This is a genomic window from Microseira sp. BLCC-F43, from assembly GCF_041929235.1.
Classification (GTDB): domain Bacteria; phylum Cyanobacteriota; class Cyanobacteriia; order Cyanobacteriales; family Aerosakkonemataceae; genus Microseira.
Genome location: NZ_JBHFNP010000281.1, coordinates 57672 through 151537, shown reverse-complemented (window position 1 = coordinate 151537; position 93866 = coordinate 57672). Strand labels below are relative to the sequence as shown.

Below are 93866 nucleotides of genomic sequence, written 5' to 3'. Positions count from 1 at the left end.
CCATCTCGTTCATTACTTACTTGAGATGTGACCGGACTCGCTTTGAGCCTTTTACGTGAGGGTAGAGGGTGTGAATGCTATAGGAGAGTCGGCTCTCCGTACTAAACGACCAGTTCAGGTGGCGCTAACCTGTCACGAATGAGGTACAGGAGGAGTGTTACTGTTACTGTTACTGTTACCGTTTACGTGCTTGCTGTGGAAACCATAGGATGTCTAAAATCCGTTAGACGGGTTTTCATGCGGTTCCCAGCCTCAACACAGACTGTCGCTACACTGGCGCGGATTGAGTGCCGCTGACAGGTTTACCAGGGTCGATAGTGGGACGGTTGCTTGCCGCTTCGCCGGTAGCCAGTCCTTCCCTTGTTGCTTCTGGACATCTATATAGGACTGATCAAATGTCACCCACCTTATCTTTCCACTTGTATACTCAGAGGGGTGAACAGCGGTCTTCCTGATGGCTCGATACCCTTTTTCGTGAGTCATCAGAAGAGTTGGAGGCTCACCAGCCAAAAACCAGTAAGGACTACTGTTGGCAGGTATGTAATCGGATGATATTTCGTTAGCGAGTGCAGCGCGAAGTTTTGCCATTTCCTGACCTGTTGGAGGTGATGACAATTCTGACCAGTAGATACATTCAAGGCTTCTTAATGACTTGCTTTGTCGCCTGATCGCCTGAAGGTAATAAGAGTCAAGATAAATGGGATGAAGCTCGTAATTAAGCCATTCAAGGGGATTAACTGCTATCACTTTGTTGATCCGCGCCCATTGATAGCAGTTGTACAAGTCTTTAAAGATGCTCAGGAACTGCTTGGCGCTCTGGCTTTTCAGCAACTCATCAACAATCATTTGTGGCTCGCTGATACTTGCTAGTAGACTTAATTTTTTCTCAATCCTCTTGCATCTTGCGTTGCTGGCTTTAGTGCCATAGTTCCACAGGTAGTAGGCAGAGTATTTTCGCCACAATTCAAGTGCTGAAAACTGATGATTTTGCCTTGTTATCTCCAGGGATGTAAAGTGAATTTAATTAATTTAATTTCCCCCCAAATTAGGGGTAAGTATTTCGTTATTCGCACCAGCGTAATGCTTGTAGATAATCTCAGGTGAATTCCCTACCCACTTAGCAACAGTTGCTGTATCAACCCCTCGCCTCAAACAGTCTGTAATGAATGTATGACGGGTGTTGTATTGACTGCGATCTGAAATCCCTAGCCCCTCTAGGACTGGCTTCCAGGCTCGGCACAGAAAGTTTCTGGCAATAATTTCTTTATCGTTGGGAGAGGTAAAAACAGGTGCGTCTGGGTTAACGTTTTCAGGCTTGATTGACTGCAACAGTCCTACCAAACAAGGGGGACAAGGGAACTTTCGGTATTTACCTGTTTTGGTGTTCTTTATGATACGTTTACTGGTGCTAACAGATTCGCAGAAAGTGATAGCTTCACAATCATTAGAAACCTGTTTCCATTTGAGTGCTATTGCTTCACCAGTCCTGCATCCAGTCCAAAATAATAACTTGACGAAAGGGGTGTAAACAGACGCATATTAGTGTTTATATAAACCGTAAATGATTGCTTCCCTGTCTACTTCACTAAACGGTTGAATGTTTTGGTAATCTGCATCTTTTACCTTGATATCGTTACTGATTCCCTCAAACGGGTTAGCATCCAGCAGCTTTGATTTTTCTGCCCACTTACCCATTGCATTTAGCTGAGTCAAAACATATTTGGCTGTTTGAACACTGTTAGTAGCTAGCAGGTAATCCCTGATTGCAATTGCATTATCAGTCACACCTTTGGGAAGCTTTTTGATGTGATTTGCTACCTGAGCGTATTTAACCCTTATGGTAGTCTCAGCTATTTGACTTTTTTTGAATTGTGTGTATCGTTCCCACAGGTCGGAGAATGATGTTTTGGCTAGGGTAAGTGGAGAAGAAATTATTGCTTTCTGCCTCTGAGGTTTATACTTCTCCAGGGTCGGGTCAAACCTGTCCCATGCCAAATCGGATTCGATTAGTGCTGCCTTGGCTTGTGCGACCTTCCTGTTGGCAGGGGTATCAGCCAGGGAGAGGGATAGGACATGACGTTTACCGGTTGCGGTAAATCGAAGCTGAAGACAACCGTTACACGACCTCAGCGTTACCCGCCCTTTCTGTCGTTTGGTGGTGATTTTAGTGTCTGTCATGGGCTAAACAAGGGATAAATTGCCCTGCTAGCCCACCAAAACCCTACCGTGCCTGGATGTTACGTCACCTTGCCAAGGTGAATGTCGCGCGTTCGAATCGCGTTGCCCGCTTTGAAATATAATAGGCAAAGGTTAAGGCTAAGCAAGCTGACTACCTAAAATAGTCATACAATTTTTTTTAGAGACAAAAGTTTCAGGGCTAAAATAATAAAAATACCATCGTTGCCCGTTGGGGCAAAAGGAAACCCACGTAGCACTAGATGGGGAAAAGGACGGCTATCGGCCTTTTTCGTTCTAGATTAATATAGAATCGGTTTAATATACGACCGCTTGTGTCATCTCCAAAATCTGAAAAAATTGATTTAAATACAGACTACCCCTGTCCCTGCGGACGGAGGGGGCGTTTAGTGCCGATAACGCTGACAGAAGCTTTTGGCTGTAATAAATGTCAGCAGATTTTTGTGGTGGAAGAGAATGGGCAAGTCATCGAGCAACTATCGACCACCTACCCGTACAAGAAAGCTTGGCTGTGGACGGGGAGTCGGTGGCAGCGCGCCCATTCGGGTTTAAAAGAGCACTATTTACCCTTGACGATTGTTATACTCTTAGTGCCGCTAGTGATATGGCTGCCGCTGGCGTGGCGCTCGGCTTCGGGGTCGGCGAATATCGTCCCCTGGGTATTGCTGGCGCTGATCTTAGCAGTATTGCCAGCGCTGATTCTCTGGCTAGCTTATAGGCGTTAGGGTTATGACGGGTGATTCATCGCGTGCTGCACCGGATCTGATCGCGATAGTTCGTCGCGTCTATCAAGCTGCTTTGGAATTGGGAACAACCAGAGGCGCGGATCGCTCCCGTGCGGTGCGATCGCTGGCGCTGGCGCTGAAGCATTCGGCAGATAATATTTTGGAAGCGAACACCCTCGACTTGGAAGCAAGTCGGGAAATGGCAGTACCGGAGTTAATTTTAGACTGGCTGAAGTTGACGCCGGAACGCCTCCAGACGACGATTCAAATGCTGGAGAGGTTATCCGAGTTATCCGATCCGATCCGGAAGGTGATGAATGCGTCGTATCAGCTGGAACACTCGCAAACTTATTGTCAGCTGATGCCATTGGGAACGATCGCGTTAATCTACGAAGCGTTTCCGGAGTTAGGAGCGATCGCGGCGGGGTTATGCATCAAAACCGGGAATAGTTTAATTCTGCGAGGTGGTAGCGAGGCGAGCCATTCTAACGCGGCGATCGCCGAAGCGTTAAAATTAGCCTTGGATGATTGCGGGATGCCCCCAGGATGTCTGGAGTTGCTACCCGCTGAGCAAGGATCTTCCCTACAAGATTTAGTCACCCAAGATCGTTATGTGAATCTGGTGATTCCCTACGGTCGTCCTAGTTTAGTACAGCAAGTCGTGCGCTGTGCAACGACGCCGGTTTTAAGATCGGCAATGGGTAACTGTTACCTATATTGGTCGCCTTCCGGCAGTTTGGAACTCGCTCGCTGGATGATTTTAGACTCGCATCAAAGCGAACCCGATCCGGTGAATGCGATTGAAAAGGTTTTGATCCATAGCAACCAAAAACCCTCGTCGTTAGCGATGCTTTGGAATAATTTAAAGGAAAAAGGCTTTAAAATTCGAGGGGATGCCGAACTGGTGGCTGAGTTCCCGGAATTAACCCTAGTAGATGATAAGGAATGGAGCGAACCTTATTTAACCAAGACGGTGGCGTTTAAGCGAGTCGAGAGTTTGGATGCAGCGATCGCCTGGATTAATCGATACAGCAGCGGTCATGCCGACTGCATTGTCACCGAATCTTACCAAGAAAATCGCCAATTTGCTCTAGGGGTCAATAGCGCTTCGACTTATATTAATGCCAGTCCGCGTTTTTCCCGCAATCCGTCGCGAGGCGACGCCGTTTTTTTAGGCATGTCGAATCAAAAAGGACAGCGGCGCGGGTTTATTAGCTTAGACGCTTTAACCACGCTCAAGCATATCGTGCAGGGAAATGGAAGATTTTAGGTAATGGCTAATGGCTAATGGCTAATGGCTAATCGGGCAATTAAGAGGAAAGACTGAAATCTTCTACCTCTCCCTCTACCAATTAGCAATTAGCCATTAGCAATTAGCCATTACCTATTTTTCCACCAATTTGACTTTTGTTGCCAAACCGAGTGCTTGTAGCAATTGAATCGTCATCCAAGTGATGTCAATTTCCCACCATTGCATCCCGTGACGGGCAGAATATTGGAAGGTGTGGTGATTGTTGTGCCAACCTTCACCATAGGATACTAACGCCACCCACCAGCAATTTGTAGAGCGATCGCCAGATTCGTAAGTACGATAGCCAAACTTATGAGTAGCGCTATTAACGAACCAAGTGCAGTGAAATGTTACCACGAGGCGAACAAAAATGCCCCAAACTACGAAAGACCAACCGCCTAATAAGTAAAGCACAAGTCCAAAGGCGACCTGAATCGGGATAAAGTATTTCTGCAAGAACTGGTAAACTGGGTCATCGGCGATATCTTTGGTGTAGCGGGAAAGATCTAAATCTGCTGGATCGACATAGAACATCCAAACGATATGACTCCACCAAAAACCTTGATTAGAATCGTGCGGATCTAGAGTTTGATCGGAATATTGGTGATGTATGCGGTGCGATCCCACCCAGTTAATTATCCCACCTTCGCAAGAAAGCGTACCGCAGAAGACTAAAAAATACTCTAACCACTTCGGTACTTGAAAGCTGCGGTGGGTAACCAAACGATGCCATCCTAAAGTAATTCCCAATCCACCTGTTACCCAGTGGAAAAAGACAGCGAGGGCGACTGCTGCCCAGCTAAAATTACTCGGTAACAAAGCAAACATAGCACCGATGTGGACGGCTGCTATAAACAAAAGAACACCCCATTTGAAGCGATGGGGCAAACTTTCTAGCGGTTTTTCTTCAGTTGTGGTAGCAACAGTCATGCAATAACCTTAAAATGTTTTTTCCAGTCCCCGCTGCGCGAATTGAAAATCCGCGTACTTTTACTGTCAATGAGGAATTAATGAATAGCTCTCAACAGGTGCAAGCCGCAGAACAGGCACTATCCCCAATTTTTGCCAAAATAGACGCGCAGGTCAAGCAAAATCTCAAACGAGTTTTACAAGCGTTTCGCCGCCATCGGGTGGGGGCGCATCACTTCGCGGGTGTCAGCGGATACGGACACGATGACATGGGACGCGAGGTGCTGGATAAAGTCTTTGCCGATGTGATGGGGGCGGAGGCGGCGGCGGTACGGGTACAATTTGTTTCAGGGACTCATGCGATCGCTTGTGCATTATACGGCGTCCTCCGTCCTGGTGACGAAATGCTATCGGTTGTGGGTTCTCCTTACGATACGTTAGAAGAAGTGATAGGCTTGCGCGGGCAAGGACAAGGTTCTTTAAGCGATTTTGGCATCAAATACCGGGAATTGCCTCTAACTGGGGAAGGAATCGTCGATTGGAATGCTCTTTCTCAAGCGGTAAAAGAGAACACTCGTCTAGTTTTAATTCAGCGTTCTTGCGGTTATTCTTGGCGTCCGAGTTTATCGATTGCGGAAATCGAGAAGATAGTTTATTTGGTCAAACAACAAAATCCCCATACTGTTTGTTTTGTCGATAACTGTTACGGCGAATTCATCGAAACCCAAGAACCCACCCACGTTGGTGCGGATTTAATGGCAGGTTCGTTGATTAAAAATCCCGGCGGGACAATTGTCACAGCAGGTGGCTACGTTGCGGGTAAAGCAGATTTAGTCGAAGCGGCTGCTTGTCGCCTGACTGCACCGGGAATTGGTAGTGCTGGCGGGGCGACATTTGACCAAAATCGATTGCTATTTCAAGGGTTATTCTTAGCACCGCAAATGGTGGGGGAAGCGATGAAAGGCAATCATTTAACTGCCTATGTTTTCGATAAATTGGGATACCCAGTCAATCCATTGCCTTTAGCACCAAGGCGGGATGTAATTCAAGCGATTAAGTTGGGTTCTGCGGCAAAACTTATTGCTTTTTGTAAGACTATTCAACAGCATTCGCCGATTGATTCTTATGTCGAACCGATTCCTTGCGAAATGCCGGGTTATGAAAGTCAGGTGGTGATGGCGGGGGGTACTTTTATTGAAGGGAGTACGTTAGAATTTTCCGCCGATGGGCCATTGCGGGAACCATATATTGCATTTTGTCAAGGGGGGACGCATTGGTCCCATGTGGCGATCGCATTAGAAGCTGCGATTGAAGCGATTGGACCTGCATAGATTTTACAGAAAGAAACGCCAAGATCCCCCAGGCTTTAGCCTGGGGCTACACAAACAAACCCTGGCGTAGCGGGCTGAAATCTTTGTAGGCTGCTCTGGCAGCCAAAGTTTGTATAGCGATACCCTTTAGGGTATCGGCTTTTTGACCTTCGTGCCGCGTGCCGTGGGCATAGATATTGTTAAAGAAACCCGGTTTCTCAATCAGCTGAGAGAGTTATCAAAGGAGAGTCGATATTTATCTGCCAATTTTCATCAACAAATTGCAGATTTTCATTAGAAGTTATGGTCAGTTTGCCAATATTTTGTGTCGCATTAGCGTTAGACAAATTTTCAGAAGCTATTCTGTCAGCTTGGAGAACAAATTTAATTTGAATCCAACGTTTTCTGCCTGTAACACCAATCCCACTGCTGACTAACTCGGCAGACAGAGAACGGGGTAAGGTAATCTCTTGATAAAATTCATCTTGTTCATCCCAGTAACCGCAGACTTTATAATCGCATAATTCCAGATGTTCTGTTACAAGAGAGTTGGCATCTATATTTTCTAATACTTCAGTTAAATCTTGCCAAACTGGGTGATTTTTTAACTCAATTATCGTCATAATTCGTTGACTAATGGCATAATTTTCAGCCATAAAGGTTAGCCATCTCTAAAGATCGATCAATTGCGGTAAGCATGGGGTCTGGAGATAAAGCTTCTACATCCATAAGTTATTTTACTTTCTCAAAAATTAAAACTTATTCTTCTTTTTGATCCGTTAGCTTATCGTAAAAATAAGGATCGGAAAACCTTTTTTGAAATGCTATTTTTAATAATCCATTATTATAAAATTTAAACCTCCAATACTGAGACATTCTGTTATCAATCATCTCAAATAAAGGCGCAGGAGTTTGTATTGGATAATAGGTAGAGTTATCGTCGCAAATATAATACCAAACCGTTCCCTGCCATTGTTTGAGAGCATAAACAGTATATTCTTTGCCAACTGTTAGCGTCAACTCGGTTTCTTTTTTATAACCTCGTGCCGGAGCGATGTAACTTGAGGGAAGAGATTCACCAGTATTAGCAATACAACGAATTCTCATAATTGAGTTACCTCATTGGTTTTTAGGTGCTGTTTTAGGGTACTGTCGTTTGAATTTAAATTCAACATCTTGGAGCGTTGTAATATTGCGGAATCAATGCACTTGTACCGATGCTCCATCAATGACAAAGGCTTGGTCACTTGTCATTTTATACCAATCTTCAGGATTTCCCCCCTAGTTTGCTACCAATATAGGAGCATCTCCGAGTGGATCGTCTATTCCACCCTGAATTGTTCTACCATTGCCAGCTTTAGCGTCTTGCAAGAGGAGTTGCTCTTTTAAGTTTCTGGGAGTCTCATCGGGAATTGCACCTATAGTCACGATGGGTTAATGATAAGGGTTTGGCGATCGCCCATCTCAAAAAATATAGCGATGGTAAGAAAAAGGAAACGTCAACGGCAACTAGAGAATAAGTTGCCGTTTCAGAGACTAGGGAAATTTACCCCAAAATCAACACCTAACACCGCTTCAATCTTCCGCAGTGTTTCTTCTGGGACACTTTCATTCTTCTCTTGCTCGATTCTGTACCAGTTAGCTGTAGACATGCCAACTAAGCCGCAAATTTGGGTGAGCGATCGCTTGTCTGCTTCTCTAGCTTCCTTAATCTTGTTCCCCAGTCCAGGGACTTCCACTGCTTGAACTCTTTCTACTTTCATAATTTTTTGAGTGCATCATAGTTTGGGTATAATATAGCATACAATAGTTGACAAGTGCAAAGCATTCAGTAGATAATCAGTCATAAGAGAGGGGCGATCGCTCCCGCCAAGAAGTGAATCGCCCACTCTCACCCCCATTCTTAAAGGGCTTACCAATTATGACTCAAAAACTCGAAGATAGTTGCACTTCCCATAACGGTAAAATCGAAATCAAGCTAGATTGTCCGTTGACTCAGCCTTGGTTCTTTATCGGAGCGAGGGTGCATGACTAAATAATTAAATCGCCGGACAAACTTTGACAATAGACCATTTCATCTATGTTAAAATTTGGGCATGTATAGGTCAAGTTAGCAAGAGCGAGATGCGATTGGGTTTCAAAACCAAACTGAAAGTAACTGTTGTTCAATCACAATTGTTGGCTCAACATGCTGGTTACAGCCGTTGGGTTTATAACTGGGCAATTGCGACAATTGAAGATTTTTATCAGTCTGGTGTGAAACTAAGCTGCAATGATGCTCGTAAGTTTTATACAAACCACGTTAAGCCAGAATATGCTTGGATGAATCAAATGTCATCTAGGGTTTACGTGTATGCGTTTGATCAGCTAAAAGCAGCATACAAACGTTTTTTTTGATGGGATTGCAGCCCTACCTACTTTCAAAAAGAAAGGTAAGTCAAAAGACTCTTTTACGGTTGATTGGAACGGTAGAGTCAAGCATATTGAAGGCAAAAGTATAAAATTACCAGCACCAATCGGGACTATTTATACTTGGGAAAAATTGCCCTGTGTTGAGAGCAAAAAAGTGACAATCTCCCAGGCGGCAGATGGCTGGTACGTATCTTTTAACTATGAGGTTCCTGACATTTCACCAAGAGAAATAAGTAATAAGAATGATATAGTTGGTGTCGATTTAGGCATCAACAGTTTAGCTTGTGCTGTGACTGCAAACACAGTTGAGACATTCCAAAACCCGAAAAAGTATCGAAAATATCAAAAGCAGTTAGCGAGGTTACAACGACAACTACAAAGAAAAACCTTTGGTAGTAAAAGACAGATTAAGGCTAAAAACAGATTAGCTAGATATCACAAGTATATTGCAGATACTCGGCGCAACACCACTAACTATTTGACTACTTCCCTATGCAAGAACCACGCCGTGGTAGTCATTGAAAATCTTAATCCTAGTGGCATGTTACAAAACCATAAATTGGCTAGTGCCGTGGCAGATTGTGGATTTGGCGAAATTGAACGACAGTTCAAATATAAAGCCCAAAAATTTGCTAGCAGGTTAATACAAGTCGATCGATTTTATCCCTCGTCTCAATTATGTCCTGTCTGTCAGGCTAGGCATAAAATGCCATTGCATGTTCGCACTTATACATGCTCTTGTGGTTATTCTAGAGATAGGGACGAGAATGCTGGGTTTAACTTGTGCTTATATGGTTGGAAGACAATATTCCCTGATGGAATAACCGGAGAGTTACCCGGTTGCGATCGTGGAGGGTTAAAGCTGCCGACAGCACCCGTTGAAACGATAAAAGAGTAAAAGGAAAACCTGGGTTTGTCCAGGTTTGTCCAATGAAATTATAACTGCAAGCGACTTCCGACACCAACTCGTTGCAAGGTCAAATCGTTGGGGTCAAACTCGCGGAACAGGGATGGTCTTACCTGATCCGCTGTCAGTGTTTAGAATGCTGGTGCGCTGAGGAAAATCTCATCCCGGTTGTTGAAGGACAGGGAGGGATCAAATATAAAGACCGATGGTTTATTACGGCTCAATCCTGGGGCGATGCGTTCGTCTACAAGATTTATGACCCCCAAACCGAACTGGAATCTACGGGATTGAGCCTTCATGCTAGTTATGGGGATGCGATCGCTGCGGCGAGGAAGTTCTTAGAGCGAGAGTTTCCCTTTGTTGCTGCATAGCTAGTCTGGAAATAAATTTCAGGCTGAAAGCTAAAATCCCTTAAAATTCAGAGCTTGAACCAGTTTGATCGCCCGCCCGGAAATCAATTTCTGGGTGGGCTAATACCATAGTGGCGATCGCTCAATTATCTGAGATAATTATCAAAGGAGAGTCGATATTTATCTGCCAATTTTCATCAACAAATTGCAGATTTTCATTATAAGTTATGGTCAATTTGCCAAGATTTTGCGTCCCATTACCATTCGACAAATCTTCAGAAGCCATACTGTCAGCTTTGAGAACAAATTTAAGTTGAATCCAACGTTTTCTACCTGTAAGACCAATGGAACTGCTGACTAACTCGGCAGACAGAGAACGGGGTAAGGTAATCTCTTCATAAAATTCATCTTGTTCATCCCAGTAACCGCAGACTTTATAATCGCATAATTCCAGATGTTCTGTCACAAGAGAATTAGCATCTAGATTTGCTAATACTTCAGTTAAATCTTGCCAAACTGGGTGATTTTTTAATTCAAGTCTGGTCATAAATCGTTGAAAATTAATGTTATGTTACAAAACCGGGGAAGTGTAAGATTCCATCTATGATTTTTCCGTGGAAGCGGCGCCTCCTTTTCCTAGCACTTTTGATTTTAGCTCGTAGCCGTCTACTTCAGAAGGAACAAGACCAATGCTACCGCGAGGGGGAACAGTTCCTTTTTCCATCGCTTTTAAATGTTTGTTATTTTGGTCATCTTTGATTCCGAGTTGTATTTGAGTTTGACCAAAAGATACTAGCAGCCCATTAGTTGTTTGATATATGGTATCAGGCTGAATATCTGCCCAGCTATTGGGTAGAGGTTCCATTTACTTCGTTGGCGATCTGAAGATGGGAAGGTAATTCTATTGTAGTGGCGATCGCCATCAATTTTAGGTCAGTATTGGACTGGCGATCGCTCTGGTAAAATGTGCGCGATCGCGGACATTTTTAGCGAGCGCTTAGATTTTACAGAATACCGGTTTCCTAAGAAAAACCTGGATTCTGATCAAAGCTTGCACCAGTCTCATAGCCCGCCCGGAAATCAATTTCAAAGGCTTTTAGCAAAAGTCCATTAAAATAAACTGAAATCCTTGTGTAAAAATGTCTATTCTTCTTTATAGGACTTTAGCTATCAGCCAGGTAATTTATTCCCTGGCTGGCTAATGCCACAGGTGCAAGTTCTCAATTTCAACCGACTAAAACCATTGTTTTATAAAGTTTTCAGTCCTGTTCAGAGGACTTTCGCTATTAGCCAGCGATTTGAATCGCTGGCGGATGAGAAAACTGATGCAATATCTAAGGCGATCGCACTAGATGGGTAAACCTAAAAACTTGGCGATTAGCGGCAATAATTTAGTACAAGCTTCTGCTAAAGTAGCGACACTGGGCAAACTTGCCACTGTCCCTTTCAAAATCTTCATCGCCGTTTTTGCAGATTTTTGCGTTGACGCTTATTGAGGATTTTTACCTGCCTCTGCTAACGCTTTTACTTGCTCTAATGCTTCAGCTTTATCCTCATCAGATAAGTTGGTTTCCGCTTCAATTGCTGCTTGCAACTCTGTTAACAATTCCTTGATTCCAGGTTGGTCAGGTTCGGGAGATTCGGGTAACTGATTGATGGTATTAGTAACAGTGCCACTAATATCCATCTCACCTAAATTAAATGCTTGTCCGCTAGCATTAAAATCTCTGCCCACGCTGCCAATTTCAATTTTACGGCTTTGGTCAGTACTTTCATTCATAGATTTACTCTCCGATGATGCGATAGCTTCATTATTAACATTAATCGGTCTGCTAGCCAGCCAACCAATAATTTCTTTCAGATCTACACTTTTCTCGCGATAAATTTCAATTTCCTTATCTTTGGCTTGCAATTGAGCTTTATATCTTTTTTCTACCGCTTCCAGCGCCAGTTGATAGTTTTGCGTAAATTCACTATGAATCTTTTCCTTATTAGTATCGGGAGGAACGCTGACTCTGACAACAACCACCCCATCGCCTTTGTTTTCAATACTCTGGATAGCAAGTTCAGTGCCTTCATTTTCCACTTGCACTTTTTTGAAGGCGGCGACAAAGGCTTTCCAGTCAATTCCTTTATCAAAAATTAGGTCAACCGTATTTAAAACCTCTTCAAACAGCTTGGTAAATTCTCCGGGTTTAAATTCGCCACTGCTGGGACGGCGTTCGCGGTCATCGGTTCCTGGTTTGGGGTGTTCTAGGAGATAAACAAATCTACAATCAACGTTATCTAATTTGGTGCTATTTTCAATATTCCATGCTTCTACACGAGCGCCTGTCATGCGAGCGTTGGTAAAGTCAGTGCTAATTGCTTGAGTTAGAGTCAGATTTGCCCAGTCTAAATTGGCTCCTTGAAAAGTTGCTTCAGTGATATCGGCTTCTTTGAGATTGGCATTTGTGAGGTCTGCTCCTTTTAGGTTAGCGCCTCTGAGATTTGCGCGAGTGTATGATTTATCTCTGCCATTGCCGCTGATGAGTAAATTGAAAACAGCTTGGTTCGCTAATATCGAATTGCCAACTCTGGCAAGGATAAGTTTTTGTGCCTCATAAAAGCGAGTGCGAGTCAGATTTGCCTTTCTAAAATCTGTGTTTCTTAGTATTGCTTGATTGAAATCGGCATCGGTTAAATCAGCACCGCGAAAATTTGTGCCGCCTGTAGCAGCGAAGGCAACGGCAATTTTGCGAACAAAGGCGTATTTCTCATCTCCAGCTAAGGCACGCCAAGCTATGTAAATACCCAAAACCACCACTGCCGCTGCCACTGGTGTTGCCACTGCCGCTGCCGCTGCCACTACCCCTACCGCTGTCAGTGTAGCTACCGCTATTACTGCTACTACCACTGTCACTGTCACTGCCGCTGTCGCTGCCACTGCTCTTGTCACTGCCGCTGCTGTTGCCACTATCACCGCCACTGCCACTGCCGCTGCCACTATCGCTGCCACTACCACTGGCATTGTCATTGCGATTGTCGCTGTCGTTGACGCTGGCACTATCGTTGCCAATGCTATTCCCACTACCGCTGACCCTGGCACTGTGACAGCCCCTAACACTACCACTGCCGCCAGACCTTTGCGAATAGTGACAATAAAGACAGCTGCAAGCACTATTAATATGACCAAACCAGGAATAATCGTGAATTCTTTCATCACGATAGGAGTGAAGAAAAGTGCTACCAAAAAACCAGCCAAGACTGAAAGTAATCCCGATATTGCCGATAAAAGTAATGAGAAGATTACCAGAAAAATTGCCCAGCGGCGTTGCAGTCCCGCTTTGGCATGGCTCAAGTTTGCAGCTTTTAAGATGGCATTGGTAAAATTTGCACTTCGGATATCTGCGTGGGAGAAATTCGCACCTGTGAGGTTTTGACCTTTGAAGTTACGTCCTCGGAGATTTTGACGGGAGAAGTCTTGGGGCATCGCTGATGGCGGAAGACTCGATTGCATATTTATACAGGCAGACTCAGCGATAATCCGGAATGTTGCAGTGCGCTTGCTGTGGAGTATGCAGCAGGACTTACGCTTGGGCGACCTAGAAACCGGGTTTCTTTGCTTAAGTTCTGTGCAGGTTGGATGCGATCGCCTAAATACAACTACTAGCTAAAACTAGCTTGATATTCACTATGAGAAAAAGTAAGCGATATGCCTCCCAACGCTAGCGCGATCGCACATTCATCGTTCACCCTCCAATGATATTCAGCCTGAAATCTGACGGAGATCGACTGTGGTAATTTCAGTGAATCGTTTGAAACATACCTGTTGATCTTCCCGTTCTCGGTAGATGCTTTCGCGGCTGATTGCTTCATCCGATAATGGCGGCGCTTTTGCAAGAGTTGGACTTCTGCCCAATTGATAGAGGAGCGCTTTCCATTCTGGTTCTGCTTGAGTTGCCAAATGGCTTTCAATTAAGGATTCTAGATAACTCTCGACAGAGACTTTCTGCATTCTGGCTTGGGCAATCAGACGGGCTTCGATTTCTGGTTTGAGGTCAAGTTTAATGCTCATGGCTATCACATTTTGGCTCTTGATTAGTCCTGTGTAGATTGTATGCGATCGCCTAAATACAAGTACTAGCTAAAACTAGCTTGATATTCAGTATGAAACAAAGTAAGCGATATGCCGACCGCACGCTGCGCGTGAAGCGAAGCTATCGCGCCAGCGAATCTCACAAAAATCCGCTGAAGATATCCCAACAAATCTACCGCCGACACCCTCAAGGGTGCGGCTACACAAACTCAGCCCGCCTGCGCGGGCTAAAACTTTTACAGCCTGCCTACGCAGGCTTTGTCTGTCTAGCGACACGCTTTAGCCGACACCCTCAAGGGTGCGGCTAAACAAACTCAGCCCGCCTGCGCGGGCTAAAACTTTTAAAGCCTGGGAAAAGCCTGCGAAGGCAGGCTTTGTTTGTGTAGCGACACGCTTGGTGGGTGTCAGCTACTGGCAGATTCCCACCTCAAGAGAGTCGCGTGCAACGCAATATTATGATTAAAATCGGTGTTTCACACTCACCTGAAAACAGATCCTAGCAATGAGCGAAGTCGCAATTGAAGAAAACCTAAAACAATTTCTGCTAGTGCTGGCAGTTTCCCTAAGTGTAGCCACGCTGCCACAAGTTTTTAGTTGGTTTCGCCGCATTCCCTATACGTTATTACTGGTAATTGTGGGATTGGGACTAGCGTTAGTTGATGTGCGCTTGGTGAATCTCTCACCTGGATTAATTTTATTCATTTTTTTACCGCCGCTGTTGTTTGAATCGGCTTGGAATTTAAAATGGTCGGATGTCAAGCAGGATTTAGTGCCGATTTGCCTTTATGCGGTAATTGGAGTTGTAATTTCAATTGCCGGAGTTGCTTTTGGTTTAAATCAACTGGCTGGTATTTCCCTGACTACTGCTTTGCTGATTGGGGCTAGCCTTTCTGCGACTGACCCGGTTTCGGTGACGGCACTGTTTCGAGAGTTGGGAGTTGGAAAGCGTCTCTTAACCTTAATGGAAGGCGAAAGCCTTTTTAATGATGGGATGGCAGTGGTTGCCTTTAATTTTTTGTTGGCGTTTTCTTTGAAAACAACCGCTCTGAATTGGCAACCGATTCTGGTGGAACTTTTTACTGTTGTGGGGATTGGGATTGGCGTCGGGAGTTTGATTGGTTTTGGGATTTCTTATTTAACCCAACGCTTTGATTTACCTTTAGTAGAACAGTCTTTTACTTTAGTTTCTGCCTATGGGACTTATTTAATTACCGAAAATTTGGGCGGTTCGGGGGTAATTGGCGTTGTGACGACGGGGATGATTTTGGGTAATTTTGGTTCGCGGATTGGGATGAATCCCCGCACTCGAATTATTGTCACCGAGTTTTGGGAATTTATTGCTTTTTTCGTGAATTCGATTGTGTTTTTATTGATTGGGGATCAGATGCACTATCTGGTTTTAGGGGAAAACTTGCCTGCGATCGCTCTCACCGTAGCCGGGATGATTGTAACCCGCGCGATCGCTATTTACCTACTCAGCAGTTTGAGCAATTCCCTAGTCGCTTCGTCCATTCCTCTCCCCGAACAAACCGTGCTTTGGTGGGGGGGATTGCGCGGATCGGTGGCGATCGCTCTAGCATTAAGCGTACCCGCCATTCTACCTGAGCGGGAAAAAATCGTTGCTACTGTATTTGGGGCAGTATTGTTTACCCTGCTAGTGCAAGGATTCACGATCGAACCTTTGTTAAAAAAGCTACAACTATTGGGCGACCAACCATTGCGCCAGCAATATTTAGAAATAACTGCTCGTCAGGCTGCCTTAAATCGGGTGCTGCAATACCTATCTCAAAGAGAAAAGCCGCTTGGAATCGAGCCAGAGTTTTATAACTATCAGGAATCGCTAATAAAAGGAGAACTGGCACGCCTAGAAGCAGAAATTAAACAGTTAGTCCATGAATACCCGAATTTGCGAAATTTTACCGCTGAGCAATTAAAAGGGGAATTGCTAGCAATTGAAGCCGATACTTATGCTGAGTTTCTTCGTACTGGTCGGTTAAATAAAGAACTTGCTCCTTTTTTATCAGAGGATTTGGCAGAGAGCGAGAAATCGAGTTGAAAAATCAGGATTTATAAGATGTCCGTTCAATTGCCGATAATTAAAAAAATTTCACCGCGTCGTTGCGTAGGGACACGGCATCATAGATATCTCCGACACAGATAACGTTAATAATGCCGTGTCCCGGCTGATGATTATGGGTAATCTTAAGGACATGATATTACGCAAGACGATCCGAGAAACCGGGTTTTTTCGCCGGTTTCTAGTTCTAGAGCCACTTTTCTAGAAACCCGGTTTCTTTGGCTAAGTGCTGAAAATACTCCCTTAGTTAGGAGACTTCGCCACAAAAATCCGCGACTCTTACAGCTGATTGCACTCTTTATAAGGTACAGCCTTAAGGCTTTGTTTGTGTAGCGGCAGCATTAATGCTGCCCGCACACCGCAGCGGTGTACCTCATGGGGCTGAAATCTGCTGTAGCGGCTGGAGGATGATATGCGTCAGCTAATTATCGAAGTGCCAAGGGGTTGCGGACAAAGGGTTCTCGACATCGCGAAGTCTCACAATGCGGCTAACGTGGCACAATTTGAGGCAAAAAGTAGTGATGAACTAATCGACTTAACTATCGTCCACGTTTCTAACCGACAGGTCGAGAAGCTGTTGGCAGATTTGCAAGACTTGCCAGAATTACACATCACCTTGCTTCCTACAGGCGTAATCGCATTAAAACCCCCCGCAAACGAAGCACCGCAGCAAGTCACGAATGTTGAAGAACGCAGTCCGATTGAGATTTTTCTGTCTGGGTTGCAAAGTGTTGGTTCTTGGCGCGGGTTTTTGGGGTATGCAGCCGTAGCCGGTTTTGTGGTCTGGATTGGGTTGTATACAAATACAAGCTACCTGCTGGTAGCGGCGATGCTGATTGCGCCTTTTGCAGGCCCAGCGATGAATACAGCCATAGCGACTGCACGAGGCGATCGCATTCTCTTGGGGCGCAGTCTTCTACGTTATTTTGCGGCACTTGCTGTCACAATTACTACTGCATGCTTACTTAGCCTGATACTGCGGCAAGAAATCCCTACCAGCTTGATGCTCGATAGCAGCAAGGTTTCAGCGGTAGCGGTGCTGATACCGTTAACTGCTGGGGCTGCTGGGGCGCTGAATTTGGTACAGTCAGAGCGCAGTAGTCTGGTATCCGGGGCAGCTGCTGGGATGTTAGTTGCGGCTTCTTTGGCTCCTCCGGCGGGAATTGTGGGCATGGGGACTGCGCTTGGCAGGTGGGATTTGGCGATCGATGCGCTGTTTTTGCTGTTGCTGCAATTAGGCGGTATAAATTTATCGGCTGCTTTATTATTCCGAATTTATGGATTATCCACTCAAGGAACTCGCTATCAACGCGGTCAAAAATGGGTGACCCGTTCTGCGCTTGCGATTACGGTAGTAGCGCTAATCGGTCTTTTAACCTGGCAGTTTTCTAATTCTCCTAATCTAGAACGTTCTAGCCGCGCCCAACAAGCTAATGCAGAAGTTCAAAAGGCGGTCGAGCAAGTTGGTTTAGCACAATTAGTTGAGTCGAACGTGCGCTTTACCCGACCTAATATTCCAGGACAAAATACGCTACTTAGCGTCGTTTATGTGCAGCGTAAACCGGGAGTTAAGCAATCGGATGAAGAGATTAGTAACCGCATTAAGAGTGCAGTTCAAAAGCGCTTAAAAGAGCAAGGGTTTAATGTGACGCCGTTGATTGATGTAACTGTGTTGGATCCTGGTAGATGAGATTTGCGATCGCGTAAAATATGACCAACCGAAACCTTGCCGAAAAACAAGCCCTAGAACAAGAGCGCAACGAGATTTTACAACAGCTAGAAGATTGGCTGGAAACTCCGATGCTGGTGCTGGCATTTGTGTGGCTAGCCCTATTTATTATTGAATTAATTTGGGGATTAAACCCCCTACTAGAAGTCGTTAGCACTACGATTTGGATTATCTTTATTGCAGATTTTCTAGTTAAACTCGCCTTGGCTCCCCGCAAAATTTCCTATATCAAAAGCCATTGGATAACGGCTTTTTCTCTGCTATTGCCTGCTTTACGTACTTTTCGGATTGTACGAGTTTTGCGAGCATTCAAAACAGCAAGGGCTGTGCGGAGTTTGCAACTGTTGCGAGTCATGACTGGCACCAATCGAGGAATGCGGGCATTAGCTGCGAGTGTAACCCGTCGCGGATTTGGTTATGTCGTAGCACTAACGATAATTATTACCTTGGTAGGTGCAGCGGGAATGTATGCATTTGAAAAAGATGTCGCCGCTGGTTCCTCCGGGTTAAATAATTACGGCACTGCCTTGTGGTGGACGGCAATGCTGATGATGACAATGGGTTCGGAATATTGGCCCAAAACGCCAGAAGGTCGCATACTTTGCCTTGTTTTGGCACTCTATGCTTTTGCGGTTTTTGGTTATGTTACTGCTACTATTGCCACGTTTTTTATCGGTCGCGATGCGGAGGATGACGAAGCAGAATTGGCAGGAGCAAAATCAATTACAGCACTTCAATCGGAAATTGCTGCGTTGCGGGCTGAGATTCAGCAATTGTTGAACCAGAATTCACAGTCTTAATTCAGCGGTGAAGGTGCCGTACACCGATCGGGAAGCACCCTACATGCTACTTTATAAAGTTGGCGATCGCATAACATATGAGAAAACCAAACAGCGATCGTGTTATAGTTTCTCTACCTTTGTAGACATTTTTCGCTCAGGATGAGGAATTGAGTTATGAATAAGCTAAGAGCTTACACTCTCACAGTGTTACTGGCAACTTTAACATTTCCCCAACAAAGTCGTGCTGCTACCCTAGCTCCACCACCCATACAAACACAGGTTCAGGAGGTAGCGAGGTGGTTTACTGGATTCTTCAATAATGCCGAACAGGTGGAAAGCAACCCTGCTGTGCCATTTATTAGTATGACAAATTGTAATGTGCAACTGGCTGGTGAAACACCAGCTACTGGAGTTGAAAACATTTATTTGGAACAGCAAAGTACTGCTTTTGATCGCCTGCGCTTCTATTCTTTTAGTCCAAATAATTCCACAGTCGAGCTAAGCATTCGTAGTTTCGTCAACAGCAATATTTTACGCGGACTGTGCAATCTTCCACAGCCGCAGCGGGTGATTAACATTAACAACATAGCTACAATTAGCTGTGACATTCAATTAATGTGGGAACCGCTTCGCTACGTAGGAAGTAACGCTCCCAATGGCTGTCCTACTTTTGCTGGTGGTAAGGTAGTTTCTAACGTCAGCATTTTGGAAAACAGCGTTTCCTCATTAGATACTATCTTCAATGCCAGAGGCGATATAGTTGTCAGCACTCCCATCGAATTTCGTCGAATTAGTTCTATCCCCGAACCATCCTCTACTTTAGGATTTCTCGCTCTGGGTATAGGTCTGGCTGGTGTATCATTCTCCAGAAAACTGCAACAGAAATCTACAGCTAAGGAGAAAGTTTTAGGACTTTAGCACAAGTCACGAGTTGCGGCGGTAACTATCCCCCTGGTTCTCGCTTCGGTGAAGATCGCCAAGAACCCTATCTGCGAACAATTTTTTGGTCATTTGGAATTACGGATGTACAGTTTGTCAATGGGAGCAATCTGGTTTTAGGAGACCGAGAGCGCTCTATTTCAACTGCTCAAGCTAATCTTCAAACTCTCGCCACTCAATGGTAGATTGAGTTGATTTGAACGTGCTTTTGAACAAATCTGAGCTTCAGCAATTGTTGAATCAGCGGTGACGGTGCGTTACACTGCGTTAACGCACCCTACTAGCTGTGCCAAATCTCTATGGTGTTTCCCAAGTCCGAGCAAACCCCAGCGATTTTGAGACGTGAGTGGGATGGTTTGACAGTCGAGTATGGTCGGCTTGATGCCGTGGGGGAATTTGATTTTGCCATGCCTAAGCAGATTTTAAGTGTTGCCTTTGCACCCCACGAGCAAGTTACCTGGTCGCTGGATGGTGGTCAGCGCCAAAGTACGAGCTTACCGGCTGGCAGTGTATTTGTATATGGGCAACGAGAGTTTGTTTGGCATCGTCGAGTAAAACCGAGCGAGTATATAAATTTGACACTCGATCCCGCTTTGTTGCAGACTATCGCCACAGAGAACGGGTTATCCTCAACGACCCAAATCGAGCATCGAGTCATCTTTCAAGATCCAACGATTCTGCATGTGGCGCAATTGTTGAAAGCCGAGGTTCTCAATGGAGGGCTGGCTGGTAATCTATATGTGGAATCGTTGCGGAATTTATTAGCGGTTCATTTACTCAGAAACCATACCAAAGTCTTAGTGAAGCCAACAGTTGAAGCGGGTCATCTGGATGGTTTGAAACTCAAACAATTGAAGGATTATATAGAAGAAAATTTGGCAGAAGAGTTATCAATCGGCACCCTAGCCGCCCAAATTCCCATGAGTCAGTTTCACTTCGCTCGCGCCTTCAAAGCTGCAACTGGAGAATCACCCCATCGTTACATCATGCAGCGCCGAATCGAACGGGCAAAGATATTGCTTTCGGTAGCGCGACTGACGGTAGCAGAAGTCGCCTATCAGGTTGGTTTTTCCAATCAAAGCCATTTTACCGCCCAGTTTCGTAAAGCAATTGGGATGACTCCAAAACAGTTCCGAGAGTGTGCATAATTAGCAGTGGTTGAGGTGCCGTACTCTGCTGGCTAACGCACCCTAGCGTAAGTAACCCGGATTTAGTATTACTGGCGATCGAGATTGCCTAATATATTGCGGATTGCTATACTGTAAAGCCATTAGTAAAATTGATAACTGGTAACTGTTGTTGAAGGTAAAAAAAACACATGAAATTTTCTTTTGGAATTGAGCATGAAGTTGCTTTCCTCAACGATATAGGAAAATTTGCTGATTTTTCCTGCACTCAATTTCAAGACTTTGAGCAAATTATCGAAAAATTCCCAATTTATCAAGATGACTACAGTCAATTAAGGAGCAAAGATGCTGGAATTAAAATCAAGAGATGGTAGATCGAAGGTTTGGAAAGATTTGCCGATTCTGACGAAGTGATTGATTGCATCCCGAAAGGAATTGAAATTAGAACTACGATTCATGGAGATATTCAGATCGCGATCGCCGAACTAACAGAGAGTTTTAATCTTCTGCGTCAAATCGCTGCCCAGTTTAATTTTACTCCAGTATTGGTGAGTTTTAATCCTTACCATGCAGTGTTTGAACCGCATCCTCCATTAAACGATTACGAACTTAAAAGAAGACAAATTTACCCGGAAAAACAAACAGCAATTATTCCGATGCTCACCTTGGATCCAGACTTAAATATTTCCATTCCGGGTTGCTCTAGCGAACATTTAATCGCTCTGGGCAAAAAACTAACTTATTACAGTCCTTATATTGTGCCGTTTAGTTTTAGTTCACCCTTCTACAAAGGCGATTTATGGGGAGGTTTATCAATCCGAACATTTGTCAGAACTGGAGCTAGACCTGCGACAATGGTCTTCTTAGAAAAACGGGAAGATTTAATTAAAAGCACGCCTTCTTTGCCGAAAGTCGCTCGAATTCCAGCAGAAAGGGGGAGAATTGAATTTAAAGCCTTTGATAGTTGCGATGATTTTCAGCTTTATGGGGCATTGTTGGCTTTATTAAAAGGCATAATCTTAGACGAATCGCTGCCTGGTAGAATCATGATACCCGACGCAAAAATGCATCAACTATCAGCCAGTAAAGGATTTGATCGCCCAGATATTTTTTCCGAAGCAACCAAGGTTTTACAAGCGGCTGAGGCGGCGTTAAAAGATGATGGTGATGTTGAATTATTAAGCCGGTTAAAAGAGAGTTTATCACAGCGAAAAACTCCAGCAGATCGACTGATTGAGCGGTTTAAAAGTTCTAGAAGTATTGCAGCGGCATTGCAGCAAACTTATATCATGTCCACAGATGCCTAGCCACTGATAGCGATTTCAATTAAATCTTCAATCAACTTCCCCCAGACCATCTTCTAATAAAACTGTCACTTTCCCTTCACCGATACAATTCACGTGCAGTTTGCGGCAGCCCACATCTACCAGTACACCACAGCAGTAGGATGCGTTAGCGCAGCGTAACGCATCGCATCACCTCTAGGAATTGATGCGTTACGGCGATCGCTGTAACGCATCTGACAAAATATACAAAATCATATATTATTTAATTCGCATTCCTCATCAATATTCAGCTTCAAAGCAGTTCCGAGAGTGTGCCTGATAGAACAATATGCCAAAATTTGAAGACCAACTTGACATGGTTTATGCGAGCGATCGCGATTGCTGGCGACGATGGTTAGAGCAAAACCATCAAGACGCGATCGGAGTTTGGTTAGTCTATTACAAAATCAAAAGTGGAAAACCCAGCGTGCAATACAGCGAAGCTGTCCAAGAAGCACTGTGCTTTGGTTGGATTGACAGCAAAGTTCAATCCTTGGATGAAGAGCGTTATCGACAAATCTTCACGCCTCGAAAACCAAAAAGTGTGTGGTCAAAATTAAACAAGCAGTATATCGAAGAATTGATTGCTCAAGGGAAGATGACCGAAGCCGGGTTAGAAAAAATTGCACTGGCAAAACAAGATGGTTCCTGGACGAGTTTAGATGAGATTGAAGCACTCGTCGTTCCAGCAGACTTAAAAAAAGCTTTAGAAACAGATGATGCTGCAAACAGAAACTTTGAAGCATTCAGTAACACAATTAAGAAAAATATCCTCCTTTGGATTCAAAGTGCTAAACGTCCAGAGACCAGGTTGCAAAGAATCGAGAAAACCGTGAGTTCAGCCGCTCAAAACAAAAATCCATTACGGCGCTAAACCTGTATGACTCAATTTAACCTGGACAGCAAAGGCTTAATAGCAGCACTGTGTGCCGCAGCTACGTGGGGTATGGCAGGGATATTTGTCCGGTGGCTTCCAGGGTGGTCCCCTTTTGCAGTTCTGGCAGGTCGCTTTTTAGTTGGCACTGCTGTGATGCTGCCGATACTTTTATTAGCACCAAGTATCCGACATAATCTTACTCTTTCCCTTCGCACTCCACCGATTTGGTGGTTGAGTTTGCCAGCTATTGGGGGTTACGTATTGGGTACGACGGCATTTCAGATGGCACCTGTGGGGGAAGTTACATTGTTATTCACGACTTCACCTTTGTTTATTATTACCTACAAGTACGTCGTAGGCTTACACATTCAACGAAGTGAGAGCTTTGGAATGTTACTAGCTATGGCTGGAGTCAGTTTGATCGCTCTCCCTCAGCTATCTATTGATAAAGCTACCTCTTGGCAAACAATGCTAGGCTATCTTTTGGCATTAGCTGCTGCTGGTTTGGTTGCACTTTACACATTTTGGTTTAATACCCTTGCCAACCAGAACATTGCTCCCAAATCGATAAATATCGTTTTTGTTACCTGTTTGCTTGGAAGCGTTCTATCTCTGTTTTGTGCAATCTTCTTCTCTAAACTATCAATTGGAATCAGAATTGATAGCCAGGTTATCCTCGTATTGTCAGGATTGGGGATCTTATCCACTGCTCTGCCATTTTTATGTTACACAGTGGCGGCTCAGCGTTTACCAGTTGTACTGACAACTGCAATATTGCTGTTAGAGCCAATGTTTGCCGTGTTATTTGCATCTATCGCTTTACAAGAAATTCCGTCGTTTTGGTTTGGTATTGGCAGCATACTGGTTCTCTGGGGATTGCTATCAATTGCCAGACCAGCAGCAGAATAAATCAGGACTAAAGCTGCGTGTCACAATCGGTGGTTGGTGCGTGACGCTACAAGTCTCATTGCTACAGAAAAAATATGCCAGCCCTTGTAAGTCCTATAAATGTCTTTCAAACCTGTAACTATGAATGCAAAAATTGCTCAAGCCATTCTGACTTATTACGATTTACCCAATGCTCAACTGGCATTCTTAGGGCAAAGCCAAAACACTACATTTAGGGTTGAGACACCAACAGGGGATAAGTTTTTGCTGCGCCTCCACGTCGGAATCGAGATTGCTAGCGATGGTGCCGATGATATTTGGAGAAAGCCATCAGTTATTGAGTCCGAGTTATTATGGCTGAATGCGATCGCTAACCAAACTAACTTAACCGTACCCCAACCCGTACAGAATAATTTGGGCCAATGGTTAACCAGCTTTGTTAGCTCAGAATTTGAGTATCCCATATCATGTTCCTTGCTGCGGTGGGTTGAAGGCGAACATCTTAAGGGCGAACCAACAGCACAACAAGTTCGCCAGTTGGGTATGTTAATGGCGCAACTACATCAACATGCAAGCAATTGGTCGTTACCACCAGGTTTTAATCGTCCCTCCCACGACGTGGAACAGCTTAAATCTGCAATATCTCAACTTGGTGTCTTGGTGCAAAACGGTACAATCTCAACAGATGATTATCAAGTATTTCAACAGGCTACCGCGCAAGTGCAAGAATTTATGTCTAGCCTTCAACAAACGCCTGATACTTGGGGCTTAATTCACGCCGATCTGCATCAAGGAAACTACGTTATCTACGACGAAGAAGTCCGCCCTTTTGACTTTTCCCGCTGCGGCTTTGGCTTTTACCTTTATGATATCGGTGAATCGCTTGGAGACATTGACGCATCGCTGCGTTTGCACTTCTTCGAGGGTTACGCGAGCGTTAGGGCATTACCAACAGATTATCAAACAATCGTTGAAGCATTCTTCATCGGAGCAACTGTGGAAAACTTTGCTTTTCTCAGTGCCAACCCGCAAGAACAAGATTGGCTTTCTCGTGCTGTACCTTATGTTGTTAAAAATCACTTGCAATCGTATCTAAACGACGCAACTTTCCTGTTTCAAATCTGAACAACTAATCAACCCCTGCACAACAACCACGCTGCACCTCAAATTCCAAGGCTTCTAGGTTAGATTGATAGACTTGATGGGTTATATCATTTTACCGTCTTGATGCTACAGATTCGATCCCCCCTAACCCCCCTTGCCAAGGGGGGGACTGGAAAAGTTCAAGTCCCCCTTTTTAAGGGGGATTTAGGGGGATCTGTTGCCGATTGAAGGGAAAACTGTATTAGTTACAAACCTGTCTCTTTTGGGAGAAAAAACGATGAAGATTGGCATTATCGGCAGTGGCAATATGGGGCGTTCCCTGGGCATTCTGTGGGCAGAGCAAGGGCATGAGGTATTTTTTGGGGCGCGAACTGCCGAGAAGGGTCAGGCTGTCGCAGAGTTTGCCGGACGAGACACGCAAGGCGGAACGAACGATCAAGCGGCAGCATTTGGGGAGGTGTTGTTGTATTCAGCACGAGGAGTAAATCCGGCAGAGGTGTTAACTTCAATCGATGTTTTGGCGGGGAAGATCGTCATTGACCCCAATAATTCAACCATTCCAGAGGGTTTTGCCTACGAACCGATTGTTAAATCCCTTGCCGAAACTCTAGCCGAGCAAGTCCCCAAAGCGATCGTTGTTAAAGCTTTTAATACGATGGCACAAGAAGTGTTTGAACTTGCACCGGAACCTTTAAAAAAACATCGGGTTTCAGCGTTCGTAGCAAGCGATGATGCAACCGCGCGGCAAACGGTAATGAATTTGGCTGAGGAAATTGGATTTGTACCAATCGATTGTGGAATGCTTCGCAATGCCAGATTGATTGAAGGGTTAGGCGATTTCATTCGGTTTATGATTATCGGGCAGCAGCAAGGCGGCTATGCCACAATTTCAGTGAATGTGTTGCCAGAGTCTGAGTCAGAATCAAAACGACTGGGAGGACGACAACCTTCAGCTTTAAAATAGACTGCGAATAGATCTTCCTGCATTCAGGTAAAACCAATGAAACGCCAACAGATTCTGCTCTCAATTCTGATTGCCAATCTTATTTCAACTGGGTTGCATTATACTGAAAATGCGATTTTTGTTAGTCAATATCCTGGCCCGGATTGGTTTACAACTTCAGGCATATTTGCTACGGTTGCTTTGATGACACCTGTGGGGTTATTGGGCTATTGGCTCTACACTAAAGGTCAGCATTTTTGGTCTGATCTCGTACTCTGTATCTATTCGCTCACCAGTATTTCCAGCCCCGGACATTATCTCTATCCTGGTGCGATGTCGATGTCAGCAAAAATGCACAGTTTAATCTGGTTAGATGCGATCGCAGGCTACAGTTTACTGATATTTGTCTTTTGGTCTGCTGCTATCTGGAAAGAATGGCAACTGAAAGATTCGCAGAATCGCTCAGAATAATCATCCGCGATCGCTAGCAACGTTTCAATAGCCCGGTGGATGTTGGAAATTGCCGATCGCGCCATCAAGTTCTTGTGCGATCGCTAACAATTCCATCTCGCGCCAACGCTTGCCCACAATTTGTAGTCCAATCGGTAACCCATTCTGAGTTTTTCCAATCGGAATTACCACCGCCGGATGACCGCTCAAATTAAACGGCATCGTGTAAGCTCCATTGGCAAGGCCATGTGGATAAGACTTGCCTGCAATATCAATCGCACTCCAAGCTGGACGATGGGTAAACGCAGGTGTTGCCGCTACAGGCATCAGCCAAACATCCCACGGTTCCAATGCTGCGTCAATTTGAGCGGTGAAGCGATCGCGTTCCGTCAGTGTCTCGAAATATCCCCTCAAACTGGGATTGAGCAGTTCGGGTAAAAAGCGGCTGAAATTTCCTATTTCTCGCAGTTTCTTGTCACCTTGAGTTGCCGTGCGAAACAGTAATGTGAGGCTGCGTCGTATGTTGTAGATATCTTTGGGTTGGGTGTAGTTGTTAATATATGCCACCATGCGTCCGTAGAGCGTCCAAACTGTCGATAGATCGAAATCCTTGGGCAGCCAACGTTCGATCTGCATTCCCGTTTGAGAGAGTTTTTGGGCGATCGCACCCATTGCAACTCGAATTTCCGGATCGACAGGCACTTCTTCCCACTCATCAATCCAGGCAATTTTGAGATTCTGCAAAGTCTTACCAGAAGGCGTGTCTAGGGGAATAGGCGGAACATCGGGACGGCGAGGATCGGCACCGGCGATTAAGGAAAAACAAAGGCGAATATCTTCTAGCGATCGCGCAAAACATCCCACCGTCATCATTTGCCGCAGACAGTAAGGCATTCCTGGAGTTTCTGGAATTTGTCCGGCGGTAGAGATGCGGCGATCGGTCGCTTTTAAAGCGTATACTCCACAAAAGTGGGCAGGTTGACGCACCGAACCCCCTAAGTCATTGCCAATATCTAAGGGTGAAAGGAAAGCCGCAACTGCCGCCGCACTTCCCCCAGAACTTCCACCTGCTGTATAGTCCAAATTCCAGGGATTATTAACTCGCGGGAAAATTGAATTTGTACTTTGGTAATCCCCCGCCAATTCCGCCATATTCGTTTTGCCGATAATAACTGCTCCTGCTGCCCGCAGCCTTGCGACAGCCGTAGCATCTTGTTGCGGAATGTAGTCTTTGAGGGGAATGTAACCTGCGGTGGTGCGAAGGAAAGCCGTTTCATAGATGTCTTTAATCGTGATGGGAACTCCATGCAAAGCACCCCAGTTTTCTCCTTTAGCTAAGGCTTCATCCGCTTGTTTAGCTCTCGTGCGAGCGTTATTTTCATCCAAGGTGCAAATGGCATTAAGCTGGGGATTGTGTCGAGCGATTTGAGACAGATACGCATCGAGAACTTCCACCGCAGAAACTTGGCGATCGCGAATCATCTGTGCCAGTTTATGGGTAGGGGTGAAAACTAGATTATTCATAAATTCGTAATGGTAATACGTAAGTCCGACTGATAACCTGCAATACTACCTGAAAAAGAGAGAGGATATGAAAAAAGTAGCAGTATTTGGCAACGCTGGAGGCGGTAAATCAACTTTAAGCAAGAGATTATCAGAGATCGCAGGTTTGCCTCTTTATATCTTAGATAAAATTCAATATTTACCGGGAGGATCTGAGGTTCCACAAGAAGAATATAAGCGCACCCATCAGGAAATTTTAGATACTGACCGATGGATTATTGATGGATTTGGTTGCATGGAAACCCTCTGGCTGCGACTCGAGCGGGCGGACACTTTGGTTTTTGTCGATCTCCCATTATTTGTACATTTCTGGTGGGTGACAAAACGTATGATTGTCGGTCACTTTAAACCGCCAGAAGGTTGGCCTGAAAATAGTCCCATCTGGGAGAGTTCGCTGAGTAGCTACCGCGTGCTTTGGCTATGTTACAAATATTTGACCCCAAGATATCGCGAGTATATCCAGCAGGTTCAAAGTACAAAAAGTGTTTATCACATCAGATCTCCTCAACAGATTTCGCAATTTATTGAATTGATTAAAAACGAGAGCGACACTAAAGATAGTTCACCAAGTTAACAACACAACAGCAGTGTGCGGGCACCCTTAAGGGTGCCGCTACACAAACGGAGCAACGCTTACGCGGCCTATTAACTAATGCAAAATAAAGTTTATTCTACTCACATCTTGCACCATTGTCAACACACCTTGAAACCCTTGTTTCTTGACGAAAAATCTGGCCTTTCAAGTTTAGCTATTTGCAAGAAACTAAGGTGTTAGCCCAGGTGCAAGATCTGAGTTCTATGAATTCGCAAACCACTATAAACGATCGCGCATACCAACCCGATCGAGAAAGTATGGGCGAGCGCTAAACTAATTTGATAAACTTCTAATTAGATACTCATCGAATTAGTTTTATGTCAACTCAAAATCTGCAAACTCTACTGGATTTTTTCAAAGCCTTGAGCAATGAGAGTCGGCTTAAGCTGTTGGGGGTTCTGGCTCAGCGCGAGTGTAGTGTAGAAGAATTGGCGGCATTGCTAGATTTGAAGCCTCCGACAGTTTCCCACCATCTAGCCAAGCTGAAGGCGCTCAATCTAGTTAGCCTGATTCCGCAGGGTAATACGCACCTTTATCGCCTCAACTTAGAGCAACTGCAACACCTCAGCCGAGACTTACTCACCCCAGAGCAGATGCAAACCCTAGCCCAAGATGTGCAGCCAAAGAATTGGGAAACAACGGTGTTGCAGTCCTTTATCGCGGGCGATCGCATTACTAGCATTCCCGTTAGCCGCAAGAAACGGTTTGTGCTGTTGAAATGGCTGGTGGAGAAGTTTGAATGCGATCGCGACTATTCGGAGAAAGAAGTAAATACCATACTGAAGCGACACCATGAAGATTGTGCCACCCTGCGACGGGAATTTATTGGGTATCAGCTGATGAGCCGCGATCGCGATGTTTATCGCCGTTTACCGGAAACGGAATGGTTGAGCGAGGTGGGAAATTTCAATTAAGCTCGCCTATTCTGTCAGCATCTTTTCAATACCTTAACTCTTCGCGATAATGCCTTAAAATGTCCATCGAACGCTTACAGGAACGGCTGGCTGAGGCTGGCGATCGCAAAACCAAAGAATGGTGGGAAGCTTATCTCAAGCATTCCTTACCATTTCGCGGTTTGAAACTGCCCCAAGTGCGAGCGGTTCTTCATGCTTGGATCAAAACTGAGAACTTTATCGATCTACTGTCATCAGAACAACTCGATACCGCGCTAGCTTTAATCCGCGAACCTTGGGGCGAAGATAAATTAGCTGGGATTCTGATAATTCAAGAAGTATTGCTGAAGCACAAATCTATCGATTGGGAATCCGATTTACCAAAATTTGCCGAACTATTTGATGGCGGTTACATCAAAGAATGGAATACTTGCGATTGGTTCTGCGTTAAAGTTTTAAATCCTTTAATTAAACAGCAAGGAAAACCCTGTGCAACGGCAGTAATGGAGTGGTGCAACGCCGATAATTTGTGGCGCAAACGAGCATCTGTGGTTAGTTTTGTCAATCTTGCCAAACAGGGCGATCGCAACTTCCCCGAATTTACTCAAATGTTACTCGATACCTGCGGCATTGTCATTCAATCTTCGGAACGTTTTGCTCAAACGGGAACGGGTTGGGCATTGCGGGAACTCAGTTTAGCCGATCGACAGGCAGTTGTTGAGTTTATCGAAACGCACAGCACTAAGTTTTCCAGCGAGGGATTGCGTTACGCGATGGAAAAATTTCCACCAAACCTGCAAACTCAACTCAAGCAATACCGCCAACAACAACTTAAATCGATTGCTAGCAAGACTAGCGATCGCCTATAGCCACCCTTGTTGAAGAGATCCTGCTCATGAGTGGATGCGATCGCTTTGTGCTTCTGTCGGTGAATCTGTTTAACGATCCCAGCACGAATGCTGAAGTTTATTTTCATCTATAGCGATAGGTGCTAGAAAATATCCTACAAATATTTAAGAATGAAGCAAGTCGAGGGATGGATAATCTGTATACCCTCGTTCGCCACTGCTGTAAAATGTGGCTCGATCGTAGCGATTGAGAGGTGCATTAATTGCAAAGCGTTTCGGTAAGTCTGGATTGGCTAGAAATAGACGACCGTAAGCAATAAAGTCAGCATGATTCTTCTGCAAAACGGCTTCGCCCGTTTCGCAGCTATACCCCCCGGCTGCGATAATTTTACCCTGAAAAAGTTTGCGGAAAAATGTTACACCTAACCCCGATCCATCATTTGTAATTGTTACATTCCCTTGAATGCGCGGCTCAATGACATGGAGATAAGCTAACCCAAACTGGTTTAGCGCATCAGCAACATAGCTAAAAGTCGCGGTTGGATTTGAGTCCTTCATATCATTAAAAGAACTACTGGGTGATAATCGGACACCAACTTTTCCTTGTCCCCAAACTTCGAGCGCGGCTTGCACAACTTCTAGCAGCAGGCGTGCCCGGTTTTGGATAGAACCGCCATATTCATCCAATCGCTGATTAGAGTTATCTTGCAAAAATTGATCGAGCAAATATCCGTTGGCGCTATGAATTTCAACTCCATCAAATCCAGCAGCGATCGCATTTTTTGCACCTTGCCGAAACTGCTCTACAATCCCTGGAATTTCTGCCAATTCTAAAGCTCTGGGCGTAACATGAGGTTGCTGCCCTTCGGCGGTATCTGCCAGACAGTTCGCTGGAATAGCACTGGGCGCAATCGGGATTTCATTGGCTGGCAGGAGTGAGGGATGAGCAACTCGTCCGGCGTGCCAGAGTTGAAGAAAGATGCGTCCACCTCTAGCATGAACGGCATTAGTAACTTGCTTCCAACCCTCTACTTGTTCTGAAGTGTAAATGCCAGGAGTATTGGGGTAGCCAATGCCGTTTCGAGCAACTTGGGTCGCTTCAGCGATAATTAGTCCAGCCGATGCTCTTTGAGCGTAGTAGATCGCATTCATGGGCTGAGGAATGTATCCATCGCCTGCACGGCAGCGGGTTAGCGGTGCCATAATCATGCGATTAGGCAGTTCCAAATCGCCGAGAATGGCTGGAGAAAGTAATTTGAGTTTGGTCATTGATTTTATGCTCATTTCCAAAACTACAAGAGTGGCTGCGATCGCAAACAAACCATCGCTAAATACCTTAAAGTGGCTTAAATCCATCAGCGATGTTTGCTGATATATCAATTCTTAAAATCGGACAGTTCCACAAATCGTGGTTCGGTGCTGTAGCTGAGGGTATTGTGGGTCTGCATAGGTGGCAAAATGAGCCACAGAGGCATTATCGCAAATGATTAAATCTCCTACTTGTAATTTGTGGCGATAGACAAATTCTGGACGATTTAGATGGCGATTCAAATCCCGCATCAACCAGACACTTTCCTTATGGGAAAATCCTATAATGCCCACCGTCAATCCCATGTTGATATAGAGCGCTTTACGTCTTGTGATGGGATGCGATCGCACCAGCGAATGCACCACGCCATTGCGATGAATCGTTTCTAGCGATTCCACTTGTTGCTTGAGTTTTTCTGGTAGCGTTTCGTATGCCAGATACATATTGGCGAATAGAAAATCTCCCCCTTGCAGCGGTGCTTTTAGAAAGTAAAACAATAGGTTGGCCTTTCTAGAAATGAGCCGTCATGATGCCAGTAGTGTCCTACATTTAAATAGCCTTCTCCTTGCCGATTGGATACTGGAAAGATCTCAGGATACTTGTAGTAATTGGGATGAGGACTAAATTGCTCTAATTTGCCGAAGTTGGCACTAAAGGCGATCTGTTGTTCGACAGTTAAAGTTTGATGCCGCAGAACAAGGAGCTGATGCTTTATTAGTGCATCATTCAAGCCGGTCAGAGTATTTGTCGAGAGTGCCTTTGACGCATCAACTCCCTGAATTTCAGCTCCTAAAAAAGAGGTCAGTGGGCGAAGCACGATTTCAGTTTGGGTCGGCATTGATGGATAGTTCCAATTTTTCAATGCTTCCAGTATATTAAGCTATATAGCCAGAATAAATAGATAACAATAGGCAATTAAGTAATAGGGCCTAAAATAAAAAGGTATTTTCCAGCTTTTACCTTATCGAGTTCAGACCTCATGAATTCCCATCCTCACAAACCGATCGATGAAACCAGTTGGCAAATTCTCGCCATTTTGCAAGAGGATGCCCGCATTCCATTTAAAGAATTGGGGCAGCGGGTTGGGCTATCCTCACCAGCGGTAGCAGAACGAGTGCGTCGCTTGGAGGAAGCAGGGATTATTACTCGCTATCGGGCAGAATTAAATCTAGAAAAATTGGGATTAGCGATCGCTGCATTCATTAGCATCAAATCCTTTGGGCATCGATGCGATGAAATTCGCTTGCTGATTCAAGAGTCTCCAGAGGTGGAAGCCTGCTATCGCGTCACAGGCAGCGATCATTATTTAGTGAAGGTCGTTGTTACATCCGTTAATCACTTGGAGCAACTGGTCGATCGTTTTATTCCTTATGCCACAGTGACAACCTCGGTAGTGTTATCTGTTCCAGTGGCTAGACGCACCATCAGCGATGCAATCTTCTCAAAAGTCCCCCAAGCAGATTAGAGCGATCGCACAGTCACCTACTGAGGTTGCACATTGTGGAGCTGCCGATTGAAGTTGCTCCGGCACAATTGCAGATGATGTGGCACGAACGCAAGCTAAGAGATCCTAGTCATGAATGGATGCGATCGCAAATTGCCGAGCGCTGCCATCAACTGTTTTTCGATTAATCTTCCCGCAATCGCGGGAGCCATTGCTCTACCGCCTTTGTCGGAAATCCCAACCTCACGGCTCCTTTCGGAGAATCCGCGACTAGCAAACCTTGTTCGATTAAACGTTTCAGCACCGATCGCAATACGATCGGATGCAATCCGCGAGTCAATTGCCCCGCTTTCGATGTCAGTGAAACTGCTAAGTCTTCTAAATGCCGAGTCCGCTGAGGATGAACGGGTTCGAGCAGACTGGGTTCGTAATGTCGATAGGGAATCGCTGACTCTGCCATTCTATTGCCGATCTGGAAATTGGCTGAAACACTTTAATATTCTAGATTGTGGCTTTTATTAGGGGATCTTTTTGCCGATCTTTTTGCCGATCTTTGATGATGCGGCACGAAAGCAAGCCAAGAGATCGCGCTGATGTGAAATAGAGAGAGAAGGAACGCGATCGCGCCTCCTAAACCTTAACCCTCACAGATCGAGAGGACTGCACACCCCTTTGCCCCCGCGACCCTTGCTTTGGAATATTGCCTCAATTCGCACTGATGGTAAAAGGCTTCTTCATGCAAATCCGTATCATTGACTGGTGGCTCTAGAACCAGAGCAGTTGCTAATTCCGCATTAAATGCGCCTCGCAAAACGCTCACTTGTATCAAAAAATACTGCTGGGCTGGAGCCACCTAAATTATGGCAGCTAGAATATTAGTCAAGGTGTCTTCATAGATTATTTAAAGATTTTCTCCTAACGTCCATTAGCACACTAAATTAATCCTGAACTTGACGCACACACTCAAAATGGAGCCTAGACCATGCAAATCACAATCGATCTCCCCGACGAGCTAATTCAGCACTTCGATCGCGATCTTCTCGCCTGTGAGATCCTAGAAGCTCTGGTGATACAAGCTTACCAAACTGAAAAAATTACTCATGTTGAAGTTGGTCGTATTCTAGGACTACCCTCTCGCTGGGCAGTGGATGTCTTTTTGAAACAGCACAATGCTGACTTGCATTATGATGAGGCTGATTTGGAGCGCGATCGCACAACCCTCCAGCAGCTACGAGCAAAGCCCACCAGTAGTGCTTTATGATCGTCGTTGCCGATGCCTCACCGATCAACTATCTATTGCTCATTAACCAGATCGATCTGCTGCCCCGCCTATTCCGGCAAATCATCATTCCTGACGTGGTTCGGAATGAACTGCTCGATCCAGATGCACCACCCGTTCTTCAACAATGGATTGTTAATCCTCCTTCCTGGCTCACTGTTCAAGCTGTTACCGTAATTGATACAACCCTCAATATCCTCGATCCTGGAGAACAGGCAGCGATTACCCTGGCTCAAACCCTACCAGCGGATCTGCTGATTATTGATGAGCGCATGGGGCGACGGATTGCACAAGAGCGTGGTATTGCCATAATCGGCACCCTTGGAATTTTGGATGATGCCGCAGCCCAAGGTTTGATCAACCTTGCTGAAGCCATCGCACAGTTGCAACAAACGAACTTTCGGATTTCCCGTCGTATCATTCAGGCGCTGCTCAATAAACCAACGAATTAGCAAATAAACTACATTGCTCGAACAATAAGACTTGAAGGTAAACTGGAGCGATCGCACTAAAGCACGCCCGCGATCGCTCTTGCGATCGGATGCAATCCGCGAGTCATATCAAATCCGGTTGCATCGGAATGATTAGCTTTCTTGCTAATTGCAAGCTTGCCCCTGCGCGGAGTAATTCCGATGCAAACGGAAACGATATTATATTGAAATAATCATGAATACAGACACTCAAACTGAGTACGTTGCCGCTTTGACTGATTTACACCGTGGACTTGACCGTAAAGGTCCAGGTGACTCTGACTTCTCGCGCCATATTTTGAGCAATCTTTCTACTTTGCCTCTCAAGCCGCGAATTGCCGATCTAGGATGTGGAAGCGGTGCTAGTGCATTGCTGCTTGCACAACACTACCAAAGCACTGTCATGGCAGTAGATGCCTCGTCGGTTTTTATCGACGAACTCAAAGCTCGCGCAAAACAGCTTGGTCTTGAGCATTTAATCATTCCAATTCATGGTGACATGGCTAAGCTCGATTGGTCAGTGGGTTCGGTTGACCTGCTTTGGTCTGAGGGTGCTGCTTATAATCTTGGGTTTGAGCAGGCGCTTAAAATCTGGCGATCGCTTCTTGCCAACAGCGGCATTGCCGTCATATCGGAGATGAGTTGGTTTACTGATAATGTGCCAGAGCCTGCGATCGCGTATTGGCAAAACGCCTATCCAAGGATGGGTACCGAAGCTGAGAATATCGATCGGGCTAATCGGTCTGGCTTTAGCGTACTTTCTACGCATCGGCTGCCGAGTCAGGCTTGGTGGGTCAATTATTATGAACCGCTCCGCGAGCGGATGCAGCAGATCGAAATCACCCCAATTACTCAATCAGTTATTCGTGAAACTGAAGAAGAGATGAGACTGTTTGAAAAATTCAGCGACTCCTATGGTTATACGTTCTATGTTCTGCAAGCAGCTTAGGAAAAAGCCGTGGTTCCAGATTCCCAATTTGAACATGCACAAATAAACCCCGTGCTTCAACCGTTGCAAGATTTCCAGCCAATGGCAAGCGGACAGTTTGTTCCTGCCAAATTGCACCCAATTGTAGCCCGATGTCATAAGGTAATAGATTGACCGTAGACCCAGTATCTAGCAGTGCATTCCCGGAGACGGAAACACCTGCATGGCTCAGAATGATAGGGATTGTGGGTAATGCTTCATCGTCAGAAAAGGGAAACTCAATTGTACTAGGCATGAGTTGATCCCTGTTGGTCATCCTGAATCATCTGCATCAGAATATTTGCCGCTTCCGTTGCATCGTAGGGCGACCAAACCGGATACTCTGATGCAGAAAAAATGACTTGTAGTTCAGCATCTGGGATTTGCGCGGCTAGAAATTTGAAAAGTGATAGTTTGTCTGACTGGCTCAGATTTTGCACCAAAGGAATTAACTCAGCGAGAGACATGGTTTTAACTCCTAGACATACGAGAATGCATTTATCATAAGCGATCGGTGAGATACGGTTTAACAATCCCGTTGCAGGCCGACCGTACAGGGTATCTTCGTTGAGTTCGGGAGGTTATTAGTGGCGGGTGAACGGGGTCGTTCTTGCTTGGTAATACTGAGAACTGTTTTTCGTCGTTCGTTCTAAAGCAGCCGCTAAAGTTAGGTCGTCACTGAATGAAAAAGACCCCGTAATTTCCATTAATTGGGCATTTCACAATGCACCGAGATTGAAAATATTACCGCCGCTATCTTTCGCTTTGCATTTCCGCAGGAGGATCGCTGATAGCTGAAACTTTTACTCATCTTTAAGTTATTGGATCGCTGACAAGTTACCTGCACATGAAGCGGCGATCGCACTGAATATCGCCTCAAAGTTTAATTTTGCTCGATCGAACTCTGCCACATTCCAATCTGGAACATAGTCTAAATCTAGTTGCGATCGAGCGCAATTCGCCCTAGACGTTTGAGAACGTGCAATACATCATAGAGTTGGTTGTCGCGAGGCAGAAGGGAAAACACATTAGATAGTTCATATTTGGGAAATTCTTGAATTTGCAACTTGACAAAGATAAAATTACCGCCATTTGTCACCATGCCGAAAACTGATTTTTCTGGATTGGGATTTGCTAGCATATAAGCTAATGTCTGCGGCAAAGCAAGTTCTAAAGAAAAGCTAGTTTCTTTGGATTCTACTAGGACAACCCAAAGAGTCTCTTGCAGAACAAGTGCGTCAATGCGTCCTCGATAAATTACATCATTGCTTTCTACATTAATCTGCACGGTCGTTTCTGTTGTAAACCGAAAAGGAGGTGCAAAAAATCCGGCTAAATCGAGAAGCGGAGAGAGAACTATTAATTTAACAGTTTCTTCTCCCAATTGATTATAAGATAGTTGGTAAAAGTATTTTTGGCGAATCGCATCAAGTGTTTGTTGTTCCTGTTCGGTTAATTCTGTATCAGCGTTCAACCATTCTGTAAAAAAATTGTCATCTGTGTTGCGTTGGAGGTTGAATTGAGTTTGCAGTTGGCTGAAAGTTTTGAGGGTGCGCTCGAGCGGGAAAGTTTGAACCATAATAACAGTTGATAGTTGATAGTTGATAGTTGATAGCGACGTAGCGATCGCTCGCAATAAAGTAGGTGTGCAAGTCCTGTTTGTTTATGCTACTGACTTCATCATCATCCAAATCGCCGAACGCCAGCGTTATACTGTTTTCCTGTGAATACGCTACACATATTTTGCCCACCTGCACACCTGCACACCTGCCGATGTGTAGCACGATCGAGGAAAATTGGTATTAGGCCGTCACCTTTGACCGCCCCTTCGAGATTTTGCCAGTGGTAGAAGCAGTATCCCTTGACGTTCTCGCGATCGCGTTCGTAAATTACTCCATCAACATCACTGAAACCATCCGTCATGGTGTAACCAGCGTTGTGCAATACGATATTGTTCATTCTACCTGCACCTATCTGTATAACCTTCGATTATTGTACTGGCAAATTACCCGCACATGAAGCGGCGATCGCGCTGAATATCGCCTCAAAGTTTAATTTTGCGCGATCGAACTCTGCCACATTCCAATCGGGAACAGCATCGCGATCGAGTTGTGTTGGATTTAAGTATGTAGGGTATCGAATTTCTATCTGTAAAGCCTCAACTTGGGGCATCTGTCCGTAATGTCGCGTAATATAACCTCCGTTAAAAACCTTGTTACGAACGACTTGATAACCTTTTGATGCAAAAGCAAATTCAACGGGAGAAATTAAATACTCGGAACAACTTCGCCCGTTGACATTGCCTAAGCAAACATCCTCAACAATTGGCCCCATAAAACTGTGTATATCTAACAAATAAACTCGACCAAATCTGTCAATCGTCTGATTTAGAAGCATTTATAGTTGCTGATGGTAGGGATGATAAAAATTGTTAATTCGCCATTCAATTTGCTCTGGGGATGGAGAGATTTGGTAAAGCGGTGCATCAAACGCAGTTTTCTCAGGAATCGCTGCTCGCCAAAAATTACCAAATAATGGCTCTTGAAGGGGGCGATTGAGGTCTACAACATAACGACTGAATGCAGCCCGTAATATTGCAAGTTACTACTCAGGCAACGATTACTTTGTATCTCAGCTATTCCACCTGAAGTCTATCCTGTTCCTATTCGTCTGGCTTTTTAGAGTTAAGCGATCGCTTCTCTCGTCGGTTGGGTTCCCTTCGCCAGCTCAACTGCTCCTTGGCTATACATTTCTTTATATAATGGCTATAAGTGAGTTCTCAGGAGCCAAGGAAATGACTTGGACATCAAACGAGCAAGCCACAATTGTCCGTACAGAACGTGGACTGACGATCGCAGGAACCCGCATCACTTTGTATGACGTGATGGACTATGTAACAGAGCAGTACCCACCGAAGTTTATCCGTGCCATGCTTAGCCTTACAGATGAACAGGTGAATGCTGCTTTATCCTACATTGATGCCCATCGTGCCGAGGTTGAAGCAGAATACCAAACCGTTCTTAAGGAAGCCGAAGAACTGCGGCAATATTATGAGGAGCAAAATCGCGATCTCCTTGCTCATATTGCTGCAAAACCTCCAAAACCGGGTACGGAAGCGATTCGGGCAAAGCTTCGAGCAGAACGAGCTAAGCTTGAATCACCAGCATGAACATTTTGGTCGATCATAACTTACGCGGGCATTCTGTAGTCCTTGCAGGTAGCCTTGCCGCAAGTGGCTGGATTGACTTAATTTCGATTCGCTTTGTCCTGTTTGAAGAGGTTGGGTTAGAAGTCAATAGCGACGATCGTGTTGTTTGGCGTTGTGCCCAAGCTAACGAGATGATTTTGCTAACCGCTAATCGAAGTATGAAAGGAAAAGACTCTTTGGAACAAGTGATGCGCGAGGAGAATACTGCAACATCGTTGCCTGTCATCACGATAGGAAATATAGATCGGCTACTGGCTGAACCGGAGTATCGAGATCGTTGTGTTAATCGCTTGGTTGATATCATTGTTGACCTTGAAGACTACCGAGGCGCAAGACGGATTTTCATTCCATGATGCAGGCTTAGAGCAACTGATTGCAGTCATATCTGTGGGGCACGACATAACAACCCGGTTGGAGCGGACTTGCAAAGTTGGTCGGATAGCTGAAACTTTTACTCATCTTTAAGTTATTGGCTCGCTGACAAATTACCCGCACATGAAGCTGCGATCGCACTGAATATCGCCTCAAAGTTTAATTTTGCGCGATCGAACTCTGCCACATTCCAATCGGGAACATATTTTTGCTCGAGTTGTGTTGAATTTAAGTATGTAGGGTATCGAATCTCTATCTGTAAAGCCTCAACTTGGGGCATCTGTCCGTAATGTCGCGTAATATAACCTCCGTTGAAAACCTTGTTACGAACGACTTGATAGCCTTTTGATGCAAAAGCAGATTCAACGGTAGAAATCAAAAACTCGGAACAACTTCGCCCGTTGACATTGCCTAAGCAAACATCCTCAACAATTAGTCCCATAAAACTGTGTAGATCTAACAAATAAACTCGACCAAATCTGTCGATCGTCTGATTTAAAAGTATTTCTATTTGTTGGTGGTATGGATGATAAAAATGATTAATTCGCCATTCAATTTGCTCTGGGGATGGAGAGATTTGGTAGAGCGGTGCATCAAACGCAGTTTTCTCAGGAATCGCTGCTCGCCAAAAATTACCAAATAATGGCTCTTGAAGGGGACGATTGAGGTCTACAACATAACGACTGAACGTAGCTTGTAGAACTGTAATTCCTAGATTGGGGAGAAGATCGTACAACTTATCGAGATGCCAATCTTGATTGGGAAGAAAGTTTTTGTAATCTGGGTTGAGGATTTGTGCAACCTCATCTGGTACGGCTAAACCGCTATGAGGGATATTCGCCACAATCGGGCAAAGTTCAGCTTTAGGTAACCAAAGGCGAAAAGGTTCTGTCATAGAATCTAATTAAAAAGGCAGGCGATCGCACCATCAATAACTAAACTAACTTAATTAAACCTCTCCAATAAATCTTGTGGGTTGGGCATTATGCCCGCCTGTGGGGGTTGTTATATCGCACCAAATAAAAGAGGCACAATCTCTTCAGCATATCCTAAATACTCCTCCTTAAAGTCAGGAGTCTTCGGCTCCATTGGCTCTAAGTTGATCGGAATAGTTCTAGATCCAGCATAATCGGCTGAACGGACAAATGAAGATGCTGGCGATACAGTTCCAGAGGTACCTATTGCTATAAAAAGATCGCAATCTCGTAAACTGCGTTTGGCTAACCAAGATTCTTTAACAGGTAGCTGTTCGCCAAACAAAACAATATCTGGACGCAAGGTCGAACCGCACATTTGACAAATAGGCAGTGCATCATCATGAGGTTCGCTGTCTGAGTAAGGCATTAGGCTGCAAGAAAGATTGCTGCATTGAGTCCGATGAGCGTTACCTTGTATCTCAAGAACGTTAGAACTACCCGCACGTTGGTGGAATCTATCAATATTCTGCGTAATCAGCGTGAATTGCTGGTTGGAAGACAATCGCTCTCAATTGAGGCTTCCAATTCATCCACACTGCCTAAATGTTGCTCCTTCAATACTCGCCCTGTTGCCGCTTCGTAAGCTAGAACCTGGATATAATATTATGTATAAATGCTGCAGGAGAAAAACTTTGAGTAAAATTTTGCGATTGACTCAATCTTTTTGCAGAACGATGCACTTGTTTTTCGTAATAGAGAGTGGTGCTGCTTATCGTCTGCTGAGTGACACAGCTAGCGTTAAGTCATAAACCTATGGATGACCTAAACCTCTACCTGCAAACACTGATACAAGAGACTTGCAGCCACCCGCCAGACAGTCCTCAGCGTCGCAAAGCCCTTAACTCATTTCTGCGAGTTCTCCTAAAATCGGGGCGCATTCAGACCACAGGAGATGATGTTTACGAAGAAGCGCTCTACAAAACCATGTTCAATTTAACGAAGACCCTTTGCGACAAATACGATCCGAGTCGAGGTTCGTTCTTGACTTGGTTTAAGACCTGTCTGCGCCATCAGCACATGGACGAGATTCGTGCGGCTCAACGCCATCGCGATCGCCAACAGTCTGTCTGGCAAACCAATGAAGGCGAACTCGATCCTTTAGATCGAGTCGTTGCTCCGATTGATGCTAAGTTGCTGCTTGATACTTGGGAATCATTTGTGCAATGGATCGAAGACGATCCCGACCATCTTCTTAAGGATTGCCATATTGAAAATAATCCAAAAGCGAATTGTCAAACGCTGGCTTACTTGAGACTTGTTGTGGGTAAAGAGTGGCAGGAAATTGCTGCGGAAGTTGGCTCAACTCGCGGTGCAATCTCATCTCATTGGTCAAGAAAGTGTCAACCCTTATTACAAGAGTGGTTAGAGCGAAATCAAAGGCTATTTGGAGAAGAGAATCATGACAGATAAACTAAGCGTTTTGCAGGAACTAGCGATTCCATTTCCAATTCCTGCGTCATTTTGCCGCCAAGCTAGAGCCTATGCCGAGCAGTATTTTGTTCAAGATGTTCGACAGCGGATCTATGACAATACTCTAGCTGTACTCGTTGCCGATGCGTATTTTCGTCTGCTTGGTTTTGAGACTAATCTGACTCAACCCGAAAGATGGAATGCGCCTCGTCGTCTTTGGAGCGAAGCCAACGAGTTAGAATTGCCCGGACTGGGCAATTTGGAATGTCGGAGCATTGCCACTGGACAACAGACTGTAACTTTACCACCAGAAAGTTTGAGCGATCGCATTGGTTATTTGTTTGTCGAGATTGCGAGTTCCGAGAAATTAGCAATGCTGCTGGGTTTTCTGCCTGCTTTTGAGTCCGAACCGCCAGACCTAGAAGTGGCGATCGCGGATTTACAGTCTATGGACGATCTGATCGATTACCTGGCACAACAAGAATCATCTTCAGGGGTCGAAATAGCCGAGACAATTGACCTCACGCGAGAATTTGCCGAAAAACGAATTACCTACTTAAGAAACTGGCTCAATAACATCTATACCGCCGAGTGGGAACCCTCCATGCGCGATTTGCGGACGGCGACCTGTAAGAAAAAGATTCCCTTAGCAGGGCAAGTCTTTGAAATGCAACTTTCTGTTTCCCAGAACCATGATGAATCGATATTAGTTAGAGTAATTGTCCGAGGTGAAAGTGCTTCTCTGCCCAGAGGAATGCAGGTCAGCGTACCCGACGAATCCGACATCTATACTGAAACCGTAAATGAAGCAGCAGATCTGATTTCCATTCCTCTAGAATTATCGCCATGTGAGGAATTATGGGTAGAGTTGCGGTTAGGAGAAAGCTTCTGTCGAGAATATTTTATTGCCTAAAGAGGAGCTGTAATGGCATTTAGAATTTCCTTTAAGATTGGTGGGCGGGTGCAAATTAACCATTCTGAACTTCTACCTGTCACCCTGGCAATCTACGATCGCTCCGAGCAAATGGAAGAACTCGTTTCGTTTCTCTCTCCCCTTCCCAAACCGCTAGAAGATAAGTTCAAACAGTGGCAGTATTATATTGGTCTTCAAGCGAATCGCAAAGTTGCCAAAAATCGCGATCGCTTAATTTCAGGAGTCGTCAATCTCACCGACCTCGCTAATTCCTTAAAAGCCGAATTAAACAAATGGTTGGGTCGGGATGGCTGGATTGATGAAAACGGACAACCCGATCCGCGCGTCGGTCTAGTTTTGGAGAGTTTTAGAGACAGAATTACGAAAAAAGATGAAGTCCAAATTATCGTGCAAACAGAAGACCGACAACTGCGCGGACTTCCTTGGCAAGAGTGGGACACTTTGGCTGGGTACACCACTAGAGGTGTAGAAGTTGCTATTAGCGCCACAAATTTTAAGCGGCTGACTCAGAAGCAAACACCCCAAATTAAAGCAACTGCACGCATCCTTGTGGTTTTTGGCGATGAAAAGCTTGGTTTTGCCGAAGAAGAAGATTTTATCACCAGTCTGAGACAGCATGGTGCAGAACCTCACATCCTCAGACAACCGACGCGCCAAGAGTTAGAAAAAAAGTTAAAAGACACTCAAGGTTGGCACATTTTCTTTTTTGCCGGACATAGCGAAAGCGATCGCGACGGACGGATTGGGCGCATTCAAATTAACCCCACCGATGGCGCGCAGGGAATTGTCGAAATCGCGGAACTGAAAGATTTACTTGCAGGTGCAATTCAGAAGAAGTTGCAACTGGCAATCTTTAATTCTTGTGATGGTTTAGGATTGGCAAACCAGCTAACTGAGCTATCTCTGCCCTACTGCATTGTAATGCGGGAAATGGTTGAGTCATCTGTTGCTAGAGAATTGTTAAGGCATTTTCTGGCAGCTTTTGTTCGCGATCGCTCTTTATTTGCCTCAATGAATGCTGCACGACAGCAATTACAAAATAAATTTGAACCGGGCAAAAGTTGGCTTCCTGTCATCGTTGCTAATCCTCTGGCGAAAGAACTGACTTGGAATCGTTTGTTTTCGGAACGGAGGTTATCTTGGCAGTGGGAGATGGTACTGGGAATTATTGCGATCGCGCTCTTAGTTTGCCTCCCCGTCGGCATCTTCTACGAGTTCCAAGGTTGGGAAACCTTAACGCTTTATGCACAACTCTATCCTCACCTGATTGTCTATCCTTCTTTGGTGCTTTGGATGCCGCTGTTTGCTGCTTACAAAGCACATTGCATGATTCGCGTCAAGACTCGCCCGTTTGTTATTTTGACGCTCGTCACGATTTTTTTCACGTTGGGAGGGCTGTTGTTTGAATTGACTGGCGATCGCATGATGTTGATGGAGTTCAAGTCCAACGCGACGACTACAATTAACGCACAGCAACTCCCGAAACTTTACCAGAAGTGGCAAACTTCTCAGGCGGATATCTCTAGCATTTATGATGAGATTTTTGATGATCGTAAGGCTTTTGATGCTAAAGGGAATTTGACGATCGGCAAATCAGATTTAGAGGCCGTCATCAAACATATTTATACAGGTAATGACATTACCGGATCTCAAGGACTGTTGCGGATTGCGACCGCCTATGACGTTTGGCGAGATCATACGGGAGCTTTTTCCGTCAGTCGGTGGTTTTATGCACTTAATTTTATTGCCATTATTAGTTGTGTCGTTCAGATTCTGGCACTGGTTTCGACGATTTTGCTGACCCCAGATGCCATCTTTCACAAAAGCAGATACTTGACCTATCTTTTTCTATGTGAATTGGGTATTATGTTGTGGATACCTTTCCAGATTTATGGCATCGATCATACCAAAAGTCTGTTATTTTCACCCGAGTTTAAAGGGACTTTAGCCGGACTCAACATTCTGGTTTATGCACACGCTTCTATACTATCTCTGGCAACAATTACCAGCATCCGCAGAAGCGCCAGCCCAAAATATAAACCTATTCTGCTGGGCTTTTTATTAGTGAGTTTAGGTCTGACGATTCTTAGCAGTTGGTTTGGGACTTCTTTCATCGATCGCTTATTTGGAATGAGGAGTATCGATCCGCTTACTCCTTGGTTTGCCAGCAGTCTTTTCTTTGCTTGTTTATTTTTCTTGCTCGTTCGTTTAATCGATCTTCGCGTTGGAGACGAGTGATGATGGGAAATCTGGCTCAAGAACGGCGGAAAGTCCTGCTGATTGTCAGTTTTGGATATATTGTGCCAGTTGTGCCGATTTGTTTGGGGTGGGTTCCTTTCGCTTGGCGATTTTATCTTCTGATTCTGGTGGCGATCGCCATCTTCGCGATCGCGCGACTCTACCGATTTTCTCCCCAAGAACTGGGCTTGACAACACAACAGTTGGGGAATGCACTCAAAGCGATCGCAAGACCCACCCTGGCTTTTGCTTCAGTGATGCTCATTTACTATGCCGTCCAAGGGGCGCGGATTGATAACTCTAGCTATAAATGCGCGTTCTACCTTTTCTTTGCGATCATATCTTCTCCGATCCAAGAGTTTTTGTATCGCGGTTTTTTATTCGGGATTTTTGCGAGGGCGAGGTTAGGGGTTGGATGGCAGATTTTGCTCTCTGCGTCGCTCTACAGTTATATTCACCTCATTTACCAAGATCTACCCACACTGCTGCTGACGTTGGTCATGGGTCTGCTTTGGGGCTGCCACTACGCCAAATATCGCAATTTATATAGCGTTATCCTCAGCCACTCGCTGCTGGGCGCGATCGCGATCTTAGTTGGGCTAGTTTGAGCGCCAGCTAGATTTCACCTGGCTCTTAACCCGTTTTAACGGGTTTTAGCTTTTAGCCTGAGATTTATCTCAAGGCTCTTAAGTAACTCAGTGCGATCGCGATCTTAATTGGGCTAGTTTAAACTGCAAAAAATTTTTCGCTTTTTTGCAGCACGGGATACCTCTAGTTCGTACATAGATTGTCGGGAATGCAAACCCGCAAATTTACCAACTTATTGAGGATACCCAAAAAATTATGACAGTATTTCGCAGCAATGACACCATCATCAAAGGTGCAGGCAACGACACCATCAACCCAGGACTGGGTTTCGACTATGTTCATGGGGGTGATGGCTTTGACCATCTGATCTTGGACTACTCTGTGGGCGATACGGGTACGGGTATGACTTTTAGGGAAAATGGCCAGTCTGGCTTTGCCTCGCGCAGTGCAAACGGGATTAACTTAGATTACATTAATTTTTACAACATCGAGCAGTTTACTGTCACTGGCACGAGCAAAGATGACATCTTCGACCTTTTCACTCCAAACAGTACGATTCGTGCGGGAGCCGGTAATGACCAAGTTACAGTAGGGGGGCCTTATTGGCTGCCTATTGCGGGTAATGTTGGCAAGCTGGATGGCGGTGCTGGCTTCGACTTCCTTAAGCTCAACCTTGCCAATCAAACAGCCAACCTCACCCTCAATCTTCGAGATATCAACATCTCTGGGGTTGTCAGTGCGACCAATTTTGAGCAGTTCGCGCTGAAAACCGGCAGTGGCAACGACACCGTACTCCAAACGGGAATCGTCAATGGCGCTGTCCTGCGGGCCAATGACTCGATCCAAACAAATGCAGGCAACGACACCATTAACGCTGGACTGGGTTTGGACTCTGTTTATGGGGGCGATGGGATTGACCATCTGATCTTGGACTACTCTGTGGGCGATACGGGTACGGGTATGACTTTTGCGGGAGGTAGCCAGTTTGGCTCTGCCGAGCGAAAAGTCAGCAGTACAAACAGCACTCGCTTAGATTCCATTTATTTTGACTACATCGAGCAGTTTACTGTCACCGGCACTAGCAAAGATGACATCCTCGACCTTTACACTCCAAACAGTACGATTCGTGCGGGGGCTGGTAATGACCAAGTTAGAGTAGGGGGGTCTAATTGGCTGCTTATTGCGGGTAATGTTGGCACGCTGGATGGCGGTGCTGGCTTCGACTTCCTTAAGCTCAACCTTGCCAATCAAACGGCCAATCTCACCCTCACCAATCTTCTAGATATCAACATCTCTGGAGTTGTCAGGGCGACCAATTTTGAGCGGTTCGAGCTAACAACCGGCAGTGGTAACGACACTGTACTCCAAACTGGAATCGTCAATGGCGCTGTCCTGCGGGCCAATGACACCATCACTACAGGTGCAGGCAACGACACCATTAACGCTGGACTCGGTTTTGACTCGGTTTATGGGGGGTATCTAGGTCTTGACCATCTGATCTTGGATTACTCTGTGGGCGACACGGGTACAGGTATGACATTTCAGGGGAGTACCCTGTATGGCACTGCCTCGCGAAACGTCAGCAGCCCTAACTCCGCTCTCTTGGATTTCGTCGAGTTTAGTGGTATTGAGCGGTTTACTGTCACCGGCACGAGCAAAAATGACACTATCAGTGGTGCTTCTGGCAATGACATTATCAATGCTGGCGCTGGCAATGACATCCTTACAGGTCAAGCAGGCGGCGATATTCTGACTGGAGGGAATGGAAATGACACCTTTAAGTATGAAGATCGTAGTTATTCTCTGTTGTCCAACTATGATGTCATTAAAGACTTTGTAATTGGCAGCGATATCATCGACGGTACCAACGCTGTCGCAGCAGCCCAAGTCAAAAAACTCGGCAGTGTTAGCGCCTTGACTGAAACTGCCATCAAACAAGTTTTAACTGCAACGAACTTTAGTCAATTTGGTGCTTCTACTTTTCAATTTAACAATCGCACCTTCTTGGGACTGAATGATGGAACGGCTGGATTCTCTGCCAGTACGGATGCCATCATTGAAATTACTGGATTTACAGGCAATCTGGCTAATCTAGCGATCGCCTAGAACGCCGATACAGAAACAGGGTTTCCGCTCAAATTTGCTGACAGCACTTACGAGAAACCCTGTTTCTAGCAATACTGAATCGGTGTTCTAGGATATAACCTCAACCAGAAATGTTGAATGGTACATTAGACCTCTCCAACAAAGAATCTCAAAGACAGGCGAGACGCCTATCCCACAAGAGTTTTTGGAGAAGTCTATTAGACCTCTCTAATTGTAAAGGGCAAGGCGGAACAAATTAACAATCTAGTTGCGATATTGCACAATTAATTAGCTGGAATGATTAAATCGACCCATCTATAAAGAAACTACTTTGCGCTCGCGGAAAAACTTACCGCTATGACCCTAACCTAGACCCCGAATTGGCGATCGATCTGCTTCTGCTATATGGAGGCATCTATTTTCGGCTGTTGGTGGGGCACTTACCGCTGGATGAAAGATTTGCCGAGGAGTTACCGCGATTGGCGATCGCAACGCTTCGCGAACGGCACTAAGAGCAATTATCTATCGCCAATTGTCTCGATTGCTTCAGTAAATCTTGGTGTTTTCATCTTGGATAAAATATCGTTCAATACAACTCTGGTATCGATGAAAATAAGTTGTACCCAAGAAATTTTGATAAAATCTACGCCAAACTGAATCAAGAGAGGTCGAAATGACGGACACTACAAAAATCACACAGACAGAGGTTTTCCTTTCCACACCTGACGGACAAATGCCAGCTTTTCTGTTTACCCATCCTGAAGGCGATCGCAAACCAGCCGTTCTCTTGCTCATGGAAGCATTTGGTTTAACGCCGCATATTCAAGATGTAGCAACCCGAATTGCCAACGAAGGTTACGTTGTTCTTGCGCCCGATTTATATTACCGCGAGTTGCCCAACAATAAGTTTGGCTATGACGAGGTAGAGCAAGCAATGGTGATGATGTGGCGTTTGGATTTCGGAAAACCGATTGAGGAAGATATTCGGACAGCTTTAATGTTTTTGAAGTCTCGATCGGATGTGTATCCCGATCGGATTGGAGTTACTGGATTCTGCTTGGGGGGTGGATTAACCTTCATGACGGCTGTCAAGTTATCGACTGAGATTGCGGCAGCAGCACCCTTTTATGGCATGGTTTTAGATGAGTGGATTGAGGCAGTGAAAGATACTACAATACCCATCTACTTGTTCTTTGGGGGTGTAGATCCGTTCATTCCGCGCGATCGCATTCACCAAATTGAATCTCGCTTTCAGGAACTCGGAAAAGAATACAAACTGAAACTTTATCCAGATGCCGATCATGGCTTTTTCTGCAACGAGCGGTCTTCATATAATCCAATAGCAGCAGCGGATTCTTGGTCTGAACTCCGGCAATTCTTTCGCCAACACCTATATTCATTCGAGAGCCATCCTTAGCTGAAGCCAAAACTGCAAAGCGATACCTATCGGTCTTTGTCGCAACCAGCAGCATTGATTCGTCTAATGGGTGAACGCCTTTTTACAAAGCAGGAGATTGGTAATACAATTGGGCTTATTTATCAAGTTGTCGAGCTTTTTGCATGACAGACTCAATATACTCAGTTTTTCCCGCTGTGTATGCTTCGCGATCGCTAGAAAAGCGTTGAGCAAGATTGTACTTTAATTGGGCATAACGAGCCGCTTCATCTGGATGCTGGCAAAGATAGTCTCGAAATATCAAACGCTCCCACAAAACACTATCTGGCTCGACCATGTGGATGTGATGAGTGCGCGGACTATTAGGCGGTAACCCTTTAACAAAAAACATCCGTTGAGGGTCGGGATTCTCCAACCAATAAGCATAGCCTAACTGCTCTAGCGGAGAAACTGCAACTTGTTTTGCCTTTGCTAGCAAACGTACCCCTATCAATATATCTACGATTGGTTTTGCAGCTAACCCTGGAACGGCTGTGCTACCAAAATGCTCAATGCGGGTAACAATATTTCTATCTAAAACTGCTCGAATACATGCAGATTCTTGCTCAAAAGATAGTACCCAGTTTGGATTGTATTCAGCGATAATAACTTCATCCATTGGGAAACTGACATCAAGCTGTAAAAACTGGAAAATCGAAGCCAGTTGATGCAGACGACTTTGACTATTGAAATATCTCACGCTGTTCGCTCGTAATGACGAGTTGAATAACAGCAATAACGGCACACAAAATAATTACAGCCATTGATACTGGAACTGTAAATTGATGATACCCATTCAAATAAAATCTAGTAGGGATTAAGAAAGTTAGTAGCCCTAATGACGATAAAAAACATGAGTATTAGTAACCACTTTTCTTCTTGAGAAGTACAGATTTAAAGCCAACGAGCAGCACAGGAACGATCGCCAGATTGAAAATATCGAAGAACTGTACCCCGCCAGGAACAAGGAACATCTCCCATTCTCTCCAATAAGCAGCATCTATTTGATGAGTTATTAATAAGCTTAGTGTAACAATGTAAACTAGTTCCAGCATGAGTTTCTGTTTCCTATCTAGAGATGCAGATCGTCGAAAAGGTTAAGCTTTCAATTTACAACTTCACCACGCTGCAAAGCAAGTACGACCGCTTGAGTTCGATTTCTGAGTCCCAACTTAGTCAACAGATGCGCGATCTGAAGTTTTGCCGTACCTTCGGAAATATTCAACCCAATCGCGATCGCAGATTTTTTGTCTCATCTGGCAACGCGACAATACTTCGGCTGACAAAATTTTGAATATTTACAAGAGGCTTTATGATATTGACAAACTCCTCACTTTCCACATTAAAACTTTTCGCGGCACTAGGCTGTGGACTGGTTGCAGGTGTCTTTTTCGCGTTTTCCACCTTCGTGATGCCTGCCCTTGCCAAACTCCAACCTGCCCAGGGTATCGCTGCCATGCAGTCGATCAATATTGCAGCCATCAATCCGTTATTCATGTTTGCGATCTTTGGAACAGCAGCAGCTTGTCTCTTTTTAGCGATCGCTTCATTATTCAAGTGGCATCAACCAGATACAGCCTTTATTCTCATCAGCAGTTTGCTTTATCTCGTTGGTGTAGTTGGAGTAACGATCGCCTTCAATGTACCGTTAAATGATGCACTGGCGATCGCTAAACCAAACAGCGCTGAGGGTGCGAGAATATGGGCTAACTACCTGACCAATTGGACATTCTGGAATCACGTTCGGACAGTAGCATCGTTAGCAGCAGCGACTTTGCTAACGATGGCTCTCTATTAAAGTCAAAGTTAGTTATTTCCCATTTCTCATCAATATTCAGTTAGGAAACTCCAGCACCGGCGGATTGAATTAACCGATTGGGAGCATATCCAACAGGTTTATTCCCAACAGCAACTCCGCCATGAATCATCCCCTGAATTTCGCTGCCAAAGAAGCTGTAAGGGAATTGAGAATCGGGACGACTGACGAGTTCTAAACGGTTAGCTAGTTCGCTGGGAATCTCAAATTCTAATGCTTTGAGATTGTCTTCTAGCTGAGATAATTTTGTCGCACCTACGATAACTGAAGCAATGCCGGGGCGATTAGCTGTCCAATTTACTGCCACCTGCGCCATACTGCGACCTAATTCTTTCGCAACTTGTTCTAGTTCTGATACGATTTTCCAGTTGCGATCGCTAATTTTCTGAAACGCCGGATTCGAGATTCCTTTCACGGTTTCTAATCTTCCTTCACCTGTATAACTGCCTTCGCTAGGTTTATATTTTCCGCTCAACAAACCACTGGCTAAAGGACTCCAAACCATAATTCCCATGCCCAATTCTATGCCCAAAGGTACAAATTCTCGCTCAATATTTCGCTCTACTAAGGAGTATTCCAACTGTAAACTAGAAACTGGTTCGTAGCCGCGCCATTCTGCTAAAGTTTGGGCGCGTGCAGCATACCAAGCAGGCGTATCGCTCAATCCAATATGGCGCACTTTACCAGATCGAACTAAATCATCTAGCGATCGCATCACTTCTTCAGCCGGGGTGATAGTATCCCAAGTGTGAAGAATGTAGAGATCGATGTAATCTGTTCCCAAGCGCTTCAGCGAGCCTTCCACTGCCCGCATAATGTTTTTACGACCATTACCGCCTGCGTTAGGATTGCCTGGTTCGCCGTTGTAGCTGAACTTAGTGGCGATGACTGTGCGATCGCGCAGATTCCTTTCGGCAATAAATTTCCCCAACCAAGTTTCGCTGGTTCCACCCGTGTAAAGATCGGCGGTATCGATGAAATTTCCACCCGCATCCACATAGGTGTTAAACAGTTGGCGGGCAGTGTCTTCATCAGAACCCCAGCCCCATTCCGTACCAAACGTCATCGTGCCTAGCGATAAACGGCTCACGCGCAATCCAGAACGTCCTAGCGTGTAGTAAGAATTGAGAGACATAACTACTCCTTGATTCAAAGAAAGAATTAAATGTTAGCTAGCTTCATTTCTGAGTAGAGATGGAACTTGTCCGATTATTGGGTTTCGTTTAGCATCAGAACCAGCATACAACAAAGCAGGAATTGAGAAATATCTATGGTGCAAATAGACCGAACTAACAATGCGATCGTTGGACTAGATTTATACGCAGTTGCAGAACGCCATCAATCGGGTTTGGTTAAGGCAATCGTCGAAGAGCAAATCCAAGCTTGGAAGTCTAATCCTTATTTTTTGTCAGCCAGCGTACATCAAAGTTTGGATGGAGTTCGCGTTTTCACCTATAGCCAATGGCAACCTAAATTCGATCATCGTAGCTTGCCGCGTCCTGCTATTTTTGGAGAATTTTTTCCTCCTGATTCTTTACAACTAGAAGTTTCTGCTAGTAGGTCAGTATCGGCGGAAGTGGAAATTGTTACAGGCGATCGCATTACACATCTAGCTGAGTTTCGTATGATACCAGCGAACCAACCAGAAATGGTAAAGCGAACAACGGCTGAACTGGAGCGAGCAATGAATAATTCCCCAGGGCTAATTTCTGCAACATTTCACCGCAGTCTTGACGGCATAAGGATGTTTAATTACGGTCAATGGGAAAGCAAAGAAGCATTTGAAGCCATTCTCAAGCAACCAGGATTTAACCCAGACAAGCCATATTGGGAAGGTTTAGCTCGCAATGAATTCCATTTATACAATGTCGTTCACGTTGCATCAGTCAGCTAACAATTGGGTGCTACTGAGTCAGATGTTAAACATACTAACCTAGTCCGCCGCCATCAATACTCAAGTTGGCACCAGAAACATAGGATGCGGCATCGGAAGCCAACCAGAGAACCATATTAGCAACTTCTGCTGTTGTGCCAGCGCGTTTGCTGGGATAGGGGGCGAGAAGTTGTTCTTCTGTGACTTTCCAATCTCGTTTGACCCGAGCGAGCATAGGTGTATTAATGGCTCCAGGAGAAACAGCATTAATGCGAATCTTTTTGCCGTATTCTTGCGCCGCCATCTTGGTCATGTGAATCACAGCGGCTTTGCTAGCACCATAACCGACGATGTTAGGAAAGGCTCGATGACCGCCAATACTTGCTATGTTGATAATTGAACCACCGCCAGATTTCAACATATGGGGGATTTCGTATTTCATTCCGAGAAAAACGCCACGGGCATTAGTATTCATTAAATCGTCGAATTCTGCGATCGCGGTGTCGGCAATTGGCTGGGGTGGATAATCAATTCCGGCATTGTTAAAAGCAATATCCAGCCGCCCATATTTTGCCACGCAAGCATCAACAAATCCTTTCACATCTTCAGCTTTACGAACATCTGCCCGCATATAGGTCGCTTCTCCACCCCGCGCCCGAATATCTCGTTCTACCTGCGCTCCCAAATTCTCGCGACGACCGCAGAAAAAGACTTTAGCACCTTGTTGAGCAAAAGCTTCGGCGGTGGTTTTACCAATTCCAGAAGTTGCCCCAGTAATCAAAACTACTTTTCCAGCAAATTCACCTTGGGGGTTAATTGTACTAGCTAATTGGGTAGCATTCTGAGGATTGGGGTTAGATTCTGGAGTCGCTGCATTAGCCAAGCTTTTTGTCGATATGGCAGCGGCAAGTCCGGCGAATCCTGTAGCTAGAATGTTGCGACGCGAGAATGACATCATAACCTCCTAAAGTGCGATAAAAAAGGGCGAGAAATGAGCAGACGAATTTAGAATGACGATTGTAAATGCTTGGCGATCGCTGAAATCGATGCGTCAACTGTAGCTGGCTGGTCGTAGAAGTCGAATTGAGTGCGATCGCTCAACCATTCAAACTGTTTATTCTGACCGGGAATCGCCGCAAAAAACTGCCGCGCACCGTGGGGAATTGCCGCTTTCTCGCTATGGATAAACAGCGTCGGAACTTTGATCTGCTGGGCAACGGGCATAGGATTAAACGTCAACCATTGCGCCCAGGATGCGATCGCAAATCGATTTTCCCACTGGGGAATCGCACCTCGTTGGGGATTTTGATAGTAGTCAATATCGCCATACATTACGGCTGTTTTGTCTGTCTTACTGGTTGCCAAAACGTAATCTGCTTGTCCAGTTTGCTGGAATTTCTTTTCCGCTGCTCGACCCTTGGCAATCAGGTTTTCTACTGCTGTTCTGCCGCCATATACAGTGTCAACAATTTGAGGCTCGTGAATCCACGGGGCAACGGTAATCAAAGACTTAATTCGAGAATCTTCTGCCGTAGCAACTGCCATGTAACCCGCACTCGCACAGATGCCCAATCCGGCAATCCGATTTGCATCTACAGCATCAACAGTTTGCAGAAAAGAAACGGCGTTTTTAATGTCAGCAATTTTAACGGTAGGAGACTCGAAACTCCGCAAATTACCGCCACTTTCACCCCAGGAACGAAAGTCGAAAGCAAAAGCAGCAAATCCCCGATCCGCTAATTTCTGGGCGTACAATGCAGGCATTTGCTCTTTGATGGTCATCCAAGCACCCGTGACAATTACCGTCGGCAGTTTGTCACCCGGTTTGTAATTAGCAGGCAGGTAAAGATTGCCCACTAAAGTTTCGCCTTCGCTTTGAAACGTGACGCGATTGATACCCGGTTGTAGTGCGGAACGTTGACTCACCAGAGTCGAAGGAGAATTTTGAGGTGCAAAAGACGCTTGAGAATGAACGGAAGCGGCGGTGACGGCAGTAGCGCTACCTACAACGATTAGAGAAATGGCCCACAAGCGAGAAGGTAATTTCACGATCGATACTCCTGAATCAACTTTCATGCTCTTAATGTACGGAATGAGCCATTGGCAGAGATATTGAATTCTTGCGCGGAGTTATCAAAATCTTGCTGAACCTCAACTTGTGGCTGGGTAAACGGGCTAACATAATGCAGTGCAAAGCTTTCAACTTGAGCAATTGTGTCTATACGAGTGCTGCTGACCGAGAGGCTTTCATAATGAGTCGTATTGTTTTAACCACCATCAGGTCTTTTGGCGATCTGCATCCCAAAATTGCGATCGCCCTCGAATTGCGAAAGCGCGGTCATGATGTGGTATTTGCAACGCACAAAGAATACCAAGATAAAATTGCAGCCGTGACGGGGTGACAACTATGGCTAGAAAGTCTGCCTGATGAGCTTTGCAGCTCTCTGACCCCGTTGATAATAGGGTCGCTTGTGGGGGCTTAAGTTCATTAACTTGAGAGTGAAAACAGCTAGCCAATCTAAAGATTCAACCCAAGCCATTCCGTGTAGTCCAATGTAAAAATTGCTGTGTCGCCGTTGTCTACGCCTGGGTTCTTTGACCCGACTTACATATTTTACCTGACCTTTTTTACGAATTTTTTCGCCTGACATTGTGGAGAGGCTATAAGCCATAGTAATCAGCAGAACGGAGCCTCAGGACAGAGCGATCGCGGATTGGGGGCTGGATCTAGGACAAAAGCTTCCTGGAGTTTCTCAGCATTACTAAAGTTACTTCACTGAGTCTTTTTAATATCAAACTCAGCAGACAGACACCCATAAAATAAATGGGAAACATAATAATTATTGGCCCCCGAAACAAGATAAAGTCGAAATGAATTAGAAATGTATTATGAATCAAAAAAAGTTCAAAAGAAATCCATCCTAAAAAACTGAGTATTGGAGAAAAACGTTGCCACTTTAGCATTAAAGCTAATACTAGAGTAAGACTAGAGGTGATTAGAACATTAGCTAAGCTCCGGGAAGCAGACCAGTACATGCGGGATAGAGTTTCATCCAAATTATTCTCTTGTAATATATTGCTAAGGTAATTGAAGTATATGATTGAAAAAACGATAGTACAAGAAATAACTTCTAGAGAAACTGACTGTCTATTTTTTTGATTACATATAAATATATTAGGTATGCACTTGAGATTATTAAAGATAATACTGCTATCGAAATAATTGTTTGATAGGACTGAAATTTTAAGGTTTTTGCTAACCAGAATGAAAGTCCAGCTAGTAATACTAAGCTAGTTAAAAAGACAAAAATTATTTTGAGGCGACATCGGAGTAACTTGCCAATTTTATCTGTAACAGTGGAGTTGTTTAATCCTAGCCAGCATCCGAAAGGAAAACTGAACGCATTACCCTTAGCTACATAAGGCATGTCAGGAATTGTAATAATGGCCAAGGAAAAACCAAGTAAAAAAAATAGTTTTTGCTGGTCATAAAGATTTAGCCTGATGTATAGCAGACAATACCAAGACAGGATAAAGATAATAAACCACATTTTCCTATCCAGGCTTTCCATAGCAAATAATATTCTCGGCATTTCCAATAGGAAGCTATTCTCCATGCTCGGCGTGAAAATTACATAGAGTGCTAGCAGTAAGGACAGTGCGTATATCAAGGGAATAAATATAACGATTATCTTTTTTATGATAAATATTAATTCCTCTTGCTTGGATAGATAGGCAAGTTCCATAACCAGAAAAGATAAAGAAAATAGCAACCCCAACCATACCAAATTCCGACCAAATCATGTAGAGGGATGGTGACGGTTCAGTGTAGTAGCATAGATGATTAAAAATGATGAATAAAATTGCCAAGCCTTTAATTTGATTCCTTTGCAGGATAGAGAGAGGAAAGTCTCCAATATTTTTCTGGAGCGTTAAGAGGAATAGCCCCAGAAAAACAATAACCATAAAAATATCAAAATGAGGATTGTCGAGAGGAAGTTTAGTTTGGTAGTGATTGGTAAATGTAAGTAACATGTTCATAAATTAAGTCAGCTTTATTGCATGAATCTTTCAAAGTTACTAGAGCCTCGATGTTCCACAAATTTAACCCATTTTGTGTGTTCTTTGCTAGCGGGTGTGGTAGGCATTCCCAGCAATCCGCAGCCGCGAACAGAGTATAGCACGTTATCCCAGCGTTACCCCAATTCTTAGCGCAGTATCCCGATCTCAAGGTCGATGTGTCGCTGACGAATCGGATGGTGGATCTGATCGAAGAAAGAGTAGATGCGGTTGTGCGGATTGGAATGGGGCGCGATAGCAGCTTGATTATGCAGCCCCTGGCAATGGCAAAATTCATCGTCTGTGCCGCTTCCAGCTATCTTGAAAGATACGGAACTCCTCAAGCGATCGCCGACTTGAAAAATCACAATTGCCTTGCTTTTATTTCAGCTTGGACGGGCAAAAGTTACGATTGGCGATTTCAACAGGAGGGTGAAGAAATTTTGCAACCCGTGCAGGGCAACATTCGCCTAGAGAACGGTGAAGCATTGTTAGAAACTGCGATCGCGGGCGTGGGTATTGCCCAACTTTATAACTACGTCGCAGCACAAGCGATTGCCGATGGAAAACTCAAACCGATTCTACAAAATGTTGCACCGCCAGGAGCGCCTATTTCGGTGGTTTATCCACAAAAACGCCATCTTTCTGCTAAAGTTCACGTCTTTGTAGAGTTCATGCAGGTACTCATGGCACAGTTAAAGCAAAAGGAAATTGTTTATTAAAGCTTCCAGAGTAGATCCTGACTCAGTAGCCAACCGATGGCTTTCGGCTTTTTGACGAAGGCGTGCATGTCCGCGCGAATTACTGAAATCAGAAAGCAAAAGGGTAAACTGAGAAAGCAAAGAGCCGTTTCGCTTGCGTCAAATACCAAAATAAATGCGCGAATTACTGAAATGAGAAAGCGAACGGGCAAAATGAGCAAGTAAATTGCCATAAAGCTTGCGGAAAATACCAAAATGACTGCGCGAATTACTGAAATGAGAAAGCGAACGGGCAAAATGATAAAGCAGATTGCCTGCGTGAGTATTGCCAGCTCGTTATGTCGCTTACGCTACAACTTAACTGCCTTTAGTTTTTCTGGATTGACAACTGCAAAAATTGCTTGGATGGTTTCACCTGAAAATTCAAAACTAAAAGTGCTTTGAGGTTTCCCTTCCACAGTATTCAAAATTCCAAGTTGATGATTAATCAGAACAATTCGAGGACTGAATGTAGGGATAAGCCGACTCCGCCGAATTGCGACTAAGAAGCGAGCTACTTTTTGACAACCCTTTAACGGTCGCTGTGCTGCTGTTACTTGACCACCCCCATCTGAGAACAAGGTGATATCTTCTGCCATGAGTGCAATGAGTTTATGCAGATCGCCTTGATTCCAACTAATCAAAAACTGTTCGATAATTTCCTCTTTTTGTTGAAGAGATAGGCTGATGCGGGGTCTGCGAATCACCAGATGTTGACGCGCACGACGCACAATTTGACGGCAATTCGGAATGCTTTTGCCAACCGTTTTAGCAATCTCTGAGTAATCATAGTCAAAAACTTCGCGCAACAAAAAGATTGCTCGTTCGGTTGGTGATAAACATTCCAGCAGCATGAGAAATGCAAAGGATAACGACTCTGCCAATTCAGCATTGTCTCCCAGATCGTTAATCGCTTCAGTCATCAAAGGTTCTGGCAACCAAATCCCGACATATTTCTCTCTTTGTACGCGAACAGAACGAAGCCGATCGATACACAAACGGGTGATGAGAGTTGATAGATATGCTTTGGGAGATTGGGCGATAGCTTGGGTCAATTGCCAACGTATCCAGGCTTCCTGCACCATATCTTCTGCATCGGTGGCACTACCAAGCATCCGATAGGCGATCGCAAATAGCAAGGAACGATGTTGATTGAATATCTCGAGGCGTTCCATAGTCTACCAGTCCGTCGCTAACTTCATCAATTTGGCTCGCGCAGTTGCAATCTCTCTTTGCCGAATTTCGTCTGACATAAATTGAGCGGGTACGGGTACAACCGTTACATCATCAATTCCGATGAATCCCAACAGCGATCGCAAATAAGTATCGCAGAAATTCATTTTACCGAGGGGCGTACCGACAACAAAATTTCCGGCGCTTGGCGTAATGATGAGGGCTTTTTTACCCTTTGCCAGTCCTTCAAAGGTATAAGTTGCCAGCTCGAAGGTAAAGGTGCGATTGATTCGCACAACATTATCCAAATATGCCTTTAGAGTAGATGGAATACTAAAGTTATACATGGGCACGCCCAGCAAGAGACGATCTGCCCAGAGTAACTCTTCAATCAATTTCTCTGATTCAGTTAATGCGGCTGTCATTTGGTGCGTTCGCTCTTCTGGCAAAGTGTAATTCGCCTTTGTCCAAAGTCCTGTAGGATGAGCAGGTGGATCGATCCCAACATCGCGCTTTTTGTGCTGAATCCCTTCAGCAGTCATTTGCCAAGCTTGGACAAACTCATCGCTCAAGGATCGCGAAATGGAACCTTCTTGGCGAACGCTCGATTGAATCTCAAGCAACCTCATAGTCGATCCTTCGTTCTACAACCTCTATTGATTAAGACGAAAGACGGCTGCTACTTGTGACAGACTTGCCAAACGAGAATGACTGCGCGAATTACTGAAATTAGAAAGCGAAGAGGTAAACTCAGAAAGCAAACAACCGTTTCGCTTGCGGAAAATACCAAAATATATGCGTGAATTACTGAAATCAGAAAGCAAACGGGCAAAATGAGCAAGTAAATTGCCATTTGACTTACGGAAAATACCAAAATGAATATGCAAATGACTGAAATCAGAAAGCGAACAGGCAAAATGCGTATTCTAAATGCAGAGATCGCAACTATCACTACTTGAATATTTTTATTAATTTTGCGAAGGGATACCAGAGGTTTGACACTAGCTAGTTGCTCCAGATAAGGTTAATTTTTGACCTTTGCAAACGGTTAACACTGGAGTTCCCCATGATCCGACCGACAACCCCCGATGATTCGGCGGCGCTGATCGCGCTGGCTGTAGCGGCAGGGATGTTCCCCGCGAACGAAACCGAGGCGCTGGGCAAAGTTCTGGCGGACTACTTCACCGGCAACCTCGACGACGGTCACGTTTGGGTTACCGACGAGGAGGAGGGTGAGCCGTGCGGGGTCGCCTACTACGCGCCAGATCCGATGGCGGATCGGACGTGGTATTTGTATATGATCGCTGTGCATCCGGACTGTCAGAGACAGGGGCGCGGAACGGCGCTGATACAGCATGTGGAAAATGCATTGCGATCGCGCGGCGAGCGGCTGTTGCTGGTCGAGACATCGGGGTTGGCGAAATACGATCGCGCGCGGGCGTTCTACATCAATTGTGGCTTCGAGCAGGAGGCGCGCATCCGCGACTACTGGGCGGCGGGCGATGATAAGGTCGTGTTCCGCAAAGCGTTGAACGCGGACTAGAGCATTTGATTGAGCTTTTTTTGTGGAAGAATTGGCAATATTTTAGTTTCGCTGCGTAAGTCTTACAGCAAATTGCCAGCGAGTGACGTACAGCCATTCGGCTGAGTTGGTCAAGCGCGCAGCCATTTTTGCTGCGCGCTTGACCAACTTTCGGTGTACCTCATACGGCTAAAATTTGCTGTAATATCATGTCCGTTGAATTGCCCATAATCAAAAAATCTCACCCAGTCGTTGCGTAGGGACACGGCATCATAGGTATCTCGGACAAACAGATAACGTTAATCGTGCCGTGTCCCGGCTCCCGATTATGGGTAATCGACCTGACATAATATAAATCAGCCTTGCGTCACACTAATCTACAGCCTTCAGATAGAGTTTTACGTCGCTACTTTTTACTACTATCAACAACGACTGAGGCGCGAGGAAGTTTCATGAGAGCAGAAATATCCGCAGTCTGGGACAAGATTCAAAGCATGATTAATGACTTTATTGTCCTGCTGCCAAATATGGTGTTGGCGTTAATTGTTTTTGCCATCTTTTTCTTTGTGGGCAGGGCGATTAAGAGACTGGTCAGACGGGTTACCCGCAACCACCGCCAAGCCCGGAATTTGGGTCTGGTGTTGGGAAGGTTAGCACAGGGTATTACTGTTCTGGTTGGTTTGTTTGTGGCATTGTCGATTGTAATTCCCACATTTAGAGCAGGCGATTTGGTGCAACTGCTGGGAATTAGCGGGGTAGCGATTGGTTTTGCTTTTCGCGATATCTTACAAAACTTCCTAGCTGGCATCCTAATTCTTTTGACGGAACCGTTTCGCATCAATGACCAAATTGTGTTTAAAGACTTTGAGGGAACGGTAGAAAATATTGAGACTCGCGCTACAACAATTAAAACTTATGATGGTCGCCGGATTGTAATTCCCAATGCCGAATTGTTCACCAATTCTGTGACTGTGAACACCGCGTTTGATAAACGCCGCATGGAATACGACATTGGCATTGGTTACGGCGACGATATTGACCGAGCCAAACATTTAATGCTGGAAGCAATGCACAGTGTGGAGCAGGTTTTAAAAGACCCGGCTCCTGATGTACTGGTGATGGATCTTGCTGAAAGTACGGTCAATATTCGCGCCCGATGGTGGATCAACCCGCCGCGATGGGCAGATGCACTTGACTCGCGGGACAAGGTGCTTTCTGCGATTAAGAAAAAGCTGATTGCTAATGGCATTGACTTGCCCTTTCCGACGCAGCAAATTTTGTTTCACGACCAAACCGAAGAAACCGATGGCGATCGCTCTCGTCAACGGGAAGGATGGCCCGCTGGTAATGGCGAAGTTCCCAAACCCCGCAGCATTGGAGGTTCTCTGCGGAAACTGGTTGAATTACAAGCGCAACAAGATGGCAACGGACAATCTTAACCCCAGCACAACTTATGAAAAATGTCAAGTTGAGCAAACTTTGGGATTCGCTCCACTCTAGCTATTGGTTTATCCCGACATTGATGGCGGTGGGGTCGATGATTTTAGCACTCGCAATGCTAACACTCGATCGCACAGGGAATACACCAAACTGGGGGTGGATTTACACGGGTGGAAGCGATGGTGCGCGCGCGCTTCTTTCATCGGTTGCGGGTTCAATGGTCAGCGTTGTTGCTACAGCTTTTTCCATTACTATTGTGGCGCTGACTCTGGCGAGTTCAAATTTTGGCCCCCGATTGCTGCGTAATTTTATGCAAGATACCGGCAATCAAATCGTGCTTGGTACTTTCATCGCCACGTTTATTTACTCTTTACTCGTACTGCGGACAATTCATTCAGAAGGAGAAGAATACAACGAGTTTGTACCCCAACTCTCGGTTACCGTTGGTACCGCGCTGGCAATTGCCAGTATCGGCGTGCTAATTTACTTTATCCATCATGCTTCAACGATTATTCAAGCGTCCCACGTCATTACTCAAGTTAGTGCAGATTTAGACAAAGCAATAGATAGACTATTCCCCGAAAAAATCGGCGAGGATAAAGCTAACCACCCGCGACAAGTTGGAGAAATACCCGCAAATTTTGACTTAGAAGCCAGTCCAATCAAAGCCACTGGGGATGGTTATTTGCAAGCAATTGATGACGAGGAATTAATGAAAATTGCCCGGCAGTACAATCTGCTTGTACGTGTTAAAAATCGACCGGGAAAGTTTATCGTCAAAGGCAGCGATTTAGCGATGGTTTTGCCGGGAGAACGGGTGAATCAGAACCTGAACCAACAGATTAACGATGCTTTTATTCTGGGCAAAGAGCGAACTGAATATCAGGATGTACAATTTCCGATCGATCAGTTAGTTGAAATTGCCTTGCGTGCGATTTCTCCTGGTATCAACGATCCGTTTACCGCAATTCGGTGCATCGACCGACTTAGTGCCGGATTATCTCGCCTCGCTCAAAGAGATTTTCCCTCCCCCTATCGCTACGACGATGAGCATAATTTGCGCGTCATAGCTCTTGGAGTGACGTTTGAAAAGTTAGTTGATAGTGCCTTTAACCAAATTCGCCAGTACAGTAAACCAGATGTCGCGGTGACGATTCGCTTGTTAGAAGCTATAGCTTGCATCGCTACTTACACCCGCAATTCCAAACAACGAGAAGCTTTACGCCGTCACGCGGAGATGATTTTAAATAGTAGCCGCAAACAAATTTCCCAGGAGGAAGACCAAAAAGATGTGGAGGAGCGGTATCACCGAGTTATTCAAGCTTTAGAACAGGATTAATTTATATGAACCCTAATACTTTAGCTTTATCCGCAGCGATTGCCATTGGTTTAGCGCTGACACACTTATTTTCCGGCAAATTGCGGTTTACTCCTATCCCTCGCAGTCGCTGGCTTTCAGCGGCGGGTGGGGTTTCGGTTGCTTACGTTTTTGTGCATATTTTACCGGAATTAAATCAGCACCAAGCGGTATTAGAGCAAGTAGAATCAGGGGTGATTTCTTATTTAGAACACCACGTTTATTTAATAGCTTTGTTAGGGTTGACTGTATTTTATGGACTGGAGCGAATGGCAAAATTATCCCGTCAGCGTGGCAAAGGCGATATCACCAGTCCTGGCGTTTTTTGGCTGCACATTGCTTCTTTTTCGATTTACAATGCCCTGATTGGCTATCTGCTGCTGCATCGCGAACAACCGGGCATTACCAATTTGCTGTTGTTTTCTTTTGCAATGGCGCTGCACTTTGTAGTGAATGACTCTGGTTTGCGGGAACACCACAAGCATATTTACGATCGCATCGGACGCTTTCTACTAGCAGCAGCTATTATTGTGGGGTGGGTGTTGGGTAGCGCTACTGAGATTGGAAAAGCTGCAATCGCAGTTTTATTTGCCTTTTTAGCTGGAGGAGTTATTCTCAACGTCCTCAAAGAAGAATTGCCAGAAGAAAGAGAAAGTCGGTTTTGGGCATTTGCCCTTGGTGCTGGAATTTACACCGCTATTTTATTGGCTTTATAGCGAACATTCATCCCACTTAAATGAAAGCCATATCATAAATTTTTCCTCAATCATCTTCCATCAGGTGGATATTTTATTATTGCATCAGACAGACGGCAAGCCTTGGTTAGTTGGATTAAATAGAGAGGAAAGCAAGGTTTTGGAATGTTGAACAGAAAAAATAGACCTTTTGGCCAAGTCAATTTTTAAGACTTTAAATTCCCATTGCTGCAAGAGGGGAGGATTTTATGAAAATCATATCCACAATAGCACTGGCTCTGTTGAGTTCAACCATTTATTTACCGGAAATTGCCCAAGCGGGTCCCAAACCCTCTATCCAAGTAGCTCAACTCAGAGTATTCGCACCAGAGATCGACAGTTTTACCTTGTATCCAGTACAGCGATTAGATCCGGGAACCGAACTCTTTTTTGTCCTGCGAGGAACCCCGTATGCTAGAGCTACCTTGACTATCCCAAATGCGGTGCAAAATCTGCCGATGCGGGAGGTTAGACCGGGAGTTTACGAGGCAAGCTATATTATTCGCGACTGGGATAGAATTTCCGAAAATACAGCGGTGCGGGCAACTTTGCAACGAGGCGATCGCATCAGCAGCACCCGCTTGCAACAACCTCTCGTTGCTGGTTATAGCGATCGCCGCTTTCAATCTTTGTATATTAACCGCTTCACTGCTCAACCCGTACAGCAGTTAAATCCGGGAACCACACTCAATTTCACTTTGATTGGCACTCCCAATGCTACAGCTACTTTCTCGATTGAAGGAGTTGCCTATAACATCCCCATGCGGGAAGTATCCAACGGCGTTTACAGAGGGGGATATACAATCCGCCGCCAAGATTATTTCCCTCGTTCCGCTGGGACAGTTACTGCTAGTTTGCAGTCTGGTAATCAAGTCATTCGTTCGCGTTTAGATCGAGATCTATTTGCTGGCTATGATGATGGCTTCAACACTGCCGAACTGCCGCTAGAAATTATCACTCCCCAAGAAAATGCTCGCGTCAGCGGTAGGGTTGAAGTGCAAGGACGCAGCGCACCAAATGCGACAGTTAATGTCAACGTTCAGGCGACCTCTTCTTTGGCAGGTTTGTTTGGGTTTCAACGGAATATCCTCGAACGCACAATTCGATCCGATGAGCAAGGCAACTTCAGCTTTGCTTTTAATCCCGCCATTTCTATACCAGGAACCAGATACGAGGTGAACCTCAGTGCTACTAGGGGCGATCAAACCAGTGAACAAACTTTGGTACTGTTTCAAAATTGAGCAGTGACCATCGACTATTTGCTCGCCAAAAATCTGGAAAACCCTAACTCAATTTGAAAGATTCCATCAGGAGGTATCTATGTATAAACTCAATCGCTTGCTAAAAAAACCAGGGATATTACAAATCATCTCTGGAACTCTATTAATCGGTCTGCCAACCATTCCTCTTGTTGCATCAGCAACTCCTTATTCTACACTCAACCCCTGTCCTGGCATTTACTACGAAGAACCTTATAACAGTAATGTTCTGGTTCCCCAGGGATGTCCGCCTAATGGGGCAAATCAAAGATTGAGTCAGCAAGGGTTAAGCCAAAATATGGTAACTCCTGTGAGGCGAACGACTGCCATACAACCACCTTTGCCAGAAACCACACAGAGTCCGATTGCCGCTGTCACACCAATGGCAGGTCAGGTAAGCGTGCAATTAAAAAACGACACAAATGCGCCGATTTCCTATCAAGCGATTGGCCATACCGAACCCCGAACGCTAGCAGGTGGAGAAGAAATTGTTCTGCAAAATCTACCAACCCCTGTCACGGTCACAATGGTGCGCGAAGATGGAGGATTGCTCGAAGTTATACCCATGTCTAGTTCTGCAACAGGGTTGCTGGCAATCTCATTGAATGAAAAGACAGACTTTGATGACAACCAAGGGGCTTTAAGAATTCAAACAGATGGTCAAGTCTTTTTGAATTAGGGAGTAAAACGAACCAGTTTATTCAGCAAGAAGGTGTATATTATGAATCAATCAGAATCCTTGTCGCCACCGCTGACCCAACCCGAATTCGTCGCAACTTTTCGCTTTTTCAGTCGGTTTAGCTTCTGGATCCAGTTAGGGTTGGGTGCTGTTTCCGGCATTGCTTTATTATTCGCCATGTTTAGCCGCAACCTGAGCGAACAAACCAATAATGCCGGGATTGGGTTCGGCATATTTTTAGCTATTGTTGGCCTTTTATTGCTGTGCTTTAGAATCTTTTGGGATTTTCGCTATCGGCTTTTAGGCAGACGTTTGCAAGCAGCCAATCCCCAGTTCCAACCCAGCAAGGAAGACATTACTCAAACCTTAAGGATTGGATTAATTTCTAGTTTGGTGGGGCTATTAATCGCGTTTGTGGCCTCTGAAGAAACAGTGGCTGTAGTTTTAGCGAAAACTCTCGCTCAACCGCAAACCATCGCAGCAACTTATACGCCAGAAAATGCGATTCGTTCCCTAGATGTTTTTGTCACCCTGGCAAACGTCAATATGATTGGCGCTCACTTTTTTGGAGCCGTTACTTCTCTGGGGTTACTCAATTGGGTAGAGGAGTAGTTAGCAGGATAAGCGATATGCCGACCGCACGAGTAGAGCGAACGCAGTCCACAATCTTTAATAAACAGGACTTACGCTCATATTCCCGGTTTCTCCGAAAAATCCTTGGGAAAGGGAACCAGAGATATGCATACCCTAGCTAGGGCGAACGACTCAGAAACCGGGTTCTTTTCTGGTCGTGCGTAAGTCCTGATAAAGATGGCTTCTTCCGCTGCGTAGGCACAGGGCAGGATAGAAATTTCGGAAAAACAGATAACGTTAATAATGCCGTGTCCCTACTCCTAATTAAGGGTAATCGACCGGACAATATATCATGGAAAAACCCCGGTTTAAAAACACGGGGTTTTCGCTAACTGCTCTATAAAAACTAAATTTTGATCGCAAAACTAGCGACGTGGACTATTAGGAATGTACCTAGCAGCCTCCTGGTCTGGAAGCGGTTCTATCTGACCTTGATTGACCAAAGCTTGATGAATTAGCGCCGTAGCACTCCCCCGACTGAGCAACTCGTGAGGATTAAGAACTCTCGGATCTGGATAGTTGACCACTATATTTGCCTGGGTCGCTGCTGCAACTTCATTAACCGCATTTTGAGGAATCCGTTCGGCATCTTGATAATAAGATTGGAGAAACTCTAATGCCGAAATCCTAGAAGGTGCAGTTGCAGTTGTTGTCGTTGTTGGTGGAACAGTTTTAGCAGGCGCAGGCGCAGGCGGCTGCTTCGCTATTACGGGTAATAAAGGCTGCATCAAAAGAGTTCCGGCGAGGGGAAATGCCAAACGATTCCTAGCAATTGTGCGACGTTGATTTACTGGAGTTGGACTTGCTGGAGTCGCAGCAGCTTGATTAGTTGTGGCAACAGGGCGATTGTAATCCATATTTAAACCCCTCATTAACACAACTAATGCTTCTGCCTTAGTCAATGGCTGCTTTGGACGAAACTCATTGCCGGGAAAATCATTCATAAATCCCGTTTCATAAGCTTCTTGAATCGGAGTTTCTGCCCAATAGCCTTGAGGCACATCATTAAAGTAACTTCCACTCGGTATGTTTCTAATCCTTGCTCGCTCAAAAGCTTGGCGGATCATCGCCGAAAATTCATCCCGATCCACAGCCTGTCTTGGTCTAAACGTTCCGTCTGGATATCCGGTAACAATGCCTTTTTCAGCTAAGGATTGAATAAACGGACGCGCCCAGTAATCAGGTGGAACGTCAGGAAATGTCGCTCGAGCTTGTTGAGCTACCACTGGCTGAGAATTTCCTAAAAAACCAGTGGCACCGACACCAAAGGTTAAAGCTAAAAATGCTACACCCATCAACGGCATACGCCAGGGATTAGACATGAGAAAATATCCTCCTTTTTTTGCTATATGTAGGGTGCGTTAGCGATAGCGTAACGCACCCTTACACCTATATGTAGGGTGCGTTAGCGATAGCGTAACGCACCCTTACACCTATATGTAGGGTGCGTTAGCGATAGCGTAACGCACCCTTACACCTATATGTAGGGTGCGATCTTCGCGCAGAGTACGGCACCATGTCACCATATTTATTGTCGTTGCGTAACTCCTGGCGAATTAATTTTGTTCGCATCCGTATTTACGTCTAACTCTTCGCGACGTACTGTGTCTGTTGCCACAACCGTATCTTGTTCAACTTCTTTTCTGACTTGCACTTCCTCGCGCACGAAGGCTTGCTTTTTAATATCGGCAGTTTCTTCGTAAATTTCCAAACGTGCCATTTCTTGTTGCTTGAAGGCGTTATCTGGAGTTACTGGAGTCCCTGCATCTTCTGGAGTAATGCGTTCAATGATAACTCGCTCTTTTTCTACAGGAACCTCGAGTCGTACCGTTTCGGTTTCAACTCGCTTGCCAATTGCTACCTCACCAGCTTTGCGACGGGTTTTATCTGCAACTAATCGTTCTTCATACAGTCTGAGTTTTTGATGATCCCGTTCGTTCATCTGATACAATGCAGGATCTCGCTCGTAAGTATAAGTATCCCGGTCATAAGCAGCATTACTAGCTTGAGAAGAGACAGGATGCGGTGTAGAAACTGGAGGTGATGTTTCTACAGCCATATAAGTTCGAGCAGCTGCGTCTAAAGGTAATGATGCTTCTACTGGTACAGACGCTTCTACCGTTGGAGTCCGATAAATACCCCGCACTTGTTCTTCATAATCGTAATCAACTGCCATTCCATGCTCGTACCTGGGTAGATTTTCGACTTGGTTTTTACTCCGCAAACCTGTAGCGTAAACGCGCCTCGCATTAAAATCAAGGCGACAAAGAGCGATGGGAAGTAAAACTTTTTTGCCAAAAATCCAGGAACCTGTGTCTAGGACAAAATATCGGAAACGTCCTGTCTCATCTACCAGCAGAGTATCGATAGTGCCAATTTTATCATTCGTATTTCCGGCATACACATCCAGCCCTTTGATATCGTCGCCATCAAAAGCTTCTTGGCGGTAGTTGGGATTAAAATCCTCAATTTTGTAAAGTAACATTGTCTTTTCCTGTACTATGTACATCAAGCTATACACCTACTTTAGATAGATATCAGTTCTAATGCTTCCTTCTTGTGAAGGAATTAGATTGTCGATTTAGTGAGTTTTTTAAATGTATCTCTATCTTTGGTTAGATGATTTTTTGGGGGTTTTAAATATAAGTTAAATGGTGCGTTACGCTACCGCTAACGCACCCTACAAATAAGCCATGTAATTAATAGGGTTTCTCAGGTCACCCATTTGGCGGTGCAATTAAATTGCGCGAAAGTCCGAAGCAGTAAGGAATAAACTTGCACTTTGGTTCATGTTTTGCATCGGAGCGAGTGTTTGTGGGTCTGTAAAAGACACAAAAGTTGAAGAATTTATGCTTCCCTGGGATAGATTAGTCGCAATCGTCGGGTCAATCGCTCTAGCTGGAGCTGCAAAAGGTTGAGAGAAATTGTTACTCGAGTCAATTGAATTTCCAGTATTTCCACTATTAGTGATGTCAACGATGCTGGGTTCACTGCTGGAAGTATTGCCTTCATTTGGTTGACTGACTGTCCCTGTAATCGGGTCAAAATTGCTGATTTGTGAATTTAATTGTTGTCCAGTTGTGACTGTGCCGGTAATGGGGAAATCGAAAGATTTTTCATCGGCGTCATTCGTTCCGACGCCCAGCATTCCTTGGAAATTTCCAGCAATACGACCATCTAGTTCAACTGTAATCTGATCTGAAGTGCCGGGAGCGATCGCACTCGGTAAAGTTCCGACAAAGCTAAAACCTCTAGGCAATTCCCAACCATCTAAAAGCAGCGATCCAGTGCCTGTATTTGCGATGGTAAATGTTTGGCGAATCGGAGTCCCTAACCTCGTCGTGCCAAAGTTAATCGCTTCTGTAGCTGTATCTAAAATCTCAACCGTTCCATACCTCACTTCTATTTCTGGCAATCTGTCTGAGTCGGTAAGGTTACTAACAATGCCGCGCAGGGTGAAATCATACGGGTTTCCATTACTGCCATTGTTGCCAAATGACAAAGTACCATTAAAGATGCCCGTATTCTCGGCATTGAGTTTAACTAAGAAATCCTTTTGAGTACCTGCTGCTAACGTGGGACTATCAAAACCACGCACCAAACTGAAACCATTGGGTAAGTTAAGCGTACCCAAGTTAAAGTCAGATGTCCCCCTATTCTTCACAGTTAAAGCCCTAACAACATCGGTGCCAACTGTCGTAATCCCGAAGTGAAGCATACCCGTGTCATCGGGAATTGCGGCATCATTATCGAGTACCACAATCGGTGAGGGGGTTGGGTCTGGGTTTGGGTTTGGGTTTGGGTTTGGGTTTGGCGTGCCGTTGTCGTTATCTACAATAGTCAAAACAGCGCTATTCTGCTCCCCAATTATTGCGTCTCCTGTGGGGGAAAATAAAGTTAGATTAACCGTTTTGTTCCCGTCCACATCTAAATTGTCATACAAGGGAATCGTAACCGTTTTTGGTGCCCGATCTCCATCTGCCCAATTAACTGTAATAAAGCTATTGTCATAATCTTTTGGTGCTGCTAAAGGAGTAGCACCACCAATCGCCGTACCCCCGTTGAGGGCTACTTTTACACTCACTTCCCCAATACTGCTACCCGTGCGCGTAATATTCACCGCAGTCACAGGTGTGCCATCTTCATTAATGCTGAAACTAGGGGCAGAAAATTGTAAAGTGCTGAGGGAAGCTGGGGGTGTAATTGGGTCGGCAATTCCCGGTGGATTAAAGTCAGAAACGGGATCGATTATATCGTTACCTCCCTGAAGAATTGCTAAATACTCGCCCGTCCCTTTGTCTTGAATAATTGTGTTGCCTGCGTAAGCACCGTTGCCTGAAAAAATATTCAGTTCTTCAAACGTCAAACCGCCAATTAATTCAATGACATCTTCACCGGAAGTAAAGTCTAAAATCCAGTCAGCATCGGTCAGGGTGAGACCACCCGTGGTGCGAAAACCGGGAGTATCAAAGCGTCTGCCAATGACAAAAGCATCGTTTCCCGCACCGCCTCTCAGCGTATCTGCACCCAAGTTACCCAACAGGCGGTCATTGCCAGCATCGCCAAACAGTACGTCGTTGCCTTTGCCTCCAAACAGCGTATCGTTGCCATTGCCGCCTGTGACGGTATCATCGCCAGAGTTGCCGCTGATGATATCCTCGCCGTCACCACCCGACAGCACATCCTTCCCTCCTAGACCATACAGCGTATCGTTACCCGCTTCGCCATAGAGGACATCCGCGCTTTGACCGCCAAAATTGGCGTCTTCTCCTTGACCGCCAAATAGCAGGTCATCGCCATCGCCACCAAAGAGGGTATCGTCCCCTAAGTCGCCGTAGAGACTGTCTTTCCCTACATTGCCAAATAAGAGGTCTGCGCCTTGACCTCCCCGAATTAGGTCATCGCCGTCGCCACCTTTGACCGTATCGTTGCCACTATTGGCAATCAGCAAGTCGTTACCATCGCCACCTTGCAGCAAGTCGTCCGCCGCTAAACCATAAAGCGTATCGTTTCCGGCGTCACCATAGAGGACATCCCTGGTAATGCCGCTAAAATTATCCTCTGGTCCAGTACCGCCAAATAGCAGGTCATCTCCATCCCCACCAAAGAGGGTATCGTCGCCTAAGTCACCGTAGAGGGTATCGTCTCCTGAGTCGCCAAATAGCAGGTCTTTATCTTCGCCACCGGATAATAAGTCATTTCCAGCGCGACCAAAAAGTGTGTCATTGCCTGCAAATCCTAACAGGGTGTCGGCATTGGGGGTGCCTTCGAGTAAATCGTTACCGGGTGTGCCGTTAAAAATAGCCATTGCTTCAGCCTCCGCCAATCGGATGCACCGTAAAAGGGATGAGTTGGTTGGTAATATCTAACTTCGATCCTGAGTTATATCTAAGTAATAGAAATCAGTTAAAAGGTAGAAATAAATCCGGGAGCTATCGCGGCTATTACTTTTGAATTATTTTTTCCAAAAATAACTTTATTTAGCAAATAAAATTAAGCAACCTCTACAAAATTAATGCCATCTATAACTAGCTTACGGCGGATTTTCCACTAACTTTATTTAGCAAAATGAGCAGATTTATTACTTTTGATAATTGAAAATGGCAAGTTTAAAATATTCTGCCCAGGGATAGATAACTTAATGATAATTATTAACTTAAATTACAATTTAATGCATGGAAAAAGTAACAACGTAAAGCAGGGATTAATCTTTTATGACATATTATCCAGAGCGACCGGGAAGTCAAGTTGCTGAGCCAATAATCGTCAATCCGGTGGTGGATTACCACGACCGAGTGAGGTGGGGGCCAATTTTGGCAGGAATTGCGCTCGCTATCAGCACTCAACTGCTTTTGAGTGCTTTGGGAATCGCGCTCGGATTAAGCGCGGGTGCGACGGGTGCGGATGCAGGTTCCGTTGGTATTGGGGTGGGAATTTGGTCGATTATCAGTTTGCTGATATCTTTATTTTTGGGCGGTTGGGTGATGGCTACTAGCTGCGGCCCTATGACCAAGAAAACAGCGCTTTTGAATGCGGCAATTCTCTGGGGAACTACGTTAGCACTTAGTGCTTGGTTATTAGCAAGCGGAGTATCGGGTGCTTTTGGCGCTGTCGCTGCTAATGCGGGAGAAATTGCCAATCAAGTACAACAACAGGGTGGCGTTAATATACCGAATCAAGTGCCGAACGTAGACCCAAATCAAGTTCGCGACATTGCTGGTAATACAGCTAAGGCTGCTTGGTCATTTCTACTTGGCTCTTTGCTAGGTTTAGCAGCGGCAATGATTGGTGCTGCTGCTGGCGCGAGCAAACCTCGCGTTTATGCTTGATTGGGGATCAGAAAACCTGAAAATACGACACGAGAAAAGAAACCGGGTTTGTTTGTCAGGCCATCACCTTTGTTTCGACCTGGAGAAACCGGGTTTCTTTGCTTTTATGCCATTGGGATGATGCTTCATTCTTTCTTGGAGAAGATGAGCTATCTCAAAACCTTTTCTAAGGTTTTGGCATAGAGATTTAAAAGGAGATAAAGCGATGCAACAGAAGGGAATCTGGCAAAAATATACAACCTTAACAAGTTCGCTGTTGTTGACGGCAACGGCTTTAGTTGCTCCCTCGTTCGCGGCTGATACAAATCGAACGCAGAATCAAGGTGAATATCTACTAGCGCAAGCATCAGAAAGCTGCCGCCAGGTTATTGCCAGGAATGGCCTTAATGTGCGGCAACAACCGACGGTTAATAGCCAAGCGATTGGCATCATTCGCTCTGGCAGAACTGTGACGATTCAAAATCTTGGGGAGAATGGTTGGATACCAATTACAGCGCCGCTACAAGGCTACGTATATGGTGGTTTACTCGGAGCGTGTGAAGTGGCGACTCCCCCACCTCCTACTAACTGCCGCCGAGTTGCAGCCGTCAGAGGAATTAACGTACATCAAGCACCTTCCACTGATGGGGAAAGTGTTGGAGTCGTCGCGAATGGACGAAGAGTGACGATTGAAAGTTTAGGAACTGATGGTTGGGTGCCGATTACAGTGCCTCTGAGAGGCTACGTGCAATCTGAAAACCTGGCATATTGTCGTTAATTGAAAAACAGTGATGAATCACCAATCAAATCCACAAAAAGAAACTAATTCACCGCAAAAGTCTGGTTTTTTAGATTTCATTGCCGAGACAACAGAATCTGCACTAAACGCAGGCAAAGCGGTTGTTGACACAGCTGTTGATTTGGGGGAAGCTGCTGCTAAACAAACCTATAGATTGATTGAACAAGCAACGCAAGGAACCGGACAAGCGGTAACTTACGTCGGCAATCTTCCCTTAGTCAAACGAGTCGCTGGCGTACTCAGGCTAGACTGGTTAGTTGGGGTAAGCGATCGCGTCGATTTAGCCAAAGCCGAAGCTCAAGTCAAGGAACTGCAACAAAAGTATCCCAACGAATATCCCAGCGAAATTGCCCATCGCATCATGGTGCAAAAAGCGATCCAAGCGGGTGGTGTCGGACTTGCCAGCAGCATTTTACCCGGTGTAGCGGCGGCACTGCTGGCGATCGATTTAGCCGCAACTACGGCGATTCAAACCGAAATGGTTTATGAAATTGCGGCTGCTTATGGGATGGATTTGCAAGATACAGCCCGAAAAGGCGAAGTTTTGGCAATTTTTGGGCTAGCGCTGGGTGGTAGCAACGCCATGAGATCGGGTTTGGGCTTTTTACGCAACGTACCGCTGGCTGGCGCGATGATTGGTGCGAGTACGAATGCGACGATGCTGTACGCGCTGGGATATGCGGCGCGGGAGTTTTACGAAGCCAAAGTGAGAGAAGATACCGCACAACCTAAAACCGAAACGCTGCAAGCGATTCAGCAACAAAGCGAGCAATATCTCGATGTTGCGATCGCACAACAAGCGGTGATGGATCAAATTATGGTTCACACGATTTTGGCAAGTTATCCCAACAAAAACTGGGAAGATATCTTGCCAGAATTGAAGGCATTGCAAATAAATCCCGATTCTCTCAACAAGATTGCTGCTAACATCAAATCCCCCGAACCATTGGATGCATTGTTAGAGCAACTCAACCCCGACTTTGCCGTACCGCTATTAGCTCAATGCCGTCGCATTGCCGAAAGTAGCGGCGAAATTTCCGAACCAGAACAGTGGGTGCTGGATGCGATCTCGCAAAAACTCAACCGTCAAGATATGGCTGCAATATCTGCTTGAAATAAATTATTGGTGCGTTACGCTTCCCTAACGCACCCTACTTAAATTCGCCAAAAAATCAGACTCTAATTATAATATCGTTGACCTTTGCATCGGAATTACTCTGCGCCGGGGCTTTTCTTGTAATTAGCAATTAGCAATTAGCAATTAGCAAGAAAGCTAATCATTCCGATGCAACCGGATTTGATATAACCAATTAACCGGACTGCTGATTATCCAACCAGTTATAAAGTCCCAAGGAAGCTACCGTACCGACAAAGTTAGCAGCAATGCCATTCATATTCGCCATTGCGACAAAAATATCGAGGGATCTAATAAATCGAGCGGGGTTGTAAATTGCCACACCTTGAGGTTGGGAAATCGATTTTGATAGTAGCACGCCTAGGGTTGCCCCACCTCCCAAGATTGTGAGTAACATTCCCACCAAACCGACAATGACACCCAAGCGCAGAACTCGCATTACCTCTGTTTTTTTCGGATGCAAAATGTGGTTGGGATTGCGAAGCCTTCTGGCAAAACGAGTTTGACGAAAAGCCAAATAAGCACCAAACAAAAGCGCTAAAATTCCGCAAAATGCCCAAAAAACACCAATGCCAAGTCCTGGTGTTGTTCCCCCACCCGAATTAACTACACCCGTTTCCGGTGCAGGGGTGACGGCTTGATTAAAATTACGACCAGAGATTGCCAACACCAACATTAAGGAAGAAGCAGCCGCTAACGCAATTTGTAGCCACAAAGCAATCCATCCTACCAAGCGTAAAATCATCGCAACTCTTTCTCGCTTGTACTCAGCCTTGCGTGTCTCTGGCTCGGTTTGCATAGAAATTTTCCGCAGTTTGTAGTGAATTACATTACGTCCTCACAATAGCGGCATTTTTTTAGCGTTACGACTTCCTAGAGAAATAATGTTTCTCTTTCCAATTACTTATTTCAATGGAAGGATGATGAATTTTTCCAGATGATTAGCATGGGAAGTAATGGTAGAAATGGAGCTAAAGAAGATGACGCTGGTTAAAATTGGAGACTTCTATCAAGACTATGCTCAAGATACCTCGGATGCAGAGGATATCAAGAAGTTTTCTGTTTATGCCCAGGGCGATGAAAAAGTGGGTTCGGTTGACGATATTTTAGTCGATGAGCAAACTGGACGATTCCGCTATTTTGTTGTAGATACGGGATTCTGGGTTTTTGGCAAGAAAGTTTTGCTGCCTGTTGGTATGGGTCGTCTTGATTACACCGATCGGCGGGTGTATGTCAGTGGTCTGACCAAAGAGCAAGTAGAAAATTTGCCTGACTTCAATGACTTAGAAAAAGTGGATTACGACTATGAAGAGCAGGTGCGCGGCGTATACCGTCCAATGACTGCTACAGATACCGTAACTCAACCGCAAACTCAAACTTACGATCGCAACACATACAACTACGAACAAGAGCCTTCTTTGTATAATGTGAACGATCGCGATACTCAAACTTTGCGATTATACGAAGAACGTTTGATTGCCAACAAAGAACGTCACAAAGCTGCGGAAGTTGCCATCGGTAAGCGCGTAGAAACAGAAACTGCTCGCGTTGCAGTCCCCGTGGAAAAAGAGCGCGTGGTTATCGAACGCACAACCCCCACGGATGTTTCACCAATCGATGCCGGTAACGCCGATTTCCGTGAAGGCGACGTTATTCGCATGGATATTTACGAAGAAACTCCCGATATCCATAAAGAAACGGTTGTGCGGGAAGAAGTGCGAGTCAGGAAAGTTGCAGAACAAGATACAGTCACCGCTGAAGAAACCCTGCGGCGCGAAGAATTAGATATCGACACTCAAGGTCGTCCAATTGTGGAGAAGTAATATCAAATCCGGTTGCATCGGAATTATTAGCTTTTTGGGGAATTGCTAATTGCTAATTGGGAATTGGGAATTGGGAATTGGGAATTGGGAATTGGGAATTGGGAATTGGGAATTGGTAATTGCCCCTACAGGTCGTAATTCCGATGCAACCAGAAACGATATAACTCTAGGTGATTGAGTTTGTTTCTGATTTTGCATCAGCTATGCCAGGACTTACGCAAAGAAACTTTGGTGATACCAAAAATCGTTGGTTTGGCAACCAGAGATATGCCGACCGCACGCGCAAGGGACGATGGTCTCACCTTTGTTTCTTTTCTCGTCGTGCGTCAGTCCTGTATGCCTTAAAACGGCGGGTGAAAGTTCTTGTTTCAAGAAAGCTTCCCCGCCGTTTGGTTGTAGGGAATTGTGAGAAAATTTGATCGCCAGCACAAAGTTTTTCTTTAGCCTTAGTCCCTACTAATGATTCATATCAAATCCGTTTGCATCTAAATTACTAATCTCTCTTCTCTTCCTCTGCGTCCTCTGCGCCTCTGCGGTTTATTCATCCAGGCACAAACGGAAACGATATCAGATGCAACCGGAATCCATAGTCCTACATCAAGGTAAAATTAGCGCTGGTAATACTATTGGCGCTAATTCCGTCTAATGACGCTAATAGTTCGTCGGTGTCTTTAAGGCTAATCAAAGTATTGTTAACATTGCTACCCGTACCTTGGCTAATTTTGAGGTCTTCAAAGGTGAGATTGGTTAATCCGAACATATCTACACCAGTATTGAAGCGGTAAATCGTATCGACGCCGAAGCTGGGAGTAAGTATAAAAGTATCCAAGCCACTACCAGCGTACAGAGAATCGCGACCCATACCGCCGTTGATGATGTCGTCGCCTGCGATCGCCTCTACCCAGTCATCCCCCTCTCCACCATCAATCCAGTCGTTACCAGCACCGGCGTTAATGATGTCGTTGCCTGCATTACCGAGAATATAATCGTTGCCGGACATGCCGGTAAGCGTGTCAAATCCGTCACCACCTTCTAAGTAGTCGTTGCCAGCGCCAGCATCGATCAGGTCATCGCCTTCTTGACCGTATAATTGGTCGTTGCCTTCCCCTGCGGTAATTTGGTCGTCGCCTAATCCCCCTTCAATGTAGTCGTCGCCGATACCTGCATCGAGGATATCGTTGCCGGATCTGCCGTAAAGTTGGTCATTTACGATACCAGCATTGATGCGGTCATTACCTTCGCCGCCTTCGAGGAGGTCATCGCCTGCGCCGCCGGAAATGCTGTCGCTGCCTGCATTACCGTAAATTTGGTCGTTGCCATCGCCGCCGGATAGATTATCGATGCCTTCGCCGCCTTCGAGGTAGTCGTTGCCACCAGTACCGTCGAGGAAGTCGTCGCCAGAGTTGCCGTAAATTTGGTCGTTGTTGAATCCGCCGATGAGGGTATCGCTATCGTCGCCGCCTTCGAGGTAGTCGTTGCCGCTGCCGCCGTCGAGGGAGTCGCTGCCTTGTTGTCCGAAGAGGAAGTCGTTGCCATCGCCGCCGGATAGGATGTCGTTGCCGTTACCGCCGTCGAGTTGGTCGTTTCCGGCAAGTCCAGCAAGGTTATCGTTACCGTCGCCGCCATCGAGGATATCGTCACCGACGCCGCCGGAGAGAATGTCGTTGCCTGCTTTGCCGAAAAGTTGGTCATCGCCAACTCCACCATCGAGGGTATCGTTGCCGCTACCGCCGTCGAGGATGTCGTTGCCTTCAAAACCGAAAAGTTTGTCGTTGTTTTCGTTTCCTTCTAGGAAGTCATCGCCTTTGCCGCCGTCGAGGTAGTCGTCGCCGGTTTTTCCGGTGAGGGTATCGTTGCCGTCGCCGCCTTTGAGTTGATCGCTGCCAGAACCACCATCGAGGATATCATCGCCTGCGTCACCGGAGATGCGATCGCTTCCCTCATGACCATACAATTCATCATCGCCTTCGCCGCCTTCAATTAAATCATCGCCTGCATTGCCTTCTATTAGATCGCTGCCAGCTTGACCATATAATTGATCGTTGCCTTCACCCCCGATAATTTGATCGTTGCCGCTACCGCCTTCAATGTTATCGAAACCTTCTTTTCCGAATAAGATATCGGCATCTTCACCACCGGAAATATTGTCGTTGCCAACTCCACCATCGATGGTATCTCGTCCTACGCGACCATATAAGAAATCGTTGCCTTCGTTACCTGCGAGAGAATCATTGTTTTCTCCACCATCGAGGAGGTCGTTACCTTTACCGCCGACTAGGATATCGTTATCGCCTTGACCATAAATTCGGTCATTGCCATCGCCGCCGGATAGACTATCTTCGCCGATTCCTCCTTCTAAATAGTCGTCGCCGCTGTCGCCAGCGAGGATATCTTTTCCGGCATTGCCGTAAAGTTGATCGTTACCTTCGCCTCCTTTTAATTCATCATCGCCTTCTCCCCCTTCTAAATAATCGTTGCCGATATCGCCAGCGAGGATATCTTTTCCAGCATTGCCATAAAGTTGATCGTTACCTTCGCCGCCGGAGATAGTATCATCGCCTTCTCCGGCATCGAGAAAGTCGATACCGCTGCCACCATTTAAGATATCGTTGCCTGCAATGCCTTCAAGTCGGTCATTGCCTTCGCCGCCGGATAAACTATCGTTACCTTCGCCGCCGTCGAGATAGTCATCGCCTGCTTTTCCTAATAATTCATCGTTGCCTTCGTTGCCGAAGATGCGGTCATTGCCGTTACCGCCATCGAGGATATCATCTCCTTCTTGTCCATATAATTGATCGATGCCATCGCCGCCGGATAAACTATCGTTGCCGCTGCCGCCTTCGAGATAGTCATCGCCGCCTAATCCGAAAAGTTGGTCGTTGCCTTCATTGCCGAAAATGCGTTCGCGTAGCGTGCGGTCGGCATATCGCTTCCTTCTCCTCCATCTAATATGTCATTGCCTGCCTGTCCGAATAATTGATCGTTGCCTTCGCCACCGGATAAACTATCTTTGCCTTCTCCACCTTCCAGGTAGTCATTGCCGGAGAAACCTAAAAGCGAGTCGTCGCCTTCTGCACCAAAAATACTGTCCTTGCCTGCGCCGCCATCGAGGATATCGTCTCCAAGTTCTCCTAACAGCAGGTCATCGTTATCGCCGCCAGATAAACTATCGTTTCCTCCTCCACCAGCAAGATAGTCATCGCCAGCTTTACCTAATAATTAGTCGTTGCCTTCGCCGCCGGATAAACTATCGTTGCCGTTACCGGCATCGAGGATATCGTTACCCGTTTGACCGAGAAGGTTATCGTCTCCATCTCCGGCATCTAAACTATCGTCGCCAGCGCCACCATCGAGGTAGTCATCTCCTGCTTGACCGAAAAGTTCATCATTATTATTGCCGCCGAAGATGGTATCTTTACCTTCGCCGCCGGAAAGGATATCTTCTCCTGCAAGTCCTGCAAGTTTATCGTCGCCTTCTGCACCAGATAAACTATCGTTGCCGTTACCGCCATCAAGGATATCGTCGCCTGCTTGTCCAAAAATTTGGTCGTCGTTGTCGCCGCCAAAAACAGTATCGTTGCCGTTACCGCCAGCGAGGATATCTTCTCCAGTTTGTCCGAAGAGTTGGTCGTTATCTTCACCGCCGTCGAGAGTATCGCTACCTTCTTCACCATCTAAATAGTCGTTGCCAGAGTTGCCGATAAGTTCATCTTCGCCTTGATTGCCGAAAATGCGTTCGCGTAGCGTGCGGTCGGCATATCGCTTCCCATTCCTCCTTCTAAATAATCGTCGTCTCCTTGTCCGTAAAGAGAGTCGTCGCCTGCACCAGCAATCAGACTATCCTTCCCTTCCCCACCAGCAAGATAGTCATCGCCAGCTTCTCCTAACAGCAAGTCATCATTCTCTCCACCCCAAAGTTTATCGTTGCCTTCTCCGGCAATGAGGGTATCGTTTCCTGCTTGTCCGCTGAGTAAGTCGTTGCCTTCTCCAGCATTTAATAAGTCATTATCGTCGCCACCATCGAGACTATCGTTACCCGTCCCGCCGGATAAGAAGTCTTCGCCTTCATCGCCGTACAATTCATCGTTGTCAGCTTCGCCGTAAACGCTATCATTTCCTGTACCGCCAGAGATAAAGTCGTTTCCAGCACCTCCGAATAAGGTATCTATCCCCGCTTCGCCGTAGATAATATCGTTGCCTTTGCCACTATCTCCGGCGACGAAATCATCACCTTCTCCCGCATAAATTTCGTCGTCGCCATCGCCGCCGCGAATATAGTCTTTGCCTGCATCGCCGTTGATTAAATCTTTGCCTTCATTGCCATACAGGGAGTCATTTCCAAAACCACCGGAGATATTGTCGTTGCCTTTTTCGCCGTAAAGTTTGTCGTCGCCGCCGCCACCTTTGAGTACATCATCGCCACTATCGGCGGTGATGATGTTGGCATTGTCGTCGCCGATAATTTCGTCGTTGAAACGGGAACCGATGACGTTTTCAATCGTGGAGATATTGTCCTTGCCTTCAACGGGGAAGATAATATCGTTGCCACCCCATCCATCGATGGCGCGTCCGGTTTCTAAGTTGACTTTGACACCATTTGGATCGCGGCGATAACTGAGGATGTCATCTCCATCTCCGCCGTCAAATTTATCGTTCCCGGCGTTACCGATGAGGAGGTCGTTACCTGCAAAAGCTTGGATGTAGTTATCTTTGCTGTTGCCAATTAAGATATCGTCGAAAGGAGTGCCATCGATATCTTCTAAGTTTTTCAGGATATCGGTGGTGCCGAAACCATCTTTACCCGTCCCGCTGTTAATTTGGAAGTTGGGTTCGAGGTTAAGATAGTATTCAATGGGGTTGACATCGGTGACGAAAAGTGATTCGTGTTGAGAGCGATCGCTTTCATATCCCTTGCTTTCATCGATGTTGATGATTACGCCATTGGGAGAGTCAAAATAGTTAACTTTATCGACGCCTTCACCGCCATCAATCAAGTCATCTCCCGCTTCTCCAATTAAGAAGTCATCGCCAGCATCGCCATAAAGTTCATCGCCGGTATTGCCATTGAGGGAGTCTTTACCATTCTGACCTTTGAGAATATCGTCGCCTTCGTTACCTCCTAAAAAGTCATTGCCATCGCCACCTTCTAACAAGTCGTTGCCGATGTTTCCAAATAAAAGGTCGTTACCTGCTTTGCCGTAGATTTTATCATCGCCACCGCGACCGAAAAGCGTATCAAAACCTGCGCCGCCATCGAGGGTATCGTTATCTGCGCCGCCGTCGAGGTAGTCATTTTGGTCGCCGCCGTATAATTTATCGCGTCCGATGCCGCCGTATAATTCATCGGCATCAATTCCGCCATCTAAAAGGTCATCGCCTGCGTTGCCAGAAAGTAAATCGTTTCCTGCTTGTCCGTAGAGTTTATCGAAACCTTTTCCACCTTCGAGGTAGTCGTCATTATCGCCACCTTCTAAGGTGTCGTTGCCGTCATTTCCGTAGAGAGAATCATCGCCTGCTTTGCCGTAAAGTTGGTCGTTACCAGTACCTCCATCAAGTAAGTCTTCTCCACTGCCACCATCTAGGACATCATCGCCAATTTGACCGTAAAGTTTGTCGTTATCTTCATTACCTTGAAGTGAATCGTCACCGTCACCACCTTCGAGGATGTCATCGCCTTTTCCACCTAGTAAGGTGTCGTCGTTTTCTTCTCCTCTTAAGTCGTCGTTTCCTTCTTCGCCATAAAGTTTGTCGAATCCTTTACCGCCGTATAAACTATCGTTTTCGCTACCGCCGTAAAGGGTATCGTCGCCTTTTTCTCCGCGCAGGTCATCTTCGCCTTGTTCGCCGCGTAATTCGTCGTTATCATCGCCGCCGAAAAGGAAATCTTTTCCTAGTCCACCATAAAGGGAGTCGTTGCCTTTTTCTCCCCTCAAGTCATCGTTTCCTTCTTCACCTCTTAAGTCGTCGTTATCGTCGCCACCGTAAGCGGTGTCGTTATCAAGACCGCCGTAAAATGTGTCCTTTCCTTTCTGTCCCCAAAATGTATCGTTTCCAGCTTGACCGTAGAAGGTATCGTCGTAGTCACTTCCGGTCATTGTGTCATCGCCAGGTGACCCGCTGATGATTTCGATATTGCCAAGAATGTCTACATTCCCAAAGCCATCTTGAACTTCAAAAATATCAGAATCAGCAAATTTCTTGGCTTGTACATTAATGCCATTGGGACTAGAGGAATAATCAGCGGTGTCGTTACCTTCTCCACCGTCTAAAACATCGTAACCTTTGCCGCCTATTAACTTGTCATTTCCACCATTTCCCCGCAAAACATCATTTCTTGCATCACCATCGATTGTATTGTCCGCATCACCTCCTTCAATCCAATCATCATGTTCTTTTGTTCCATTTATCATTGAATCATTGCTGATTTGTATTCCTTGGGAAAAGTAATATCCTTTCGGTTGCAATTCGTGTACAAATGTCTCGAAACTGCTTTGAAGACCGTTATCATCCTTTAAGTAGCGAGTTTCAAGATTATGACCATCTAAAAGTTCCCAAGGCTGGATCAAAGTACCTTGGGTTCCAGCTAATAGTTCATAGATTCTGTGGTGTTCTTGCTGAAGAATATCTACAACAGGTCTTACCACATCCTTTATCAGATCTTTTCCCGCCAGGAAAGCAAAGAGTTCTACCAACTGTAGTGGGACGCCTATAGGGATACCCAGTGTGCCTAGCCCCAATAATCCCGTAGTTACGTTAACTACAAGTTCTTCCTTTGTATCAGCTACATCGGGCTGAAAGTAAATAATAGGGTCATCAACATTTTTGATATTGGCGCCCTTGTAAGTACCCATTCCACCAGATAAAATATCATTTATACCTCCGGCGGAAGCATAATCTGTTGGTGAACCAAGAGCTATAACTCTGACACGGTTAGGATTAGGTTGGATAACCCGTAATCCACCTTCTACAAATAGATTACCTTGGGAATGTGGTGCAAAAATCACAGAGTTTCCTCGATTATTATTAAGCCACTTTTGAACTACTTGATCTGATCCCGTCCAATTTTGATTTGTGGTATTACTGGCAGATACATCATCAGAGTAAATTTGCCAAAGAGCTTCGCTAAGATCGCGAACCACTGGTTCGGCAAAAGCCTTTACAATTCCGCCTGCTACTGCTTTAACGAGCGCTGGTACAGTCAAAACTCCTCCAGTAGCCGCTGTAATTACAAGACTTGTTGCGAGACTTTGAGCTACAGATTGCACAATCTCTTGTGCATTTGGAGGAAATTTTGATTCATTCTGCTGTCCATCAAGTTCACCTCTAGAGACCGCTATCTCTCGCCTTCAGTGGTTTACGTTGAACTGAGATATTCCAGACGTTGCAATGCTACTTGGGTCAAAACTAGGGGAGAACTTTTGCCAAGAACCGATTACCTCGAAGACAGACAAGGAAAAAAATATCCCGAATCTCCCGTTATCAATAAATTGCAGGAATATTACGGCGATATGGGGCCTGGAGATATTGAAATTAGAGCTTGCACCCACTTCCAAGGTGGTCAGCCAAGATGCACAAATTTTGTCAAACCATACCTTTAATTGGTTGTCACAATTTTTTTAGTTTAATGTATTAATATATTGATTCAATAAGCTTGATTAAAATTGCTTGCCGATGATAGAAAAATAGGTAAATAAATAAAGGCGAAGGTAAAATAATTCCTCTGAATGGGGAATCCGATAGTTTGTGCAATCAAGCGATCGCATCGGAGTGGATCTTCTTATGATTATCTCAAAAAGGGTGCAAAAGTTACGGGGAAACCAAGGTTTTACATTGTTTGAACTTTTAGTGGTAATTATTCTGATTGGAATTCTTTCAGCTATTGCCATACCAACTTACTCAGCAATCATCGCAAAAATTAGGCCATTATGTTGGAGAGAATCCTGTAGCAATCGCGATCCAAAAGACCAAAAATGCGACAAAGATGGTAGAACAATTGATATAAGTTTATTACCAACTGGTCATAATATTGAACTGAGATACTCAGGTCGATGCAATGCGGCTTGGGCTAGGTCAACAGTACCCGCTGGTGCAACAATTTATGTGGAAGATTTTCGCGGTAATAAATACGGTCTATACACAATTCCAGTTGACAATTTTAGCCAACATTACGGCGACATGGGGCCAGGTCATACCCTTAAAGCTTGTGTCAAATATCCAAATGGTGAAGTAACTTGTACGGGTAACTGACCGATAATTAGCACCTAAAAATCATGCATTGGTTAACCAATCAGATAGGATGAGTCTGGATGGGTTTGTGTTGCTGAAGCCACCCAGCTAACTCTGTCCCATCTATTACAGGAACCAAATTTCCGTTCCCCAAAATTGTACAGCCATAAAGGTAAGGCGGCGGAGCGATCGCATCACCAAATGGTTTAATTGCTAAATCTTGTTCGATTAAAATGCGGTCAATTTTCAGAGCAATTATTTGATTTTTTCCTGAAATTAACAGTAAGAAAGCTTTTCCAGCTTCTTGCCAAGGACAGGAACCTTTATATTGCTTTTTTTCAGGTGGCGTACAAGGATAGCTATAAGCAGATGGTAAAAAATGAGAGTATACGGGAACGATTTGTCCCTGGTAAGAATAATACTGCTGTTCACCATCGGTGATGATTTGTGGTTCTGTAACGGCAGCGATCGCAACTAAACTATCGACAGGAATTGCCAGAATCTTCGCGTCAACGCCAAATACCAATAGCTTGGTAATCGTCAAGGTAAAAGGCAAGCGCAGAGTAAATTTTGTTCCTTTTTCCCGACAAGAAGTGACGCTAATGTCTCCTTTTAAACCATTGACTTGAAGCCGCACCACTTCCAAGCCAACGCCGCGTCCGGAAAGTTCGCTTACTTTCGCAGCGGTGGAAAAACCGGGTGCAAATAGATACTCATACAAGCGGTTTTTGGGTAATGTTTCTGCTTCAGAGGAAGACAGCCAATTTAATGCGATCGCGCGACGAACTATTTTTTCTTCGTCTATTCCTTGACCATCATCTTGCAATTCAATATAAGTATAATTTCCCCGATGATAAGCGCGGATAGTAATCGTACCTGTGGCAGATTTACCATTAGCTTGCCGCACTGAGGGCGTCTCGATGCCGTGATCCACGGCGTTGCGTACCAGATGAATTAATGGGTCATAAAGCTTCTCTAAAATTGCTTTGTCTATTAAAGTATTCATTCCCACTAGCTGAAGGTTGATTTGCTTGTGGTTTTTAACAGCCAAGTCTCGTACCATCCGAGAAAACCGATTTAACAAGTTTCCGATCGGCAGCATTCGAGCATGTAACAGGTTCGTTTGCAATTGCTTCAGGGTTTGTTGTCTTTTTTTGATAATTTGTTGTACTTGCTGCTGAGCAACAATAATATCTTGTAGCGCTGCTTGTAGATGTGCAATTTCTTCGGCTACTGTATGTTCTAAAGCAATGGGTAATTGGCGATGCTTTGCCGCTCCTCTGCTCAAATAGTTGCGAGTCAGTTTATTTAACCGATTTAATCTTTGCGATATTGTTTCAACGATTTCTTTTTGTTGTTGTTGTTGCAAAATAAAACTGCTTTCTTGAGTAACTAAATCTCCCACTAAATTGTTGAGAAGTTCCAATCGTTCTAAATCTACTCGCACTCCCAACTTAGGATTTGGTTCTTTTTCTGCTTCAGGTGGAACGTTTTCATTGACATTTGTCGCATTTTGTGATGCACATTTTGCCAAATTAACTAACTCACTGCAAGGTTTTATATTGGGCGATCGCGAGCCAGCTAAAACTGCGGTTTGAATGGCTCGAAAGTCTTTGGCGGCAAGTTTTCCGATGGTTTTAACTGCTTGTGGATTGATTTGCAAAGCGGAAATGGTAGTTTGAGCGATCGCGACAAAACTAGGAAGGTTTAAAAATTGTCCAATACTGGCAAAAACTTCCGCCTGAATTTTTAATTTTTCTACTAATTCTGGCATCTGAGGATTGCTTAACAACATTTCCCAGCATTCCAATCCCCGCGCCACGTCTTCAGCGAACAAAACCTGTGCGATATCCTCATCTGTTTCCGCTGCTTTTGACTCGGTTTCTTCTGCTAAGTTCGCTCCGAGGTTAGCCTCTATTTGAGCGCATATTTGTTTTAATTTTTCATGGTCAGCATCGGTGTCGCATTCACCCGTTTGAATTTGAGCTAGTAGGGGCGATCGCAGGGAATCGTAAGCTTGCAGCAACAATTCTTCTAACTCTTGGTCAACTTCAATATTTTCTTGATATAAAACTTTAAATGTATTCTCCAAGTGATGGGCTAATGTTTGAATTCCAGTTAAGCCAACACAAGCTGAACCACCTTTAATCGAATGGGCAATTCGCATCAGGCTATGTATTTTATTGATACTATGTTCCTGCCGTAAGGTTAGTATTCCTGACTCAAGGCATTGTAGCAAGTCTAAACTTTCTTGAACAAAAAAATTGTAATTTTCGTCATCGATATCGAGTTTGGGCATCATTATATTTGGTAATTGCTAATTGGTAATTGGTGATTGGTAATTGGTGATTGGTGATTGGTAATTGGTAATTTAAATAGGGGTTTTTGACTCCTATTACCCATTACCCATTAACCATTACCGAATTTTGAATTGCGCCACGCTTTCTTGCAGTTCATTAGCTACTTTTAATAGTTTAGTAAAAGACTCAGCAACAGCTTGGGATTGTTCAGAAGTTTGGTTAGCAATTGTGGCGACTTCCTGTATGGTTTGAGTCAAGTCTAAAGATGTCTGCATTTGAGAAGTTGCAGCTTGAGCCATTTCTTCTACGAGGATGCGAATTTGGGCGCTAACTGCGGCGATTGAGTTGAGTTTAGCTCTGGCTGTTTTCACCACGTTAGTGCCGGTACTAAGCTGATTCATTCCAACTTCCATTGCTGTCACAACTTCATTAGTTTCTATTTGAATTTCTTCTACAATTTGTTCTATTTCTTTAGTGGCGACGGCTGATTCTTCGGCGAGGGTACGCACTTCTGCGGCTACAACGGCAAATCCTTCGCCTTCGATACCGGCTCCTTTGGCTTCTATTGATGCATTTAAAGCTAAAATATTGGTTTGATTTGCTAAGTCTTTGATTAAGCTACTTGCTCTAGAGATTTTTTGCGAAGATTGGCCTAAACATTTGACTTTAAAAGCCGTTTCTTCAAAGGTTTTTTCGATGGCTAAAATTCCGGCAACGGTTTTGTTCATGGCTTTGTCACCGACTTGTAAAGTTTGATTGGCTTCCTGTACTTTTAGCGCCGCTTGTTGAGCGCTGGAGGCAACATTTTGGATAGAATTTGCCATGACTTGAATTTGTTGGAGGGTAGCAGCGATCGCTTCTGATTGTCGCTGCGCTTCGTCGGAAAGTCTTTTCACATCAATTTCGCTCACTTTGGCAGTTTGGGATACAGCATCGGCGGCTGATTGCACTTGCAAAACAATTTGCTGCAAGTTTTCAATTAGAGCGTTAAAAAAGTCAGCGATGGTGGCAATTTCCCCGCCTGTAAGCTCAGCTCTCACGGTTAAGTCGCCTCGAAATGCCCCTTGAATCTGTTGCAGAAATCTTTCCAATTGTGCTTGCAGCGCTTCTTTTTGTTGGCGTTGTTCAATCGAAACTGCTTCGGCAACTGTGCGAGCTTCTTCTAATTGTTTGATAAAGCTAACGTGAGCAAAGGCATATTCAATATGAATCGCCACCTGCACAAAAAAGTCGATTTCTGACTGCTTCCAATTGCGAGGTTGGGAACATTGATGAGCGATTAATAAACCAACTAATTGATTGTCTTTCCGTAGCGGTACTATGAGATTGGCTTTGACTTCAAATTGTTCCAAAGTCAGAATGTGACAATCGCTTAATCCCGGTTCTTTGTAAATATCGTTGATCGCTCTGACGCGCCCATTTTGGTACTGCTGAACATAGCGATCGCGAAAACAAGGGTCATCAATTCTTTCGTGGATAGCTCTTGTCCAACCAGCGGTGACTGATTCAGCAGCAACAGTACCGCTCCAATCTGGATTAAAACGATAAGCAATAACCCGATCGACATTGAGAACTTTACGAATTCCAGAAAGTGCCGTACTCAAAAGTTCTTGGCAGTTTGCTGCTTGACGTGCTTTCCAAGCAATGTCACCTAATAAGCGTTCTCGTTTGGCGGCAGCTTGCAGTTGTTGGATAAAACTTATATGGTCAAGTGCGTATTCGATATGAGTGGCTAATTGAACGAAAAAATCGATTTCCGATTGCTGCCAAACTCGCGGATCGCTACATTGATGGGCGATGAGTAAACCCATCAATTGATTGCCTTGTTTCATCGGTGCGATTAGATTGGCTTTGACTTCAAATTGTTCCAAAGTCAGAATGTGACAATCGTTTAATCCCGGTTCGTTGTAAATATCGTTGATCGCTCTCACGCGCCCGTTTTGGTATTGCTCAATATAATTCATCCGAAAACAAGGATCGTCGATTGTTTCGTCCATAGATCTTGTCCAACCGGGGGCAACAGATTCGGCAACAATAGTGCCGCTCCAGTCAGAATTGAAGCGATAAATGATAACGCGATCGACATTAAGTACTCGTCGAACTCCCGCCATAATTTTGTTACTAAAATCTTGTATGTCTGTTGCTTGACGCGCTCTCCAAGCGATGTTACTTAATAATCTATCTTGTCTAGCAACGGCTTCTTTTTCTGCTAAGAGAATCTGAAGTTGATCTGCTAGCTGGTTAATGCTAGTACCTAAAATGCCAAATTCATCTTCAGTTTCAACTTTGATGCGCGTATCGAGTTTACCTCCTTCTAAATGTTTGACGGCGGTGGCGATGCTTAGGATGGGGCGAATGAGATATTGAACTAGAAAAATCGCGATCGCAATCTCTACAACCACGGATAACGCTGTGCCTATTACTACACCAGTAATCCCCGAAATATAAGTAGTAATACCAAGGATCGCGCCCGGTAACACAGCGATTGCGATCGCGCAGATAATTGCTTTATTCTTCAAACTCAGGCGTTCCCACCATGCCGTTTTTGGGGTTTCCTTTGGCGGTTGATCGGAGTTTGACGCCATTTTAGCTTGCGATCGCTCTTGGGCAAAAGGTTCGGCATTTTGTGCCACGGGTGAAAGAGGCGCATTTGCCCCATTGATTCGCTCTGAAGAAGTAGAGACAATCAGCTTGGGTTGCTTTTGAAAACCGTTGTTGCTGTTGGTAGTTTTGCCATCTCTCTGCGTCATCTTCAAAACCTGGTTGCAGAAGGGTTATTTAAACGCTGTCTATTAGCAAAAGGTAAATAAAGCCATTTTGGTATAAAAATACCAAATAAACATCTACCTACGGTTATAAATAAAATCCCCCTTTTGGTTAATTTCATAACCCTAGGGTGCGTTAGCCGAGAGTACGGCACCAACCCGACTAACAAACAACTACTTAATCAAAAGCAAAACCCACTCATACTCCCGCTGGATAGAGGCTAACAAATCCATTTTCATTTCCGGCGGCAAGACATCCCAGGTGTAAGTTTCAATTTCCAAATGTTCGCAAGCATTGTTTTTCCCAAGCAGATCTAAAACTTCTATGATGTCGTCTTGCGTAGAATGCAAGAGTTGGTAATCGCGGATAAAAATTGGCACGTGAAAGTGAATGCGCCACTCTTGGGCATCTACCCGTTCGAGGTAGGGTAATGCTGTTACCAAATCGGGATAATGATGCAAAGTTCCGTCAACGCGACGCTCGATAACTTGGTGCAAATAAGTAGACTCGGCAAAAGGACGCAACCGTTCAATAATTAAACTTCGCTGCTGCAAATCCTGGGGTATCATCACCCGCAGCGCCGCACTAATTTGAATCTTGCCAATTTGAATTCCTGCCGCTTGAAACCGCTTAAAAACTAATAGCGGATCTTCGTATTCCACTGCAAAATGGCAGGTATCGTAACAAACGCGAATGTGTTCGAGCAATCGCTGTTCGGCTAATTCTTGGGAAATCCCCAAACCTTTGGCTAAAAATGCACCACCGATGGGTAATAACCTGTTTTGAAAAAAATCAATTACTTCGGTCGAATTTTCAATCAAGCCATCGGGTTCTGGCTCTAAATCTACGTGCAGCAGTTTCCCCGTCTGTTCCCGAATGCGTGCCATTTCTGCCGCTACTAAAGCTAGGTGAATGGTGCTGCTGTGTAGTGTTGATTCCCAAGTGGATTTATCTTCTTTAAACCAAGGCTTATAGGATAGTGGCAGTGTAGAAATACCGCCGTCCATGCCTTCTGGTAACAGAAATGCCAAAATTTTTACTAACCGTAATGTATAGTCTAGGCGTTCCCTTTTGCTCCAATCCGGTGCATAAACTTGGTCTTTTACTACCTGATGATGAAAGCCACCGTAAGGAAATCCATTCAATGTAAATACGTAAAATTTTTGCTGAAACAGCCAATTTTTAAACTCGATCAAAGCGTCTTTTTCTAACAGTTGCCTTGCTGCTACATCTGCTAACCGCAACCCAATGCCAAAAGGTTTGTCTGGTGCTAGCTGTGTTTTGAGATTGGGAACGTATTTTACTAAATTAGCAAAGACTTGTTGCCATTCTTCGCCGGGGTGAATGTTTGTACAATAGGTTAATTGAAAATTGCTATTTGTTGCAAGTCTCATAATATGGTAATTGCTAATTGCTAATTGCTAATTGCTAATTGGTTGACTGTATGCTAACAAGCGATAGGGGGCGGGTTTATGAAAATTGTTGATTATTGCTACATATGGTTGGTAAAACCCGCCCCTACGCAACTGGTAATTAAGCCAATTCGCGCAGAATAGAAATGGCTTGCACGTACAAGAAAATGTTGACTTCGTGAACTTCAATTCCTTGTCCAATGCGTTGGAGTAGCATCAAAGTTAATTCTCCTCCCAAGTGTTCCCGAAATTCAGTTAACCCCCGAAATAAACAACGGGGATTTCCCGGTTGATGTTGCTCTCCCATTTCGGGTACGTATAGGGTAAAGCCTAATGCTTTTAGGGTATTTAATATCTGCTGACAATCCTGCCACGAAAGTAATCCAGCTAGGTAAGAATAGGTGCTATCGAGCGCAATTCCGATCGCGACTGCTTCACCGTGACGCAGGCGGTAGTCTGTTAAATATTCTAGTCGATGTGCCGCCCAATGACCGAAATCTAAAGGACGTGACGAACCCATTTCAAACGGATCGCCGCTTGTGGCAATATGCTGTAGGTGTAACTGGGCGCAGCGATAGATTATCTGTTGCATGATCTGGGGATTCCGATGAGTAACCCCACGCACATTTTTTTGAATAAACTCAAATAATTTCCGCTCTTTAATCAGTGCAACTTTGATAGCTTCTGCTACACCAGAACGCCAATCGCGGTCATCCAAAGTAGTCAAAAAATCAAAGTCGTTTAAGACAGCATAAGGCGGCGAAAACGTGCCTAAAAAGTTCTTTTTACCAAAAGCATTGATGCCATTTTTCACGCCGACTCCCGAATCATTTTGAGCCAAAACGGTTGTAGGAATGCGGATTAATCGAATTCCTCGGTGAGCGGTTGCTGCGGCATATCCGACTATATCTAATACGGCTCCACCGCCAATTGCTAACACATAAGAATGACGGCACAATCCTGCTTGCTCGATGGTTAAATGAATTTTTTCTAACAGCTTGGGGTCGTTTTTAGCTGCTTCTCCAGCCGGAGCGATCGCAACTTCTCCCACCAGCGTTATCACATCTTGATATTTCTGCGCGTAAGTTGTAATTTCCTCTATCAATCTGTGATTATGCCGCAACAATCCTGCATCCACAATAACAATGCAACGACGGGGAAGTGCTTCTTTATTTGCTGCAATTACTTGCGCTAACAAAGGATTATCTAATTGAAACAAACCCGTGGTAAAATGAACGTCATAACGAAAATTGACGGTAACAGATTGGTGGATGGGTTGCAGATTGAAAGTGGTTTTTTGCTGAATGCTGAGAGTCATAATTTTGTTGGGTAATTAAAAGCGATCGCGTGAAAGTATTTCAAACAGGACTGACGCAAAGAAACCGGGTTTCTCTGAAAAATCGTTGGTTTGAGAACTAAAGATTTACGAAGAAACCCGGTTTCTGATCTCATCGCGCCTAAATCCTGTCAACTTTAAATCTGAAATCTAAAATCTAAAATTTGAAATAAACTCTTGGGCTTTTTCAAACTCTTGAATTAAACCAGATCTGTCTTTTTGTTCTACTAGCTGTGCCAAACGACTGTAGGTACTTGCCAAGCGTGCGATCGCGTGACATCTTTCTTCAGTTGCCAGCATAATTTCGACACATAACTGAGGATTTTGGGCAAACAAACGCTTGACAATATCTATCTCTTGTTGATAATTAGGAGTTGACAGCAACAAACTCCGGTTTAAATCAACTTGTTCCTGTGCCACAAACGCACCCAAACTAAACCGAGAAAAATGCTGCGTTGCTTGAACAAACACCATGAGGCGGTCATGTTCTTCAGGCGTACAGACAATTATATTACCTCCCAAAATTCTAATCCAATCTAATAACCATTCAAAAGTTTCATCATTTCTGCCCGGACAAACGACAAATTTTTGTTGATCAAACGATTCTACCTTTGGCCCAAACATTGGATGCAAACCAATTACCGGCCCTTGGTGATATTCCAGCATTGCTTGTAATGGCTGAGTTTTAATACTGGTAATATCAGCCAAAGCTGTAGTTGGCGACAAGTATTTAGAGGCAAGCTTAATAATATCAATCGTGCGTTCAATCGGAACGGAAACTAATACTAAATCTGCCCGACTTAGCAATGTATCGGCATCATCCCAGCCCTTGCTTCCGAGAATGCTAACGTTATGACCAGCCGCCGATAATTGCTGCACGAATAATTGTCCCATTCTACCGCTTCCACCGATAATGGTAATGTTTTTTGGTCTTTCATTACTATCAGATGAAGCATCGGCGGTCAACGCGGGAATAGAACTTTTTACCCCATTGTCTAAAAGCTGCATAGAAGTCACCCAAATTAATTGTAAGGATATGCGATCGCGATCCCCCCCAACCCCCCTTGCTAAGGGGGGCAATCGATCCCCCCCAACCCCCCTTGCTAAGGGGGGCAATCGATCCCCCCAACCCCCCTTGCTAAGGGGGGCTTTCCTGAAGAGTTAACTCGATGGTTGGATATGCCAGCAAAGGGGGCTTGTTCCCCCCTTGGCAAGGGGGGTTAGGGGGGATCGTCTTTAAGTCACAGCAAACATTTGCGCCAACTTTATTGAAATTGGCAACAAACTCAAAACTAACAATCCATAAGGCCAATTCGCGAAACCAGCAGCAACAGTTGCATCCAAAACAATCAGCGACAATACACCCGCCTTAACTGCCATGCGAATTTGCTCTGAACTCGGTTCGCGGACGGCTTTTAAAAAAGGAGGCAACACGCGTCCAA

Annotated in this window: 98 protein-coding genes and 4 pseudogenes (1 of these 102 only partly in view); 54 read left to right on the top strand and 48 right to left on the bottom strand. The window is 45.0% G+C overall.

The window, feature by feature from the left end; genetic code table 11:
* Nucleotides 1-252: 252 nt before the first annotated feature.
* From ACE1CM_RS37870 to ACE1CM_RS37860, 3 genes and pseudogenes are all read right to left on the bottom strand, one after another.
* Nucleotides 253-963: a hypothetical protein gene (locus ACE1CM_RS37870; protein ID WP_374884093.1), complete on the bottom strand. Its 711-nt coding sequence runs from the start codon at nt 961-963 to the stop codon at nt 253-255.
* Between the two features lie 66 nt (nt 964-1029).
* Nucleotides 1030-1506: pseudogene (locus ACE1CM_RS37865) on the bottom strand (tyrosine-type recombinase/integrase); the annotation flags it as partial.
* 33 nt (nt 1507-1539) lie between these two features.
* Nucleotides 1540-2178: an Arm DNA-binding domain-containing protein gene (locus ACE1CM_RS37860; protein ID WP_374884092.1), complete on the bottom strand. Its 639-nt coding sequence runs from the start codon at nt 2176-2178 to the stop codon at nt 1540-1542.
* Nucleotides 2179-2510: 332 nt separating this feature from the next.
* On the opposite strand from ACE1CM_RS37860, the gene ACE1CM_RS37855 reads away from it, so the two are divergent.
* Nucleotides 2511-2921 carry a hypothetical protein gene (locus ACE1CM_RS37855; protein ID WP_226583393.1) on the top strand — a complete coding sequence of 137 codons (411 nt, stop codon included), beginning with the start codon at nt 2511-2513 and terminating at the stop codon, nt 2919-2921.
* Between the two features lie 4 nt (nt 2922-2925).
* The gene (locus ACE1CM_RS37850; RefSeq protein WP_374884091.1) at nt 2926-4191 is read left to right on the top strand and encodes a glutamate-5-semialdehyde dehydrogenase; all 1266 of its coding nucleotides are present in this window, start codon (nt 2926-2928) and stop codon (nt 4189-4191) included.
* 114 nt (nt 4192-4305) lie between these two features.
* Here the strand turns inward: ACE1CM_RS37850 and ACE1CM_RS37845 are convergent, their stop codons facing one another.
* Nucleotides 4306-5142: an acyl-CoA desaturase gene (locus tag ACE1CM_RS37845; RefSeq protein WP_374884090.1), complete on the bottom strand. Its 837-nt coding sequence runs from the start codon at nt 5140-5142 to the stop codon at nt 4306-4308.
* An 80-nt stretch (nt 5143-5222) separates the two neighbouring features.
* On the opposite strand from ACE1CM_RS37845, the gene ACE1CM_RS37840 reads away from it, so the two are divergent.
* The gene (locus ACE1CM_RS37840; RefSeq protein ID WP_374884100.1) at nt 5223-6452 is read left to right on the top strand and encodes an aminotransferase class I/II-fold pyridoxal phosphate-dependent enzyme; all 1230 of its coding nucleotides are present in this window, start codon (nt 5223-5225) and stop codon (nt 6450-6452) included.
* 197 nt (nt 6453-6649) lie between these two features.
* Here the strand turns inward: ACE1CM_RS37840 and ACE1CM_RS37835 are convergent, their stop codons facing one another.
* The 4 genes from ACE1CM_RS37835 to ACE1CM_RS37820 form a co-directional block, all read right to left on the bottom strand.
* On the bottom strand, nt 6650-7087 hold the full coding sequence (locus ACE1CM_RS37835; protein ID WP_374884089.1) for a hypothetical protein: 438 nt from the start codon (nt 7085-7087) through the stop codon (nt 6650-6652).
* A 103-nt stretch (nt 7088-7190) separates the two neighbouring features.
* On the bottom strand, nt 7191-7538 hold the full coding sequence (locus tag ACE1CM_RS37830; protein WP_374884088.1) for a hypothetical protein: 348 nt from the start codon (nt 7536-7538) through the stop codon (nt 7191-7193).
* Between the two features lie 174 nt (nt 7539-7712).
* Nucleotides 7713-7859 (bottom strand): hypothetical protein, encoded by a 147-nt coding sequence (locus ACE1CM_RS37825; protein WP_374884087.1) that lies wholly within the window; start codon nt 7857-7859, stop codon nt 7713-7715.
* Nucleotides 7860-7960: 101 nt separating this feature from the next.
* The gene (locus ACE1CM_RS37820; RefSeq protein ID WP_374884086.1) at nt 7961-8194 is read right to left on the bottom strand and encodes a helix-turn-helix domain-containing protein; all 234 of its coding nucleotides are present in this window, start codon (nt 8192-8194) and stop codon (nt 7961-7963) included.
* A gap of 295 nt (nt 8195-8489) precedes the next feature.
* Here ACE1CM_RS37820 and ACE1CM_RS37815 point away from each other — a divergent pair, with 295 nt between their 5' ends.
* From ACE1CM_RS37815 to ACE1CM_RS37805, 3 genes are all read left to right on the top strand, one after another.
* Nucleotides 8490-8828 carry a helix-turn-helix domain-containing protein gene (locus tag ACE1CM_RS37815; protein WP_374884085.1) on the top strand — a complete coding sequence of 113 codons (339 nt, stop codon included), beginning with the start codon at nt 8490-8492 and terminating at the stop codon, nt 8826-8828.
* Between the two features lie 4 nt (nt 8829-8832).
* Nucleotides 8833-9741: an RNA-guided endonuclease InsQ/TnpB family protein gene (locus tag ACE1CM_RS37810; RefSeq protein ID WP_374884099.1), complete on the top strand. Its 909-nt coding sequence runs from the start codon at nt 8833-8835 to the stop codon at nt 9739-9741.
* Between the two features lie 71 nt (nt 9742-9812).
* On the top strand, nt 9813-10121 hold the full coding sequence (locus tag ACE1CM_RS37805; RefSeq protein WP_374884084.1) for a hypothetical protein: 309 nt from the start codon (nt 9813-9815) through the stop codon (nt 10119-10121).
* A gap of 121 nt (nt 10122-10242) precedes the next feature.
* On the opposite strand, the gene ACE1CM_RS37800 is transcribed toward ACE1CM_RS37805, so the two are convergent.
* The 4 genes from ACE1CM_RS37800 to ACE1CM_RS37785 all read right to left on the bottom strand — a co-directional run bounded on the left by ACE1CM_RS37800 (nt 10243) and on the right by ACE1CM_RS37785 (nt 14157).
* Entirely contained in the window at nt 10243-10647 is a 405-nt protein-coding gene (locus ACE1CM_RS37800; protein WP_374884083.1) for a hypothetical protein, read from the bottom strand.
* Between the two features lie 54 nt (nt 10648-10701).
* The gene (locus ACE1CM_RS37795) at nt 10702-10965 is read right to left on the bottom strand and encodes a hypothetical protein (RefSeq protein WP_374884082.1); all 264 of its coding nucleotides are present in this window, start codon (nt 10963-10965) and stop codon (nt 10702-10704) included.
* Nucleotides 10966-11589: 624 nt separating this feature from the next.
* On the bottom strand, nt 11590-13599 hold the full coding sequence (locus tag ACE1CM_RS37790) for a pentapeptide repeat-containing protein (protein ID WP_374884081.1): 2010 nt from the start codon (nt 13597-13599) through the stop codon (nt 11590-11592).
* A gap of 249 nt (nt 13600-13848) precedes the next feature.
* Nucleotides 13849-14157, bottom strand: a complete 309-nt coding sequence (locus ACE1CM_RS37785; RefSeq protein WP_374884080.1) for a hypothetical protein — start codon at nt 14155-14157, stop codon at nt 13849-13851.
* A 92-nt stretch (nt 14158-14249) separates the two neighbouring features.
* On the opposite strand from ACE1CM_RS37785, the gene ACE1CM_RS37780 reads away from it, so the two are divergent.
* From ACE1CM_RS37780 to ACE1CM_RS37720, 13 genes are all read left to right on the top strand, one after another.
* Entirely contained in the window at nt 14250-14486 is a 237-nt protein-coding gene (locus tag ACE1CM_RS37780; protein ID WP_374884079.1) for a hypothetical protein, read from the top strand.
* 194 nt (nt 14487-14680) lie between these two features.
* Entirely contained in the window at nt 14681-16234 is a 1554-nt protein-coding gene (locus tag ACE1CM_RS37775; RefSeq protein ID WP_374884078.1) for a cation:proton antiporter, read from the top strand.
* Between the two features lie 433 nt (nt 16235-16667).
* Nucleotides 16668-17945 carry a DUF389 domain-containing protein gene (locus tag ACE1CM_RS37770; protein ID WP_374884077.1) on the top strand — a complete coding sequence of 426 codons (1278 nt, stop codon included), beginning with the start codon at nt 16668-16670 and terminating at the stop codon, nt 17943-17945.
* A 20-nt stretch (nt 17946-17965) separates the two neighbouring features.
* Entirely contained in the window at nt 17966-18784 is an 819-nt protein-coding gene (locus tag ACE1CM_RS37765) for an ion transporter (RefSeq protein WP_374884076.1), read from the top strand.
* Between the two features lie 156 nt (nt 18785-18940).
* Nucleotides 18941-19684 carry a CpcT/CpeT family chromophore lyase gene (locus ACE1CM_RS37760; protein ID WP_374884075.1) on the top strand — a complete coding sequence of 248 codons (744 nt, stop codon included), beginning with the start codon at nt 18941-18943 and terminating at the stop codon, nt 19682-19684.
* 320 nt (nt 19685-20004) lie between these two features.
* A complete protein-coding gene (locus ACE1CM_RS37755) occupies nt 20005-20853 on the top strand; it encodes a helix-turn-helix domain-containing protein (RefSeq protein WP_374884074.1) in 849 nt (282 codons plus the stop codon).
* Between the two features lie 170 nt (nt 20854-21023).
* Nucleotides 21024-21206, top strand: a complete 183-nt coding sequence (locus ACE1CM_RS37750) for a hypothetical protein (protein WP_374884073.1) — start codon at nt 21024-21026, stop codon at nt 21204-21206.
* Between the two features lie 9 nt (nt 21207-21215).
* Nucleotides 21216-22139: a hypothetical protein gene (locus ACE1CM_RS37745; protein ID WP_374884072.1), complete on the top strand. Its 924-nt coding sequence runs from the start codon at nt 21216-21218 to the stop codon at nt 22137-22139.
* 307 nt (nt 22140-22446) lie between these two features.
* Nucleotides 22447-23031: a YdeI family protein gene (locus ACE1CM_RS37740; RefSeq protein WP_374884071.1), complete on the top strand. Its 585-nt coding sequence runs from the start codon at nt 22447-22449 to the stop codon at nt 23029-23031.
* Between the two features lie 6 nt (nt 23032-23037).
* The gene (locus tag ACE1CM_RS37735; protein WP_374884070.1) at nt 23038-23943 is read left to right on the top strand and encodes a DMT family transporter; all 906 of its coding nucleotides are present in this window, start codon (nt 23038-23040) and stop codon (nt 23941-23943) included.
* Nucleotides 23944-24063: 120 nt separating this feature from the next.
* Nucleotides 24064-25047 (top strand): phosphotransferase enzyme family protein, encoded by a 984-nt coding sequence (locus ACE1CM_RS37730; protein ID WP_374884069.1) that lies wholly within the window; start codon nt 24064-24066, stop codon nt 25045-25047.
* A 256-nt stretch (nt 25048-25303) separates the two neighbouring features.
* Nucleotides 25304-25990, top strand: coding sequence for an NADPH-dependent F420 reductase (locus ACE1CM_RS37725; protein WP_374884068.1), 687 nt, complete (start codon nt 25304-25306; stop codon nt 25988-25990).
* Nucleotides 25991-26026: 36 nt separating this feature from the next.
* On the top strand, nt 26027-26440 hold the full coding sequence (locus ACE1CM_RS37720; protein ID WP_374884067.1) for a hypothetical protein: 414 nt from the start codon (nt 26027-26029) through the stop codon (nt 26438-26440).
* A 24-nt stretch (nt 26441-26464) separates the two neighbouring features.
* Here ACE1CM_RS37720 and ACE1CM_RS37715 read toward each other — a convergent pair whose 3' ends face one another.
* On the bottom strand, nt 26465-27943 hold the full coding sequence (locus ACE1CM_RS37715) for an amidase (RefSeq protein WP_374884066.1): 1479 nt from the start codon (nt 27941-27943) through the stop codon (nt 26465-26467).
* A gap of 67 nt (nt 27944-28010) precedes the next feature.
* Here ACE1CM_RS37715 and ACE1CM_RS37710 point away from each other — a divergent pair, with 67 nt between their 5' ends.
* The 3 genes from ACE1CM_RS37710 (at nt 28011) to ACE1CM_RS37700 (ending at nt 30339) form a co-directional block, all read left to right on the top strand.
* Nucleotides 28011-28556: an adenylate kinase gene (locus ACE1CM_RS37710; protein WP_374884065.1), complete on the top strand. Its 546-nt coding sequence runs from the start codon at nt 28011-28013 to the stop codon at nt 28554-28556.
* A 338-nt stretch (nt 28557-28894) separates the two neighbouring features.
* Nucleotides 28895-29491, top strand: coding sequence for a metalloregulator ArsR/SmtB family transcription factor (locus tag ACE1CM_RS37705; RefSeq protein WP_374884064.1), 597 nt, complete (start codon nt 28895-28897; stop codon nt 29489-29491).
* A gap of 59 nt (nt 29492-29550) precedes the next feature.
* On the top strand, nt 29551-30339 hold the full coding sequence (locus ACE1CM_RS37700; protein WP_374884063.1) for a DNA alkylation repair protein: 789 nt from the start codon (nt 29551-29553) through the stop codon (nt 30337-30339).
* Between the two features lie 144 nt (nt 30340-30483).
* Here ACE1CM_RS37700 and ACE1CM_RS37695 read toward each other — a convergent pair whose 3' ends face one another.
* Genes ACE1CM_RS37695 through ACE1CM_RS37685 form a run of 3 tightly spaced genes read right to left on the bottom strand, consistent with a single transcriptional unit; the run spans nt 30484 to nt 32465 of the window.
* Nucleotides 30484-31674, bottom strand: a complete 1191-nt coding sequence (locus tag ACE1CM_RS37695; protein ID WP_374884062.1) for an alkene reductase — start codon at nt 31672-31674, stop codon at nt 30484-30486.
* 27 nt (nt 31675-31701) lie between these two features.
* Nucleotides 31702-32124, bottom strand: coding sequence for a TauD/TfdA dioxygenase family protein (locus ACE1CM_RS37690; RefSeq protein WP_374884061.1), 423 nt, complete (start codon nt 32122-32124; stop codon nt 31702-31704).
* Complete coding sequence (locus ACE1CM_RS37685; RefSeq protein ID WP_374884060.1) at nt 32109-32465, bottom strand: TauD/TfdA dioxygenase family protein; 357 nt, start codon at nt 32463-32465, stop codon at nt 32109-32111. Before ACE1CM_RS37685 ends, ACE1CM_RS37690 begins: the two co-directional genes overlap by 16 nt.
* A 141-nt stretch (nt 32466-32606) precedes the next feature.
* Between ACE1CM_RS37685 and ACE1CM_RS37680 the strand changes: the two genes are divergently transcribed.
* Nucleotides 32607-33092 (top strand): Lrp/AsnC family transcriptional regulator, encoded by a 486-nt coding sequence (locus ACE1CM_RS37680; RefSeq protein WP_374884059.1) that lies wholly within the window; start codon nt 32607-32609, stop codon nt 33090-33092.
* A gap of 35 nt (nt 33093-33127) precedes the next feature.
* Nucleotides 33128-33259, top strand: a complete 132-nt coding sequence (locus ACE1CM_RS37675) for a hypothetical protein (protein ID WP_374884058.1) — start codon at nt 33128-33130, stop codon at nt 33257-33259.
* Here the strand turns inward: ACE1CM_RS37675 and ACE1CM_RS37670 are convergent.
* Nucleotides 33256-33531, bottom strand: coding sequence for a hypothetical protein (locus tag ACE1CM_RS37670; RefSeq protein WP_374884057.1), 276 nt, complete (start codon nt 33529-33531; stop codon nt 33256-33258). The genes ACE1CM_RS37675 and ACE1CM_RS37670 overlap by 4 nt on opposite strands.
* 522 nt (nt 33532-34053) lie before the next feature.
* Here ACE1CM_RS37670 and ACE1CM_RS37665 point away from each other — a divergent pair.
* The 3 genes from ACE1CM_RS37665 (at nt 34054) to ACE1CM_RS37655 (ending at nt 35769) form a co-directional block, all read left to right on the top strand.
* A complete protein-coding gene (locus ACE1CM_RS37665) occupies nt 34054-34332 on the top strand; it encodes a UPF0175 family protein (RefSeq protein ID WP_374884056.1) in 279 nt (92 codons plus the stop codon).
* Nucleotides 34329-34802, top strand: a complete 474-nt coding sequence (locus ACE1CM_RS37660; RefSeq protein WP_374884055.1) for a DUF3368 domain-containing protein — start codon at nt 34329-34331, stop codon at nt 34800-34802. The genes ACE1CM_RS37665 and ACE1CM_RS37660 overlap by 4 nt, the downstream gene beginning before the upstream one ends.
* 214 nt (nt 34803-35016) lie before the next feature.
* On the top strand, nt 35017-35769 hold the full coding sequence (locus ACE1CM_RS37655; protein ID WP_374884054.1) for an SAM-dependent methyltransferase: 753 nt from the start codon (nt 35017-35019) through the stop codon (nt 35767-35769).
* Here ACE1CM_RS37655 and ACE1CM_RS37650 read toward each other — a convergent pair.
* From ACE1CM_RS37650 to ACE1CM_RS37630, 5 genes and pseudogenes are all read right to left on the bottom strand, one after another.
* Nucleotides 35723-36043 (bottom strand): hypothetical protein, encoded by a 321-nt coding sequence (locus ACE1CM_RS37650; protein ID WP_374884053.1) that lies wholly within the window; start codon nt 36041-36043, stop codon nt 35723-35725. The genes ACE1CM_RS37655 and ACE1CM_RS37650 overlap by 47 nt on opposite strands.
* The gene (locus tag ACE1CM_RS37645) at nt 36036-36254 is read right to left on the bottom strand and encodes a hypothetical protein (protein ID WP_374884052.1); all 219 of its coding nucleotides are present in this window, start codon (nt 36252-36254) and stop codon (nt 36036-36038) included. Before ACE1CM_RS37645 ends, ACE1CM_RS37650 begins: the two co-directional genes overlap by 8 nt.
* Before the next feature lie 470 nt (nt 36255-36724).
* Nucleotides 36725-37366, bottom strand: coding sequence for a type I restriction endonuclease subunit R (locus ACE1CM_RS37640; protein ID WP_374884051.1), 642 nt, complete (start codon nt 37364-37366; stop codon nt 36725-36727).
* A gap of 104 nt (nt 37367-37470) precedes the next feature.
* Nucleotides 37471-37746, bottom strand: coding sequence for a hypothetical protein (locus tag ACE1CM_RS37635; RefSeq protein ID WP_374884050.1), 276 nt, complete (start codon nt 37744-37746; stop codon nt 37471-37473).
* A 30-nt stretch (nt 37747-37776) separates the two neighbouring features.
* Nucleotides 37777-38382 (bottom strand): annotated as a pseudogene (locus tag ACE1CM_RS37630) (N-formylglutamate amidohydrolase).
* 199 nt (nt 38383-38581) lie between these two features.
* Between ACE1CM_RS37630 and ACE1CM_RS37625 the strand changes: the two are divergent.
* Entirely contained in the window at nt 38582-38956 is a 375-nt protein-coding gene (locus ACE1CM_RS37625; protein ID WP_374884049.1) for a DUF433 domain-containing protein, read from the top strand.
* Nucleotides 38953-39348: an ACP S-malonyltransferase gene (locus ACE1CM_RS37620; RefSeq protein ID WP_374884048.1), complete on the top strand. Its 396-nt coding sequence runs from the start codon at nt 38953-38955 to the stop codon at nt 39346-39348. Before ACE1CM_RS37625 ends, ACE1CM_RS37620 begins: the two co-directional genes overlap by 4 nt.
* A 113-nt stretch (nt 39349-39461) precedes the next feature.
* Here ACE1CM_RS37620 and ACE1CM_RS37615 read toward each other — a convergent pair whose 3' ends face one another.
* Together ACE1CM_RS37615 and ACE1CM_RS37610 are read right to left on the bottom strand one after the other, a co-directional pair.
* On the bottom strand, nt 39462-40262 hold the full coding sequence (locus ACE1CM_RS37615) for an N-formylglutamate amidohydrolase (RefSeq protein ID WP_374884047.1): 801 nt from the start codon (nt 40260-40262) through the stop codon (nt 39462-39464).
* A 110-nt stretch (nt 40263-40372) separates the two neighbouring features.
* Nucleotides 40373-40846 (bottom strand): NAD-dependent deacetylase, encoded by a 474-nt coding sequence (locus ACE1CM_RS37610; protein ID WP_374884046.1) that lies wholly within the window; start codon nt 40844-40846, stop codon nt 40373-40375.
* 251 nt (nt 40847-41097) lie between these two features.
* Between ACE1CM_RS37610 and ACE1CM_RS37605 the strand changes: the two genes are divergently transcribed.
* The 7 genes from ACE1CM_RS37605 to ACE1CM_RS37575 all read left to right on the top strand — a co-directional run bounded on the left by ACE1CM_RS37605 (nt 41098) and on the right by ACE1CM_RS37575 (nt 49016).
* A complete protein-coding gene (locus ACE1CM_RS37605; protein WP_374884045.1) occupies nt 41098-41754 on the top strand; it encodes a hypothetical protein in 657 nt (218 codons plus the stop codon).
* Complete coding sequence (locus ACE1CM_RS37600; protein WP_374884044.1) at nt 41744-42667, top strand: DUF1822 family protein; 924 nt, start codon at nt 41744-41746, stop codon at nt 42665-42667. Before ACE1CM_RS37605 ends, ACE1CM_RS37600 begins: the two co-directional genes overlap by 11 nt.
* Before the next feature lie 12 nt (nt 42668-42679).
* Nucleotides 42680-44926 (top strand): CHAT domain-containing protein, encoded by a 2247-nt coding sequence (locus tag ACE1CM_RS37595; protein WP_374884043.1) that lies wholly within the window; start codon nt 42680-42682, stop codon nt 44924-44926.
* Nucleotides 44926-45534 carry a type II CAAX prenyl endopeptidase Rce1 family protein gene (locus ACE1CM_RS37590; RefSeq protein ID WP_374884042.1) on the top strand — a complete coding sequence of 203 codons (609 nt, stop codon included), beginning with the start codon at nt 44926-44928 and terminating at the stop codon, nt 45532-45534. The genes ACE1CM_RS37595 and ACE1CM_RS37590 overlap by 1 nt, the downstream gene beginning before the upstream one ends.
* A 235-nt stretch (nt 45535-45769) precedes the next feature.
* Complete coding sequence (locus ACE1CM_RS37585; protein WP_374884041.1) at nt 45770-47620, top strand: bluetail domain-containing putative surface protein; 1851 nt, start codon at nt 45770-45772, stop codon at nt 47618-47620.
* A gap of 359 nt (nt 47621-47979) precedes the next feature.
* Complete coding sequence (locus ACE1CM_RS37580) at nt 47980-48111, top strand: hypothetical protein (RefSeq protein WP_374884040.1); 132 nt, start codon at nt 47980-47982, stop codon at nt 48109-48111.
* Nucleotides 48112-48272: 161 nt separating this feature from the next.
* On the top strand, nt 48273-49016 hold the full coding sequence (locus ACE1CM_RS37575; protein ID WP_374884039.1) for a dienelactone hydrolase family protein: 744 nt from the start codon (nt 48273-48275) through the stop codon (nt 49014-49016).
* Between the two features lie 115 nt (nt 49017-49131).
* Here ACE1CM_RS37575 and ACE1CM_RS37570 read toward each other — a convergent pair whose 3' ends face one another.
* The 3 genes and pseudogenes from ACE1CM_RS37570 to ACE1CM_RS37560 form a co-directional block, all read right to left on the bottom strand.
* Nucleotides 49132-49734, bottom strand: a complete 603-nt coding sequence (locus ACE1CM_RS37570; RefSeq protein ID WP_374884038.1) for a GrpB family protein — start codon at nt 49732-49734, stop codon at nt 49132-49134.
* Nucleotides 49718-50089: pseudogene (locus ACE1CM_RS37565) on the bottom strand (DUF6713 family protein). The gene ACE1CM_RS37570 and the pseudogene ACE1CM_RS37565 overlap by 17 nt, the downstream one beginning before the upstream one ends.
* 50 nt (nt 50090-50139) lie before the next feature.
* On the bottom strand, nt 50140-50259 hold the full coding sequence (locus ACE1CM_RS37560) for a LuxR C-terminal-related transcriptional regulator (protein WP_374884037.1): 120 nt from the start codon (nt 50257-50259) through the stop codon (nt 50140-50142).
* A gap of 87 nt (nt 50260-50346) precedes the next feature.
* Between ACE1CM_RS37560 and ACE1CM_RS37555 the strand changes: the two genes are divergently transcribed.
* Nucleotides 50347-50832 carry a DUF1772 domain-containing protein gene (locus tag ACE1CM_RS37555; protein ID WP_374884036.1) on the top strand — a complete coding sequence of 162 codons (486 nt, stop codon included), beginning with the start codon at nt 50347-50349 and terminating at the stop codon, nt 50830-50832.
* Nucleotides 50833-50872: 40 nt separating this feature from the next.
* Here the strand turns inward: ACE1CM_RS37555 and ACE1CM_RS37550 are convergent, their stop codons facing one another.
* Complete coding sequence (locus ACE1CM_RS37550) at nt 50873-51985, bottom strand: aldo/keto reductase (protein ID WP_374884035.1); 1113 nt, start codon at nt 51983-51985, stop codon at nt 50873-50875.
* A gap of 135 nt (nt 51986-52120) precedes the next feature.
* Between ACE1CM_RS37550 and ACE1CM_RS37545 the strand changes: the two genes are divergently transcribed.
* On the top strand, nt 52121-52744 hold the full coding sequence (locus ACE1CM_RS37545) for an antibiotic biosynthesis monooxygenase family protein (protein ID WP_374884034.1): 624 nt from the start codon (nt 52121-52123) through the stop codon (nt 52742-52744).
* 34 nt (nt 52745-52778) lie between these two features.
* Here ACE1CM_RS37545 and ACE1CM_RS37540 read toward each other — a convergent pair whose 3' ends face one another.
* Nucleotides 52779-53681: an SDR family NAD(P)-dependent oxidoreductase gene (locus ACE1CM_RS37540; RefSeq protein ID WP_374884033.1), complete on the bottom strand. Its 903-nt coding sequence runs from the start codon at nt 53679-53681 to the stop codon at nt 52779-52781.
* A 47-nt stretch (nt 53682-53728) separates the two neighbouring features.
* On the bottom strand, nt 53729-54772 hold the full coding sequence (locus tag ACE1CM_RS37535; protein ID WP_374884032.1) for an alpha/beta hydrolase: 1044 nt from the start codon (nt 54770-54772) through the stop codon (nt 53729-53731).
* Nucleotides 54773-54975: 203 nt separating this feature from the next.
* Between ACE1CM_RS37535 and ACE1CM_RS37530 the strand changes: the two genes are divergently transcribed.
* On the top strand, nt 54976-55125 hold the full coding sequence (locus ACE1CM_RS37530) for a glycosyltransferase (RefSeq protein WP_374884031.1): 150 nt from the start codon (nt 54976-54978) through the stop codon (nt 55123-55125).
* Between the two features lie 1204 nt (nt 55126-56329).
* On the opposite strand, the gene ACE1CM_RS37525 is transcribed toward ACE1CM_RS37530, so the two are convergent.
* The gene (locus ACE1CM_RS37525; RefSeq protein WP_374884030.1) at nt 56330-56758 is read right to left on the bottom strand and encodes an acyltransferase family protein; all 429 of its coding nucleotides are present in this window, start codon (nt 56756-56758) and stop codon (nt 56330-56332) included.
* Nucleotides 56759-56910: 152 nt separating this feature from the next.
* Between ACE1CM_RS37525 and ACE1CM_RS37520 the strand changes: the two genes are divergently transcribed.
* Nucleotides 56911-57504, top strand: a complete 594-nt coding sequence (locus tag ACE1CM_RS37520) for a substrate binding domain-containing protein (RefSeq protein WP_374884098.1) — start codon at nt 56911-56913, stop codon at nt 57502-57504.
* A gap of 329 nt (nt 57505-57833) precedes the next feature.
* Here the strand turns inward: ACE1CM_RS37520 and ACE1CM_RS37515 are convergent, their stop codons facing one another.
* A complete protein-coding gene (locus ACE1CM_RS37515; protein WP_374884029.1) occupies nt 57834-58697 on the bottom strand; it encodes an RNA polymerase sigma-70 factor in 864 nt (287 codons plus the stop codon).
* A 3-nt stretch (nt 58698-58700) separates the two neighbouring features.
* On the bottom strand, nt 58701-59324 hold the full coding sequence (locus ACE1CM_RS37510) for an FMN-dependent NADH-azoreductase (protein WP_374884028.1): 624 nt from the start codon (nt 59322-59324) through the stop codon (nt 58701-58703).
* Between the two features lie 437 nt (nt 59325-59761).
* Here ACE1CM_RS37510 and ACE1CM_RS37505 point away from each other — a divergent pair, with 437 nt between their 5' ends.
* The 7 genes from ACE1CM_RS37505 to ACE1CM_RS37475 all read left to right on the top strand — a co-directional run bounded on the left by ACE1CM_RS37505 (nt 59762) and on the right by ACE1CM_RS37475 (nt 66298).
* The gene (locus ACE1CM_RS37505) at nt 59762-60238 is read left to right on the top strand and encodes a GNAT family N-acetyltransferase (protein ID WP_374884027.1); all 477 of its coding nucleotides are present in this window, start codon (nt 59762-59764) and stop codon (nt 60236-60238) included.
* 341 nt (nt 60239-60579) lie between these two features.
* Nucleotides 60580-61656, top strand: coding sequence for a mechanosensitive ion channel family protein (locus tag ACE1CM_RS37500; RefSeq protein WP_374884026.1), 1077 nt, complete (start codon nt 60580-60582; stop codon nt 61654-61656).
* Between the two features lie 14 nt (nt 61657-61670).
* On the top strand, nt 61671-62996 hold the full coding sequence (locus ACE1CM_RS37495) for a DUF2254 domain-containing protein (protein WP_374884025.1): 1326 nt from the start codon (nt 61671-61673) through the stop codon (nt 62994-62996).
* 5 nt (nt 62997-63001) lie between these two features.
* Complete coding sequence (locus ACE1CM_RS37490; protein WP_374884024.1) at nt 63002-63730, top strand: hypothetical protein; 729 nt, start codon at nt 63002-63004, stop codon at nt 63728-63730.
* 227 nt (nt 63731-63957) lie between these two features.
* A complete protein-coding gene (locus ACE1CM_RS37485; RefSeq protein ID WP_374884023.1) occupies nt 63958-64989 on the top strand; it encodes a hypothetical protein in 1032 nt (343 codons plus the stop codon).
* A gap of 79 nt (nt 64990-65068) precedes the next feature.
* Entirely contained in the window at nt 65069-65686 is a 618-nt protein-coding gene (locus tag ACE1CM_RS37480) for a hypothetical protein (protein ID WP_374884022.1), read from the top strand.
* 42 nt (nt 65687-65728) lie between these two features.
* Entirely contained in the window at nt 65729-66298 is a 570-nt protein-coding gene (locus ACE1CM_RS37475) for a DUF3611 family protein (RefSeq protein ID WP_374884021.1), read from the top strand.
* Nucleotides 66299-66684: 386 nt separating this feature from the next.
* Here ACE1CM_RS37475 and ACE1CM_RS37470 read toward each other — a convergent pair whose 3' ends face one another.
* From ACE1CM_RS37470 to ACE1CM_RS37460, 3 genes are all read right to left on the bottom strand, one after another.
* Nucleotides 66685-67641 carry an S-layer homology domain-containing protein gene (locus tag ACE1CM_RS37470; protein WP_374884020.1) on the bottom strand — a complete coding sequence of 319 codons (957 nt, stop codon included), beginning with the start codon at nt 67639-67641 and terminating at the stop codon, nt 66685-66687.
* 206 nt (nt 67642-67847) lie between these two features.
* Complete coding sequence (locus ACE1CM_RS37465; RefSeq protein ID WP_374884019.1) at nt 67848-68804, bottom strand: DUF2382 domain-containing protein; 957 nt, start codon at nt 68802-68804, stop codon at nt 67848-67850.
* A gap of 252 nt (nt 68805-69056) precedes the next feature.
* Nucleotides 69057-71627: a choice-of-anchor D domain-containing protein gene (locus ACE1CM_RS37460; RefSeq protein WP_374884018.1), complete on the bottom strand. Its 2571-nt coding sequence runs from the start codon at nt 71625-71627 to the stop codon at nt 69057-69059.
* Between the two features lie 406 nt (nt 71628-72033).
* Between ACE1CM_RS37460 and ACE1CM_RS37455 the strand changes: the two genes are divergently transcribed.
* The 3 genes from ACE1CM_RS37455 to ACE1CM_RS37445 all read left to right on the top strand — a co-directional run bounded on the left by ACE1CM_RS37455 (nt 72034) and on the right by ACE1CM_RS37445 (nt 74540).
* Nucleotides 72034-72648 carry a hypothetical protein gene (locus ACE1CM_RS37455; RefSeq protein WP_374884017.1) on the top strand — a complete coding sequence of 205 codons (615 nt, stop codon included), beginning with the start codon at nt 72034-72036 and terminating at the stop codon, nt 72646-72648.
* A gap of 205 nt (nt 72649-72853) precedes the next feature.
* Nucleotides 72854-73405: an SH3 domain-containing protein gene (locus tag ACE1CM_RS37450; RefSeq protein ID WP_374884016.1), complete on the top strand. Its 552-nt coding sequence runs from the start codon at nt 72854-72856 to the stop codon at nt 73403-73405.
* Nucleotides 73406-73418: 13 nt separating this feature from the next.
* Nucleotides 73419-74540: a hypothetical protein gene (locus ACE1CM_RS37445; protein ID WP_374884015.1), complete on the top strand. Its 1122-nt coding sequence runs from the start codon at nt 73419-73421 to the stop codon at nt 74538-74540.
* Between the two features lie 196 nt (nt 74541-74736).
* On the opposite strand, the gene ACE1CM_RS37440 is transcribed toward ACE1CM_RS37445, so the two are convergent.
* A complete protein-coding gene (locus ACE1CM_RS37440) occupies nt 74737-75360 on the bottom strand; it encodes a DUF3611 family protein (RefSeq protein ID WP_374884014.1) in 624 nt (207 codons plus the stop codon).
* A gap of 181 nt (nt 75361-75541) precedes the next feature.
* Between ACE1CM_RS37440 and ACE1CM_RS37435 the strand changes: the two genes are divergently transcribed.
* The gene (locus ACE1CM_RS37435; RefSeq protein WP_374884013.1) at nt 75542-76384 is read left to right on the top strand and encodes a DUF2382 domain-containing protein; all 843 of its coding nucleotides are present in this window, start codon (nt 75542-75544) and stop codon (nt 76382-76384) included.
* 49 nt (nt 76385-76433) lie between these two features.
* Nucleotides 76434-76562, top strand: coding sequence for a hypothetical protein (locus tag ACE1CM_RS37430; RefSeq protein WP_374884012.1), 129 nt, complete (start codon nt 76434-76436; stop codon nt 76560-76562).
* A 414-nt stretch (nt 76563-76976) separates the two neighbouring features.
* On the opposite strand, the gene ACE1CM_RS37425 is transcribed toward ACE1CM_RS37430, so the two are convergent.
* The 5 genes and pseudogenes from ACE1CM_RS37425 to ACE1CM_RS37405 form a co-directional block, all read right to left on the bottom strand.
* Nucleotides 76977-79283, bottom strand: coding sequence for a calcium-binding protein (locus tag ACE1CM_RS37425; RefSeq protein WP_374884097.1), 2307 nt, complete (start codon nt 79281-79283; stop codon nt 76977-76979).
* Nucleotides 79244-79414, bottom strand: coding sequence for a hypothetical protein (locus ACE1CM_RS37420; RefSeq protein WP_374884096.1), 171 nt, complete (start codon nt 79412-79414; stop codon nt 79244-79246). Before ACE1CM_RS37420 ends, ACE1CM_RS37425 begins: the two co-directional genes overlap by 40 nt.
* Nucleotides 79397-79585, bottom strand: a pseudogene (locus ACE1CM_RS37415) (calcium-binding protein); the annotation flags it as partial. The pseudogene ACE1CM_RS37415 and the gene ACE1CM_RS37420, both read right to left, overlap by 18 nt.
* An 18-nt stretch (nt 79586-79603) precedes the next feature.
* Nucleotides 79604-80086, bottom strand: a complete 483-nt coding sequence (locus ACE1CM_RS37410) for a calcium-binding protein (RefSeq protein WP_374884095.1) — start codon at nt 80084-80086, stop codon at nt 79604-79606.
* Complete coding sequence (locus tag ACE1CM_RS37405) at nt 80059-83649, bottom strand: calcium-binding protein (RefSeq protein WP_374884011.1); 3591 nt, start codon at nt 83647-83649, stop codon at nt 80059-80061. Before ACE1CM_RS37405 ends, ACE1CM_RS37410 begins: the two co-directional genes overlap by 28 nt.
* Before the next feature lie 153 nt (nt 83650-83802).
* Between ACE1CM_RS37405 and ACE1CM_RS37400 the strand changes: the two genes are divergently transcribed.
* Both ACE1CM_RS37400 and ACE1CM_RS37395 read left to right on the top strand, forming a co-directional pair.
* The gene (locus ACE1CM_RS37400; RefSeq protein ID WP_374884010.1) at nt 83803-83982 is read left to right on the top strand and encodes a hypothetical protein; all 180 of its coding nucleotides are present in this window, start codon (nt 83803-83805) and stop codon (nt 83980-83982) included.
* A 181-nt stretch (nt 83983-84163) separates the two neighbouring features.
* Nucleotides 84164-84631, top strand: a complete 468-nt coding sequence (locus tag ACE1CM_RS37395; protein WP_374884009.1) for a DUF2690 domain-containing protein — start codon at nt 84164-84166, stop codon at nt 84629-84631.
* A 40-nt stretch (nt 84632-84671) separates the two neighbouring features.
* Here ACE1CM_RS37395 and ACE1CM_RS37390 read toward each other — a convergent pair whose 3' ends face one another.
* From ACE1CM_RS37390 to eboC, 6 genes are all read right to left on the bottom strand, one after another.
* On the bottom strand, nt 84672-86912 hold the full coding sequence (locus ACE1CM_RS37390; protein ID WP_374884008.1) for a chemotaxis protein CheA: 2241 nt from the start codon (nt 86910-86912) through the stop codon (nt 84672-84674).
* A gap of 114 nt (nt 86913-87026) precedes the next feature.
* Nucleotides 87027-89660, bottom strand: a complete 2634-nt coding sequence (locus ACE1CM_RS37385) for a GAF domain-containing protein (RefSeq protein WP_374884007.1) — start codon at nt 89658-89660, stop codon at nt 87027-87029.
* A gap of 189 nt (nt 89661-89849) precedes the next feature.
* Entirely contained in the window at nt 89850-91070 is a 1221-nt protein-coding gene (eboE, locus tag ACE1CM_RS37380; RefSeq protein ID WP_374884006.1) for a metabolite traffic protein EboE, read from the bottom strand.
* 139 nt (nt 91071-91209) lie between these two features.
* The gene (locus ACE1CM_RS37375; protein ID WP_374884005.1) at nt 91210-92406 is read right to left on the bottom strand and encodes a 3-dehydroquinate synthase; all 1197 of its coding nucleotides are present in this window, start codon (nt 92404-92406) and stop codon (nt 91210-91212) included.
* A gap of 168 nt (nt 92407-92574) precedes the next feature.
* A complete protein-coding gene (gene tyrA, locus ACE1CM_RS37370; protein ID WP_374884004.1) occupies nt 92575-93432 on the bottom strand; it encodes a bifunctional chorismate mutase/prephenate dehydrogenase in 858 nt (285 codons plus the stop codon).
* Nucleotides 93433-93660: 228 nt separating this feature from the next.
* A protein-coding gene (gene eboC / locus ACE1CM_RS37365) for a UbiA-like protein EboC (protein WP_374884003.1) crosses the window boundary here: on the bottom strand, nt 93661-93866 show its 3' portion. It continues 712 nt past the right edge of the window; 206 of the gene's 918 nt are visible here — the last part of the coding sequence; its start codon lies beyond the right edge, outside the window; its stop codon occupies nt 93661-93663.

Excerpts from the sequence above, each read along its gene's own strand:
- ACE1CM_RS37820 (WP_374884086.1), bottom strand. The coding sequence starts at position 8,194 with ATGAAAGTAGAAAGAGTTCAAGCAGTGGAAGTCCCTGGACTGGGGAAC.
- tyrA (WP_374884004.1), bottom strand. The coding sequence starts at position 93,432 with ATGCAGCTTTTAGACAATGGGGTAAAAAGTTCTATTCCCGCGTTGACC.
- ACE1CM_RS37575 (WP_374884039.1), top strand. The coding sequence starts at position 48,273 with ATGACGGACACTACAAAAATCACACAGACAGAGGTTTTCCTTTCCACA.
- ACE1CM_RS37590 (WP_374884042.1), top strand. The coding sequence starts at position 44,926 with ATGATGGGAAATCTGGCTCAAGAACGGCGGAAAGTCCTGCTGATTGTC.
- ACE1CM_RS37600 (WP_374884044.1), top strand. The coding sequence starts at position 41,744 with ATGACAGATAAACTAAGCGTTTTGCAGGAACTAGCGATTCCATTTCCA.
- ACE1CM_RS37555 (WP_374884036.1), top strand. The coding sequence starts at position 50,347 with ATGATATTGACAAACTCCTCACTTTCCACATTAAAACTTTTCGCGGCA.
- ACE1CM_RS37485 (WP_374884023.1), top strand. The coding sequence starts at position 63,958 with ATGAAAATCATATCCACAATAGCACTGGCTCTGTTGAGTTCAACCATT.
- ACE1CM_RS37490 (WP_374884024.1), top strand. The coding sequence starts at position 63,002 with ATGAACCCTAATACTTTAGCTTTATCCGCAGCGATTGCCATTGGTTTA.
- ACE1CM_RS37645 (WP_374884052.1), bottom strand. The coding sequence starts at position 36,254 with ATGTCTCTCGCTGAGTTAATTCCTTTGGTGCAAAATCTGAGCCAGTCA.
- ACE1CM_RS37495 (WP_374884025.1), top strand. The coding sequence starts at position 61,671 with ATGAAAAATGTCAAGTTGAGCAAACTTTGGGATTCGCTCCACTCTAGC.
- ACE1CM_RS37550 (WP_374884035.1), bottom strand. The coding sequence starts at position 51,985 with ATGTCTCTCAATTCTTACTACACGCTAGGACGTTCTGGATTGCGCGTG.
- ACE1CM_RS37435 (WP_374884013.1), top strand. The coding sequence starts at position 75,542 with ATGACGCTGGTTAAAATTGGAGACTTCTATCAAGACTATGCTCAAGAT.
- ACE1CM_RS37390 (WP_374884008.1), bottom strand. The coding sequence starts at position 86,912 with ATGATGCCCAAACTCGATATCGATGACGAAAATTACAATTTTTTTGTT.
- ACE1CM_RS37515 (WP_374884029.1), bottom strand. The coding sequence starts at position 58,697 with ATGGAACGCCTCGAGATATTCAATCAACATCGTTCCTTGCTATTTGCG.
- ACE1CM_RS37685 (WP_374884060.1), bottom strand. The coding sequence starts at position 32,465 with ATGCCGACCCAAACTGAAATCGTGCTTCGCCCACTGACCTCTTTTTTA.
- ACE1CM_RS37655 (WP_374884054.1), top strand. The coding sequence starts at position 35,017 with ATGAATACAGACACTCAAACTGAGTACGTTGCCGCTTTGACTGATTTA.
- ACE1CM_RS37450 (WP_374884016.1), top strand. The coding sequence starts at position 72,854 with ATGCAACAGAAGGGAATCTGGCAAAAATATACAACCTTAACAAGTTCG.
- ACE1CM_RS37785 (WP_374884080.1), bottom strand. The coding sequence starts at position 14,157 with ATGAGCATTAAACTTGACCTCAAACCAGAAATCGAAGCCCGTCTGATT.
- ACE1CM_RS37395 (WP_374884009.1), top strand. The coding sequence starts at position 84,164 with ATGATTATCTCAAAAAGGGTGCAAAAGTTACGGGGAAACCAAGGTTTT.
- ACE1CM_RS37780 (WP_374884079.1), top strand. The coding sequence starts at position 14,250 with ATGAAACAAAGTAAGCGATATGCCGACCGCACGCTGCGCGTGAAGCGA.
- ACE1CM_RS37740 (WP_374884071.1), top strand. The coding sequence starts at position 22,447 with ATGCCAAAATTTGAAGACCAACTTGACATGGTTTATGCGAGCGATCGC.
- ACE1CM_RS37705 (WP_374884064.1), top strand. The coding sequence starts at position 28,895 with ATGTCAACTCAAAATCTGCAAACTCTACTGGATTTTTTCAAAGCCTTG.
- eboE (WP_374884006.1), bottom strand. The coding sequence starts at position 91,070 with ATGAGACTTGCAACAAATAGCAATTTTCAATTAACCTATTGTACAAAC.
- ACE1CM_RS37680 (WP_374884059.1), top strand. The coding sequence starts at position 32,607 with ATGAATTCCCATCCTCACAAACCGATCGATGAAACCAGTTGGCAAATT.
- ACE1CM_RS37665 (WP_374884056.1), top strand. The coding sequence starts at position 34,054 with ATGCAAATCACAATCGATCTCCCCGACGAGCTAATTCAGCACTTCGAT.
- ACE1CM_RS37480 (WP_374884022.1), top strand. The coding sequence starts at position 65,069 with ATGTATAAACTCAATCGCTTGCTAAAAAAACCAGGGATATTACAAATC.
- ACE1CM_RS37650 (WP_374884053.1), bottom strand. The coding sequence starts at position 36,043 with ATGCCTAGTACAATTGAGTTTCCCTTTTCTGACGATGAAGCATTACCC.
- ACE1CM_RS37760 (WP_374884075.1), top strand. The coding sequence starts at position 18,941 with ATGAATAAGCTAAGAGCTTACACTCTCACAGTGTTACTGGCAACTTTA.
- ACE1CM_RS37595 (WP_374884043.1), top strand. The coding sequence starts at position 42,680 with ATGGCATTTAGAATTTCCTTTAAGATTGGTGGGCGGGTGCAAATTAAC.
- ACE1CM_RS37725 (WP_374884068.1), top strand. The coding sequence starts at position 25,304 with ATGAAGATTGGCATTATCGGCAGTGGCAATATGGGGCGTTCCCTGGGC.
- ACE1CM_RS37795 (WP_374884082.1), bottom strand. The coding sequence starts at position 10,965 with ATGGAACCTCTACCCAATAGCTGGGCAGATATTCAGCCTGATACCATA.
- ACE1CM_RS37710 (WP_374884065.1), top strand. The coding sequence starts at position 28,011 with ATGAAAAAAGTAGCAGTATTTGGCAACGCTGGAGGCGGTAAATCAACT.
- ACE1CM_RS37755 (WP_374884074.1), top strand. The coding sequence starts at position 20,005 with ATGGTGTTTCCCAAGTCCGAGCAAACCCCAGCGATTTTGAGACGTGAG.
- ACE1CM_RS37715 (WP_374884066.1), bottom strand. The coding sequence starts at position 27,943 with ATGAATAATCTAGTTTTCACCCCTACCCATAAACTGGCACAGATGATT.
- ACE1CM_RS37585 (WP_374884041.1), top strand. The coding sequence starts at position 45,770 with ATGACAGTATTTCGCAGCAATGACACCATCATCAAAGGTGCAGGCAAC.
- ACE1CM_RS37830 (WP_374884088.1), bottom strand. The coding sequence starts at position 7,538 with ATGAGAATTCGTTGTATTGCTAATACTGGTGAATCTCTTCCCTCAAGT.
- ACE1CM_RS37615 (WP_374884047.1), bottom strand. The coding sequence starts at position 40,262 with ATGACAGAACCTTTTCGCCTTTGGTTACCTAAAGCTGAACTTTGCCCG.
- ACE1CM_RS37460 (WP_374884018.1), bottom strand. The coding sequence starts at position 71,627 with ATGGCTATTTTTAACGGCACACCCGGTAACGATTTACTCGAAGGCACC.
- ACE1CM_RS37640 (WP_374884051.1), bottom strand. The coding sequence starts at position 37,366 with ATGGTTCAAACTTTCCCGCTCGAGCGCACCCTCAAAACTTTCAGCCAA.
- ACE1CM_RS37790 (WP_374884081.1), bottom strand. The coding sequence starts at position 13,599 with ATGCAATCGAGTCTTCCGCCATCAGCGATGCCCCAAGACTTCTCCCGT.
- ACE1CM_RS37525 (WP_374884030.1), bottom strand. The coding sequence starts at position 56,758 with ATGTTACTTACATTTACCAATCACTACCAAACTAAACTTCCTCTCGAC.
- ACE1CM_RS37375 (WP_374884005.1), bottom strand. The coding sequence starts at position 92,406 with ATGACTCTCAGCATTCAGCAAAAAACCACTTTCAATCTGCAACCCATC.
- ACE1CM_RS37775 (WP_374884078.1), top strand. The coding sequence starts at position 14,681 with ATGAGCGAAGTCGCAATTGAAGAAAACCTAAAACAATTTCTGCTAGTG.
- ACE1CM_RS37385 (WP_374884007.1), bottom strand. The coding sequence starts at position 89,660 with ATGACGCAGAGAGATGGCAAAACTACCAACAGCAACAACGGTTTTCAA.
- ACE1CM_RS37505 (WP_374884027.1), top strand. The coding sequence starts at position 59,762 with ATGATCCGACCGACAACCCCCGATGATTCGGCGGCGCTGATCGCGCTG.
- ACE1CM_RS37735 (WP_374884070.1), top strand. The coding sequence starts at position 23,038 with ATGACTCAATTTAACCTGGACAGCAAAGGCTTAATAGCAGCACTGTGT.
- ACE1CM_RS37445 (WP_374884015.1), top strand. The coding sequence starts at position 73,419 with ATGAATCACCAATCAAATCCACAAAAAGAAACTAATTCACCGCAAAAG.
- ACE1CM_RS37455 (WP_374884017.1), top strand. The coding sequence starts at position 72,034 with ATGACATATTATCCAGAGCGACCGGGAAGTCAAGTTGCTGAGCCAATA.
- ACE1CM_RS37605 (WP_374884045.1), top strand. The coding sequence starts at position 41,098 with ATGGATGACCTAAACCTCTACCTGCAAACACTGATACAAGAGACTTGC.
- ACE1CM_RS37670 (WP_374884057.1), bottom strand. The coding sequence starts at position 33,531 with ATGGCAGAGTCAGCGATTCCCTATCGACATTACGAACCCAGTCTGCTC.
- ACE1CM_RS37620 (WP_374884048.1), top strand. The coding sequence starts at position 38,953 with ATGAACATTTTGGTCGATCATAACTTACGCGGGCATTCTGTAGTCCTT.
- ACE1CM_RS37695 (WP_374884062.1), bottom strand. The coding sequence starts at position 31,674 with ATGGATTTAAGCCACTTTAAGGTATTTAGCGATGGTTTGTTTGCGATC.
- ACE1CM_RS37750 (WP_374884073.1), top strand. The coding sequence starts at position 21,024 with ATGAAATTTTCTTTTGGAATTGAGCATGAAGTTGCTTTCCTCAACGAT.
- ACE1CM_RS37860 (WP_374884092.1), bottom strand. The coding sequence starts at position 2,178 with ATGACAGACACTAAAATCACCACCAAACGACAGAAAGGGCGGGTAACG.
- ACE1CM_RS37720 (WP_374884067.1), top strand. The coding sequence starts at position 26,027 with ATGAAACGCCAACAGATTCTGCTCTCAATTCTGATTGCCAATCTTATT.
- ACE1CM_RS37845 (WP_374884090.1), bottom strand. The coding sequence starts at position 5,142 with ATGACTGTTGCTACCACAACTGAAGAAAAACCGCTAGAAAGTTTGCCC.
- ACE1CM_RS37835 (WP_374884089.1), bottom strand. The coding sequence starts at position 7,087 with ATGGCTGAAAATTATGCCATTAGTCAACGAATTATGACGATAATTGAG.
- ACE1CM_RS37700 (WP_374884063.1), top strand. The coding sequence starts at position 29,551 with ATGTCCATCGAACGCTTACAGGAACGGCTGGCTGAGGCTGGCGATCGC.
- ACE1CM_RS37510 (WP_374884028.1), bottom strand. The coding sequence starts at position 59,324 with ATGAGGTTGCTTGAGATTCAATCGAGCGTTCGCCAAGAAGGTTCCATT.
- ACE1CM_RS37840 (WP_374884100.1), top strand. The coding sequence starts at position 5,223 with ATGAATAGCTCTCAACAGGTGCAAGCCGCAGAACAGGCACTATCCCCA.
- ACE1CM_RS37625 (WP_374884049.1), top strand. The coding sequence starts at position 38,582 with ATGACTTGGACATCAAACGAGCAAGCCACAATTGTCCGTACAGAACGT.
- ACE1CM_RS37730 (WP_374884069.1), top strand. The coding sequence starts at position 24,064 with ATGAATGCAAAAATTGCTCAAGCCATTCTGACTTATTACGATTTACCC.
- ACE1CM_RS37440 (WP_374884014.1), bottom strand. The coding sequence starts at position 75,360 with ATGCAAACCGAGCCAGAGACACGCAAGGCTGAGTACAAGCGAGAAAGA.
- ACE1CM_RS37800 (WP_374884083.1), bottom strand. The coding sequence starts at position 10,647 with ATGACCAGACTTGAATTAAAAAATCACCCAGTTTGGCAAGATTTAACT.
- ACE1CM_RS37660 (WP_374884055.1), top strand. The coding sequence starts at position 34,329 with ATGATCGTCGTTGCCGATGCCTCACCGATCAACTATCTATTGCTCATT.
- ACE1CM_RS37530 (WP_374884031.1), top strand. The coding sequence starts at position 54,976 with ATGAGTCGTATTGTTTTAACCACCATCAGGTCTTTTGGCGATCTGCAT.
- ACE1CM_RS37470 (WP_374884020.1), bottom strand. The coding sequence starts at position 67,641 with ATGTCTAATCCCTGGCGTATGCCGTTGATGGGTGTAGCATTTTTAGCT.
- ACE1CM_RS37770 (WP_374884077.1), top strand. The coding sequence starts at position 16,668 with ATGCGTCAGCTAATTATCGAAGTGCCAAGGGGTTGCGGACAAAGGGTT.
- ACE1CM_RS37465 (WP_374884019.1), bottom strand. The coding sequence starts at position 68,804 with ATGTTACTTTACAAAATTGAGGATTTTAATCCCAACTACCGCCAAGAA.
- ACE1CM_RS37765 (WP_374884076.1), top strand. The coding sequence starts at position 17,966 with ATGACCAACCGAAACCTTGCCGAAAAACAAGCCCTAGAACAAGAGCGC.
- ACE1CM_RS37475 (WP_374884021.1), top strand. The coding sequence starts at position 65,729 with ATGAATCAATCAGAATCCTTGTCGCCACCGCTGACCCAACCCGAATTC.
- ACE1CM_RS37635 (WP_374884050.1), bottom strand. The coding sequence starts at position 37,746 with ATGAACAATATCGTATTGCACAACGCTGGTTACACCATGACGGATGGT.
- ACE1CM_RS37850 (WP_374884091.1), top strand. The coding sequence starts at position 2,926 with ATGACGGGTGATTCATCGCGTGCTGCACCGGATCTGATCGCGATAGTT.
- ACE1CM_RS37545 (WP_374884034.1), top strand. The coding sequence starts at position 52,121 with ATGGTGCAAATAGACCGAACTAACAATGCGATCGTTGGACTAGATTTA.
- ACE1CM_RS37540 (WP_374884033.1), bottom strand. The coding sequence starts at position 53,681 with ATGATGTCATTCTCGCGTCGCAACATTCTAGCTACAGGATTCGCCGGA.